Annotated in this window: 102 protein-coding genes, 1 pseudogene and 1 riboswitch (2 of these 104 running past the window's edge); of the genes and pseudogenes, 35 read left to right on the forward strand and 68 right to left on the reverse strand. The window is 49.1% G+C overall.

The genetic code is table 11. The features are described from left to right. Window positions 1-276, reverse strand: partial view of an alpha-amylase family glycosyl hydrolase gene (locus ACINK7_RS11810; RefSeq protein ID WP_404355359.1) — the start only. The gene continues 1911 nt to the left of window position 1, outside the view; 276 of the gene's 2187 nt are visible here — the first part of the coding sequence; its start codon is at window positions 274-276; the stop codon falls past the left edge of the window. Window positions 277-582: 306 nt separating this feature from the next. Beyond that, on the reverse strand, window positions 583-4866 hold the full coding sequence (locus ACINK7_RS11815; RefSeq protein ID WP_404355360.1) for a PhnD/SsuA/transferrin family substrate-binding protein: 4284 nt from the start codon (window positions 4864-4866) through the stop codon (window positions 583-585). Window positions 4867-5935: 1069 nt separating this feature from the next. Here ACINK7_RS11815 and ACINK7_RS11820 point away from each other — a divergent pair. Next, window positions 5936-6463, forward strand: a complete 528-nt coding sequence (locus tag ACINK7_RS11820; RefSeq protein WP_404355361.1) for a winged helix-turn-helix domain-containing protein — start codon at window positions 5936-5938, stop codon at window positions 6461-6463. Window positions 6464-7024: 561 nt separating this feature from the next. Here ACINK7_RS11820 and ACINK7_RS11825 read toward each other — a convergent pair. Together ACINK7_RS11825 and ACINK7_RS11830 are read right to left on the reverse strand one after the other, a co-directional pair. Continuing rightward, window positions 7025-7450 (reverse strand): hypothetical protein, encoded by a 426-nt coding sequence (locus ACINK7_RS11825; protein ID WP_404355363.1) that lies wholly within the window; start codon window positions 7448-7450, stop codon window positions 7025-7027. Window positions 7451-7680: 230 nt separating this feature from the next. Continuing rightward, the gene (locus tag ACINK7_RS11830) at window positions 7681-8223 is read right to left on the reverse strand and encodes a hypothetical protein (protein WP_404355365.1); all 543 of its coding nucleotides are present in this window, start codon (window positions 8221-8223) and stop codon (window positions 7681-7683) included. A gap of 455 nt (window positions 8224-8678) precedes the next feature. Here ACINK7_RS11830 and ACINK7_RS11835 point away from each other — a divergent pair, with 455 nt between their 5' ends. After that, window positions 8679-9335 carry a pyridoxamine 5'-phosphate oxidase family protein gene (locus ACINK7_RS11835; RefSeq protein ID WP_404355366.1) on the forward strand — a complete coding sequence of 219 codons (657 nt, stop codon included), beginning with the start codon at window positions 8679-8681 and terminating at the stop codon, window positions 9333-9335. Between the two features lie 343 nt (window positions 9336-9678). Here ACINK7_RS11835 and cysZ read toward each other — a convergent pair whose 3' ends face one another. Continuing rightward, window positions 9679-10410: a sulfate transporter CysZ gene (cysZ, locus tag ACINK7_RS11840; protein ID WP_404355368.1), complete on the reverse strand. Its 732-nt coding sequence runs from the start codon at window positions 10408-10410 to the stop codon at window positions 9679-9681. Continuing rightward, window positions 10410-11441: an S-methyl-5-thioribose-1-phosphate isomerase gene (mtnA, locus tag ACINK7_RS11845; protein WP_404355369.1), complete on the reverse strand. Its 1032-nt coding sequence runs from the start codon at window positions 11439-11441 to the stop codon at window positions 10410-10412. The genes cysZ and mtnA overlap by 1 nt, the downstream gene beginning before the upstream one ends. 107 nt (window positions 11442-11548) lie before the next feature. Here mtnA and ACINK7_RS11850 point away from each other — a divergent pair, with 107 nt between their 5' ends. From ACINK7_RS11850 to sufT, 5 genes are all read left to right on the forward strand, one after another. After that, on the forward strand, window positions 11549-12859 hold the full coding sequence (locus ACINK7_RS11850; protein WP_404355371.1) for a TRZ/ATZ family hydrolase: 1311 nt from the start codon (window positions 11549-11551) through the stop codon (window positions 12857-12859). A gap of 80 nt (window positions 12860-12939) precedes the next feature. After that, window positions 12940-13647, forward strand: coding sequence for a bifunctional 2-polyprenyl-6-hydroxyphenol methylase/3-demethylubiquinol 3-O-methyltransferase UbiG (gene ubiG / locus ACINK7_RS11855; protein WP_404355374.1), 708 nt, complete (start codon window positions 12940-12942; stop codon window positions 13645-13647). A 2-nt stretch (window positions 13648-13649) separates the two neighbouring features. Beyond that, window positions 13650-14330 (forward strand): HAD family hydrolase, encoded by a 681-nt coding sequence (locus tag ACINK7_RS11860; protein WP_404355375.1) that lies wholly within the window; start codon window positions 13650-13652, stop codon window positions 14328-14330. After that, window positions 14321-15061 (forward strand): SDR family NAD(P)-dependent oxidoreductase, encoded by a 741-nt coding sequence (locus ACINK7_RS11865; RefSeq protein WP_404361445.1) that lies wholly within the window; start codon window positions 14321-14323, stop codon window positions 15059-15061. The genes ACINK7_RS11860 and ACINK7_RS11865 overlap by 10 nt, the downstream gene beginning before the upstream one ends. A 1-nt stretch (window position 15062) precedes the next feature. Next, window positions 15063-15611, forward strand: a complete 549-nt coding sequence (gene sufT / locus ACINK7_RS11870; RefSeq protein WP_404355377.1) for a putative Fe-S cluster assembly protein SufT — start codon at window positions 15063-15065, stop codon at window positions 15609-15611. A gap of 312 nt (window positions 15612-15923) precedes the next feature. Here sufT and ACINK7_RS11875 read toward each other — a convergent pair whose 3' ends face one another. From ACINK7_RS11875 to ACINK7_RS11930, 12 genes are all read right to left on the reverse strand, one after another. After that, the gene (locus tag ACINK7_RS11875) at window positions 15924-16889 is read right to left on the reverse strand and encodes a cytochrome D1 domain-containing protein (RefSeq protein WP_404355378.1); all 966 of its coding nucleotides are present in this window, start codon (window positions 16887-16889) and stop codon (window positions 15924-15926) included. An 11-nt stretch (window positions 16890-16900) separates the two neighbouring features. Beyond that, entirely contained in the window at window positions 16901-17461 is a 561-nt protein-coding gene (locus tag ACINK7_RS11880; RefSeq protein WP_404355380.1) for an SRPBCC family protein, read from the reverse strand. A gap of 126 nt (window positions 17462-17587) precedes the next feature. Continuing rightward, window positions 17588-18778 carry an O-succinylhomoserine sulfhydrylase gene (locus ACINK7_RS11885; protein ID WP_404355382.1) on the reverse strand — a complete coding sequence of 397 codons (1191 nt, stop codon included), beginning with the start codon at window positions 18776-18778 and terminating at the stop codon, window positions 17588-17590. Between the two features lie 58 nt (window positions 18779-18836). Beyond that, window positions 18837-20345 (reverse strand): amidophosphoribosyltransferase, encoded by a 1509-nt coding sequence (purF, locus tag ACINK7_RS11890; protein ID WP_404355384.1) that lies wholly within the window; start codon window positions 20343-20345, stop codon window positions 18837-18839. Between the two features lie 21 nt (window positions 20346-20366). Beyond that, a complete protein-coding gene (locus ACINK7_RS11895) occupies window positions 20367-20858 on the reverse strand; it encodes a CvpA family protein (RefSeq protein ID WP_404355386.1) in 492 nt (163 codons plus the stop codon). 20 nt (window positions 20859-20878) lie between these two features. Beyond that, window positions 20879-21868, reverse strand: coding sequence for an SPOR domain-containing protein (locus tag ACINK7_RS11900; protein WP_404355387.1), 990 nt, complete (start codon window positions 21866-21868; stop codon window positions 20879-20881). A 335-nt stretch (window positions 21869-22203) separates the two neighbouring features. Then, a complete protein-coding gene (gene folC, locus ACINK7_RS11905; RefSeq protein WP_404355389.1) occupies window positions 22204-23475 on the reverse strand; it encodes a bifunctional tetrahydrofolate synthase/dihydrofolate synthase in 1272 nt (423 codons plus the stop codon). Window positions 23476-23643: 168 nt separating this feature from the next. Then, window positions 23644-24594 carry an acetyl-CoA carboxylase, carboxyltransferase subunit beta gene (accD, locus tag ACINK7_RS11910; RefSeq protein WP_404355391.1) on the reverse strand — a complete coding sequence of 317 codons (951 nt, stop codon included), beginning with the start codon at window positions 24592-24594 and terminating at the stop codon, window positions 23644-23646. A 36-nt stretch (window positions 24595-24630) separates the two neighbouring features. Then, on the reverse strand, window positions 24631-25434 hold the full coding sequence (gene trpA, locus ACINK7_RS11915; RefSeq protein WP_404355393.1) for a tryptophan synthase subunit alpha: 804 nt from the start codon (window positions 25432-25434) through the stop codon (window positions 24631-24633). Further along, complete coding sequence (gene trpB / locus ACINK7_RS11920; protein WP_014147965.1) at window positions 25431-26633, reverse strand: tryptophan synthase subunit beta; 1203 nt, start codon at window positions 26631-26633, stop codon at window positions 25431-25433. Before trpB ends, trpA begins: the two co-directional genes overlap by 4 nt. 4 nt (window positions 26634-26637) lie before the next feature. Further along, window positions 26638-27264: a phosphoribosylanthranilate isomerase gene (locus tag ACINK7_RS11925; RefSeq protein ID WP_404355395.1), complete on the reverse strand. Its 627-nt coding sequence runs from the start codon at window positions 27262-27264 to the stop codon at window positions 26638-26640. A gap of 161 nt (window positions 27265-27425) precedes the next feature. Beyond that, complete coding sequence (locus tag ACINK7_RS11930; RefSeq protein ID WP_404355397.1) at window positions 27426-28175, reverse strand: DUF2231 domain-containing protein; 750 nt, start codon at window positions 28173-28175, stop codon at window positions 27426-27428. A 173-nt stretch (window positions 28176-28348) separates the two neighbouring features. On the opposite strand from ACINK7_RS11930, the gene uvrA reads away from it, so the two are divergent. Continuing rightward, window positions 28349-31165 carry an excinuclease ABC subunit UvrA gene (gene uvrA, locus ACINK7_RS11935; protein ID WP_404355398.1) on the forward strand — a complete coding sequence of 939 codons (2817 nt, stop codon included), beginning with the start codon at window positions 28349-28351 and terminating at the stop codon, window positions 31163-31165. 449 nt (window positions 31166-31614) lie between these two features. On the opposite strand, the gene ACINK7_RS11940 is transcribed toward uvrA, so the two are convergent. The 4 genes from ACINK7_RS11940 to ACINK7_RS11955 form a co-directional block, all read right to left on the reverse strand. Continuing rightward, a complete protein-coding gene (locus ACINK7_RS11940; protein WP_404355400.1) occupies window positions 31615-31941 on the reverse strand; it encodes a hypothetical protein in 327 nt (108 codons plus the stop codon). A gap of 126 nt (window positions 31942-32067) precedes the next feature. Next, on the reverse strand, window positions 32068-32754 hold the full coding sequence (locus ACINK7_RS11945; RefSeq protein WP_404355402.1) for a rhomboid family intramembrane serine protease: 687 nt from the start codon (window positions 32752-32754) through the stop codon (window positions 32068-32070). Beyond that, complete coding sequence (locus ACINK7_RS11950; RefSeq protein ID WP_404355404.1) at window positions 32741-33637, reverse strand: hypothetical protein; 897 nt, start codon at window positions 33635-33637, stop codon at window positions 32741-32743. The genes ACINK7_RS11945 and ACINK7_RS11950 overlap by 14 nt, the downstream gene beginning before the upstream one ends. Before the next feature lie 147 nt (window positions 33638-33784). Beyond that, complete coding sequence (locus ACINK7_RS11955; protein WP_404355405.1) at window positions 33785-34039, reverse strand: hypothetical protein; 255 nt, start codon at window positions 34037-34039, stop codon at window positions 33785-33787. 703 nt (window positions 34040-34742) lie between these two features. Between ACINK7_RS11955 and ACINK7_RS11960 the strand changes: the two genes are divergently transcribed. After that, window positions 34743-36065 (forward strand): DEAD/DEAH box helicase, encoded by a 1323-nt coding sequence (locus tag ACINK7_RS11960; protein ID WP_404355407.1) that lies wholly within the window; start codon window positions 34743-34745, stop codon window positions 36063-36065. A gap of 2 nt (window positions 36066-36067) precedes the next feature. On the opposite strand, the gene ACINK7_RS11965 is transcribed toward ACINK7_RS11960, so the two are convergent. The 5 genes from ACINK7_RS11965 to surE form a co-directional block, all read right to left on the reverse strand. After that, complete coding sequence (locus ACINK7_RS11965) at window positions 36068-36376, reverse strand: (2Fe-2S) ferredoxin domain-containing protein (RefSeq protein WP_404355409.1); 309 nt, start codon at window positions 36374-36376, stop codon at window positions 36068-36070. 145 nt (window positions 36377-36521) lie between these two features. Next, window positions 36522-37268: a ribose-5-phosphate isomerase RpiA gene (rpiA, locus tag ACINK7_RS11970; RefSeq protein WP_404355411.1), complete on the reverse strand. Its 747-nt coding sequence runs from the start codon at window positions 37266-37268 to the stop codon at window positions 36522-36524. 362 nt (window positions 37269-37630) lie between these two features. Next, entirely contained in the window at window positions 37631-38218 is a 588-nt protein-coding gene (locus ACINK7_RS11975; RefSeq protein ID WP_404355412.1) for a YqaA family protein, read from the reverse strand. Between the two features lie 2 nt (window positions 38219-38220). Continuing rightward, entirely contained in the window at window positions 38221-38880 is a 660-nt protein-coding gene (locus ACINK7_RS11980; protein WP_341328939.1) for a protein-L-isoaspartate(D-aspartate) O-methyltransferase, read from the reverse strand. A gap of 16 nt (window positions 38881-38896) precedes the next feature. Then, on the reverse strand, window positions 38897-39637 hold the full coding sequence (gene surE, locus ACINK7_RS11985; RefSeq protein ID WP_404355414.1) for a 5'/3'-nucleotidase SurE: 741 nt from the start codon (window positions 39635-39637) through the stop codon (window positions 38897-38899). Between the two features lie 74 nt (window positions 39638-39711). Between surE and ACINK7_RS11990 the strand changes: the two genes are divergently transcribed. Next, on the forward strand, window positions 39712-40278 hold the full coding sequence (locus ACINK7_RS11990; protein ID WP_404355416.1) for a Smr/MutS family protein: 567 nt from the start codon (window positions 39712-39714) through the stop codon (window positions 40276-40278). Here ACINK7_RS11990 and ACINK7_RS11995 read toward each other — a convergent pair. Further along, the gene (locus tag ACINK7_RS11995) at window positions 40237-41031 is read right to left on the reverse strand and encodes an undecaprenyl-diphosphate phosphatase (RefSeq protein WP_404355417.1); all 795 of its coding nucleotides are present in this window, start codon (window positions 41029-41031) and stop codon (window positions 40237-40239) included. The two genes, ACINK7_RS11990 and ACINK7_RS11995, sit on opposite strands and share 42 nt — an antisense overlap. 3 nt (window positions 41032-41034) lie before the next feature. Further along, a complete protein-coding gene (truD, locus tag ACINK7_RS12000; RefSeq protein ID WP_404355419.1) occupies window positions 41035-42057 on the reverse strand; it encodes a tRNA pseudouridine(13) synthase TruD in 1023 nt (340 codons plus the stop codon). Window positions 42058-42387: 330 nt separating this feature from the next. Here truD and ACINK7_RS12005 point away from each other — a divergent pair, with 330 nt between their 5' ends. Further along, window positions 42388-42612: a hypothetical protein gene (locus tag ACINK7_RS12005; protein ID WP_404355421.1), complete on the forward strand. Its 225-nt coding sequence runs from the start codon at window positions 42388-42390 to the stop codon at window positions 42610-42612. A gap of 186 nt (window positions 42613-42798) precedes the next feature. Here ACINK7_RS12005 and ispF read toward each other — a convergent pair whose 3' ends face one another. The 7 genes from ispF to tilS all read right to left on the reverse strand — a co-directional run bounded on the left by ispF (window position 42799) and on the right by tilS (window position 49765). Next, window positions 42799-43272 (reverse strand): 2-C-methyl-D-erythritol 2,4-cyclodiphosphate synthase, encoded by a 474-nt coding sequence (gene ispF, locus ACINK7_RS12010; protein ID WP_404355423.1) that lies wholly within the window; start codon window positions 43270-43272, stop codon window positions 42799-42801. Window positions 43273-43285: 13 nt separating this feature from the next. Next, window positions 43286-43981 carry a 2-C-methyl-D-erythritol 4-phosphate cytidylyltransferase gene (gene ispD, locus ACINK7_RS12015; protein WP_404355425.1) on the reverse strand — a complete coding sequence of 232 codons (696 nt, stop codon included), beginning with the start codon at window positions 43979-43981 and terminating at the stop codon, window positions 43286-43288. 273 nt (window positions 43982-44254) lie between these two features. Beyond that, window positions 44255-44533, reverse strand: a complete 279-nt coding sequence (gene ftsB / locus ACINK7_RS12020; protein WP_404355427.1) for a cell division protein FtsB — start codon at window positions 44531-44533, stop codon at window positions 44255-44257. Window positions 44534-44587: 54 nt separating this feature from the next. After that, a complete protein-coding gene (eno, locus tag ACINK7_RS12025) occupies window positions 44588-45868 on the reverse strand; it encodes a phosphopyruvate hydratase (RefSeq protein WP_404355429.1) in 1281 nt (426 codons plus the stop codon). A 9-nt stretch (window positions 45869-45877) separates the two neighbouring features. Then, complete coding sequence (gene kdsA, locus ACINK7_RS12030; RefSeq protein WP_341325350.1) at window positions 45878-46711, reverse strand: 3-deoxy-8-phosphooctulonate synthase; 834 nt, start codon at window positions 46709-46711, stop codon at window positions 45878-45880. Beyond that, the gene (locus tag ACINK7_RS12035; protein WP_404355431.1) at window positions 46708-48342 is read right to left on the reverse strand and encodes a CTP synthase; all 1635 of its coding nucleotides are present in this window, start codon (window positions 48340-48342) and stop codon (window positions 46708-46710) included. Before ACINK7_RS12035 ends, kdsA begins: the two co-directional genes overlap by 4 nt. A gap of 61 nt (window positions 48343-48403) precedes the next feature. Then, entirely contained in the window at window positions 48404-49765 is a 1362-nt protein-coding gene (tilS, locus tag ACINK7_RS12040; RefSeq protein WP_404355433.1) for a tRNA lysidine(34) synthetase TilS, read from the reverse strand. A gap of 949 nt (window positions 49766-50714) precedes the next feature. Continuing rightward, a riboswitch (cyclic di-GMP riboswitch) is annotated at window positions 50715-50796 on the forward strand. Between the two features lie 143 nt (window positions 50797-50939). On the opposite strand from tilS, the gene ACINK7_RS12045 reads away from it, so the two are divergent. Continuing rightward, a complete protein-coding gene (locus ACINK7_RS12045; RefSeq protein ID WP_404355434.1) occupies window positions 50940-51617 on the forward strand; it encodes a VPLPA-CTERM sorting domain-containing protein in 678 nt (225 codons plus the stop codon). A 365-nt stretch (window positions 51618-51982) separates the two neighbouring features. Further along, window positions 51983-52207, forward strand: a complete 225-nt coding sequence (locus ACINK7_RS12050) for a hypothetical protein (RefSeq protein ID WP_404355436.1) — start codon at window positions 51983-51985, stop codon at window positions 52205-52207. Between the two features lie 195 nt (window positions 52208-52402). Here the strand turns inward: ACINK7_RS12050 and ACINK7_RS12055 are convergent, their stop codons facing one another. After that, window positions 52403-53263, reverse strand: coding sequence for a radical SAM protein (locus tag ACINK7_RS12055; RefSeq protein WP_404355437.1), 861 nt, complete (start codon window positions 53261-53263; stop codon window positions 52403-52405). An 80-nt stretch (window positions 53264-53343) separates the two neighbouring features. Here ACINK7_RS12055 and fae point away from each other — a divergent pair, with 80 nt between their 5' ends. Further along, window positions 53344-53892, forward strand: coding sequence for a formaldehyde-activating enzyme (gene fae / locus ACINK7_RS12060; protein ID WP_341325355.1), 549 nt, complete (start codon window positions 53344-53346; stop codon window positions 53890-53892). Between the two features lie 98 nt (window positions 53893-53990). On the opposite strand, the gene ACINK7_RS12065 is transcribed toward fae, so the two are convergent. The 5 genes from ACINK7_RS12065 to ACINK7_RS12085 all read right to left on the reverse strand — a co-directional run bounded on the left by ACINK7_RS12065 (window position 53991) and on the right by ACINK7_RS12085 (window position 57641). Beyond that, entirely contained in the window at window positions 53991-54797 is an 807-nt protein-coding gene (locus ACINK7_RS12065; RefSeq protein WP_404355439.1) for a response regulator, read from the reverse strand. 107 nt (window positions 54798-54904) lie between these two features. Continuing rightward, window positions 54905-55435 (reverse strand): c-type cytochrome, encoded by a 531-nt coding sequence (locus tag ACINK7_RS12070; protein WP_404355441.1) that lies wholly within the window; start codon window positions 55433-55435, stop codon window positions 54905-54907. Further along, entirely contained in the window at window positions 55422-56711 is a 1290-nt protein-coding gene (soxC, locus tag ACINK7_RS12075; protein ID WP_404355443.1) for a sulfite dehydrogenase, read from the reverse strand. The genes ACINK7_RS12070 and soxC overlap by 14 nt, the downstream gene beginning before the upstream one ends. Continuing rightward, on the reverse strand, window positions 56704-57147 hold the full coding sequence (locus tag ACINK7_RS12080) for a DUF6691 family protein (protein ID WP_404355445.1): 444 nt from the start codon (window positions 57145-57147) through the stop codon (window positions 56704-56706). Before ACINK7_RS12080 ends, soxC begins: the two co-directional genes overlap by 8 nt. Further along, entirely contained in the window at window positions 57144-57641 is a 498-nt protein-coding gene (locus tag ACINK7_RS12085) for a YeeE/YedE family protein (RefSeq protein WP_404355446.1), read from the reverse strand. The genes ACINK7_RS12080 and ACINK7_RS12085 overlap by 4 nt, the downstream gene beginning before the upstream one ends. 348 nt (window positions 57642-57989) lie before the next feature. Between ACINK7_RS12085 and ACINK7_RS12090 the strand changes: the two genes are divergently transcribed. Continuing rightward, window positions 57990-59471 (forward strand): DegQ family serine endoprotease, encoded by a 1482-nt coding sequence (locus ACINK7_RS12090; protein ID WP_404355448.1) that lies wholly within the window; start codon window positions 57990-57992, stop codon window positions 59469-59471. A gap of 459 nt (window positions 59472-59930) precedes the next feature. Beyond that, window positions 59931-61208, forward strand: a complete 1278-nt coding sequence (gene bioA, locus ACINK7_RS12095) for an adenosylmethionine--8-amino-7-oxononanoate transaminase (RefSeq protein ID WP_404355449.1) — start codon at window positions 59931-59933, stop codon at window positions 61206-61208. 819 nt (window positions 61209-62027) lie between these two features. Here bioA and ACINK7_RS12100 read toward each other — a convergent pair. Genes ACINK7_RS12100 through ACINK7_RS12125 form a run of 6 tightly spaced genes read right to left on the reverse strand, consistent with a single transcriptional unit; the run spans window position 62028 to window position 69263 of the window. After that, window positions 62028-63323, reverse strand: coding sequence for a diguanylate cyclase domain-containing protein (locus ACINK7_RS12100; protein ID WP_404355451.1), 1296 nt, complete (start codon window positions 63321-63323; stop codon window positions 62028-62030). Then, window positions 63320-65296 (reverse strand): ATP-binding protein, encoded by a 1977-nt coding sequence (locus ACINK7_RS12105; RefSeq protein ID WP_404355452.1) that lies wholly within the window; start codon window positions 65294-65296, stop codon window positions 63320-63322. Before ACINK7_RS12105 ends, ACINK7_RS12100 begins: the two co-directional genes overlap by 4 nt. Before the next feature lie 6 nt (window positions 65297-65302). Further along, window positions 65303-65926 carry a DUF1638 domain-containing protein gene (locus ACINK7_RS12110; RefSeq protein ID WP_404355454.1) on the reverse strand — a complete coding sequence of 208 codons (624 nt, stop codon included), beginning with the start codon at window positions 65924-65926 and terminating at the stop codon, window positions 65303-65305. Further along, window positions 65923-66951 (reverse strand): uroporphyrinogen decarboxylase family protein, encoded by a 1029-nt coding sequence (locus tag ACINK7_RS12115; RefSeq protein WP_404355456.1) that lies wholly within the window; start codon window positions 66949-66951, stop codon window positions 65923-65925. Before ACINK7_RS12115 ends, ACINK7_RS12110 begins: the two co-directional genes overlap by 4 nt. Then, on the reverse strand, window positions 66948-67613 hold the full coding sequence (locus tag ACINK7_RS12120; RefSeq protein ID WP_404355458.1) for a B12-binding domain-containing protein: 666 nt from the start codon (window positions 67611-67613) through the stop codon (window positions 66948-66950). Before ACINK7_RS12120 ends, ACINK7_RS12115 begins: the two co-directional genes overlap by 4 nt. A 12-nt stretch (window positions 67614-67625) precedes the next feature. Further along, complete coding sequence (locus tag ACINK7_RS12125) at window positions 67626-69263, reverse strand: ASKHA domain-containing protein (protein ID WP_404355460.1); 1638 nt, start codon at window positions 69261-69263, stop codon at window positions 67626-67628. 206 nt (window positions 69264-69469) lie between these two features. Here ACINK7_RS12125 and ACINK7_RS12130 point away from each other — a divergent pair, with 206 nt between their 5' ends. Further along, window positions 69470-70744, forward strand: coding sequence for a sensor histidine kinase (locus ACINK7_RS12130; RefSeq protein ID WP_404355461.1), 1275 nt, complete (start codon window positions 69470-69472; stop codon window positions 70742-70744). A gap of 118 nt (window positions 70745-70862) precedes the next feature. On the opposite strand, the gene ACINK7_RS12135 is transcribed toward ACINK7_RS12130, so the two are convergent. After that, complete coding sequence (locus tag ACINK7_RS12135; protein WP_404355463.1) at window positions 70863-71396, reverse strand: septal ring lytic transglycosylase RlpA family protein; 534 nt, start codon at window positions 71394-71396, stop codon at window positions 70863-70865. Window positions 71397-71893: 497 nt separating this feature from the next. On the opposite strand from ACINK7_RS12135, the gene ACINK7_RS12140 reads away from it, so the two are divergent. Genes ACINK7_RS12140 through ACINK7_RS12165 form a run of 6 tightly spaced genes read left to right on the forward strand, consistent with a single transcriptional unit; the run spans window position 71894 to window position 81112 of the window. Beyond that, window positions 71894-74329, forward strand: a complete 2436-nt coding sequence (locus ACINK7_RS12140; protein ID WP_404355464.1) for a mechanosensitive ion channel domain-containing protein — start codon at window positions 71894-71896, stop codon at window positions 74327-74329. 33 nt (window positions 74330-74362) lie between these two features. Then, on the forward strand, window positions 74363-76009 hold the full coding sequence (gene ade / locus ACINK7_RS12145; RefSeq protein WP_404355466.1) for an adenine deaminase: 1647 nt from the start codon (window positions 74363-74365) through the stop codon (window positions 76007-76009). After that, window positions 76009-77418, forward strand: a complete 1410-nt coding sequence (locus ACINK7_RS12150) for an FAD binding domain-containing protein (RefSeq protein WP_404355468.1) — start codon at window positions 76009-76011, stop codon at window positions 77416-77418. The genes ade and ACINK7_RS12150 overlap by 1 nt, the downstream gene beginning before the upstream one ends. Further along, window positions 77405-79660: a molybdopterin cofactor-binding domain-containing protein gene (locus ACINK7_RS12155; RefSeq protein ID WP_404355470.1), complete on the forward strand. Its 2256-nt coding sequence runs from the start codon at window positions 77405-77407 to the stop codon at window positions 79658-79660. Before ACINK7_RS12150 ends, ACINK7_RS12155 begins: the two co-directional genes overlap by 14 nt. Further along, window positions 79660-80142 carry a hypothetical protein gene (locus ACINK7_RS12160; protein ID WP_404355472.1) on the forward strand — a complete coding sequence of 161 codons (483 nt, stop codon included), beginning with the start codon at window positions 79660-79662 and terminating at the stop codon, window positions 80140-80142. Before ACINK7_RS12155 ends, ACINK7_RS12160 begins: the two co-directional genes overlap by 1 nt. Next, window positions 80135-81112 carry an XdhC family protein gene (locus ACINK7_RS12165; protein ID WP_404355474.1) on the forward strand — a complete coding sequence of 326 codons (978 nt, stop codon included), beginning with the start codon at window positions 80135-80137 and terminating at the stop codon, window positions 81110-81112. Before ACINK7_RS12160 ends, ACINK7_RS12165 begins: the two co-directional genes overlap by 8 nt. Before the next feature lie 63 nt (window positions 81113-81175). Here ACINK7_RS12165 and ACINK7_RS12170 read toward each other — a convergent pair whose 3' ends face one another. The 10 genes and pseudogenes from ACINK7_RS12170 to ACINK7_RS12215 form a co-directional block, all read right to left on the reverse strand. Continuing rightward, a complete protein-coding gene (locus tag ACINK7_RS12170) occupies window positions 81176-81394 on the reverse strand; it encodes a DUF86 domain-containing protein (RefSeq protein WP_404355475.1) in 219 nt (72 codons plus the stop codon). 245 nt (window positions 81395-81639) lie between these two features. Next, window positions 81640-82035, reverse strand: a pseudogene (locus ACINK7_RS12175) (type I restriction endonuclease); the annotation flags it as partial. A 482-nt stretch (window positions 82036-82517) separates the two neighbouring features. Continuing rightward, window positions 82518-82799 carry a type II toxin-antitoxin system YafQ family toxin gene (locus ACINK7_RS12180; protein WP_404355476.1) on the reverse strand — a complete coding sequence of 94 codons (282 nt, stop codon included), beginning with the start codon at window positions 82797-82799 and terminating at the stop codon, window positions 82518-82520. Continuing rightward, on the reverse strand, window positions 82796-83044 hold the full coding sequence (locus tag ACINK7_RS12185; RefSeq protein WP_404355478.1) for a type II toxin-antitoxin system Phd/YefM family antitoxin: 249 nt from the start codon (window positions 83042-83044) through the stop codon (window positions 82796-82798). Before ACINK7_RS12185 ends, ACINK7_RS12180 begins: the two co-directional genes overlap by 4 nt. A gap of 295 nt (window positions 83045-83339) precedes the next feature. Beyond that, window positions 83340-84155, reverse strand: coding sequence for an SDR family oxidoreductase (locus tag ACINK7_RS12190; protein WP_404355480.1), 816 nt, complete (start codon window positions 84153-84155; stop codon window positions 83340-83342). 215 nt (window positions 84156-84370) lie between these two features. Beyond that, on the reverse strand, window positions 84371-85216 hold the full coding sequence (locus ACINK7_RS12195) for an SMP-30/gluconolactonase/LRE family protein (RefSeq protein ID WP_404355482.1): 846 nt from the start codon (window positions 85214-85216) through the stop codon (window positions 84371-84373). After that, window positions 85206-85751 (reverse strand): gluconokinase, encoded by a 546-nt coding sequence (locus ACINK7_RS12200; protein ID WP_404355484.1) that lies wholly within the window; start codon window positions 85749-85751, stop codon window positions 85206-85208. The genes ACINK7_RS12195 and ACINK7_RS12200 overlap by 11 nt, the downstream gene beginning before the upstream one ends. A gap of 10 nt (window positions 85752-85761) precedes the next feature. After that, window positions 85762-87225, reverse strand: coding sequence for an alpha-amylase family glycosyl hydrolase (locus ACINK7_RS12205; protein WP_404355486.1), 1464 nt, complete (start codon window positions 87223-87225; stop codon window positions 85762-85764). Between the two features lie 4 nt (window positions 87226-87229). Further along, entirely contained in the window at window positions 87230-89923 is a 2694-nt protein-coding gene (locus ACINK7_RS12210) for an MGH1-like glycoside hydrolase domain-containing protein (protein ID WP_404355488.1), read from the reverse strand. Window positions 89924-90261: 338 nt separating this feature from the next. Continuing rightward, a complete protein-coding gene (locus ACINK7_RS12215; RefSeq protein WP_404355490.1) occupies window positions 90262-91614 on the reverse strand; it encodes a mechanosensitive ion channel domain-containing protein in 1353 nt (450 codons plus the stop codon). Between the two features lie 332 nt (window positions 91615-91946). Between ACINK7_RS12215 and ACINK7_RS12220 the strand changes: the two genes are divergently transcribed. Beyond that, a complete protein-coding gene (locus ACINK7_RS12220; protein ID WP_404355492.1) occupies window positions 91947-93131 on the forward strand; it encodes an amino acid permease in 1185 nt (394 codons plus the stop codon). A 42-nt stretch (window positions 93132-93173) separates the two neighbouring features. Here ACINK7_RS12220 and tnpC read toward each other — a convergent pair whose 3' ends face one another. From tnpC to tnpA, 3 genes are all read right to left on the reverse strand, one after another. Then, window positions 93174-94787 carry an IS66 family transposase gene (tnpC, locus tag ACINK7_RS12225; protein WP_404355494.1) on the reverse strand — a complete coding sequence of 538 codons (1614 nt, stop codon included), beginning with the start codon at window positions 94785-94787 and terminating at the stop codon, window positions 93174-93176. A gap of 85 nt (window positions 94788-94872) precedes the next feature. Further along, window positions 94873-95223, reverse strand: a complete 351-nt coding sequence (tnpB, locus tag ACINK7_RS12230) for an IS66 family insertion sequence element accessory protein TnpB (protein ID WP_404355496.1) — start codon at window positions 95221-95223, stop codon at window positions 94873-94875. After that, on the reverse strand, window positions 95211-95504 hold the full coding sequence (gene tnpA, locus ACINK7_RS12235) for an IS66 family insertion sequence element accessory protein TnpA (RefSeq protein ID WP_404355498.1): 294 nt from the start codon (window positions 95502-95504) through the stop codon (window positions 95211-95213). Before tnpA ends, tnpB begins: the two co-directional genes overlap by 13 nt. A gap of 55 nt (window positions 95505-95559) precedes the next feature. On the opposite strand from tnpA, the gene ACINK7_RS12240 reads away from it, so the two are divergent. Both ACINK7_RS12240 and ACINK7_RS12245 read left to right on the forward strand, forming a co-directional pair. After that, the gene (locus ACINK7_RS12240; RefSeq protein ID WP_404355500.1) at window positions 95560-96654 is read left to right on the forward strand and encodes a hypothetical protein; all 1095 of its coding nucleotides are present in this window, start codon (window positions 95560-95562) and stop codon (window positions 96652-96654) included. A 458-nt stretch (window positions 96655-97112) separates the two neighbouring features. Then, window positions 97113-98009 carry a GGDEF domain-containing protein gene (locus tag ACINK7_RS12245; RefSeq protein WP_404355502.1) on the forward strand — a complete coding sequence of 299 codons (897 nt, stop codon included), beginning with the start codon at window positions 97113-97115 and terminating at the stop codon, window positions 98007-98009. 410 nt (window positions 98010-98419) lie between these two features. Here ACINK7_RS12245 and ACINK7_RS12250 read toward each other — a convergent pair whose 3' ends face one another. The 3 genes from ACINK7_RS12250 to ACINK7_RS12260 all read right to left on the reverse strand — a co-directional run bounded on the left by ACINK7_RS12250 (window position 98420) and on the right by ACINK7_RS12260 (window position 101769). After that, on the reverse strand, window positions 98420-99115 hold the full coding sequence (locus ACINK7_RS12250) for an endonuclease/exonuclease/phosphatase family protein (RefSeq protein WP_404355504.1): 696 nt from the start codon (window positions 99113-99115) through the stop codon (window positions 98420-98422). Beyond that, complete coding sequence (locus ACINK7_RS12255) at window positions 99112-101244, reverse strand: VTT domain-containing protein (protein ID WP_404355506.1); 2133 nt, start codon at window positions 101242-101244, stop codon at window positions 99112-99114. Before ACINK7_RS12255 ends, ACINK7_RS12250 begins: the two co-directional genes overlap by 4 nt. A 237-nt stretch (window positions 101245-101481) precedes the next feature. Next, window positions 101482-101769, reverse strand: a complete 288-nt coding sequence (locus ACINK7_RS12260; RefSeq protein ID WP_404355508.1) for a hypothetical protein — start codon at window positions 101767-101769, stop codon at window positions 101482-101484. Between the two features lie 188 nt (window positions 101770-101957). On the opposite strand from ACINK7_RS12260, the gene ACINK7_RS12265 reads away from it, so the two are divergent. The 3 genes from ACINK7_RS12265 to ACINK7_RS12275 all read left to right on the forward strand — a co-directional run bounded on the left by ACINK7_RS12265 (window position 101958) and on the right by ACINK7_RS12275 (window position 106211). Continuing rightward, the gene (locus ACINK7_RS12265) at window positions 101958-103160 is read left to right on the forward strand and encodes a hypothetical protein (protein WP_404355509.1); all 1203 of its coding nucleotides are present in this window, start codon (window positions 101958-101960) and stop codon (window positions 103158-103160) included. Window positions 103161-103169: 9 nt separating this feature from the next. Further along, a complete protein-coding gene (locus ACINK7_RS12270) occupies window positions 103170-103985 on the forward strand; it encodes a mechanosensitive ion channel family protein (RefSeq protein WP_404355511.1) in 816 nt (271 codons plus the stop codon). 297 nt (window positions 103986-104282) lie between these two features. Then, window positions 104283-106211, forward strand: a complete 1929-nt coding sequence (locus tag ACINK7_RS12275) for a DUF389 domain-containing protein (RefSeq protein WP_404355513.1) — start codon at window positions 104283-104285, stop codon at window positions 106209-106211. A gap of 269 nt (window positions 106212-106480) precedes the next feature. Here the strand turns inward: ACINK7_RS12275 and ACINK7_RS12280 are convergent, their stop codons facing one another. From ACINK7_RS12280 to ACINK7_RS12290, 3 genes are all read right to left on the reverse strand, one after another. After that, the gene (locus ACINK7_RS12280; RefSeq protein WP_404355514.1) at window positions 106481-107350 is read right to left on the reverse strand and encodes an OmpA family protein; all 870 of its coding nucleotides are present in this window, start codon (window positions 107348-107350) and stop codon (window positions 106481-106483) included. Window positions 107351-107627: 277 nt separating this feature from the next. Further along, a complete protein-coding gene (locus ACINK7_RS12285) occupies window positions 107628-108512 on the reverse strand; it encodes a phosphate-starvation-inducible PsiE family protein (protein ID WP_404355516.1) in 885 nt (294 codons plus the stop codon). Window positions 108513-108750: 238 nt separating this feature from the next. Further along, window positions 108751-109137: a cupin domain-containing protein gene (locus tag ACINK7_RS12290; RefSeq protein WP_404355518.1), complete on the reverse strand. Its 387-nt coding sequence runs from the start codon at window positions 109135-109137 to the stop codon at window positions 108751-108753. 248 nt (window positions 109138-109385) lie between these two features. On the opposite strand from ACINK7_RS12290, the gene ACINK7_RS12295 reads away from it, so the two are divergent. From ACINK7_RS12295 to pyp, 6 genes are all read left to right on the forward strand, one after another. Further along, window positions 109386-110840, forward strand: coding sequence for an FAD-linked oxidase C-terminal domain-containing protein (locus ACINK7_RS12295; RefSeq protein ID WP_404355520.1), 1455 nt, complete (start codon window positions 109386-109388; stop codon window positions 110838-110840). Window positions 110841-110842: 2 nt separating this feature from the next. Beyond that, window positions 110843-111913, forward strand: a complete 1071-nt coding sequence (gene glcE, locus ACINK7_RS12300; RefSeq protein ID WP_404355522.1) for a glycolate oxidase subunit GlcE — start codon at window positions 110843-110845, stop codon at window positions 111911-111913. A 3-nt stretch (window positions 111914-111916) separates the two neighbouring features. Further along, complete coding sequence (gene glcF / locus ACINK7_RS12305; protein ID WP_404355523.1) at window positions 111917-113161, forward strand: glycolate oxidase subunit GlcF; 1245 nt, start codon at window positions 111917-111919, stop codon at window positions 113159-113161. A gap of 388 nt (window positions 113162-113549) precedes the next feature. Then, window positions 113550-113966, forward strand: coding sequence for a hypothetical protein (locus tag ACINK7_RS12310; protein ID WP_404355525.1), 417 nt, complete (start codon window positions 113550-113552; stop codon window positions 113964-113966). A gap of 58 nt (window positions 113967-114024) precedes the next feature. After that, window positions 114025-114438: a BLUF domain-containing protein gene (locus ACINK7_RS12315; RefSeq protein WP_404355526.1), complete on the forward strand. Its 414-nt coding sequence runs from the start codon at window positions 114025-114027 to the stop codon at window positions 114436-114438. Window positions 114439-114664: 226 nt separating this feature from the next. Next, a protein-coding gene (gene pyp / locus ACINK7_RS12320; protein ID WP_404355527.1) for a photoactive yellow protein crosses the window boundary here: on the forward strand, window positions 114665-115343 show its 5' portion. The gene runs 779 nt beyond the window's last position; the window shows 679 of its 1458 coding nt (coding positions 1-679); the start codon lies at window positions 114665-114667; its stop codon lies beyond the right edge, outside the window.

The raw sequence follows: 115343 nt of genomic DNA on the forward strand, positions 1-115343 counted from the left end.
CAATCGACCAGGATCTTCAATCCAACGCCCGTTTGCGTAATAGCCACTACGGGCGCAATGTAAATCCTCAGTCTGTGAGCCGTTGCCGTCATTGAAGACCAGGCTAGCAGACTTAACGCCGTTGAAGCGGTAGACGAACCAACCATCGTCATCCGCCGCCATAGGCTGGCCTGGCCAAATCGTACTATGATCGTCAGGGTAAGTATTCCAGTAATGAACATGAACGGTATCCGCCCAATTGGCCGGTTTAAGAAAGCGTATAACGAGTTCGGGCATGTGACTTTGAAACGAACGGTGAATAAGAAGGGTATCAAGGCAGTATGCTAGCCATGATACCGTAAACTAGCACTCTGCGCCGGGGATAATGGCAATTGAATACTAGACTGTCAAGTACCGGATGATTGATCCAACAATTTTCAATTTGAAAATCCGCAAGAGCGTGGAGCGAACATGGAGGGGGGGTAACAGTTTTTGCTCCTGCAAAAAATCACAAAGGTGAAAAATAGCTCTTTCATCTCCTGCCTTCGAGCCGTCTTCATTGAAAAAAACCGAAGACTTCGTTGACATTCACCGGTATCGGATTCATTCCCATGGCGTTCCGCCGCTTTCAAAGACCTCACGACAAAATCCCACGACGCTCGCATCATAGATGGTACCCTTGCCTCGCTCGATCTCGCTCAAAGCCGCTTGCACTCCCAAAGCCGCCCGATAGGGTCGATGCGAGGCCATCGCTTCAACCACATCGGAAACAGCGAGAATGCGCGATTCCATCAAAATTTCGTCGCCTTTTAGCCCATGAGGATAACCAGTGCCGTCCAAGCGCTCATGATGTTGAACAACCATCTCGGCTATCGGCCATGGAAATTCGATGCCTTTGACAATTTCATAACCGATCGACGGATGGCTTTTAATGATAGTAAACAACATCGGTTCTAATTTTCCGGGCCGATTGAGTATTTCGATCGGGACGGCGATCTTGCCGATATCGTGTATCGTCGCACCTAACCGCAACCCTTCTAAACGATAAGCATCGAAGCCCATACGCCGGCCGATTTGCACCGCCAACTCGGCAACCCGCTCTTGGTGTCCGGCGGTATACGGATCGCGCTTTTCAATCGTCATGGCAATCGCGCGAATGGTTTGTATCAACGAGCCTTGCAATTTTTCGGCAAAACGCTGTTGTTCTTCCTCTGCCTGTTTGCGCACTGAAATATCGATGAGACTGGCCCGGTATTCGGCAACACAGCCTGCTTCGTCTTTAATAGGATCGATGCTAAGGCTAACCCAGAGCTCGTCCCCATCGGCGCGGTGCATATTGAGCTCAATATCGCAAACGCTTTGCTCGCCGGCAAATAATTTCCCGATTTGCGTTCCCCCAAAAAGATCGAAAATCGTTTTCGTTTCCAAAAAAGCCCTGTCATACCCCAACATCTCGCATAACGACTGATTGAATTGCAGCAAAACTCCGTTTTGGGGTGCAACCGATACATAAGCATTAGGCGCGTTTTCGTATAATTCCTCGTATCGATTCTCTGCGATTTTCAAAACCGACTCGGCATGCTCGCGCTCTTGTCGAATACGCAATGCCCGTATACCGAACGCCAAGTCGCCGGCCATTTCTTCAAGCAATCTCAACTCGGCTTGATCGAAGGCATCCGGCTCCGCCGAATCGAGCGTGATCGCTCCCAAGGTTTCGCCATCCGAAATCAACGGCAATGCGATCACCGATGCATAGCCATATCCTAACGCACCTTCGCGCCAGGACGGGGCAAAATCATGAGAATTATTGACGATATCTTTCAGAATAAACGTTTCCTTGTTGCGAATAGCGTAGGCGGCTGGATTGCGTCCGCCTGCATCATCGGCCCAAGACAGCTCGGCCGAGGTAATGAAGTCGAAATCGCCTCCGGCAAAAGCCATCGGACGAATCGTTTTTCGATCGTCGTGCTCCGCATAGCCGACCCATGCAAAACGGTAACCGCCGCTGTCGATCAAGATGCGGCATATATCGTTCATCAAGGTTTGTTCTTGTTGCGCATGAACGAGCGTGGTGTTACAAAGGCTCAGCGTGCGTAATGCACGGTTGAGCCTACGCATTTCATGCTCGGCCTGACGCAACTCGGTAACATCCTGTACCGTGCCTATCATGCGGACCGGTTCTCCCGCATCGTTGACAATCACTTCTCCAATTTCGTGAAGCACTCGCTCGACACCGTCGGCACGGCGAATACGGTGATCAAGCTCATACTCATCGCCTCGAGAGAAGGCATTTTGTACGGCATCGGCCACAAAGCCGCGATCCTCCAGCGATATCAACTCTAGAAACCGCCGATAGGTCGCTACGAATTGTTGAGGCTTAAACCCGAACATGCGGTACACTTCGTCGGACCACGACAACTCGTCGGTGACTATATTCCATTCCCAGCTACCCAGATGGGCGATTTGTTGAGCCGCAGCCAAATTCGTTTCACTAACCCGTAAGTGATTCATCGTGTCGATGCGCCGGAGGGTGTTGATAATCATCTCTCCAGCCGTTTGCAGTAGACGCTCTTCTTCTTCGTTCCAGCGACGAAAACGCCTGACGGAATCGACGCCGATAAAACCCGAGAAAACGCCACCGTAATTAAATGGCGCCAAAAGCAGCGAAAATATATTTTCGTGTACAAACTCCTCGCGCTCGGGTATAGCACAGGAAGGCAAGCGATTAACATCTTCTATTTTTACGGTCCTCCCGTTCATAAGCTCTCCGAACAACCACGGAAAGGATTCCACCTTAAATTTGCACAACGAATCGATTTGTGGCTCGACGCCTTCCTCGCACCATTCGTGAGTATGTCCGAAAGCATCCTCGGCATCATCGTAATCGAAGATATATGCTCGGTCGACATCTAAAAACCGGCCTAATTGTGCGAGGGTTTTCAAAACGGTTTGATTAATTTGTTCCGGTCTAGCGTTACTCAAATTCGAAGCGATTCCGGCAATCAAGGCTTCCAAGCCGATGCGATAGGTCAGCGCCTGTTCGGCCTGCTTGACTTCGCTAAGATCCAGAACGGTCAAGACAAAACCGTCTTGCTCGTCGTTTTCGTTTAAAATCCCCGCAACCGTGATAAAAACCGGTAACCCAAGACCATTCGGCACATTCAATTCCATTTCGGCCGAAAAACCTTCGCCGTCTCGCTCGGCTTTATCGAATAGCGATTGCAACTGCGACATGAAATACGCCGTGACCAATAAACAATCTCCCTTATTAAACAAGCGTTTGTTGCACTCAGGTTCGTGCGAATCGCAGCCTAGAAGAGCCCTCAAACTCGGGTTGCAAAAAATCACCCGGCGCTCGCAATCCAAAATCATAATCCCTTCGCCGGCCTGCTCTAGGGCTCGGTTTAATATTCTTCGACGCGCCTCTGTCTTGCGCAACTCGGTTACGTCTTCCAAAATATGAATCGCACTCTTGCTGCTTCTGTCCGCATGTATAATCCCGAAAGAGCGCGAAACGAATATATCGCCATTAGGTAGTTGCAATTCGTTTGCTTTAGCAAAACTGGCTTCCGGAAAATTACGGCATGCAGGCATCGGTTCATTCAGTTTCGGAAATAATTCGAAATAAATGCGTCCGATGACTTGTTTCAGCGTCATTCCCGCACGATCGCAATAAGCGGGGTTGGCTCTAACGATGCGCATCGCGGCATCGTGAATGAAGATAGGATCGCCAATCGCATCGAAAGCATCGTTCCAGTCTTGGCTAATGAGTTCCAATTGTCGCCGGCTCTCTTCCAATTCGGCAGTTCTTTCCCTAACTCTAACCGCTAGATGATCGCGCGCATCGATCAATTCGCTTTCCGTTTTGCGCAGACGGCTATTCAGACGTATGAAATAAACAACAAAGAGACTTAATACCAGCGGCGTCAGTATCGACAATAACAACCAATGCCAATAATGACGCAAAAAATCATCAAAACCGATCCGGCCAATCTCTTCATACGGACTCAGACGTAACTCGCGCAATAAATCGTGCACGGGTCGGTAATTATAAGCAACGGTCCAACCGGCAATTCCCGCTGCTTGAGCTGCGGAACTATCGATTGACATCAACATTAACGCCGAGGCAACTTCGAGACTCAAAGACTCGGAGGTATCGGCGAGTTTAGCAAATGGCCATTCAGGGTAAAGGCGAGTACTGCTTAAATAGCTGAAATTTTCATGCTGTATAGGGTTGATGACTTTCAGTTCTTTCAGGTCGATCGCACCTTCTTTATGCATTTGCTCCAAAGTATCGCTACGCGCGGTCCCGGCATCGGCCGATCCATCTAAAACCGCACGGACGGTCGCATCATGGGTATTAAGAAAACTCAACCGAGTATGCTTCTCCGGCGTCACGCCCTGAGCCTGCATTTCACGCCAAGCTGCCAGATATCCGCCTAATGACGATTCGCTCACCGCAGCGAAACGCTTGCCTTTCAAGTCGGCAATTTGATTTATGTCTTCCCGATCCGCGCGCGTGAATATCACGCCGCTAAAAAAAGTATTGCCGCGTCCGCCATTACGCTTGCGCATTGTAGCGATACGCCCCGCGCCATAACGCGCCTCGAAATCGACATAGATTCCCGAGTTCACGAGAAAAAAATCAACTTCACCCGAAGCGACAGCTTTATCGATTTCGTTAAAATCTAGCGGAACGATGGAAAAGTTTCGACTGGATATTTCACTCGCCAAATACTCGGCCGTCGGCAACCATTCGACCAAAGCGCGGTCCTTGCCCCGATTCGCCAATACGCCGATACGTACCGTATCGTCCGCAGCAACAGAAGACGGTGTCAAGAGTAATATTGACGATAAAGACAAGATAATTAAGCGCAGCAGAAGCATATCGAACAATTTAATAGAGGAAGATTATTCTTGGGATTTTAAGAATGAAATACGAAGTCACCACCACCGGAACGGCTTAATTTCCTTGAGCATCATAGCAGATAAACCTTAAATAACGGTTCGGTTAAACAGTAAAAATAATCGGTGATTCTTCATGATGATTTATACTCTTAGGCAGTACTACCATTAAGTTAAGGATTTGGTCGTAAATAACTTCCCTATTTTACGGAGAGTTCGGTTGCTCGATTGACAGGTGTCGGCGGAAGGGAAAGCCGCCGACAAGTCTACATGGACGTATTCACCCAGCGCCTAAATTCCATAGCCCAATGGCCATGGTTAACTTTCTTGGATAATTCAGGTGCTGGGTTCACGGCATTCTTTGACGGGCACCCGGCGCCGAATTTTGATCTACGACGATGGGTATATAAGAAAGTGAAAAGGTTTGCTCACTTCCAAATACTTAGGATGATATTTTTTAGTTTTCGCAACCGACAGTTCTTTTTCTCCGTCTTCATCGTTGCACAAACAGCGGCATAATTTCGCTAAAATACGAGCAAAATCGCAGTGTCGGGTGCGGAACTTATTTCATGCTCTCTCCTTATCCGATTTGACTTTTTTCGGTTTCGGTTTATAAATGGTCAGAAGAGAACGCTTTTTTGAGAGACTTTTTATTTTTTCAATTCTTTGTGATTATTTTGAGTGTTCGCATTTCAAATTTTGGTATTTTTACATGAAGAAGAAAGAGTATTAGGCGAATTTTAATTCCCGCAAGATTCCGATTTTTCTAGGCGTCTAATTTCCATAATTTATAGATACGATCTATTAAATACGTTAATTGAACCGTAAATCTCTATCGATAACCCTAACCCAAAATTAACATTTCGCAATTGTATGATACTGAATAATATGTAAAAATTTATTTTGATAGCACTACATTTGTTAAAGCTGAGTTAATTGATAATTTTTGACTTATACCAAAATTTGATTCGCTAAGAGTTTATATCTCTTATTCGTTTTTACTTATTTTTTGAAGTTCGAGTAAAATCGATCAATAGAAAGGAATGCTTATATGCTTGAATGGTCGATTCTAATTTTTTTACTTTTTATTGTTTATATCATTATGAAAAAATCTAACACCACCACTGAAAAAACCAAATCCGAGACTGAGAAGACCGTAACACCCGAAGCGGTTAAAGAAACACCGAAGAAAACAAGTCCTACCCGCCCGTCCTCTAAACAAGTTAAAGCCGCCACCGAAGAACCTAAAGCAAAAATCGAACAACCGGTCACAACTGAAACCGCTAAAGTAACGCCAAAAAAAACCAGCACCGCCCGAGCTGCCACTAAAAAAACAAGCAGCCCTCCTCCAGCTCCGGTTGCCAAAACGCCGGAAATAAGCATACGTGAACGCGTCGGTTTAACTGCAGGTAACATTTGGCAATACTTGGACAAAAATGGCGAAACTTCCGTTGCAAGATTAATCAAAGAACTTCCTGAAGAAGAAAAAATTATCCATCGCAGCATCGGTTGGTTAGCCCAGGAAGATAAAATCAAACTCGACACCGTCAATCGAGTTGAAACCATCGCACTAAAATAATGAAGGGAATGAACCGTGTAAACTAATCTACCTATCTAATGTGGATTCAAGCAATCTGCAAATTACGTTCTTTAAATAAGCTAAACTAGCTACATATTGTTGCAGCCATAAATGAAACGCACTCACAAATTACTCCCATTTGATTGAAAAAAGTCAAACAAATAAAAGGTCTGGGGTGTGTCTATCAAGGACCGCTGTAAACCCGGCATCTAAATTCCATAGCCCATTGGCTATGATTAACTATCTGGGCTAATTTAGGTGCTGGGTAAACCCATCCATGGGGGCTAGACGGCATGCCCCCTACCGCCTACATCCTCGCTAGCTACAACCCCATACCTTCATAAAGTTAACCATTTTTTGAGTATAAAGGGAGTAGAAGTTAGTTAGTTACAACGTTTCTCAGTTTTATACCCGAAGATCAAAATTCGGCACTAAGGGCCCCAGCACCTAATTTATTTAAGAGTCAGTGAGCTATGAAATTACATGGACGTATTCACAGCGTCATTTGACGGTCACCCCGGTGCCGAATTTGTAAATACGATGGATATAAAAACCTCTACATTAACATTTCTTCGGCGCCCAAATTACAGGGTGATTTTTTGAAGGTTCGGCAGCCGGCTTGCCAAATCGCTTCACCGCCTCATAAACCCACCGTGCGCGTAGCTTATTCATACCGTCTTCAATACAAATGCGCTGTAATAATCTGTCGACAGGGTCTCTATGAGCGGCCATGCTCAATAAGCCATACCGCATTAGTTGATAAAGCGCATCATGTACCAACGAACCACGCATAATGTTTTTAGTATCGATAGCTGGACCCGACGCACCATCCCAAGCATAACCTGATCTAATCAGCAAATTACCAGAGGCATCAAGTTGAATAAACTGGATGTCTATTGCTTGATTGGGAGCAATGCCAATATTAGGTAACCTATAATCTTGTTTAAGTTGATATTTATAACCGCTACGGTAACCAATACAATTCATATCACACCTCACCCAAATGTAAAAACCTACCTCAATTTCCTCTTAACCTCCACCAAAACCTGCTTCCGTTGCGGAATTATTCACACCCTCTAGCATTCCCACGCAGAGCATAGGAACGAGAATGGCCGTGGGACTGAATACTCACATGCCAACTGCTCTTTTCAGGTTCAAATTTAGCTAAAAGCCTATACACACACAACAATCTGAATGTGTATTTCCTAGGATACCTTTTAACTGCTTTTTCGTTTAGCCCCTATATAAAAGAACAAACCAAATGCCAGAACAGCAGGTAGCAGATTCCAGGTCACTAGCCACTTCCAATTAGGTATTTGGGTAACATACCCCCAAAAGCGGTCACTATTTGTTGTAGAGAATTCATTGGGAAGAAAGCATGCAGTATAAGTGTAAAAAGAGCTATCAAAAACATAGCACTTGGCTCTTTCTTTAGTGTAGGCCTCACTATGTCTTTTTTCGATACTGGAATCGCCGAAAACGGACTGGAGCACATGATAAACGGCTTTTAGTTTTTCGCTTATTTCGCCTGGGTTTTTATCGAATGTAAAAGTGTAGTTTTCACCAGTTTCTAAAACAGAATAACGATAAACCTCGCCCTTATATTCATAGATATATCCATCTTCGGCTGCGCGAGCTTCAGGGCAATAATTGGTTGCGCATATAAATATCAGATAACACAAAAAGACCATGACAGGAATCTTCCTTGGTTTGGCGAGCAATGACGAGACTGTTTGGAATTGAATTCGATACATCATCATGAAAAATTCCTCTTAGAATAAATCAGCAGTATGCACTTTTTTACCCGAATTGGTATGCATGAAATCGTCTGCGGCCGCTTCCCTGGCTAGGGAAGCGGCAATTGAGCAAGCAGAACTTGCGATAGCTAAAAGACCTCAATAAAAAGGCAGTGATCAGGTCGTGAGCCTGTTTTTTTACTCCCTTTATACTTAAAAAGACTAACTTCATGAAGATATGGGGTGTGGCTAGCGAGGATGTCGGCAGGAGGGAACGCTGCCGTCAAGCCTACACAGACGTATTCACGGTTTCCTGTCAAGCGAGTTTCCGAACCCGCTACAAAACTCATAGCTCCAGGAAGTTATTTTTCACGAAATCCTGAACTTGTTAGAATTGAATCAAACACCCAGGTTTGTTTTATCCTTCTGGAAAGATTATGGCAGAATAAGCCGTAGAACTATTTTGAGAGAACCGATTAATGAATGATATTTACAGTCAACAGCATCGGCAACTGCAAGACCGGCATGATACGCGCAATCTGGCCGACCGGGTACAGGAGCTGATCGTCGAAAATCAAATCAACGAACAACATCAGCCTTTCATCGAAAGCCGAGACTTTTTCTTCTTGACCACGATCGACCACCGAGGCTATCCCACCTGTTCCTACAAGGGCGGCAATCCGGGTTTGGTTCGCGTTGTCGATCCTCAAACGTTAGCCTTCCCCAGTTATGACGGCAACGGCATGTTTCTGTCGATGGGCAATATTCAAGGCAATCCCAAGATTGGTATGTTGTTCATCGACTTTGAAACGCCGCACCGTATCCGAGTGCACGGCGAGGCATCGATTCAAGAAAGCGACTCATTGCTATCGGAATACCCCGGAGCAGACATGATCGTCAGAGTCAAAATCGGCGAGATATTCATCAATTGCCCACGCTATATCCACCGCATGCAGCGCATTGAAAAGTCAAAATACGTCCCTCAATCCGACAATGAAACACCCATTCCACAATGGAAACGCATCGATGCGGTACAGGATGCGCTTCCCGCTTCAGAACAAGGTCTTGCGGAAAAACTGGGAGGCACTATTACTCTGGAAGAATACGGAGAGAAGGTGATGAAAGGAGAAGGATGATTTCAAAACTAAAGAACCCTGTCATCATTATCTTCAAATCCAGCAGAAGGTTAAGGGGGCAGACCTTATATTTGACATAAAAATGAATCAGGATGCGCTCAATGCCCATCAAAAAAGGAAGTGTCAAAGTTAAAGTTCCCTCTTCCTTTTTTGCCTTATCTCACCGTATGCGGCGAATGGAGGCTAGGAAAAAGAAACCTCGGCAAGCACTTTCCGGGGACGATCGATTTTGCCGAAAATAAAGAAAGCTACGATTTAACACGCTGTAAAAAATAGCTTGCACTTTTAAAGCTCTGTCTCGCAATACCAGAACATTGCGCTATCCTTAGCACTAACCCTTGCTTCATTGCGGAGTCTCGCCCTCCCCAGCCTGCAACACATAAATAGTCGCCCCAATCACTGCGGCCGGCGCGACGATGATATTTACTATCGGCAAGGTTAAACCTAACATCGTGACGCCACCGAAGCTCATCGAACCTAGACGAATGCTTTTAAGTATTTTACGTTGCTCAGAAAATAACAAACCGGCATTCTCCAATGGATAAGCCATGTATTCCAATGCCGCACCCCAAGCCCCAAACAAACCCCATAAAAAAGGCGCCGCGATATTGATGCCGGGAATGATCGATACAATTAATAACGGCAATGCCCTGCTACCCAAATAACCGAAGCGCTTGAATTCGGCCAGGATGATTTTGTTGATGGAGTGCTCGCCAATCTCAAGCTTTCGGCCCGTAATGAGTTCCGCCGATTTTGCCGACAATGTGCCGTAAAAGGGCGCCGCAATCACATTCGCCACAATAGTAAACGTGAAAAAACCGGCGATAAAAAAACTAAGAAAAAACAGCGGCCACAAAACCCAGCTTAACCATGACAACCAGTCCGGGATAAAATATGCTATAAGGTCGGCCACATAATAATAACCGAGTACCAACACCGCGCTATAAAGGACGAGATTGATCAAAACCGGAATCACGATAAATTTTCGCAACTCCGGCTTAAGCGCCCAACGCAAGCCACGAAAGAAACAACTCACGGCCCACGCCGGATTATTGCCTTTTTTGGAAAACTTCATTATTTCAGTCCCCCCATACTATTTTCTGATGGATTCAATACCACGCCGCGTTCGGTCACGATCGCTGCAATCAATTCGGCCGGCGTCACATCAAACACCGGGTTCCAAGCGCTGACCAAGGATTCCTGATTATAACTATCCGGTAACAACTCATTCGATGCACGCTGTTCGATTTCAATACCGCTACCATCGGCAAGATTCCAATCGATCGTCGAAAATGGAGCCGCTACCATTAACTTTATGCCATGTTGTTTTGCCAACACCGCCAGCGAATAGGTGCCGATCTTGTTTGCAGTATCCCCATTTGCGGCGATTCGATCGGCACCGACGACAATCCAATCGACCGCGCCCGACTTCATTAACCAGGCGGCCGCCGAATCGGCTATCAAAGTCGCCGCAATGCCGTCTTGAGCCAATTCCCAAACGGTTAGTCGGGCGCCTTGTAACCAAGGGCGAGTTTCTCCGGCAAAGACTTTATTTAAGCCTCGCCGGCAGGCGCTTCTAATCACGCCGAGCGCGGTACCGTAGCCGCCTGTCGCTAAGGCGCCGGCATTACAATGCGTCAAAACGCCTTTAGTCCCACCGATAATTTCGGCGCCCAACTCGCCTATTCGATGATTCGCGGCAATATCGTCCTGATGAATTTGTATAGCCAAGGCTTGTGTTGCCGCCACTGGATCCTCCGGCTGGGAATTTAAAAGCGCTTTCATCCGGTCCAAAGCCCAAAATAAATTGACTGCGGTCGGGCGCGATGCCGCCAGCCTTTCGATATCAGTAAACACTTTATCAGACCAATTTACAGAACGATCGTGATAATGCTGCTTCACCGATAACGCCACACCGTAAGCCGCCGCAATACCAATAGCGGGCGCTCCGCGCACACACATCGTTTTGATCGCTTCAGCGACTCCCAGCGCATCGCGGTAGTCTTCATAAACGATTGTTTTAGGAAGCAGCCTTTGATCCAGGACTTTTAACGAATCGCCTGTCCATTGCAGGGCTTGTACCGCTAATTGTTTGGGTTCAGTCATTGTTTATCGAATAGGTCGGAAAAAAAGTTATAATTCGGTTTTATCTTGCGATGCATGCTGTCGGCACACATTGCACGCAGGCTATTAATTTAATTTGGAAACCGTTCATGAAAGTCGATATTGCTATCAATGCCCGCTGGATTATACCCGTTGAGCCGGCATCCGTAACCTACGAGCATCATACGTTGATTATCGACAAAGGTCGTATCGTCGACCTATTGCCGACAACGGAAGCCTCGCAAAAATACCGGCCCGATTTGGTGGAGAATCTCGACCGTCACGCCCTCATTCCCGGTCTGATCAACTGCCACACTCATGCCGCGATGACGCTATTGCGCGGCATTGCCGACGATTTACATTTAATGGACTGGCTGCAAAATCATATCTGGCCGCTCGAACACCAGTGGGTCGGCGAGGCTTTCGTCCGGGACGGCACTGATCTCGCGATCGCCGAAATGATACGCGGCGGCACGACCTGTTTTAACGATATGTATTTTTTCCCGGAAATCACCGCGCAGCAGGCGATACATCACGGCATACGCGCCGGCATCGGCATGATTCTCATCGATTTTCCGTCCGCCTGGGCCGAAAACGCCGACCGTTATATCGAAAAAGGCTTGGAACTGCACGACCGCCTCCGCCATGAGCCATTGATCATAACGCCGTTCGCGCCGCATGCACCTTACACGGTCTCGGATGAACCTTTACAGAAAGTCAGAACTTTCGCAGACGAACTCGATGTGCCGGTACACATGCATGTTCACGAAACCCGGCACGAAGTCGATGAGGCCTATGAAAAAAACGGTAAACGCCCAATCGAAAGATTGAACGATCTTGGCCTGATCAATCCCTCGTTTATCGCCGTGCATATGACGCAATTAACTGACAGTGAAATCGAGCTGTTTGCCCAGTCAGGAGCGCATATCGTTCATTGCCCGGAATCCAATTTGAAACTAGCTAGCGGCTTTTGCCCGGTCGCGAAATGCCTCGATGCAGGAATCAATGTCGCGCTGGGTACAGACGGGGCCGCCAGCAATAACGACTTGGATATGCTCGGCGAAATGCGGAGCGCCGCGCTGCTAGGGAAAGCCGTCGCGAACGACGCATCAGCGATACCGGCCATGACCGCGCTTAAAATGGCAACGATCAACGGCGCCAAAGCCTTGGGCCTCGACGACGAAATCGGATCGTTGGCTATCGGAAAATCGGCCGATATCGCGGCGATCGATTTGAGCGGGATCGAAACCCAACCTTTATATTGTCCGGTCTCACAAATCGTCTACGCGGCAAGCCGACAAAACGTTACCGACGTTTGGGTAACCGGCAAACGCATATTGAAACAAAGACGTCTGACAACGCTTGACCTAGCCGATTTAACACTCAAAATCGACTTATGGCGGCAGCGCTTGTCTCGGTAATTCATAATGCCGTTAAATCCGCCGCTGGTAATAACCAAGTAATATAGTATACAATTATTCAACCTAACCGGTTCACTATCATGACAGTTACAGAAAACGTACATCTTCACGAAATCAATAAATTCGGCTCGCTCGCGGAACGCTGGTGGGATGTTTCCGGCGAGTTCAAAACTTTACACGATATCAACCCGCTACGAATCCGTTTCATGCAAGAACATGCGGAAATTAACGGCAAGCGTATCGTGGATGTCGGTTGCGGAGGCGGTATTCTCTCCGAAGGCCTGGCCAAAAACGGCGCTGATGTACTCGGCATCGACTTGAGCGAGGAATTGATCGATATCGCCGACCTACACGGCCTGGAATCCGGCGTCAACGCGCATTACCGAAAAATTAGCGCCGAAGCCTTGGCCGATGAACAACCCGAAGGTTTCGACCATGTGACTTGCATGGAAATGCTCGAACACGTACCCGACCCGGCATCTATCGTCAGAGCCTGTGCGAAACTGGTTAAGCCCGGCGGCACGGTGTTTTTCTCGACGCTGAACCGTAAGCCGAAAGCTTATTTATTGGCCATTGTTGCTGCTGAGTATGTATTGAGAATGCTGCCTAAAGGAACGCACGATTTCAAAACCTTTATTAAACCTTCTGAGTTGAGCCGCTGGGCACGCGAAACCGGGCTCGAATTACAAAGCATGGCAGGCATCGAATACAATCCGTTAACCAAACGCTTCAGTCTCGGTAAAGACATCGACGTTAATTATCTTGCCGCTTTCAAACGAGTCGACTGACTATGGTCTGCGATTTTAAACTTTCTTGCGTGCTATTCGACCTCGACGGAACACTGGTCGATACCGCACCGGACCTAATTGCCTGCTTGAATCATGCTTTACTTGAACACGGCTTTGCGAATGCCCCAAAAGAATCGGTTAAGCCCTATATCTCATATGGTGCTGCGGCGATGGTTAAAGCCAGCATTGGCGATACCGTCAGTGATGACATTCGGCAGGCGATTCTAAAAACAATGCTCGACCGATATCAACACAATATCGCCGAATTCACGGTTTTTTTCGACGGCATGCCCCAACTACTCGAAACCATTGAATCACAAGGTCTTAAATGGGGGGTCGTAACCAATAAGCTCAAACGCTACACCGATCCGTTGATGCAAGCGCTCGATCTGACGCGACGAGCTGCCTGTATCGTCAGCGGCGATAGCACCGGCAACAGCAAGCCGCATCCCGAACCGATGCTGGAAGGCTGCCGACTGGCCGAAGTGACACCACACGAGTGCGTTTATATCGGCGACGCGAGCCACGACATCGAAGCCGGAAGAAATGTCGGCATGAAAACCCTGGCGGCGTTATACGGCTATCTAAAACCGGAGGATGTTCCCGAGAACTGGGGCGCCGATGCCTTGATTGAACATCCCAGGCAAATCGATTCATGGATAAAATCAACACTATGCAATTAACAGGAAAGGTTATTTTGATCACGGGCGCAGGCGGAGGCCTTGGCGGTACGGCTGCTTTGTCTCTCGCCAAACAAGGCGCTCAGGTAATTTTACTGGACAAAATTATCGCCAAACTGGAAACGGTTTATGACAAAATCGTCGCAGCCGGCGCACCGGAACCCATCATGTACCCTTTTGATTTGGCCGGCGCAAACGAAAACGATTACCAGGAACTCGCCGACCGCATCGAAGCAAAATACGGTTCGCTGGATGGCTTATTGCATTCAGCTGTCGAATTCAGTGCATTCGAGCCTTTAGTCTTACATAAAACCAAGGACTGGGGGCATTCGTTGAATGTCAATCTGAATGCGCCCTTTATATTATGTAAAGTCTTGTTGCCGGTCATGCAAAAAAGCGATTCCGCCGCCATTGTATTTACATCCGATTCCAAGGCGAGAACCGGCCAAGCCTATTCGGCGTCTTACGGCGTATCGAAAATCGCCCTGGAAGGCTTGGCTAAGATACTGGCGGAAGAGCTGGAGTCGGAAGGAAAAATCAGAGTTAACACCTTGATTCCGGGGCCTATCGATTCGCCATTTCGAAAAAAAGCCTACCCGGCCGAGGATAAAAGCCTGCTCCCGGCAATGTCCTCATTAAATGAGATATATACCTATCTTTTCAGCGCCGAGAGTATCGGTCTAACCGGTCGAATCATCGACGCGCAAACCTTTAAGCAACAACCAACGAATTAGCATGGCAGAAAGAGAAAGCATCGTTTTAACGCGGGATGTCAATATCGTCACGATTCCCGACGGCAATAACGGCACCTTGAGCAAAGGAACCGTCGTCACGATCCATCAATCCCTAGGTAACAACTACACGGTTGTCACCGACTACGGACACATGGTGCGCATCAATAGCGCCGACGCCGACGCCTTGGGCAAAGAACCTCATGAGCTCCATACCTTGGTCCGCGATACGGATCCTGACGCAGTCGAGAAAAACTGTTGGGAGGTCATGAAAACGGTCTATGACCCGGAAATCCCCGTCAACATCGTCGATTTGGGACTAGTTTATAATTGCGTGGTCACACCGACCGGGGAAGGCAAAAACAGGGTCGACATTCAAATGACGTTGACCGCACCCGGCTGCGGCATGGGCCCCGTCATTCAAAGCGATGTCGAAAAAGCGATACGCGCGCTGCCCGGGGTCGAGATAGTCAATGTTGAAGTGGTGCTGGACCCGCCCTGGTCGAGGCACATGATGTCCGAAGTCGCCCAAGTGCAACTCGGCTTGTTTTGAGCGGAATTATTCTCTCTACTCCCTTTATACTCAAAAAATGGCTAATTTTGTGAAGGTATAGGGTGTGGCTAGCGAGGATGTCGGCAGTAGGGAGCTGCCCTCAAGCCCCCGTGGATGGGTTTACGGCGGTCCTCGATAGACACACCCCATATCTTTTATTCTTAGATGGTTTTTTTCGATCAAGAGGAGGCGCCTGGGTGTCCGATAAAGGCTTTGCCAGCATGGAGCTGGCATAGAGCCTACAGGGACGTATTCACGGCGTCCTTTAGCGGACACCCAGGCGCCGAATTTTGATCTACGATGGGTATATAATCAATCGCCGACGATAAACTGGCCGAAGGCCCGGCTGCCGCCGCCCGTTTCGATCGTATCGATCACTTCAAGACTCAACGCATCGATGACCGATACATTGTCATCGAACCAATTCGCGACATAGACATGGCGACCGTCGGGCAACGTGCCGATGCCTTCGGGTTTGTCGCCGACGCTGATCACGGCTTTTTCCTGCAGCGTTTCGGTATCGATCACCGAAACCGTACCGTCGTCCTGATTCGTCACGAACAACAGGCTGTCGTCGAGCGCCAATGCCGCCGCATAGGGCAGCATTTTAACTTTAACGGTCGCAATTCGCTTGAGGTGATCCCGACCTAACACCGTAACATCGTCGCTCTCGACATTGGCCACATAAATCCTTTCTCCGGTGCTGTCGACCGTCAATCCGAACGGATGCTCGCCGACCTTGGTCGTATTACGAATGCGCAAGGTTTCCAGATCGATTTGCGACACCGAATTATCGAGCCGGTTGGCGACATAGAGCCAACGGTTATCGGGGCTTACCGCAAGACCGGACGGCGATTGTCCAACCGGAATCGTTTTCTTAACTTGCAGGCTTTCGGCGTCGATCACCGACACGATGTTCTTGTACCAGTCGGCGATGAAAACCGTCTTGCCGGTCCGGTCCGTCGTGATGCCCAATGCGCCGGCACTGACCGGAACCTGAGCGACCAGTTTGTTAGTAGCAGTATCGATCACGGCCATTTCGCCCGATTCCGGCGTCGTGACATACACGCGGCTACCATCCGGAGAAACAGCTACTCCGGCGGGTTTGCCGGGCACTGTAATCGTTTCGATAACCGTATTCGACGCAGTGTCGATTACCGATACACTATCGCCGAGTTGGTTAGTGATATAGGCGCGCGGCGCGGCGGCGGCCAATGGCAGGGATAAAAAAAACGCGGCGGCCAAAGCCGCCGCGTTTTTGGCATGCGTTAAAAACACCGCAAACAACCTTATTTTTCGGCCAAGGCTTTCAGATTTTCCAATCCTTCTTTAAAAATCGCGTTAACGGCAGTGTTGGCCGCTTCTTCGTTCATTTCCTCCGGTGGGTTGTTGTTCATGTATGCGCGGTAGTAACCGGCTTTCCAGATTACCTGCGTTTTATCGCCTTTAGCCTTGACGTCGATGCTGGCAGCATAGTTACTGACCGGCAATACCGGCACCTCTTCGTCTTGACCGGAATGCGATATCGTTTTCGCAGCACTCATATCTTTGATTTTATAGGCATAACTCATTTTTTTATCGTCATGCTTTTTCAATTCTTCTTTAATCGTGCCCCCGTCTTTTAGCGTCAAAACACGAGTTGCGCCTTTTTTGTTGCCGCCCTCACCGGTTGTGCTGGCCACTGCCGGCAACCATGACATATCGTCGAAGTTTTTAATCAACGCCCAGACTTTATCAGCCGGTGCATTAATGGTGATATCCTGCTTGACTTTCTGACGCACCGGGCCATGAGCATGGGCGCCGGCTGCAAACAAAAACAAAGCTGAAACTAAGAGCGTGAATTTTTTCATTATTGACTTCCTATTGCGGAAAAGTGAAAAGATAGCTGGCTATTATATGCCAAAACACCGATCGCTAAAAACGAGTCGAGGGTTTATTCTGCAAAAAAACACCTGAATTTTTCCTGAATTCATGAGTTAAACAAAAGCATTCACTGCCGACAAATCTTTTTTGATGTCCTCGATGTTTTCGAGACCGACCGAAATACGCACCAAACCATCCCTGATTCCCGCAGCGTCCCGCGCCTCAGGCGACAGACGGCCATGTGTGGTGGTCGCAGGATGAGTGATTGTGCTTTTGACGTCACCCAGGTTTGCCGTAATCGAAATCATGCGCGTCGAATCGATCAAATTCCAGGCCGGCTCTTTGCCGCCCTTCAATTCAAAACTCACGATACCGCCAAATCCGCTTTGCTGACGTTTCGCCAATTCATGTTGCGGATGCGATACCAGACCCGGATAGTGAACCCTTTCCACTCCCGGTTGCCTTTCCAACCAACGAGCTAAATCCAAAGCATTGGCGCAATGTTTTTCCATGCGCAGTGCTAGCGTTTCGAGCCCCGACAGAAAAGCCCAGGCATTAAAGGGACTCATCGAAGCGCCGCCTGTGCGCAAATAAGGATAGATGGCCTTTTCGATGATTTCATCGGAAGCGACAACAGCGCCGCCGACACAGCGACCGTGACCGTCGATATATTTGGTCGCCGAATGGACGATAATATCGGCACCCAATTCGAGCGGTTTTTGCAGTGCCGGCGTACAAAAACAATTGTCGACAATCAGTAAGCAATCATGCCGATGCGCTAAGTCGGCAAGCGCTTGAATATCGGCGATTTCGGTCAATGGATTAGACGGCGTCTCCAAAAACAAAAAACGGGTATTCGGTTTGATCGCCGCTTCCCAAGCAGCCAAATCGGTTAAGGCGACAAAATCGCTCTCAACGCCGAACTTGGCAAAATAATTTTGAAACATCAACACGGTATTGCCGAATACGCCACGCGACACCACCACATGATCGCCCAATTTTAGCAAGCCCATGCCGACCGCCATGATCGCAGCCATGCCCGACGCAAAAGCCAAGCAACGCTCACCCTTTTCCATCCAGGCCAATCTTTCCTGGAATGCATTGACAGTCGGATTGGTAAAGCGGGAGTAGATATTACCGGGAATTTGGCCGGTAAACTTCAATGAGGCTTCTTCCGCGCTGTCAAACACATAACTGGACGTCATGAATATCGGAATGCTATGTTCTGCTTCGCCCGTGCGCCGATGCCCCGCTCTAATGGCCTGAGTTTCGAGCGAATAATCGTTCCAATCGGTATCTTTCATGTTGCTCCTATTCTAACCGGCGAGACGTTTTTTTATATGTTTCGAGCATAAACTTTGCTCAGTCTGAATTCTGCATTTCTATAATAAAATTTTCCGAATTTCTTTTTGCCTGAGCATCATCGTTACGCAAGGCTTGAACATTCTCCAAATACGCATCGTCGATATCGCCGGTAATATATTCGCGGCTGAAACACGATGTATCGAAATGCCGAATATCCCTATTACCTTTCCTTACCGCCTCGATCAAATCCTCAAGATCCTGATAAATCAAACGATCCGCTCCAATCGCTTCGCAAACCTCGTCTTCGGTACGACCGTGCGCAATTAATTCTTCGACCACCGGCATATCGATACCGTAAACATTCGGATATCTGACCGGTGGCGCGGCCGATGCGAAATACACCTTTTTAGCCCCGGCTTCCCGGGCCATCTGTATGATTTGTTCCGAAGTTGTTCCCCTGACGACCGAGTCGTCGATTAGCAGAACATTTTTACCGTCGAATTCCAAATCGATCGCGTTGAGCTTTTGCTTGACCGATTTTTTTCGCTTTTGTTGCCCCGGCATGATGAACGTCCGTCCGATATAACGGTTTTTGATAAAACCTTCTCGGTATTTGACGTGCAGTTTATTAGCTAGCTGCAATGCCGCGGTTCGACTGGTATCGGGAATTGGAATCACCACATCGATATCGTGATCCGGCCAAATCCGCATAATTTTTTCGGCCAATTTTTCACCCATTCTTAAGCGGGCCTTATAAACCTGGATATCATCGATGATCGAGTCGGGACGGGCAAAATAGACATATTCGAACATACAAGGACAATGATCGACGAAATCGGAACATTGCTTGGTATGCAAGGCACCCGATTCCTCGATGAACACAGCCTCTCCGGGATCGATATCCCGAATCAGATCAAAGCCCAAGACATCCAGCGCGACGCTTTCGGAAGCGATCATGAATTCGCTGCCTTTATCGGATTTTCTTTCGCCGAATACGATAGGCCGAATACCATGCGGGTCGCGAAAGCCTAGAATACCGAAGCCGGCTATCATTACGACGACCGCGTATGCACCGCGAACACGCTGATGAACCCTGGAAACCGCGGTAAAAACATCGTCCACAGTCAATTCCAACTTGCGTAGTTGCTGCAATTCGTGCGCAAACACATTGAGCAATACTTCGGAATCGGAGTCGGTATTGATATGACGTTGATCTTCTAAGAATAAGACGTGCTTCAATGCTTCGGTGTTGGTTAAATTACCGTTATGAGCCAGCGTCAAGCCGAACGGCGAATTCACATAAAAAGGCTGCGCTTCGGCCGAGCTCGTGCATCCGGCGGTCGGATAGCGCACATGACCGATGCCCATATTACCCTTGAGCTTTAACATTTGACTGGTCGTAAAAACATCCCGAACCAGGCCGTTGTCCTTACGTAAGTGCAATCGTCCATTTTCACAGGTCACGATGCCGCTCGCATCCTGCCCCCTATGCTGCAATACGGTCAACGCATCATACAGTTCTTGATTAACGTTGTTATGAGCAACAATACCGGCAATACCACACATGCTTTAAACCTAAAATTTTAATCAACGATAATTAACATAGCTCATCACGTCCGACGGAATATGTTCCCGCAACCAGACGGCAAGCGATTGAAAAGGCGGAATCAAAGTTGACTCCTTCCACCAAGCATCCTCCGGAAGCGGCGTCAAACCGGCCAACATGACGCAAACCGTGACGACCAACAATCCGCGAGCGATACCGAAAATCATTCCGGCGAAACGATCCGACCCGGTCAATCCGGTCTGCTTAACCAATTTTCGTAACATTAAATTGATTAATGCACCGACGATTAGCACCGAAAAAAACAATGCCGCAAAGGCTGCGGCAATACGTGCCGAAGGCACGCTAAAAACCGGCTCCAAAAGCGCGGAAAACTCCCGACTAAACGTCAACCCGAGCCAAATCGCGACGACCCACAATACCAGCGAGAATGCCTCTTCGATAAAGCCTCTAAATAAACCGATCACCAAGGAAATGGAGATCAACCCCAAAATGGCATAATCGACCCAGATCATATCCGCATCTCCTATAAAGCTCATTCGGAAACCAGAAAACCTTTGAGACTGTGTTGGCTATCCAATTGCATCAGTTGGGTTTCAGCTCGTTTTTTATCGAGCTCGGGACCGACACGAAGACGATACGCCTTACCTTGCGCGGTATCGACTTCGGTAACGGCGGCAGGAAAACCTTTTGCGCGCAGTTTATCACGGAGCGAATCGGCATTTTCCTGCTTACTGAAACTGCCTAATTGTATATACCACTTAACCATGCCTGTGCTTGCAGCCGGCCCTCTCTGTTGAGGCGCCGATTGACTTATTTGAGCAGCCGCTGACGGTTCGATGGCCTTGGGCTTATTGACCGACAATAAAAGGCTCTTGAGGTTATTATCGGCATCCAGTCGCGTTTTAAGCGCCTGGGCTTTGCTTTTATCGGTTTCAGGCCCCACCAAGACCCGATAGGATTTTCCGCCTCGGATATCGATCTCCTCGACCGCAGCGGGAAAACCTTGAGAACGCAATTTATCGCGCAATGCGAATGCATTATCTTTCTTACTAAAACTGCCCGGCTGTATATACCACGTCACGAGTTCCGCAATCGGCAATGTCTCCGCCGACTCCGTTTTCGGAACCCTGACTTCGGAAACCGGAGCATTCTCAGCTATCTCGGTCGGCTTATCCGTTTCCGTCAAAGAGGACGGCAATTTTTTCTTATCAATAGGTTTAAGCTCAGACCCGTCATCGACAGGCCCAATGTATTCGAGTTCTTCAGGAGTCAAACCCTCTACTTCATCAGCATCAGGCTCGGCTTCGTCAACCGACTCTTCGGTCCATTGAGGCCGACTGCTGTCCGGAAGACGCTCGGCAGTCTTGGCAAATTCTTGCACTGGCGGCTCAGGCAAGGCTAATTCGTTGACCAATTGACCGCTCTCCTCAATCGGATCGTCAAACAGCATCGGTACAAAAATAGCGGCCAACGCGGTGATGACAACCGCGCCGATCAATCTTTGTTTTAATTCCTGGTCCATCGTTAACCTCTAAGCTAAAACAGCTAAGAAACGAGCATGAAATAACTTCGACAACTGTTGGAAGGGGATTCGGTGGCTTAATTGACAGGTCGGCGGCAGGGCAGATTTTTTGCTCCTCGGCAATTGCTGAGTTACAGGGATGTAATGAATGCAGAAAATGCAGGAGCATTTTTCTGCCCTCATTGCCCTAATACACGCCATCCATGGCGTAATGCAAAATCTGCATTCATACCATCCTTGGCATTCAGATTCCGCCTTCAAGCCTACATGGACGTATTCACGGCGTCCTGTCAAGCGAGTCACCAAACCGCTGCAAAGCCTAATACTTGTAGAAGTTATTTTGTGCATATTCCTAAATATTCAGATACTAAAAAGAAAGAACCGAAAACCAATAATAAATCGTTTTTTCCGGCTTTAGTCTTGGCGCTATCCAATGCATCTTGCAATCCGGAAAAACCTAAATTAACACCCGTAATTTTGCACTGCTCAAAATAATCTTGCATCATTGTCTCGGAAGCGCACCGCGGATTGTCTTTTAACGGCGCAAAATACCATTGATGAACCAATGGCTTCATGATACCGATAACGCCAGGAATATCTTTATCCTTCATCATCGTAAAAACAGCATGAATCCGTTTGCCGGAAAAATTATCACTCAGATAGTCGACCAAGGTCTGAACGGCTTGCGGATTATGCCCGACATCGAGTAGGACCGGTATCTCGTCATTAATGAATTGAAAACGCCCGGTCAGTTCAACGGATTCGATGCCCTGCCTTATCGAATCCACACTAATCGGCAGTCGTGAAGACATTAGGGTCACGGCCATTACCACAGCAGCCGCATTTCGATATTGATGCTCGCCTTTGAGATTAGGTTCCGGCAATCCATCGATCTGCCGATCGGGTGTGTACCATATCCAGCCTTTCGACTGCTTCCGATAAGCAAAATCGCACCCGATAAAAAAAGCCGGGACCTCGATTTCGTTTGCATAGTCGAGTATCGATACAGGGGGGGCAGGGTCGCTGATTATCGCGGGAACCTGCTTTCTGAAAATACCGGCTTTTTCACGACCAATCAGCTCGCGCGTTTCACCGAGCCATTCCGCATGATCGATCCCGATACTTGAAATTATCGAAACGTCGGGATCGACAATATTGACGGCATCAAGACGCCCACCTAAACCTACCTCCAACAATTGCACATCGAGATTGGCTCTGGAAAAAATATCGAGAGCAGCCAAGGTCCCGAATTCAAAGTAACTCAACGATATACCGTCACGAACCGATTCAATACGCTCGAAAGCCGAACAAATCAAGTCGTCGCTAATCGGTTTGCCGTTAATTTTTATACGTTCGTTATAACTTAGAATATGTGGAGAAGTATAAGTACCGACTCGGTAACCTTGAGCCCGATAAATGAATTCTAAGAAAGCCACGCATGAACCTTTACCATTGGTTCCTGCTACCGTGATCGTCGGCGGCTTATTGTAATCCGGTTGCAATGCGCGGAATACACTCTGTACTCTCTCCAAGCCTAGATCGATCGTTTGCGGATGCAAACCTTCCTGCCACTTCAGCCAGTCCTCGAGCGTATCGAAATGCTTCATCTCAGACAAATTGTGGGTTCCACGAAAACATAAAAAAGCACGAAAGCGCTAACGAGATAGAAAATCGTGGATTGTCCCATCCAATAACTGCAGACGTAAGCCCCATTGCGCACCGATTTTTGTTGTGTTTCTCGTGGCTTAACCGCAACAGTAAGATCATTCGGCCATTTATAATTGCACTGAATCCTGAACGGCAGGCAAAGGCTCGGATTCGGCCAAGATAATAGGCTCGTCTACATTCGGGCTTATTTTCGTTTCCATCCGCGAAGCCATCAAAATCGCCAGCATTGCAGCAATTTTATCGCGCATTTCACGCCTATCGATAATCATGTCGATAGCGCCGTGCTCTTGCAGAAACTCGCTACGTTGAAAACCTTCCGGCAATTTTTCTCGAACGGTTTGCTCGATGACGCGAGGCCCTGCAAAACCGATTAAGGCATTCGGCTCGGCGACATTAATATCGCCAAGCATCGCCAAACTTGCGGAAACACCGCCCATCGTCGGGTCGGTCATACAAGAAATAAACGGCAATCCCGCTTCCGACAACCGTGTCAAGGCCGCGCTGGTTTTCGCCATTTGAAACAATGAAAACAACGATTCCTGCATGCGAGCGCCGCCGCTGGCGGTAAAAACAATGAACGGCGCACCGATTTCGAGGCTCTGATTCACGCCTCGCACGAAACGCTCACCGACCACCGACCCCATCGAACCGCCCATAAAACTGAAATCGAACGCAGCGGCTACGATATCTTTATTCTTTAGCTTACCCTTAATCACTACGAGCGCATCGCTTTCCTTGGTCTGTTTTTGCGCTTGGCTTATACGGTCTTTATAGCGTTTGGAATCCCTGAATCTAAGCGGGTCGGTCGGTTTGATATGTTGACCGATTTCATCTTGATCCTGCTCATCGAGAAATAATTCCAACCGTACTCTTGCCGATATCCGCATGTGATGATTGCATTTAGGGCACACACTGGAATTTCGTTCCAATTCGTTGTTATAGAGAATCGCGTTGCAACTCGGACACTTGGTCCATAAGCCCTCGGGCACAGCGCCTTTTTTCTTGTTAGTCCCGTCTGTTCTGATTGTTGAGGGGACCAGTTTTTCAAACCAACTCATATTTTAAACTCCGAATTCGCTCATGTGATCGACGACTTATTCATCCATTGCAGCGCGCATGGCTTTAAGTAAATCGACTATTTCGGAACAGGCCTGCTCCGGATTATCCAAATTCGCTTCGATTTTACTGATTAAGGCACTACCGACAACGACACCATCACCTAAATGAGCCACTGTCTTTGCCGTCTCGGCATCCTTGACACCGAAGCCGATACCGATCGGCAATTGAGTATTCGCACGGATTAACTTCAGCCTTTCCTCGACATCGGCGGTGTTCAAGTGCCCGGCACCGGTCACACCTTTGAGTGAAACGTAGTAAATATAGCCACTGCCCGCCGCATCCATTTTACGAATGCGTTCTTCATTACTATTGGGCGCCAACAAAAAAACCGGATCGATACTGCGTTCTTTCAGCAGCGAAACACAGAAACCGGCCTCCTCAGGCGGCAAATCAACCGTCAGCACACCATCGATTTCGACGCGTTGCGCCGCATTGGCAAAATCTTCGTAACCCATTGCCTCGATCGGATTTAAATACCCCATCAACACGACCGGCGTTTGGTCATCCTTTCTTCTGAATTCGGCGACTATATTGAGTACTTTTCTTAAACTCATTTTATGCGCCAAGGCGCGTTCACTGGCTTTCTGAATGACCGGTCCGTCCGCCATCGGATCGGAAAACGGTACGCCAAGCTCAATAATATCAACGCCCGCTTCCACCATCGCATGCATCATCGGCACGGTAAAATTCGGATGCGGATCACCGGCCGTCAAAAATGGAATTAAAGCCTTACGGCCTGATTTGGAAAGCTCTTCGAATTTTGCGGCTAAACGGCTCACAGTTCTATTCCCTCGCGTTGCGCCAAGGTCATGATATCTTTATCGCCACGACCGGAAAGATTGATAATAATAATGCTGTCTTTGGGCATGGTCGGCGCCAGCTTTGTCGTATAGGCAATCGCATGACTCGATTCCAGCGCAGGGATAATGCCTTCCATTTCGGTTAAATCATGGAAACCCTTCAAGGCTTCATCATCGGTTATGTTGACATATTCGGCGCGCCCGCTGTCTTTCAACCAAGCATGCTCGGGTCCGACGCCGGGATAATCCAAGCCCGCCGAGATTGAATGCGTTTCGATGATTTCACCATCATCATCCTCGATCAAATAAGTCCGATTGCCGTGTAAAACTCCCGGACGTCCCGCACAAAGCGGAGCAGAATGACGTCCTGTTTCGACGCCGTCTCCGGCCGCTTCGACGCCGTACATTTTGACCGACGCATCGTCGATAAAAGGATAAAACAAACCGATCGCGTTCGACCCGCCCCCGACACAAGCGACCAGCGCATCGGGCAACCGCCCGGTCATGGTCAAACATTGTTCTTTGGCTTCACGGCCGATCACGGTTTGAAAATCGCGCACCATCGCAGGATAAGGATGAGGCCCTGCTACCGTTCCAATGATGTAGAATGTATTGTCGACATTGGTAACCCAATCACGGAGCGCTTCGTTTAACGCGTCTTTCAGAGTCTTCGAACCCGATTCGACCGCAACGACTTTTGCGCCAAGCAGTTTCATTCGGTAAACATTCAAGGACTGTCGCGCGACATCGACCGCCCCCATATAAACAACGCACTCGAGTCCCAATCTGGCAGCAACCGTAGCCGTAGCTACACCATGTTGACCCGCGCCGGTTTCAGCGATGATCCGGGTTTTTCCCATGCGCTTAGCCAATAACGCCTGTCCGATCGTATTATTAACTTTATGTGCGCCGGTATGATTGAGGTCTTCTCGTTTCAAATAAAGCTGTGCACCGCCTAAATGCCGACTCCAGCGTTCGGCATGGTAAAGCGGTGAAGGGCGCCCGACATAATGCTGTAAATCGGCATCCAGTTCGGTTAAAAATTCAGGATCCTGCATATAGCGCAGATAAGCCTCTTCTAACTCTTGAATAGGCCCCATTAATGTTTCGGCAACGAATTTTCCGCCATAAGGACCGAAATGTCCGCGCTCGTCCGGCAAGTTATAATGCTGTGTCATGTTACTAACTTCTATTACCCTTGTTAATTATTCTTACGAATGCCGCCATTTTACCGGCATCCTTAATACCTTTTTCCGATTCCACGCCGCTGCTGACATCCAATGCGTAAGGGCCGACCGATTCCATTGCCTGCCTGACATTGCCGGGTTCCAAACCGCCGGCCAAAATAATCGGTTTCGGGCAAGATTGCGGAATCAAATCCCAATCGAAACGGTTTCCAGAACCGCCTTTCACTCCCGGATGATAGGCATCGAGTAACAAACCGGCGGCTCCGGAATACCGTTTAGCCAAATCAGCTATATCAACATCCTGTCGCATCCTAATTGCCTTGATATAAGGTTTATTGTACAGCTCGCAAGCATCTGGCGCCTCATCGCCGTGAAATTGCAAACAGTCGATCGGCACTCGACTCAACACTTCACGAATACGCGCCTCTTGCTCGTCGACGAACAAACCGACAACACTGGTAAAGGGCGGTAAAGCTTCGGCAATCGCAAGAGCTTGATCGATATCAATATTTCTCGGACTAGACGGATAAAAAACCAACCCGATCGCATCTACGCCTAGATGCGCCGCACGGACTGCGTCATTAACCCGGGTAAAGCCGCAAATTTTAACGCGAGTACGCATAAAGAGATAAGGGATTTAATAAAAAATTTAGCCGAATAGAATAACATAAAACAAAAGCTCTAAGCTAAGGCTAAAATGGCCTCATCAATTCCCAGTTTGAGAAATTTCTCCGTGTTCAGGGTGCGGGGCCGAATTTTGATCTAAGGTGGTTAATACAACGACTAATGAGTATGATTTGATTCGGAGTGCTCGTGATTGTCAGGATGTAGATGATTATCACTCGGGTGATGGCTCTGAGATGAATCAGAGTGAGGGGGCTCACCACCCGAATCATGTCTATGCTCATTGACTTGCGGTTGCCCGTGCTCATGCACACTGGCTTCTTGAGGATCGATTGCCCCTTCGACTGCAACGCCGTAACGATAGACCATCAATCCGCCCAAATCGGCGCCCAAAACGACCAACACAGACAAACCCGCCGACAGCAATAGAAAAAAACCGTTTGCAGCACCTTTAAGCGAACTACCGGCCAACAGACGCCAAACCGATAACAACGCCGACAAACTCAACACCGTAATACCAATTTGCTCATGCCTTTCCATGATGTCATGAACATTACCGCCGTGCGCAACCGTTTCGCCGGCTTGCAAACCGGTATAAACAGTCACTGCTGCGCCAATCGTCCCAAAATAAAGCATCGCCGAAGCGGCACTGCGCCAAACCGGGTTACGAATCAAAGTCCCTAATAAGTCGAGAATAAAAAAACCGATTAATAAAGCGATTGGAAAATGTACTAGCAAAGGATGAATATTATCCAGTTCTGCGATTCCCGGAAATATGCTCGCAAATATGTCTGAAGGCTCTTGAGCCGCCAGACTTTCCAGAAATCCCAAAAAATGCCCGACTGACTCGGCTACCCCGCCGCCATGATCGGCGCCGCCATGAATTTGAAAAGAAAAAAAGTGATTCACATCAATTACGCTATGTTAGGTTTCGAATAAACACAATGTACTCGAAATCGTCGGAATTGCAAACTGCTAGAAAGCGATAAAGCAGACTTGTAAGACTTCATCCTACCGAGTTTTGAAATCGGCCTGGTTTCGCCGTATATTAACGGCCTGTTTCCTAAAGCGACATTTCATCAATGGACACCATCAGCATTCGCGGCGCGCGCACCCACAATTTAAAAAACATCGACCTGGATTTACCCCGCGATTCCTTGATTGTCATTACCGGCCTCTCCGGTTCCGGCAAATCCTCACTGGCTTTCGACACGATTTATGCCGAAGGCCAACGGCGTTATGTCGAGTCGCTATCTGCCTACGCCCGGCAATTCCTGTCGATGATGGAAAAACCGGATGTCGATCATATTGAAGGACTGTCCCCGGCGATTTCGATCGAACAAAAATCAACCTCGCATAATCCACGATCGACAGTCGGCACAATTACCGAAATCTATGATTACTTGCGTTTGCTGTATGCGCGTGCAGGCACGCCTCGTTGCCCTGACCATAACGTTTCATTAGCCGCACAAACCGTCAGCCAGATGGTAGATAGCGTGCTCGAACAACCGGAAGGCGGGCGCTGGATGTTATTGGCACCCGTCATCAGCCAGCGCAAAGGGGAATACCTGCAACTGTTCGAGGACTTACGCGCGCAAGGCTTTATCAGAGCACGTATTGACGGCACCGTATACGATCTCGACGAAACGCCGGTGCTCGAACCCAAGAAAAAACACACGATCGAAGTGATCGTCGATCGATTCAAAATTCGTGACGACATCGCATTGCGCCTTTCCGAGTCATTCGAAACGGCACTTCGCATCGCAGACGGTATTGCGCTGGCCGTTTCCATGGACGACAACACGACCTTATTATTTTCCGAACGCTACGCCTGCCCCCACTGCGGATACAGCATCAGCGAATTGGAACCGCGCATTTTTTCGTTCAACAACCCGAAAGGCGCTTGCCCAACTTGCGATGGACTTGGCGTCCGCCAACACTTCGATCCGGCACTGGTGGTGCATAATCCCAACATTAGCCTAGCCGGCGGGGCGATTCGAGGCTGGGATCGGCGCAACGCTTATTATTATCAAATCATCTGCTCGCTGGCCGAACACTTCGGTTTCGATCCGGAAATCCCTTATCAGGAACTACCTGACAACATCAAAAAAGTATTATTGTTCGGCAGCGGCGACGAAGCGATCGATTTCAAATTACTTGGCGGTCCGCGCGCCGGCCAAACCAAACGCTACAGCTTTGAAGGCATCATCGCGAACATGGATCGCCGTTACCATGAAACCGACTCTCCGATGGTCCGTGAGGAACTGGCCAAATATCTATCGCAAAAAACCTGTCCCGACTGCGGCGGAGCGCGCCTAAACAAGGCCGCCCGCCATGTTTTCGTCAACGAACGTCCCTTGCACGAACTTACCCGTTTTCCGATACGCAAATCTTTACAGTTTTTCGAAGAATTGGACTTACCTGGAAAACAGGGCGAAGTGGCTGCAAAAATCATCAAGGAAATCGTCGAACGACAAGAGTTCTTGGTCAATGTCGGGCTGGACTATCTGACCCTCGATCGTAGCGCCGATACGTTGTCCGGCGGCGAAGCGCAACGTATCCGACTGGCAAGTCAAATCGGCGCGGGCTTAGTCGGCGTGATGTATGTGCTCGACGAACCGTCAATCGGCCTGCATCAGCGCGATAACGATCGCTTGTTGAATACCCTGTTCCGGCTCAGGGATCTGGGTAATACCGTAATCGTCGTAGAACACGACGAAGATGCGATTCGCTCGGCCGATCATATCGTCGATATCGGCCCCGGCGCCGGTATTCACGGCGGTAGAATCGTCGCACAGGGTTCGCCGCAAGACATCATCGACTCACCCGACTCGTTGACCGGCCAGTACTTGTCGGGAAAACAAATGATTTCGATTCCGGAAAGCACGACGCCGGTCGACCCGGAAAAGCGCATCGTGATCCGCAACGCTCAAGGCAATAACCTGAAAAACGTCGATATTGCTCTACCGGTCGGTCTACTCACTTGTATTACCGGCGTATCCGGCTCAGGTAAGTCGACGCTCATCAACGATACGCTTTACCGTTATGCTGCGCGCGCAATCAACCGAGCCGGCGCCCTACCAGCACCTTGCGATGAAATCGAAGGCATTGAATATTTCGATAAAGTCATCGATATTAATCAAAGCCCGATCGGCCGAACGCCCCGCTCGAATCCGGCTACTTATACCGGAATTTTTACGCCCATCCGGGAATTATTCGCGGCAACGCCCGAAGCTCGTTCACGCGGCTACGCGCCGGGACGCTTCAGCTTCAACGTCAAAGGTGGACGTTGCGAGGCCTGCAAAGGCGATGGAGTCATCAAAGTCGAAATGCATTTCTTGCCGGATATTTTCGTACATTGCGACGTCTGCGGCGGTAAACGTTATAACCGTGAAACGCTGGAAATTCGCTACAAAGGCAAAGCAATTAACGAAGTTTTGGACATGACCGTAGAGGACGCCACGCAATTTTTCAGTGCCGTCCCGGTGTTATCCAAAAAACTCCATACTTTGACAGAAGTGGGATTGAATTACATCACGCTCGGACAAAATGCCGTCACGCTTTCCGGCGGCGAGGCGCAACGCGTCAAGCTCGCTAAGGAATTGTCGAAACGCGATACCGGAAAGACGCTCTATATTCTCGACGAGCCCACAACCGGCCTGCATTTCCACGATATCAAACAATTATTGCGCGTATTACATACACTACGCGATCACGGCAATACCGTGATTGTCATCGAGCATAACCTGGACGTGATCAAAACGGCGGATTGGATTATTGATATGGGGCCGGAAGGCGGCGACGGAGGCGGCACACTGGTCGCTGAAGGCACACCGCAACAATTGAGTAAAAACAACGCCTCGCATACCGGGCATTATTTAAAACGATTTTTTAGCTGATTTGGCGAATTGACTCGAATTTTTAAGCACGGCTCAATTTTTATACAGCAATTCCCAGTTTGAGCATTCTCACTGGATCTAGGGTGTGGGGTATCCCTGTCGAGGAACGCCATGAACCCATTCATGGGGGCTTGACGGCAGCGCCCTGCCGCCGACGCCTGCGGGTCGAGCAACCGCACCCTCTTCGCAGCCAGCAGCGTTTCGCATATCGAAAAATTAGATAATGAATGCAAAACTGCGAACTTTCACAGTAAACATTCCCGCTAACCTCTTGGGTGAACGAAAGCTCTATACAAACGCTCAACAAGTTATTGAATTAAATCTTATTCTTCATAATCTTCATGGTGAAATGCCTTTTCAAAGTTCACGGCAAATATCACGAAATAAGGATTGAAAACAAAAAAGGCCGGAAGATTGCTCTTTCCGGCCTTGTTTACATTGCAAAAGCGTTATACTTTTTCAGATTCGGCTAGCGCGTTGAACGCATCGATTTTAGCTTTGCCGGTGTTGACCAATTCGACTCCGGTATCGATGACCATTTTCACAAGCCCAGGAATTCGATAGACTCTCAAACCTAAATAAGCCACTATAGGAATCGCAATAAAAGCCGCAATAACTCCGTTTAAACCGAACAAGGTCATCAACTTGATCAATAACACGGCGGCATCCAGCGGCAATAAAACCATCGCTCCAAAATAAATCAATACCATGAATGTAAACAGAACGAATACGACGAACTGGAGAAGTCTAACTAATGCGACATTAATATTTTTCATTGTAATTTTAATTTCCCGACAATACTAAGAAGCCTCGAAGGCCGCAACATGTTCGGCCCTTTAATCGTGAAAGGGCAAGCCTTTAAAAGGCGCTTATTATACAGAAATGCGATCCAATTTCATTTTTTATTGCTCAGGCTCGTTACGCAGGAAAAACCGATATAAAACCGCCCCTGCAATAAAACCACCTAAATGCGCCCACCAAGCCACATCAACCATCACGCCATCAAACATCACCGAAGTCGTGGCTTTTTGCAATTGAAGAATGATCCAAAACCCCAAAAAAGCTATCGCCGGCACATGAAAAACCAATGGAAAAAATAAGATCGGTATAAAAACAATGACGCGCTCAAACGGATATAGAAAAAAATAAGCCCCCAATACACCGGCGATGGCTCCCGATGCGCCAACGACCGGTATCGTTAAATAAGGGTCGAAATAAAACTGCAAGGCCTGAGCCGATAATCCGCAAATCACATAAAAAACCAAAAAGCGCCCCCTGCCCATCAGGTCTTCGACATTATCGGCAAAAATCCACATGAACAACATGTTAGTGACTAAATGCAACCAACCTCCATGCAAAAAAAGACTGGTCAAAAACGATAAATAATAATCGGGGGGCAAACCGAAATGAGCCGCCCAAGCGGGGCTTGCATAACGCAACGGCACCATACCGAATAGATAAGTCAAACGGTGTTTCAATTGATCGGGAATAATTTCCATCGCGATAAAGATCACGATACATAAAACCATTAAACTCCAAGAAACAATCGGCCTTGAATAACACGGAGCGGTATCTCTAATTGGAATCATGATCTTTCCGTTTATAGACAGCTTTTCTAAAATTTAAAAAAATATCGGCCATGCCGAGAAAAGCCATGCCGACGATCGCATATTGCGGCATAACAAACAATAATAAATACGGCGGCAGTAAATAATTTTTGCTGCGCTCGGAAACGTCAACCGTACAATGTAAAACCGCCATACCATGGAAGAAAAACGGCATCGTAAAAACCAATAACAAATCATAAAGTAAGGCTTCGCTTAATAGCGCTGTCACGATCAACACAACACCCAAAACGCCCAATGCATAAATAGGATATCTAACTCGGTAAAATTCCTCGGCGAATCCTCCAGGGTTGTATAAAGCCGCCTGCATCCAACGTCCGATCAACAACGATGAAGTCACTGCGAAACCGAACATCATCGCCACCAATCCATTCATCAACCGTAAAGTACCATCGGCCTCGAAACCTTGATAAGTAGCGCCTTTAACGCCTTCAACAGCCCCTTCCAACCAAATAGCCCACCATTGCGCGGCATCGCCTGATACGACCTGTATCGAAACCGCCAAGAGGGCCGCAAACACCGCCGCGACCATTATCGCCAAACTTTGCGATTGGGTAACACGCAATACTTTCGCCGAAGCCGCCAACGGCACCAACAAAAACAAAACCACCGGAGTCTCGAGGCCCGGTCTGCTTTCGACAAAAAGACTACTAACATAAACAACCAAAGCCGTTCCGATCAAAACAATCAACCAGTAGCTATCCGAACGCGACAATACGCATAATGCGATGATGCCGCAACAAAATAGCGCCAACGGCAAAACAAATTGAGATAAAGCACCCAACACGCAAGCAGCGGCCAAGGCCTGATACGGTCCCTGCATTACAAAATTCGCTAAAGCCCTCATAAATAACAATCCTCCTTAAAACCCAATCTTAAAGATAAAACCGGCGCATTAAATTTTATATTCCGTGCCCGGCGACTTTGCTGCTTAGCATATCAGCATGCTGAAAAAGATAAAATCAATGGCTATGTTCGCGTTAATAGTTGATACCTATTTGAACTCAAAGTCCGCAGAAACCAAAGGATATAGCTCTAAATAACTTGCTTTTTTCAATATTAAGCGAATTGTTGAAAGGAGGGTACGGTTGCTCGATTGGCAGATGTCTGCGCCAGGGCAGATTTTTGCTCCTGCAAAATCTGCATTCACGCCATCCATGGCGTTTGCAAATTTTTGCTCCTCGGCAATTGCTGAGTTACAGGGATGTAATGAATGCAGAAAATGCAGGAGCATTTTTCTGCCCTGCATCGCCTAAAGCGCCTACTGTTGGTGCCCTAATACACGCCATCCTTGGCAATCAGTCGCCGCCGTCAAGCCTACATGGAGGTATTTACGGCGTCCTGTCAAGCGAGTAATCGTACCCTCTTCCACGCTCAGAGTATTGGAAAGTAATCATTGACTATTTCCTAAATGGTTTATTTATACCTTTCGCACTTCAAATTTCGGCAGTGCCCGAGGAGGCGCCGGGGTGTCCGACAAAGGCTTTGCCAGCATGGAGCTGGCATAGAGCCTACATGGACGTATTCACGGCGTCCTTTGACGGACACCCCGGCGCCGAATTTTTATCTACGATGGGTATACTCCCTTTATACTCAAAAATTAGCTAACTTTATGAAGGTATAGGGTGTGGCTAGCGAGGATGTCGGCAGCAGGGAGCGCTGCCGTCAAGCCCCCATGGACGGGTTCACGGCGTTCCTCGATAGACACATTTCATACCTTTTATTCTTAGGCGGTTTTTCAATCAAAAGGGAATAGTAGGAAAGAGAACCGTTTCAACTGCTAACGCGAACATAGCCAAATCAATGACGCTTCATACAGATCTCAACGACACTAAGAACTTTTATTCGTAGTTGCTTATATTTTAAACAAAACGTAACATTGTCGGATTTATCTTTACGGCGCTTCTGCTAAATTGGAAAACTGCCGGCTCAGCCAACTCATTCAAGGTTTTATGGAAACACAACCGGGACCAACGCCCTCTTTAACATTCGGCCAATTCGAGCTTGATTCACGCATCCAACAAGCCACGGAAGCCATGGGTTTCGATCGCCCAACCGAAGTACAGGCTGCCGTCATACCTTTGGCCACCGAATCCAAAGATCTTTGGGTTTGTGCAAAAACCGGAAGCGGTAAAACCGCAGCCTTTCTAATACCCGCTTTACAGTATCTGCTGCAAAATTGCCCCGCAGACAACGCGGCAAAAGTCTTGATACTCGCGCCTACAAGGGAACTGGCCAAACAAACATATAAACAATGCCGACAGTTGGCCGAATTCACTCCGATCAAGTCCGGCATGATTATCGGCGGCGAAGACTTCAAGAAACAATCCGCTTTATTTGCGAAAAGTACCGCCATCATCATCGCAACTCCAGGACGCCTAATCGAAGTCATCGAGGAAGGCTCCGCCGATTTCAGCCGACTCGACCTACTCATTCTCGATGAAGCCGACCGTATGCTCGACATGGGCTTCAAAAACGATTTACTGAAAATCGCAAGCGTTTGCAAGCCGGAACGCCAAACCCTGTTATTTTCCGCGACACTTAATCCGACGATCAAAGGTATTGCTCTCACACTTCTTAAAGAGCCGGAAAAAGTCTATCTCGATGGCATACACGCAGAACATGAAGATATCGAACAGCAAATGTTGCTGGCCGACGATTTCGAACATAAGAAAAAATTATTGATCTGGCTGCTAAGCCACGAAACATATGAAAAAGCCTTGGTCTTCACCAACACCAAAGTCCATACCGATCAATTGCGCGGTCCATTGAGAGGGCAAAAACTGCGCGTAGGCTCGCTGCATGGCGACATGGACCAAAGCGAACGCAACAAAACCATGGGGTTTTTCCGAGATGGAACCATCGATATACTGGTCGCAACTGACGTTGCCGCGCGCGGTCTCGATATCGAAGGTGTGGACCTGGTCATTAATTTCGACTTAGCCCGTAACGGTAATGACTATCTGCACAGAATCGGCCGTACCGGACGAGCCGGTCGACCGGGACTTGCAATCGCATTGATCAACTCTACCGAATGGAACGTCTTGGCGGGTATCGAACGCTATCTACAACAGCGACTGACCCGGCGCACGATCAAGGAGTTGGAAGGTCGCTATAAAGGACCTAAAAAGCTCAAAGCCTCGGGAAAAGCGGCCAGTAGTAAAAACAAAAAAGCGGAACCGAAGAAGAAAGCGTCCAAAATCAAAGATCGCCATCGTGACCGCAAAAAAATCGGTAAAAGACGCAAGCCAAGCGAACTGGAAAACAACGGTTAATCTCAAACTTTCAAGCGTTCGACAACTCGTCCATTCTGCAAATGTTCCTCGATAATCTCATCGATATCGGCTTGATTTTCATAACGATACCAAATGGCATCGGGATAGACGACCATTACCGGCCCTTCCTTGCAACGATCCAGACAACCGGCATTGTTGATGCGACATTTGCCGGGCCCGCTCATTTTTAGCTTTTTCAATTGCGCTTTCGCATAATCTCGAAAACACTGCGCGTCATGATCTTGGCAGCAGGCCGCTCCATTCTCGCGCTGATTGGTACAGAAAAAAACATGGTGTTTAAAGTAACTCATCGCAGTATTTTAAAATTTCGTAAGATTTCTATTTCTGGTTCCCACGATCCTCCGTGGGAACCCATACTTTGGCTTCCGAGGCAAAATCGACATGCGTTCCCACGCTGAAACCGTGGGAACGAGGAATATTTGGCAAATAATTACTTCAATCGCCATCTGCAGAGCCGTCATCGACAAAATCCCGACTATCGACATCTTGAGAATCGGACCTAGTTTCAGGGTCTAATTCTTGGATGGCGCCATCAGCGCCTATCAATACTGAACTTGCCAAGCCCCGAAATATACCGTGCTCGATAACGCCCGGCATGGCGTTAAGCGCATCGTCGAGATCAACGGTATCAATCGTGGCATCGAATACGGTATCGAGTACCAAGCTTCCGTAAGACGTCACCACCAATCCGTCACCGTTTGCAGTACGTCGTAATGCCGGCCTGCCGCCTAGTTTTACCAAACTTTCTTTAACCATTCGCCAGGCAAACGGCATTACCTCGATTGGAATTGGAAATCGTTCGCCGATACGCCCAACCAACTTGCTTTTATCGATCAGAACGACGAATCGGTCGGCCGCCTTCGCCAACAATTTTTCTCGCACCAAATCATAGCCCCGTCCTTTAAGCAGCGTCTTATCGAGGGTGACTTCATCGGCGCCATCGACATAGAGATCGATTCGCTCGGTTTGTTCGATCGACTGCAGAGGCAAACCCAATTCACGAGCCTTAATCGCGCTGACAACCGAACTGGCGATCACGATCACTTTTAAACCTTGATCTTTATGGAGGCGAGACAACTCTTTAATAAAACAGTCTGCCGTGGAACCGGTCCCGAGCCCGACCCGCATCCCGTCTTTAACAAGCTTTGCGGCATGGACTGCCACCAATTCTTTATCATTCATTGCGACTCCCAGAAGTAATCCATTCGTCAATTAAGTTTCTATATATACCTTTCGCACTTCAAATTTCGGCATTGTCGGAGGAGGCCTTGGGGTGCTCGGTAAAGGCTTTGCCAGCATGGAGCTGGCATAGAGCCATGGATGTATTTACCCAGCACCTAAATTTCATAACCCAATGGCCATGGTTAATTGTCTTGGATAATTCATCCAGCACCTAAATAAGCCATGATTTTAAATCATTGCCAAAGACCTATGGAATTTAGGTGCTGGATTTAGGTACTGAGTTTACGGCGTCCTTTGACGGGCACCCCAAGGCCGAATTTTCATCTACGATGGATAGTAAGTGAAGTAGCGATAACAACAAACTATTGACTACCCACCATCAACTTATAAGCCACCCCTCCGATAACTACCAGTGCAACCAAAGCCCAGCCCAGACGATCCATATATTCGCGTAGTTTCGCTTCGAGTTTTTCGCCACCTGCCGCGATTAGCAACGACACCAAAAAAAACCTCGCGCCGCGCCCGACTGTCGATGCTAGCACGAACGGTAAAAACACCATACTCATCACGCCAGCCGCTATCGTGAATACTTTGTAAGGTATCGGCGAAAAACCGGCCATCAAGACTGCCCAGAACCCCCAATTAGTAAACCATTGCCGGGCCAATAGAAAGCCCTCCCAATAATGCGTGGTTTTTAACCAAGGCTCAAGCTGGTCGAACATAAAAAAACCGATCGCATAACCAAAAATGCCTCCCAAGACCGAAAATACCGTGGTCCATAGCGCAAATTGGAAAGCGTGTTGAGGACGGCCGAGTGCCATCGGCGCCAACATGACATCGGGCGGAATCGGAAAAAAAGACGATTCTGCAAAGCTCAAAGCACAAAGATACTTCAAGGCATGCCGATGCCGGGACCACGATAGTGTCTTATCGTATAGCGCTTGAAACATGCTTATTCCCTGCCCGACAAAAACGGCACGAAATTGACCGACTCCAGGATTTCGACTTCGAATCCTGATGCGTTTCGCGTAACCCGTTGTAGCTCCTGTCCGCCGGCATGACCGATCGGAATCACCATCACGCCGCCGACAGCCAGTTGCCGCAGAAGCATTTCGGGAATTTCTGGCGGAGCCGCCGTTACCAAAATCCCATCGTAAGGAGCATGTTCCGGCCATCCCCAGCCACCATCACTGTGCAAATAGCTGATGTTTTTATGTTTCAAACTCCATACCAAATTTTTGGCTTTCTTCTGCAACGGCTGAATCCGTTCGACTGTATAAACATAATCAACCAATTGAGACAACACCGCCGTCTGATAACCGCAACCGGTACCGATTTCCAGGACCTTGGCAAGCGGGCCTGATGCCAGAAGCAATTCGGTCATTTTAGCGACAATATAAGGCTGCGATATCGTCTGGTTATAACCGATCGGCAAAGCAGTATCTTCGTAGGCTCGACTAGCGAGTGCTTCATCGACGAACAAATGACGCGGCGTATTACGCATCGCATCGAGAATTTTATGATTGGTGATCCCCTGTTCCTTCAAACGCCCCACCATACGCTCCCGGGTTCGCATGGAAGTCATGCCTATTCCTTTCACATTAAGCATCATCATTATTATATTTCTCCTAAGGCAACCATTTTTCCAAAGCGCCTATACGCTCATAGCGTGTCAAATCAACCTGCAAGGGACTCACCGAAACATAACCCGTTTTAATTGCATAAAAATCGGTTCCGGGTCCCGCATCTTGCTCCAGTCCTGGCGGCCCTACCCAGTAAATAGGTCTTTCGCGAGGATCGACGCTTTTGACCACCGGTTCGGCCTTATGACGTTGCCCCAAGCGAGTCGACTGAAAGCCTTTAAGCTCGTTAAAAGGAATATCGGGTACATTGACATTCAAAATACTATCTTGAGGCAAAGGCTCTTCTATCAATCTTTGTAGTAATATAACCGCAACTTGCGCCGCCGTATCGAAATACCTAGGATTATTACCGACCAACGAAATCGCCACAGCCGGCAGGCCTAAAAACCGGCCTTCGGTCGCCGCCGCCACGGTGCCGGAATAGAGTACGTCATCGCCCAAATTGGAACCGTGATTGATTCCGGCAAATACCATATCAGGCTCTTGCGCCAACAAACCGGTGATCGCCAAATGAACGCAATCGGTCGGCGTGCCGTCTACTCTAATAAAACCGTTAGAGGCTTGGTAAGCTCTGAGCGGTCTTTCCAGAGTCAGTGAATTACTGGCCGCGCTGCGGTTTCGGTCCGGCGCCACAACCGAAATTTCGGCATGAGCGCTTAATGCATCAGCCAATGCATTCAGGCCTTCAGCCAGATAGCCGTCATCATTGCTCAACAAAATATGCATTTTAAGTCGCCTCGCGCGCAAATAGTTTATAAAATCCCTAATATTAACAACTTATCGTATTTAAATCAGCTAACGTGAGAAAAAAAAGCCTAACACAAGAAGATCGGGATCTGTTTCGCCAAGCAGTCGGAAAAGTCATATCGATAGACAGCGACAAACTGCACCTGAGCACCACACCTAAACCCAAACCCATACCCGCTAAACGTTCAGTTGATAATGCTCAATCGCTTGACGAATCAATATTGGTCACTGAATTGCTAAGTCTCGAGGATAGTCTGAGCTTTTTAGGCCCCGGTTTACAAAAAAATGTTTTGCGAAAAATGCGGAAAGGGCATTACGGACTCGACGCCGAAATCGACTTACACGGCCTGAGTAGCCATGAGGCAAAAAAGCAATTATTACGCTTTCTGCATAGCTGTGTGGAGGAAGGTTTCCGTTGCGTCTGTATCGTACATGGCAAGGGCTATCGCTCACCGGATAACCTACCGATTTTGAAAAACAGCCTCAATTTATGGCTTCGCCAACACCGGGATGTACAAGCCTTTTGTTCCGCACCGCACAGAGAAGGCGGCACGGGGGCGGTTTTTGTTCTGCTGCGTTTAACGGATAAATACGACGAACAAGACTATGCCGAGCGCTAAACGATACCAAACGAAAGGAATCATGCCGATCCGATTCAGCAATTTCAAAAACCAACCGATTGTTAAGTAAGCAACGACACAGGAAACCGCCGCCCCGATCGCCATAAAGTCCCACATGACTTCGATATCGGACTTGAACAATTCAAAAGCCTTTAGCATACCGGCCAATGCAATTACCGGAATCGACAGCAGAAACGAGAAACGAGCAGCTTGCTCGCGCTGTAAACCGGAAAACAAGCCGGCCGTGATCGTGATGCCCGCACGGGAAGTGCCGGGAATCAATGCGATCGCCTGAAACACGCCGACCAGCAAAGCATCGAATAAAGTCACGACAGTCCTACGCTCTTTAGCGAACTTTTCTGAACTCCACAGCAAGATCGCGAAAACGATGGTCGAACTCGCAATCACCAGAGGCGACCTCAATGACTCTTCAAGCGAGTGAGGCATCGATAAGCCCGCAAGGCCCACCGGAATCGTGCCCAACACCACATACCAGGCCAAACGGGAATCGTCTGAAGCTCCTTTGCCGGTGAACGAACCCAACCATGCCGTAATAATCGTCAATAAGTCCTTACGGTAATAGGCTACAACAGCCGTTAAGGTACCGACATGCACCGCGACATCGAATGCGAGCCCCTGATCCTCCCAACCCAAGATAACCGGCAATAAAATCAAATGCGCGGAACTCGAAATTGGCAAGAATTCAGTCAACCCCTGTAACAAAGCCAACGAGATGGCTTGAATGATATCCATGATTTAACTCTCTATTATTTCTCGAAGTAAAGCGGTCGCATAGCTACCCGCCGGTAAGGTGAATTTTAGTTGCAATCTGTCCTGCGAAATAAAACACCACTGTAAATCGGACACGCTCATTCTAAGCGCCCTGCGAGCGCTTTCCAGGCCGCAGTCGGACAAACCGCGACCTATAAAATCGAAACGTTCGATAACTGCGGATTCGATCGCCCGAGCCTCACCGGCTACTTCGGAAGCCCCCTGCCCGCAAAGCACAGCGCTCGGGTGAATTTCGCACGCGTCGACCCGTTTAGAAATGGATTGATCGATTTGGTCGACTTTAAAAAACCCTCGGGAGCCGTCAACAATGAAAACATCGCCATCGACCGGTTTATTCCAACTCTCTAGCCTGATTCTTTCAGCCAAAATATGATTAAACAAAAACGAACGTGCCGCCGATAGGTAAATACCGCGTTGTTCACGCTTAACCTTAGCGCCTTCGAATAGAGCCAGAGCTTTATTGACATTCTGCCCGAGATTTCCGAAGCGTTGCTCGCCGAAATAATTCGGCACACCGCAGGTCTTGATCCGACTCAACTGATCTTCAAGTCGCTTTTCGTCACCTTGCCAATCTCTAATCAATAGTTCGAAACGATTACCGGATAATATGCCGCGTTTCAATTTACGAGCATGACGTATTGACCGATGAACCGTAATCGTTTCCGATTCGAAATCGGACCATTGCGGCGCTTCCTTGCCCGGTAACCATACACTGAACCATTGCGTCGTAACGGCATGACGATCCTTCAAGCCGGCATATCCGATATCGCGCTGCCTAACGCCGGCAAAACGAGCCAGTTGTCTCGCCACAAACTCGGTATTTTCGCCTTTTTTCTCAATGAGCAGGAAAACATGCTCGCCTTCGCTTGAAGGTTCGAACGACAGCACTTCATTGACGATAAAGTCCTCGGGCTCGGTGCGGATCTTTCCGGTTCCGGATGGGCCTCCGTAAGCATAGGGCCACTGCGGTATTTCGATGTTTTTCAAGACTAGGAGGGATCCGTTGGTTTAACTATTGAGACTTGGATGATGTCGATCAGGCGGGTTCTTGCTGATGTATCCAAGGTAATTGCGGCAATTATCCGGCTTTGAGAAAATAATCTTTCATCCTAACGCTCATGAAGGCCCGGCAATCGCCCAGGCAAATGAAAGTGCGCGGCGTGGCGGAGGGTATGTTCACTCGCCCGACAGGACGCCGTGAATACGTCCATGTAGGCTCGACGGCGGAATCTGGTTGCCATGGATGGCAAAAATGCAGATTTTGCATTACGCCAAGGATGGCGTGTATTAGGGCACCAACAGTAGGCGCTTTAGGCGATGCAGGGCAGAAAAATGCTCCTGCATTTTCTGCATTCATTACATCCATGTAACTCAGCAATTGCCGAGGAGCAAAAATTTGCAAACGCCATGGATGGCGTGAATGCAGATTTTGCAGGAGCAAAAATCTGCCCTGGCGCAGACATCTGCCAATCAAGCAACCGCACCCTCTTCGGAACCGGTTTAACCATAAAGAACACGAAAGAATTTCAAGAAATCACCTAAATTTTCTTGCTAGCCTTTTGGGTGAGCGAAAGTTTTATACAAACGTATAGCAAGTTATTGAACAACCTTCTTATTCTTCATGATCTTCATGGTGAAATGCTTTTTCTAGGTTTAAGGTTTGCCCTACTACAAGTTTGAACAATGCCTGTAGAACGGGGTTACAAATCCGGCTCTATCAGCGTCGTTCTACCTTTCAATCAATACGGCCGCCTGGACGGCAATGCCTTCTCCGCGGCCTTCGAAGCCGAGCTTTTCAGTCGTAGTCGCCTTGACATTGATACAGTCGAGTTCGACCTTCAAATCTTCGGCTATATTACGGCACATTCCCTCGATATGTGGTGCCATTTTCGGCGCTTGGGCAATAATCGTAATATCGGCATTGACGAGAAAATAACCTTTATTTTGCACAATCTGATAAACATGGCGAAGCAATACGCGACTATCGGCTCCTTTGAAACTTGGATCAGTATCGGGAAAGTGCTTACCGATATCGCCTAACGCGGCCGCACCCAAAAGCGCATCAGACAAAGCATGCAGCACGACGTCTCCGTCCGAATGCGCGTCGAGACCTTTTTCATAAGGAATCTTCACGCCACCCAAAATAACGTCTCCACCTTCCTTGAAACGATGCACATCGTAACCTTGACCGACTCTGATCATTGTTGTTGCCTGCTCATTGTTGCTGTTCCAAATAAAATTGCGCTAAGGGTAAGTCTTCGGGTCGGGTAATCTTGATATTGTCTGGACGTCCTTCGACAATCTTGGGTTGAAAGCCGAGCAATTCGAGTGCACTCGCCTCATCGGTCACGGCCGGATTGCCGACCGACGCTTCAAGCGCCTGTTTCAACTTGCCGTAGCGAAACATCTGCGGCGTCAACGCGCGCCAAATATGCGTTCTATCCAGGGTTCCGACAATACTGCCGCCTTGGACGTTTTTTAGCGTATCATGCGACGATAGCGCCAAAATTCCGCCTATTTCGTCATCTTGCAATGAGTCAATCAGAAACCGAATATCGGCGGCGGTAATACAAGGTCTCGCTGCATCGTGAACCAATACCCAGTCTTGTTCAGATGCTGATCCGGATATCGCCTGTAACGCAGAAAGCACTGAATCCGAACGCTCCTTGCCGCCCGGTGCGGTCTGCACATGCTCATTTTTCGAAATCGCCAGTTCCGGCCAATACGGATCTTCGATAGAAATCGCAACCGAAATCGCAGTAAAAATTTCGGCTTGCAACAAACGTGTCAACGTATGCTCCAAGACGGTTTTGCCCACTAATTCGAGATATTGTTTGGGACGGTCGGCCTGCATGCGTTTGCCGACACCGGCAGCCGGAACTACCGCCCATATGGATCGGGTATTTGTCATCGATAAGGTAAAAATCTATGCTTGTCTATGGGATCCTACGGTGGACCGATCATCGTTTTGAATAACTGGTAACCATCATTATAGTATCTTGGCCTATGTGACCTCGATACCATTAACAGTCACTGGCAACCCGGGCTTCGAGATCGCGATCAAGGGATCGCTCCCACAGGCAGAATGTCGTAGACTGGGTTGAGCATCAGCGATACCCAGCCAGCCTTCCTTGCATTGTAAAGTCGGAGCTCACATTGCTGATCCCATTCCAGCCGATCTACCCTACTCCAGAACCTGAAAAAAAGTCTCGCCTTCCTTGATCATCCCTAATTCATAGCGGGCTCTTTCCTCGATCGCCTCTTGCCCTTTTCTCAAATCCAGAACTTCGCCGTAAAGGGCCGCATTGCGTTCCTTTTTTTCCTGAACTTGCATCGCGAGCTCACCCAATCGGCTTTGATATTGATTTATCTGAACAATGCCGCCGTCGCCGAACCAAAGGCGAAACTGCAAATGCACGATGATCGCAATCAGTACCGCGACGAAAATCTTGAAATTATTCATTGAACGGCCCATCCTGAATCAGGGCGGCGACAGTGCCGCCCCTTTTCAGACAAATCAGAGCATTTTGAATGCACTGCGACCCGCGTATTTCGCCTGAGAACCCAATTCGTCCTCGATCTTCATTAAACGATTGTATTTGGCAACACGATCGGAACGACTCAGAGATCCTGTTTTGATCTGACCGGTTCCAGTCGCGACGACTAGATCGGCAATCGTCGTATCTTCGGTTTCACCGGAACGATGCGAAACGACGGCGCTATAACCGGCGGCTTGCGCGGTATGAATCGCATCGAACGTTTCGGTCAAGGTACCGATTTGATTAACCTTGATCAAAATCGAATTGGCGATGCCTTTCTCGATGCCTTCTTTCAGAGTTTTAGGGTTAGTCACGAACAGATCGTCGCCGACCAATTGAATCATGCCGCCCAGCTTCTCGGTATGAATTTTCCAACCGGCCCAATCGTTTTGATCCAGGCCGTCTTCGATCGAGATGATCGGATATTTTTTGACCCATTCGACAAAGAAATCGGTCATTTCTTCCGACGTGAAGCTCCGGTTTTCCGCAGATAGCACATATTTGCCGCCTTTGTAGTATTCGGAGCTGGCCGCATCCATACCCAGATAGATGTCTTGCCCTGCTTTGTAACCTGCTTTTTCGATCGCTTCGAGGATGACTTCGATCGCTTCTTCGTTCGAAGACAGATTCGGAGCAAAACCGCCTTCGTCGCCGACCGTAGTTGCCAAACCTTTACCTTTTAGTACTTTCGCGAGGTTGTGGAATACTTCCGCGCCGTAACGAATCGCTTCACGGAAGTTCGGCGCGCCGACCGGCAGAATCATGAATTCTTGCAAATCGACGCTGTTGTCGGCGTGCGAACCGCCATTGATGATATTCATCATCGGCACCGGCATGATAAATTCGCCACTGGTGTTCATATAATTATACAAAGGCAGGCCCGCGTCTTTCGCTTCGGCATGAGCGGCCGCCATTGAAACCGACAGAATCGCGTTAGCGCCTAAACGGCCTTTGTTCTCGGTACCATCCAGTTCGATCATCTTTTGGTCGATAGCAGACTGATCGCCTGCGTCCATGCCAAGGATCGCGGAACGAATTTCAGTATTGACGTTATTAACTGCTTTCAACACGCCTTTACCTAAATAGCGCGATTTATCGCCGTCACGCAATTCGATTGCCTCACGTTCGCCTGTCGATGCACCGGAAGGCACCATGGCGCTACCGATGAAACCTGAAGACAGAACCACGTCGGTTTCAATCGTCGGGTTACCGCGTGAATCCAAAATTTCTCTTGCACGAATGTCTACTATTTCAGCCATTAGGGTTCCTTATAAAGTTGTTTCGATCAAACTGCTTGCTTTCACAGCCCGATCCAAGGTGATTAAAATTTCAAGTAATTCTTTGATGCGGTGCATAGGCCAAGAATTAGGGCCATCACTAAGCGCCTCGGCCGGATTCGGATGCGTTTCCATAAATAGCCCTGAAACGCCGACCGCTACTGCCGCTCTTGCCAGTACCGGAACGAATTCACGTTGCCCGCCGGAACAAGAACCTTGCCCGCCCGGCAATTGCACCGAATGCGTCGCATCGAACACGACCGGACAACCTGTATCTCGCATAACGGCCAGCGAGCGCATATCCGATACCAGGTTGTTATAGCCGAACGACACACCGCGTTCGCAAACCATGATCTGCTGATTGCCGGTCGCTTTGGCTTTGTTTGCGACATTGGCCATGTCCCAGGGCGCCAAGAACTGGCCTTTTTTAATATTGACCGGTATACCTAACTCGGCCACGCTTTGAATAAAATTAGTCTGCCTACATAAAAATGCCGGCGTCTGCACGACATCGACCACTTCGGCGACTTCTTTCAGCGGAGTGTCTTCATGAACGTCAGTCAATACCGGCACACCGATTTGCTGCTTGACCTTTTGCAGAATGGCCAACCCCCGCTCAAAACCGAGGCCTCGAAAACTTTCCAGCGAAGAACGATTCGCTTTATCGAAAGACGATTTATAGATGAACGGAATACCCAATTCAGCCGTGATTTCTTTCAGGAAACCCGCAGTTTCCATAGCCAGTTCCTCACTTTCGATCACGCAAGGGCCTGCGATCAAAAACAATGGCTTATCGAGCCCTACTTCAAAGTTGCATAATTTCATTTCTCGGTTTCCTTTTTATGAAGAGCAGCCGCGGCAACAAAACCGGAAAATAACGGATGGCCTTTACGCGGCGCCGAATTAAATTCCGGATGAAATTGGCAAGCCAAAAACCAGGGGTGCTCCGGAATTTCGATAACTTCGACCAAGCGCCCGTCGATCGATTTGCCTGAGAAGCGCATGCCGTTTTGCTCAAGCCTTTCAAAATATTTATTATTAAACTCGTAACGGTGCCGATGACGCTCTCTAATCACTTCCTTCTGATAAAGCTCGTAAGCTAACGAGCCAATTTGCAAACGGCATTTTTGCCCGCCCAAACGCATCGTGCCGCCTAAGTCGGAATTTGCACTTCGAACCTCCACTTGTCCTTCCGCATCCATCCATTCGGTAATTAAGCCTATTACCGGATGCGGGGAATCGGGTAGAAACTCGGTACTGTGCGCGCCCTCCAGATTGGCGACATTGCGAGCAAACTCGATAACCGCCACCTGCATGCCTAAACAAATTCCTAAATAAGGGATCTTATTTTCCCGAGCATACCTAACTGTCGCAATCTTACCTTCGACACCTCGCTCGCCAAAACCGCCGGGAACCAGAATCGCATCAACGGGCTTCAAAGCCGAAACACCTTCCTCCTCGATCATTTCCGAATCGATATATTCAATCTTTACCTTATTTCGGGTTTTAATGCCGGCATGAATCAATGCTTCATGCAATGATTTATAAGCATCGGAATGATCGACATATTTTCCGACGATCGCAATCGACACTTCATTGAGCGGATGAGTTAGACCCTCGATCACATTTTCCCATTCGGTCAAATCAGCTTTAGGGACATCCAAGCGAAGTTTTTCGACAACAATATCGTCCAACCCCTGCTCATGCAGCAGCAAAGGAATACGATAAATCGAATCGGCATCGATCGCGGAAATAACGGCTCTCTCAGCAACATTCGTAAACAACGCAATTTTACGACGTTCGATTGCCGGAATCGGTTGTTCGGAACGACAAATCAAGATATCCGGCTGAATTCCGATTGTCCTAAGTTCTTTAACAGAATGTTGGGTCGGTTTGGTTTTGATCTCACCGGCCGACTTGATATAGGGAACTAGCGTCAAGTGAATGAAAAGCGCGCGATCCCTACCCAATTCAACATACATTTGCCGGATCGCCTCCAGAAAAGGCAGCGATTCGATGTCGCCGACCGTGCCGCCAACTTCGATAATCGCGACATCCATGCCTATGGCACTGAGTTCGATTCGACGCTTGATTTCATCGGTAATATGCGGAATAACTTGAACGGTCGCGCCTAAATAATCGCCTTTGCGTTCTTTGCGCAATACATTTTCATAAATTTGACCGGTCGTGAAATTGTTCTTCTTGGTCATTGTGGTTTTAATAAACCGCTCGTAATGACCTAGGTCGAGATCGGTTTCAGCGCCATCCTCGGTGACGAATACCTCGCCATGTTGAAAAGGGCTCATCGTTCCGGGATCTACGTTGATATAAGGGTCCAGCTTTGTCATCGTCACTTTCAGCCCACGCGCTTCAAGAATGGCTGCCAACGACGATGCGGCAATGCCTTTACCCAACGAGGAAACGACACCACCGGTAATGAAAATAAATTTGGTCATGTAAGAAATAAAAAATTTCGGGAGACGGCTTTGAAATAGCCAAGATTAAAATTTATCTATTTTAATCGACTAAGACACATTCGTCATGGCCTTTCCGGTTTTTATTTTTTTGCGATCGAATTAGCCGAATACACCCTGGCTTGTTTTTGCAATAAAATTCGGAACCGATCCAAAGATCGGCAATTGCCGCCAAGCGCCCGTCTAAATAGATTAATGGAATATAAGGCCTTTCCCAAGGCGGAATCCCTGCGTCCTGATAAAGATTTTTCAAGCGATGCCGCCCTTCTCGATTCGGCAAAGCAATTTTTTCCCCGCCGCTACGAAACCTAACGTCGATATGCGACCTAAGCCAAATCGATTGATCAATTCCGGAGTGGTCATAAGCAATTTTCAGTTCCGTACCGTCAGGCAAGTCAAGAGGGGCATCGCTATTCGACCATACAACGACTTGTTCCGGTAAATTAACGGTTTGCTGCGGCACACAAAACAAGCTATTCCGGAAACGGCGTATCGTATGTTTTTGATTCGGCAACTGCGGATCGCCAAGCGGCGACTGAATCATGGACAAAATACGCAACACAAAGGCACGGGACGGCATTTTTAGCCCCAAACGCGCGAACCATTGCCGAACAATTAATGCTTGTTCCGTCACATCAAGCTTTACCAAAGCCGGTATCGATAGCGTTGCATCCTTTGTTTGATAGACCTGCTTGAATTGATCGCCAGCTAATTTACTCAACAGTTCAGAGGCTTCCGCGCAATGAACCGCTGAACGAGAGACTGTTTTATCAATGGACGGCCAACGTTGCTTGAGTAAAGGAACAATTTCATTGCGTAAAAAATTACGATCGAAGTCAATGCCTTGATTACTGGGATCTTCAATAAAATTGAAATCATGTTGCCGGGCGTATTGGTCGATTACTTGTTTTGGTGTATTCAATAAGGGCCTCAACAGCACTCCCTTGCCAAAGGCCATCATTTCAGGCATGCCCGAGAGCCCTTGCAAACCGGCGCCTCGAAACAATTGCAATAAAACGGTTTCCAATTGATCCTCTCGGTGCTGAGCCACCATCAAAACGTCGTTTTCCGAAAGCAAAGCCTTTAAGGCGTCATATCGCGCATTCCTGGCCGCTTCCTCGGGGCTTTCGCGCCCGGCGCTTCGCGCATCGACATGAATTTCGACAAAATCAACACCCAATTGCTTAGCAACCGACCGGCAATGACTTGGCCAAGCATCGCCTACCGCTTGCAAACCGTGATGTATATGAACCGCGGTAATTTTATTTTGTAGAGTAGATATCGAAGCACAAAGATGTAACAACACATGCGAATCTACACCGCCGCTATAGGCAATATAAACTTGTTGCGGCGATTTTAATTTTTGCAGGCCTAATTCAACGACTCGCGATTCTAGTTGACGCATTTAAGATACCAGTTATGAGCTAAAATTTAGGCGCAGGATCGACAACATTCTTGACACTTAACCATTGCCGATTTCCCCCCAGCGTTTCATACGCAAATGCCGAAATTAAATGCCTGACAGGTAAAATCACACAAAGAGCAGCGCGCCATTTCAATAACAAATTTTGTCAAGTTATTTTACAATTTCAGCCGCACTAAATCCTGATCCTCTTTTAGCCTAGGCCTTAACAACAATCTATTCGCTCCACCAACAAAACATCGAATTAAAAATGATATCTCAGCACGTTAAAATATGTAAAACCATCTTATCAATTAGTCATAGCTCATTTAAAAACAGTCACTTACAGACTATAAACTGCACTTAATTGTCAATATTTTTTACAAAAGAAAGATTTTTGCGATTAAAACAATGACCATACTGCTCACAACGTTTTGATTATAATAATTTTCTAATACTTGGTATAAGTATTGCTTCTTAGAGTAAAGGTCGTAGAAACTTTCATGATGAAACGATTCGGAGCCATTGTAGTAAAATTGAACACATATCGAGAAAAGAATTTAGCTTTTCTTAATGGAAATGTAATATTTTAGTAGTATCGTCAGTATCGTGAAGTAGATATTAGTTTTTTGTGAAAGTACAATGCCGGCTCCGAAGAGGATGCCGTTGCTCGATCGACAGGCGTCGGCGGCAGGGCAGATTTTTGCTCCTGCAAAATCTGCATTCATGCCATCCATGGCAATCAGTCGCCGCCGTCGAGCCTACATGGACGTATTCACGGCGTCCTGTCGGGCGAGTGACCACATCCTCCGCCACGCCTCGAACTTTCATTTGCCGGGGCGATGAAGGCTTCTTCATGATCGTTACTATTGAAATTGACTAAATCGAACTTTACGAAAAACGTTTTTGGCGGATTCTTTACGCGAATACGCCAAACACAGCAGAGAAATTTTTAAGAGAAAGCCTCACCCGTTGTGAAGCGGGGCCGGAAAGTTACGGATCTTTAATATTTTAAAGATGGCCGGACCACCTTAAATTGTTAGTGAGATTTTTAATGTCATGCATCTTTTTGTTGCAAACATTATTTCAAAGTCAATATTGCTCTTTGACTAATTTGGCCTAGCTTTTTCACCATGTAATTTTTTGACTTTACTCTTAATCACAAGGAGTTTTTTTCATGTTTAGAATAACCAAGTTTGTTTTAATATCATTTATTTATCTTTTTACGGGGAGTGCGCAAGCAAGCCTAGTCACCTTATTCGGCAATTCTGTTTCGTTTGAATTTGATAGTACGCTTACCGGTTTATTCGGTTCAGCTAATGTTTCAGGCGACACTTTATACTTTACCCCAACAGCATTCACCGCTACCGCCTTGAATACTGCCGGCGTCGACATGACCAACGATACCGTTAACATCAAAGTCCAAGCATTGAACCCACAACATCAAATAAATACCGTTTCAGTTATTGAAAAAGGCGATTATTTTAGTTTTGGCAATTCAACTCTTGTTGGAGTAGGCGGTCAAGTTCGCGCTTTCGATATTGAAAATCCATCCTTTGACACTACCGAAAGTATCGTTGCTAATGATGCATTTACTCAAACTGCGTTCTTGCAAACCAATAACTGGCAGGCAGATACCATTTTAGATACCACTTCTTTCAATAGCGGATATCTGAATATCACAATCCAAAATCTTCTAGGTGCTATAAGCACAACACTTGGAGAAGCGGCTTTCATTGAAAAAAAATATGTTGGCCTAAACGTCACAGCAGTCCCATTACCGGCAAGCATCTGGTTACTAGGTGCCGCTTTGGTTGGCCTTATTTCTTCTACAAAACGCAGACAAACAATCTAATTGCTCAAGCGTTAGCGGGAGCAAATTCGCTTCCGCTTTTCTTGAAACGACCCCTTCAAAATAAACCGCCTGCCATAACTCAATGCCGAACTGACCCTGTGTTGGATTAGGCGCCTCGTTAAGCTGAACGACCATCGGCAGCAAAAATACCTGCCATCGCAAAAAAAATCTCATACCTTTTAATCTAAGAAACGTGAAATAACGCTCGGACAAAACAACATAAAAGAGCTACTATTCGACGTAAAGCGAAGCAATAAAGAAGCATGCAATTGATTTTAAAAGACTAAAATTAGTTTATGTAATTCCATTAAGCGCTCATATTTCACAAGGGTTTGATTATGGACATTTCACCAACAAACAGCGTATTGAATCTTATCAACGGCGCACAGCACAAATCAGCCGAAGCGGCACACAAAATTGCCACATTACCGATAAAAAACGATGAAGTAGGCAGTTCTGAATTTGAGCCTCGAGACATTATTAAACCGGTACTCAGCTTAAAAGAAGCGGAATTTGAAACATCTGCAGCCGTCAAAATTCTCGAAACCGAGAAAAAAACGATAGGAAGTCTATTAGACATCAAGGCTTAAGCCCGACTTGAGAGCAAGAAACGGCTAAAAGCTGAGAGAGTAAGGCTTAGTATGCACCCTTCGTCCGTCCGCATTGCTGGACTTATGACGCACCATTTTTCCGACAACGCCCGATTTCCCACACATCCCTCACCCCGCACATTCACTGCTAACTGCTAACAATTTACCCCAAGCCATCAACCGGAAACAAGGCAGTTAACAATCCACCCGAACTTCAAAACCAAGCGATCTGATCTCGCCCGCAAAATGTCGCATGAGCTCCGGTGACAACGGCTTCATTTTAGCCGCTTCCGGCTGCATCGATGGGCGCGCAATTGTATAAAGCATAATTTTACCAATCGCCACACCATCGTTCTTGATTCTTTTTAAAAATTGCAAATACGCGTTTTTTTCCACGTCGGTCAATCCCTGCCCGGAATAATCGACTAGGCAAGTTTGAATTTTAGTCTGACAGATTGCGGCCGAAATCTTTAGATTTCTTAATGCCGACTCCATCGTTTGCGCTGCGTTATTAATAAAATTCCGCCCCGCATCAGTCGCGCTATCAAACTTGAACCAAACTTCCCCCCCATAGCGATGCAATGACCGAAGCCCGGTCTGAACCTTCGCCTGGTGCATTAAACTGCCGTTGCTAATCAAAACAAAACCGCTATTCGGTAGTACTCCCATTTCAGTGGCAACTCGGCCGATCAAATCGACCGCCTTATCGAAATCCTGAACGCTGGTCGGCTCGCCGTTTCCCGAAATTGCAATATCTTTGATTACTCGATTACGGGGGTCGACTTGAAACCGGTCAAAAAAATTGCCATGCAATACATCGCTCAAAAACTGCCTCAATTCTTTTTCCAATAATGAAAAATCGATCGGCGGCGCAGCACCCAACGTTAAATCGGGAACTTGGCAATAAAGACATCGCCAGTTGCAAGCATTGTTGATATTAAAATTGACACCGATCGACAACCCACCGGCGCGCCTTGAGAGAACGGGATAAATATAAGCTAATCCGGCTGAATCCCTACTATGATCGGTTATTGTTAATCGTGTTGAATTTGTCACAGCCTTAAGAATGAGAGTCAAATGTGCTATTCTAGTCGTTCAAAATCTTTCCCTGTAACATTTTTATTAAGGAGATCATTATGAGCGAAAGAATCATCATGCGTACCGGCGAATCACTCGTAGCAGGCGGACCTCCGGGAACTGCAGCCGAACCGGAAATCGTCATCGGCGAACTGGACGGACCGGTCGGTACGGCCCTCGCCACTCTGACAGGGGACCAAGTCAAAGGTCATAGCCGGGTTTTCGCAATTTTGAATACCGATATTCAAGTCCGCCCCGTCACTTTAATGGTCAGCAAGGTCACTGTTAACAATAGCCGCTACACCAATATATTAATGGGTACCGTTCAGGCCGCTATCGCTAATGGTGTACTTGATGCAGTTCGCGCGGGAGATATTCCGAAAGAAAAAGCGAACGATTTAGGAATCATCTGCTCGGTATGGCTCAACCCTAGTGTGGCGACCGACGATAATCTGGACCATCAAATACTGTTCGACATCCACCGCAAAGCCATGGCACAAGCCATCCATAAAGCCATGACCAATACCCCGGATATCGATTGGCTGTTGGAAAATCAAGATAAAATCACTCACAAATATTTCCAAATGGGCCTTGACGGAAAAATTTAAATGGTTCGAGGGTTGCCCCGACATCAGCTTTAAAAACTTGATTTTTAGTTTGGCGGTTTCAGTCGCGATATTCGCGACTGAAACCGCTACAAAATAAACTAGATTTCCTCTAACAATCGATAAACTAATTCCTTTATATTTTTCGGCTCAAACGGCTTATCACAAATCGCAGAAACTCCGGCCTGCTGAATTTTATTGAGCGTTGCTTGGTTCGACTCACTGGTGACCATTAATATCGGAATCGAGCTATTTTCCATATTGGCTCGTATCGCCTCGATCAATTCCTGGCCGTCCATTTCCGGCATATTGTAATCCGTTACGATCAAGTCGAAGGCATCCGGCGACTCGGCGAATATTGCCAATGCGTCCGTCCCGTCGTTTGCCAACGTTACGCGTTGTATCCCCATATTGTTGAGCACTTTGGTAATATGCTTACGTGCCGGCGCACTGTCGTCGACCAACAAAACCCTAACAGCCTCGATATCATAAGAATCCAATTCCAATTCCTCCGGATCGACAAACTCGACCGAAGCGCGTAATGCCCTTTTCAAATCGGCATGATCGAACGGTTTGGGTAAAATTGCCACAACGCCGGCTTGACGTATCGGCTCCAGCGCCACTCGACTAGTTTCGCTGGAAATTAGCATGCACTGCATATCCTGAAAGTCGTCCGATTCCTTAATTCGGGTAAATAACTCGGTCGCCGTGGTATCGGGTAAGTACATACTGCTAATCAGCAAGTCCGGTTGGTAATTGCTGATAGCCTCCAATGCCTCCTCGCCTGAAGAGACGCCATTAATATACTTGACGCCTTCTTCCTGCAAATGCTTCACAATGAGTTTCAATTGCGGAACTGAAGGCTCGATCAGGACAATGGCCAAGTCCGAAATAGTTAATTTATGCATGATTTAATCGATGAATTAGAAAAGCGAAAACGATCGTACTCAAAAATTAATTCGAACTGAAAATCCCAATCGCCGGCCATTACTTAAAATCAACGGCTCCGAGCTCCTTAATCGTCCCGCCGATAATTATCAATAAACCCGTCCCGATTCGGCATAACGACAGCCGGCAACGATCGTGCATTCATTTCGTCGTCGGGCCCAATAATACGATTGAGAAAAAGCAAATAGGCGGTTACCGCATAGACTTGATCATCGGTTAACGCCCCCGGATTCGATAACGGCATGGAGCGTCGCGTAAAATCGAAAAGAGTCGTCGCATACGGCCAATAAGTTCCGATCGTTTTATCCGGCGGATCGTCGATTAATGAATGTTCGGCGCCGGCCAGCTCCTCGGCGCTACCGCCACGTCCTTCCGGACCATGACAACCGATGCAATGCGCCCGGTAAACGACCTCACCTTCGCGAGCGCTACCTCGCCCTAACGGCAAACCCGCCCCATCGGGAAAAACATCTCTATTCCATTGTTTCAACATCGCCGGCGGCGCCTGAAGACCCAATCCGGGACCAATCAGCTCTTCGGCTACAACCATATTAGCCGAGCCAAGGCTAAAGCATAGCAGACTCTTAAAGATAGACATGACTAATCTCACCCGCTTCCGTAATGGCCCAACTCACAATGGCATTATAATGAAAATAACCATGCCGGCCGCGCTTTGCGATCAACTCGGAACGTTCCGGCTGAACCGCACCGGTTTCGTCGAACGCCCGACTTTTGAGCACGACGCCTTTACCCTTCCATCGCCAAGGAATCCGGAATCTCGTGAAACACTGCGGCAATATCGGCTCTTGTAATTCGGCCTCGGCCCAACTCTTACCGCCATCGGCGGATACTTCGACTTTCGCGATTTTACCGCGACCGCTCCACGCCAAACCGCTGATCTGGTACAAACCGTGCCGATCGAGTCGGTGCCCGAATGATGGATGGGTAATCACCGACTTCGGCTCCATCACGAAGCTAAATTGCCGCGCCTTACCCGAAGGCAACAATTCGGTGTATTTAGCGGTTTCGTTACGAGCCATGACGGGTTTAACCGCAAGGTGTAATCGCCTAAGCCACTTGACATTGAGCACCCCTTCCCACCCCGGAACCAACAGCCGTAATGGATACCCGTTCTCGGGCCTCAGTCGCTCGCCGTTTTGATATAAGGCCAGCAAACAATCATCGAGCGCTTTGTCGAGCGGTAGACTGATATTCATCATTGACGCATCGCCCCCTTCGGCAATGATCCATTTTGCACGGCCTTTAATGCCAGCCTCCTGAAGGACGACACTCAACGGCACGCCGGCCCATTCGCTGCATGAAGCCATGCCATGAAAATAGCCGACTTGAGTTTGTATCGGCTCACTCCGCCAACCGGCATTGCTATTGCCGCCGCATTCAATGAAACATAAACGGGATTGCATCGGATATTGCAATAAATTCGATACTGAAAACGTCAAAGGACGTTTGACTAAACCATGTATCAACAAGCGATGCCGCACAGGATCGATTGCCGGCACACCGTTGTGATGGCGCTCGAAATGTAAGCCGCTTGGCGTAACAATACCCTCGAGTTCATGCAACGGGGTCCACGATACGCCATTTCCCGGAGCATCGTCGTTGGCCATAATCCAACGAATCACCTTTTTTTCATAGTCGGATGGCAACCCGTAATTAGAAAAAGGCTTACCCGGTTGTTTCGTCCACGATTCACGCTCGAATCCGGCCTTTGCGGTCTGTGAATTTACCGCACCCCAAGTCGCGGCGGTAAAAATCAAACCTTGCTTTAAAAACAGACGCCGATCCAGCAAACCGTCACCCGCAGCTTCAAATTCGGTACTAGGCTGAACGGCATTTAACGATTGCTTAGGCATCGACCGTTACGGATTTCTTAAAACGTTTCCGGGTCCAAATACCTTGCGCGATAAACCCCAAATAAATCGATGCAACCATCACGAACGCTTCGGGGTTGGCCAACCCCAAGCCCGCAATAGCAGGCCCCGGACAATAACCGCTCATCCCCCAGCCGATACCAAAAATCATCGCCCCGAACAAAAGTGGTTTGTCCACGGACTTTTTCCGAGCGACATGAAATTCCTCTGCCCATATCGGTCTAGTACGTTTTAAGATAAAACGAAACGCAATGATGGAAACGGCTAAAGCCCCCATCATCACGAAGGCCAAACTTGGATCCCAGCGTCCTGTGACATCGAGAAAACCCAAAACCTTGTTCGGGTCGGTCATTTGCGATAACGATAAACCGAACCCGAACAACGTACCGCTCAATAAAGCCGCTAAACAATGCTTCATACCCCGACTCCCATAATATGCCTGATACAATAGACCGTGACGACACCGCTGATCATGAAAATCAAAGTTGCCATTATCGAACGCAACGATCCGTTGGCAATACCGCAAATACCATGACCGCTCGTGCATCCGCTACCCATGCGAGTACCGAAACCGACTAGAAAACCGCCCACAGCCAACAGCCCATAGGGATAGTCGGAACGCGGCGTGAAAAACCCGGGGTTGAACCAATTAAACAGTAAAGCGCCTAATACCAGCCCGATTAAAAAATTGAACCGCCAAAGCCACTCCGACTTCGAGGAATTGAGTAAACGATGCATGATGCCGCTAACCCCGGCCATGCGGCCATTTAGCCATAATAATAAGGTGGCCGCCAAACCGATCAATGTTCCGCCGAGAAAAGCCGAGAACGGTGTAAAATTTTCCACAAAGAATTCCTGAATAATTTTGAAATTTAAAAAATAACCCTTATATACACACGTAGGAAAGTGCATTTTATTGTTTTTTGAGAAAAGCCTTAAAAGCTACCCGCTAATATTAACGCTCGAGGATTCAGTCAACAAGGCAAAAACATATTAGCCAAAGAAACTTTCAACCCAAAAAGAACAGTTGGCATGTGTTGTAGACCGTTCGTACTGAGCCAGGTCGAAGCATGAACGGTCTACAACACTTTCACCGCATTGGTGAAGCCTCAAACTCCCCTTCACCATTCGACAGGGCTCTCCTGAGCGTATCCAGAGCTCAGGGCGAACGGTAGTTGAAGCTCTCAAATGCTCTTTTTAGGTTTAAACTTTTACAAATTTCCTTACGCGCCCTGAGCAACAGACAAGAAGGTTAAATTTATGAATAAAAAATATTTTTTACCGTTACTACTGTTAATTATCACGCTGTCCCCTCTCTCATTCGCGCAAACGGGCGGTATCGAAAATCTTAGGCAAACCAGTAAAGCGTTTGCGTCGGTCGCGCGGCAAACCTCTCCTTCGGTTGTCTTTATCCAAGTGGAAAGTTCCCGTGAAGGCGTCGCGCAAGCACCCTTTACAACGCCATTCGGCGACGAATGGCCTTTCGGCGATGATTTTTTCCGGCATTTTTTTGGCGATGAATTTCCAGGAACGCCAAGACGCCCGGGGCCGCCCCCTGCACCACAACAACGGCCGCCCGCGATAGGACAAGGTTCCGGCTTCGTTTTCGCGTCGAAGCGAGGCTTATTAAGCGAAACCTCCTATATCATCACGAACAATCATGTCGTTGCGAATGCCGACAAAATTCGCGTGACATTCCAAGATGGGCGGGAATTCGATGCCAAGATTACCGGCACCGATCCTAAATCGGATATCGCCGTCATTGAAATCAAAGCCGGAAACTTGCCGGCCTTGCCGCTGGGCGACTCAACAAAACTGGAAGTCGGCGAATGGGTCGTGGCCATCGGCAATCCGTTCGGTTTGAGCCATACGTTGACCGTCGGGGTCGTAAGCGCCAAGGGCAGAACCAGCCTAGGCATCAGCGATTATGAAGACTTCATTCAAACCGATGCCGCGATCAATCCGGGTAATTCCGGTGGTCCGCTCGTCAACTTGGAAGGTGAAGCAGTCGGCATCAATACCGCGATTTTCAGCCGGAGCGGCGGTCACATGGGCGTTGGCTTCGCTATCCCGATCAATCTGGCAAAATCGATCGCCGACCAATTGATAGAACGAGGCGAAGTCACGCGCGGCTATTTAGGCGTCGTGATTCAGCCGTTGACGCCGGATTTGGCCGAATCCTTCAATTTAAAAACCCATCAAGGCATTTTAATCGCACAGGTCACCGATGATTCGCCAGCGGCGAAGGCAGGCCTCAAAGCCGGCGACATCGTGACCCAATACCAAGGCAGACCGGTCAACGATATCGGCGATTTCAGAAACCGTGTCGCGCTAACACCACCCGGCAAAAGCGCCAAAATCGCGATCTTGCGCGATGGAAAATCGCGCACAATCGACATAAAAATCGAAAAACTCGGCGATCAACAAATTGCAGCAGCACAAGCGCCCGCCCAAAGCACCGAAGAATTAGGCTTGACCGTGCAGACCGTGACCCGAGATTTAGCACGGCAATTCAATGCAACCCTCGGCCAAGGCGTCATCGTCACCGAAGTCAATCCGGGCTCGATTGCTGCAATGGCCGGCATACGCCCCGGCACTGTAATCCTGGAAGTCGACCGCAAACCGGTCAATTCCGCCAACGAATTCAATCGCGCCGTCAATCAAAGCAAGGATAATAAGCGGGTCTTGTTACTGACCAGCGATCGCGGCATGTCCCGCTATGTCGTCTTGCAATGGCGCTAAACGCATTCGTGTACTTCGCGGCCCAATTGCTTTTCTACTCCCTTTATAGTCAAAAATTAGATAACTTTATGAAGGTATGGGGTGTGGCTAGCGAGGATGTCGGCAGCAAGGCAGATTTTTGCTCCTCGGCAACTGCTCCTGCGTTGCTCTACCTCCTGCATCCTTGCAGTCGTCGGCAATTGCTGAGTTACATGGATGTAATGAATGCAGAAAATGCAGGAGCATTTTTCTGCCCTGCATCGCCTAAAGCGCCTACTGTTGGTGCCCTAATACACGCCATCCGTAGCGTAAATGCAAAATCTGCATTCACGCCATCCTTGGCGTTCGATTGCTGCCGTCAAGCCCCCATGGATGGGTTCACGGCGGTCCTCGATAGACACATCCCATACCTTTTATTCTTAGACGGTTTTTCAATCAAAAGAGAGTAGGTTTAATGATTTTCCAAACTCATTCAATTAAATGACTCAACAAGATACACGACTGCAACTCGACCGCGATCATATCTGGCATCCCTACACATCAATGACTGCACCCACGCCGGTTTATCATGTCGCCAGTGCTTCCGGCGTCATGCTTAAACTGGCCGACGGCCGAGAATTGATCGACGGGATGTCGTCTTGGTGGTCGGCAATACACGGTTATAATCACCCCAAACTCAATCAAGCCGCCACGGATCAGCTTCACTCGATGGCCCATGTGATGTTCGGCGGCATTACGCATACGCCGGCAATCGAATTGGTCGAGCGCCTATTGAAAATCACACCCGAGGGCTTGAACTCGGTGTTTTTGAGCGACTCCGGCTCGGTCAGCGTCGAAGTCGCATTGAAGATGGCCATTCAATATTGGCAAGCGCTCGGCAAACCCGAAAAAAACCGATTCGTGGCGCTTCGGGGTGGTTATCACGGCGATACCTTCGGTGCGATGTCGGTCTGCGACCCGGTTACCGGCATGCATCATTTGTTCAACCCCGTATTGCCTCAACACTATTTCGCGCAGCGGCCCGCTTGCCGTTTCGGCGAATCTTGGGACCCGTCCGATATCGACCCGTTGGAAGCCATTTTATCGAAGCACGGCGACTCCTGCGCGGCGGTCATTCTCGAACCGATCGTACAAGGCGCGGGCGGCATGTGGTTTTATCATCCCGACTATCTGAAATCGGTAAGCGCCTTATGCAAAAAACATGACGTATTGCTGATCGCCGATGAAATCGCGACCGGCTTCGGCCGTACCGGTAAACTGTTCGCCTGCGAACATGCCGGCATTTCGCCCGATATTTTATGCCTCGGCAAAGCCTTGACCGGCGGATATTTGACGCTGGCCGCTACATTAACGACCGACAAAGTTGCCGGAGCGATTTCGGATGGACCGGCCGGCTGTTTCATGCACGGCCCGACATTCATGGGCAATCCGCTGGCCTGCAGCATCGCATCGGCAAGCATCGACTTATTATTCGAGTCGAATTGGCAAAGCCGGGTCGCGGCCATAGAGGCCGGACTCAAAAAGGGCTTGGAACCCTGCTGCAACCTGGCTAGCGTTAACGATGTCAGAGTGCTCGGCGCTATTGGTGTCGTCGAAATGAAAGACCCTGTGTGCCTATCCGAGATTCAAGACCGTCTGGTTAAACACGGCGTTTGGCTGAGGCCGTTCGGGCGCTTAATTTATACGATGCCGCCTTATATAATCGACGAACGCCAATTACAAAAATTGACTACGGCAATTTTTCAAACCTTACAGTAACGTTCATGAAAGCCTGGCCATCGCCCCGGCAAATGAAAGTTCTCTGGGTGGTGGAGGGTGCGGTCACTCGCCCGACAGGACGCCGTGAACCCAGCACCTAAATTATCCAAGATAGTTAACCATAGCCAATGGGCTATGGAATTTAGGTGCTGGGTGAATACGTCCGTGTAGGCTCGACGGCGGCGACTGATTGCCATGGATGGCATGAATGCAGATTTTGCAGGAGCAAAAATCTGCCCTGCCGCCGACGCCTGCCGGTCGAGCAACCGCACCCTCTTGGAGCCGGCATTTTCTCCGCTGAGCTTCGTATATCGAAAAATTAGCTAAGGTGTCCGAATCTACGAACTTTCACAGTAACGTTCATGAAAGCCTAGCCATCGCCCCGGCAAATGAAAGTGCCTTCTGCGGGACGGGGTTGCAAACCCATAGTCATCAGACTAAGCGCAGATCCCCACTGCTAAATCGCTACCGGCTTCATCCGGCGAGTATAAACAGCGTAGCCCGAATGGAGCGCAGCGCAATCCGGGCTACATGCTTTAATAGCAACTTGGGAAAGAACGTATGCGGATTGGCCGTTTTTAGCTTGATGCGTATGGCTTGCAAACCCCGTCTTGCTAAGGAAGTTGGCTGACAAAAGAAAGTAGATTTCTGCCGTTAATTCTTTTGTTCCAACTGCCATTCCTGTAGCCAGTTGAACAAGGCTTCAACACCCAGAACAGTCCCATCGCGAAGATTGGTCTTCGGCTGAAAAAACAACACAAACTCATTATTGGCCAATGCGCGTTCGATTCGGGCAAATTGCTTTCCTTGCTCACACGTTTATTTTTCTCGAAACGCGTCGAACCGTTGAAATCGATTCTTACCTTGTTGCTTGGCTTGATACATCGCTTGATCGGCATGGCGAATCAATGTTTCAGAATCGGCTGAATCATCCGGATACAGAGTAAAACCCAAGCTCAACGATACCGACACAGTTTGATTCGCCAGCAACATTTTTGCCGAAACGGCTTTAAGAATTCTTCGTAATATCGTCTTACATTCGCCGCTGTCATTGATATCCAACAGCAACAGCACAAACTCATCGCCGCCGATGCGTGCCAGCGTATCTCCCTCGCGTAAACAAGCCATGATGCGCCGAGTAATTTCTATCAATAATTGATCACCGACTTGATGACCGAATCGATCATTGATCGGTTTAAATTCATCCAGATCCAGATAACACACCGCCATTAATTTTCGCGACCGCCGCGCATGAACGATGGCTTGTTCCAATCGATCCGATAATAAAAAGCGGTTCGGAACCCCGGTCAAGGGATCGAAATGCGCGATACGTTCCAATGCGTGCTGATGCTCTTTGATCGGCGTAATGTCGATAAACGAACCGATGAAATGATGAATGCTGTCTTGATCGTCCCTGACCACTGCAATAGACGTCAAGGCCGCGTAAATTTCACCCTGCTTGTTGCGATTCCAAATTTCGCCGCTCCAGTGACCTTCCGATAACAAGGCTTGCCACATGTTGCGGTAGAATTCGGTATCCTGCCGCCCCGATTTGAGTATACGTGGATTTTCGCCTTTGATTTCGTCAAGCCCATAACCGGTAATACGGCTAAAGGCGTTATTGACATTGATAATACGGTTTTCAACATCGGTAATCACGATGCCGTCATGACTATAGGCAAAGACAGTCGCGGCAAGACGTTGATCTTCTTCCTTTTGACGCAATGCCTGCCGCATCCGTTCGGTTTCCAACAAATTGCGCACTCTAAGCTGAGCAATCTGGAGATTGAAAGGCTTGATCAAAAAATCTGCCGCACCCAGCGATAAACCCTGAATTTCAGCTTCAATTTCACTCAACGCCGTCACGAAAATAATCGGTATATGCTGTAATTTAGCATCAGATTTAAATAAGCGGCAGGTTTCATAGCCATCGAGATCGGGCATCATGATATCGAGTAAAACCAAATCCGGCGGAGTCTCGCTCGCCAACACCAGGCCTTTTTTACCGCTAGTCGCTATTTGGATCTCGTATTGATCCTGTAATGCCATCCCCAATAGCGTGATATTAGCCGGTGTATCATCGATTATCAGGATCTTCTGGCGTTCAATGCTCACAATGCGTTTCCCTTGGTCTCGGAGAATTGCTCACGCAATAATTTTAGCTGTAAATGAGCCTCCTCAAAATTCATATCGTTGATCAGTTTACCAATCGTGTCAAAATGCGAAGCAATCAAACTACCCTCCAATTTTGCTTGCAGCATGCTGAATTGTTCAACGGCAGTAAACATATTTTTTTCCAACTGGCCTTCGAGACCATCGAGAATCTCGTTAATACCCTCACAACTCTTGAAAAACAAGCGATCTTCGTTACAAATTACTGTCTTTTGCTGCTGAGCCGCGGACAGATGTATATGGCTTTCGATAACGCTCACTAAATGTTCTATCGTAAAAGGCCGAACGAGTCGTTCATCGATATCCTGTTTAAATTCGGGCTCTAACCCTTCGCTTTGTTGTTGATCGCTAATACCGATGATGAATGCGCGAGGAAGATGATGGGCCGATTCCAAGACACGAATCTTTCTCGCAAGCCGGCCAAAAGATCTATTTTCCAAACTAAGTTCAATAATGATTGCATCAAATTCTAGATCCTCGTCGATAAAGTCCGAAATTTGATCATCCTGATCCACACCAATCACTTCGATAGATCGTGCCTTTAGTTGTGCAGACAAATTAGCGCCATGTCCACAATCACTGTCAATCAATAACACGCGATTTAGCCTAGGATTTGGATTCGATAATTGGGATGACTCATCGATATTGGATGGTAAAGCGCTGTTATCGATCTCATGCTCGACGCGGGTAGGTATCCGAAACCAAAAACGCGAACCTTGCCCTTCATCGCTCTCAAACCCGGCTTTGCCTTGCATCAACTCGGCAAAACGCGATACCAGCGACAATCCCAGCCCAGTCCCCACATAGCGTCGATTCGAACTGCTATCGACCTGGGTAAACGGTTTAAATAACTCGCGCTGTTTGTCCTTTGGAATACCGATACCGGTATCGCTGACCGAAAACTCCAACAAACAATTCCTCGACTCATCAAGGATTGAACGCGCCTCAATCCGGATAGAACCGCGATCGGTAAACTTAATCGCATTGCTGACCAGATTGGATAACATTTGCTTAACTCTGAGCAAGTCAACTTGATAAGCCTTTACCTCACCATCTACCCAGGCAGCATGAATTCTCAAGCCTTTTTGCTGGGCAGCACCGGAAAAAAGCGTCATAATTTCGTCTAAAATCCTTTGTGGTTGAACGGCTAAAAAATTTAGCTCCAAGCGATTCGCCTCGATTTTAGACAAATCTAAAATATCATTGAGCAAAGCAAGCAAATTGTTGCCGGACGTCAGAATCGTCCGAGCGCATTCTAGGCGTTTAGTATCGTTGCATTCCCGCTTGACTAATAATTGAGCCATACCCAGAATCCCGTTCAATGGCGTCCGAATTTCGTGAGACATCGTCGCTAAAAAACTACTTTTGGCACGATTAGCGGCTTCCGCTTTACGAGTCTGTATTTTATTATTCAAAATCAGCGCGATATGAGAAAAAAACGGTGCCAAATAGTTGCGCATCTGTGCCGATCCCAGCAAATCGGACATTTTGACGACACCCAGCATTTGGTCGCCAATCGTCAAAGGCATCACCCATGTGCAGGCCACCGCAGCAACATTATCTTTGAGCAGGGTATGGTTCAAATCGGTATTTTGTTCGACAAAATGGCGAGTGGCAAAGACCTCCGCCACCAACGAATCTTCAATCTCACCAACAATCCGTTTTTCGCCGAATAAGTTGACATAGTGAATCTCGCCTTCGTCCAGATAATAAATCTCTGTATTGGTACCGCCTAAACTACCGCAAAGTGCCGCTATCATACTATCTAGGAAGTAATCGATACCGGCAATCGGATTAAGCAATTCCACCATATGCAGGACAAGATGCAGATTGGCTTTTTCTTCGGATAGCTTACGGACACGGCGCTCCAAGTGCTCGATACGTCTTTGCAAATCGTGTTCGTTTGAATTCATCATTCCCGTTCAAGTCGTTGCTTGATCTAGTCGCTGCTTAATAGCCTCGAACAACACTTGCTTTAAGTGTTCAAGATCCACTTCGAGCCAGTGTAAAGGTAAATCCACAAAATCGGCCGCGGTTTGAGCGGCTTCGGAAAAATCGGCGCTGCAAGGCGTTTTGAGCGCGAGCATATACTTATGGCTGCTGTGAAAAATTTCGCGCACCACGGCAATATTGTTACCGAAACAAGCCGTGATCATCGGTTGCCAAGTCAAGGCCCAATCTTCAACTAGAAAGTACGCTCCCTTTTCAAGCTCCTGCATGAAAAGCTCATAACCCAATAACATAACGATGCAATTTTGACCCCGGGTGCGGCAAGTGCGATGTTCGTCCAAATAGTTGTCCATCAACGGATGGCAACTGCCGTAAAAAACAAAGGTTTTTTCGCCTTTCGCCTCATGCTCTTGCAAGGCTTCGTTAAGTTCTTTCGATAAGCGATTAAGGTAATTATGCAGGGCCGAATCCAAAAAATGCGTTTGTACATTCCAGCCTTGTTTTCGGATCAAATAGTCGACTTCTTTGCGCAAAATACCGCAACCGACCATCGTCAAAGGCTCTGTATGCTCCTGATGCAACACAAAGGTTTTCATGTCAACTGTCCGTATTCAAAGGCGGCCGTTATCATCGCCTCAATATTGACCTCCGGTACCGCCAGAGGCATCACGCCATTACCGAATAAAAAATGCCCGCCCTGCTTGCCTATCTCGATAATACGCTTAACTTCGGCTTCTGTTTCCGCCTCGCTCCAATGAATCATTTTGATGTCGTCAATCACACCACATGTCAAGCCGCGGGTATTGATCAAGCGCTTGGCTTCGGCCAAGTCAGCCAATGGACTGATGTAATGCGACGTGATGCCCAGTTGGTCAAACGCCAAATCGATAACGCCGTTAAATGGCGCCATGCCGCAGTAATAGACGACATCATCTACGCCGCCCGACTGCAAATCGAGTTTCATCCAAGGCAATACGATTTCTTCGATGATTTTGTTACCGACAAAATAGGGCGAACCGAACGGCGTCGAATACATCAAAACATTGGCTCCGGCCGCACGTAGCGCGTTAATGTGCTGATGAACAAAATCAACGCATTTGCGCAACAATTCATCGCGCAGATCGGCCGGCCCGGTCAAAAATAGCTCCATCCAGTTATCCATGCCCATCAACAGGGCCGGCAAGGTCGTCGAAGCCGTCACATAAGCGCAAATGGCATGCGTCTGCCCTATCTCGGTACGTAAAATCGATAAACAATCGGCAATGGCTTGCCAGGCTTGCTGTTGAGTGATATCGGTCGGGACTTCAAATTTGGCAATATCGTCCCAATTCTTGATCACGAAATCTTCCACATTAGGCACGCCGTCATCGGCAAACAATATTTGTTTACAGCCCAACAATTCGGCTTCTTTGCCGACATAGTGCAAACTCCACACATTATCGTGACCGAAACGCTTTAACATTTGCAATTGCGCTTCGGCAACACAATCGCCCCGTGCAAAATAATCTTGAGCGCGCATATCGAGTTCTCGCGCACCTTGATCGAACAAATTGCAAAAGACCGGAATACGCGGTGCCGGGGCGCCGTTTTTAGCCGCCGCTAAAATTTCTAAAGGTGTCATGGACTCACCTCTTTGATCAATTGGATAATAACCTTTGCCGCCGTCACACCATCAGGAGCCCACACATCGGCCCCCACTTTTTTATATAATTCCGGATCGAATCGATAGGGCGCGCCTCCGACCGCCAGCTTGATTTTATTTTCCAAGCCCCTCTCCTTTAATAAGGATCGAACCTTGATACTACCATTCTCGCCGATCGCGGTATGCACCATCATGGCCGAAATCGCGATGACTTGTGCGTCGTTTTCGACAGCCTTGTCGACAAACTGTTCGGCGCTGATATTGATGCCTAAGTCGATAACATCGACCATCAACGATTTAAGGCAACCTATCACGATACGTTTACCGAGCGAGTGCAAATCGCCATAGGCGGCCCCGATCACCACTTTGCCGATCGTTTCCGGCAGGCTAGCGAATTTTTCCAGCATTCGCTCGGTCACTTCAGAGGCGATCTGTGCCGTCATGAAGTGTTGAGCCAGATTGGAATCGGGATCCTGTTCGATGCGCGCCATCATGGCTTCCACGGCAGGAATGACCAAATTGAACACAATATCTTCCGGACTATAACCGTCTTGTAGAGCCCCATTGACCACGGTCAAGGCGGCCTGCTTATCGGTTTCGAAAACCGCTTCGTTGTATGCCTGCACGTAACGACTCAACATATTCCGACCCCCTTATGCCATCGGCTGCAAGCGCAAATGTTCGATAAAACATTCTTCATAACTACTGATTCCGCCTAAATTGATCGATTTTGTCTTGCTTATGATCGCATTTAAACGAGCATTTGCGTTTTGGTCTAGCAACAACTGCTCGCACCCAGCCAGACTTGCATTCGCAAGACGTTTGAATCTGTCGACCGGTAAACAGGGCAACAAGCCGACACGCATTGCACTGTGTAAATCCAGGTATTGCCCCAAACTACCGCAAATCCAAACCGCCTGTAAATCGCTTGGCTTTAAGTCGGCAAACTCGAGTAATTGCATCATGGCGGCGGCGGTCGAAGCCTTGGCTCGTTGAAAAATATCGATATCGCCACCAAAAATTGCCGACCGAGCACTGCCGGCATCAAGCCGATAACCTGTACCGCTCGACTGCAATGATTGGGCAAAGCGACCGGAGGGTTTGAGTATTTGCTTGTCCAACATCACCGCAATCGCATCGATGAAGCCGCTGGCACAATATCCTCGAATCGGCTGCTCGTCGATCGTAGTCATCAGCCAACGCTCGCCGTCATCGCGTACACGATATATGGCGCCCGTTTCAGCCGCCAAGCCATTGCGCATCCCGACCCCTTCAAACGCCGGCCCACCCGGAACCGATGTCACCCATACCGTAGTACCGTCCCACAGAGCAATTTCAGTATTGGTTCCCAAATCCGCCAACAGCATCGGACTAGATTGCTCGGTAATTCCCGTGGACAAAAGATCGGCCAATAAATCCGAACCGACAAAACCGGCCAATGGCTGAACGATCGAGATATCCGCGTGAGGCATACGCCAATCATGGCGCCACGAGGCCACATCATCGATTTTGCACTCGATAGGGCTATGCCAATTTTCAAGCCGATACAAATCATCGCTATCGTTACCGCCACCAATCAGCATCAGCATAACGGTGTTTCCGACGATGATAATCTGTCCGGTTTCGGCAAGGACATAAGCCACTTCCCCAAAATCTCGACTCAAAATATCTCGAATACCATCCAAGATAGCCTTACGCCCTTCGGTCATCAAGTCCCGCGAGGCATGAACGTCCAATCTTTGGGCATCCAAACGAGTCAAGACATCGGCGCCATGCGCCACTTGAGGATTGATGCCTACCCGGCAACCGATGAGCCGAGCGGTGGGGCGATGCCAAATAGACAAACGAATATGAGTCGTTCCTAGATCGACCGCAATGCCATACGGTTTTTGAACCTCGTCGGTAACTTTCGAAAACACTACCGTAGGCCACTGGTATCGATCCGGACTCCTCCATTGCGACGCCGGAGCAGGATGAGCAAGATACGCTTCACCGTCACTCAGAGGCCTTAATTGGCAGGCGAGCCGATAACCCTGCTCCAATTGATCCGGCAACAATTTCTGCCGTTCCGCCGGAGTCGGAAGATTGAACCGACCGGAAATGACTTGTATCAAACAAGCGCCGCAAGTACCCAGCCCGCCACAAGCCGCACGAACGCGAATTTCGGTGTGATCGAGCGCTTCTCGAACCGATACCGAATCGGACAGGTAAAGCTCTAAACCGCAATTATCCGTGTTGACGCGTAACCGGTGATGTTTTTGTTCTTCGATGGATTCTAAATTTTTTGGCATCGGTCTTTTAGCCGCAATTCCGGACACTATCTCGGAGGGTGGAACTCATATTACTATAGTAATATTCACGAAGGTCTGGCAATCGATCGCCCCGGCAAATGAAAGTGCGCGGCAGGCGGAGAGTGCGGTCACTCGCCCGATAGGACGATAGGACGCCGATGCCGAATTTTGATCTACGATGATGATAAATAAATTTTGAGGTCTTGATGTCAAACGATACCACGAGCATTGATAAGCGCCCCAGCATTCTGATAGTCGACGACGAAAGCGTCAATCTTTCGGTTTTCGGACAATATTTGATGGCGGATTATGCGGTCTTGGTCGCAACATCCGGCGCTAAAGCCTTGGAAATAGCGAATAATAACTCCTTGGACCTAATCTTGTTGGATATTATGATGCCCGGCATGGACGGTTACGAAGTCATTAAAGCGTTGAAGGCTAATCCGAAGACGCAAGACATTCCGGTCATTTTCGTGACGGCCTTGACCTCCGGACTAGACGAAACGTTCGGTTTTTCATTGGGTGCGGCGGATTATCTCTATAAACCCTGCAACTTATCGATATTATCGGTTAGGGTCAACTCACAGATAGAACTAAAAAAAGCGCGCGAGCGCTTACAAAATCAAAATATTCATCTCGAAGCGGAACTACAAAAACGCTTGCAAGAAAATCAAATAATTCAATCCGAACTGATGCAATCGGAAAAACTCGCCGCGATCGGTCAATTGGCGGCCGGCATTGCACACGAAATTAATAATCCGTTGGGGTTTATTTTTTCCAACCTCAATTCCTTTCAAGAATATGCCTTCGAAATTTTCGACTTGATCGACCAATACGATAATCAACTCTCCAAATGCAGGCCCCAACCGGACTGTATCTCGAAATTACAAGATTTGAAGCAGCAAAAAGACTGGAATTTTTTGCGCGAGGATATCGCCGATCTGATTAGCGAATCCAAAGAAGGTTTAACCCGAGTGCGAAATATCGTCCGTGCCTTCAATCAATTCACCGATGACAACGGCCAAGACTGGCAGCAATGCGATATCAAGCTGAGTTTGGAGACGACCTTAAAAGTGTTCGTCTGCAGCCAAAATATCCAATGCCGTATTCGCAAAGAATATGGCGACACGCCCGAGATCGAATGCATTCCTCAACTCATGAATCAAGTTTTTTTGAGTTTGCTGACCAATGCCTGGCAAGCCGTCGGCGAATCCGGTGAAATCATTATACGAACCGGAACCGACGGCAAACAGATCTGGGTGGAAATTGCAGACAACGGCCCCGGGATTAATCCGGACCATCTGCATAGATTATTTGAACCGTTTTTCACGACGCGCCCCATTGGCAAAGGCATCGGCCTCGGCTTATCGACCGCGAATAATATCGTCCGCGCTCATCATGGCAGAATCGACGTCACGAGTCGTATCGGAGAAGGCGCCAGTTTTAAGATCTGGTTGCCTATTCATAAAACGCATGACTAAGGATATGCCCGTAAATAACTTCCCTATTTTGTGTAGGGTTCGGTTGCTCAATTGGCAGGTGTCGGCGGCAGGGATAGCGGCCGTCAAGCCTAAATGATTACTTTCGCGCAGGCATCGACTATCTATTGCTACCGGCATACTCACCGATATACTCCACTTCCACTTCGGCAAGCCCTTTAACGCCAATCACTTTAGCCGCGCCTTTCGATAGATCGATCAAACGATTTTTAGCGAAGGGGCCGCGATCGTTCACAACCAAAATAATCGACCGGCCATTTAGCAAGTTAGTCACTTTGACTCTGGAAGGTAAAGGAAGCGTTTTATGCGCGGCGCTTAGACCATCGGGATTAAACCTGATACCCATCGCAGTGCGATTGCCGGATTCGGCACCATACCAAGAAGCAATGCCTCTTTCCTTATATCCATTGGGATTGGCCAAGGGATAGTAGCGTTTGCCTCTAATTTGGTAAGGCCGGTTGTAAGGCGCATCTCTCTTGAATTCGATTGCTCTATCGAAGCCATCATCCGACACCGGCTGTTTGGAAGAACAGCCGAATAACATCATAGCGACAATCGCCAAAACGGTAGCGAATCCGAAATTGCGTCTAACGAGTAAATGATACGGTTTTTTTTGCAACAACTGAAAAGCCATAAGATACTTAAATTTCAATATATTGACGAATATTCTTAAAATAGCTCAATAAACTTAACGTCTGCTGAAGGCTCAGCAACGAATCGATATGACCGCTAGGATATTTTTGGCTAAAACTCAAAAGAGAATATTGCCACCACCGGTATTCTAATCGGCCGTGATTTGCAGTAAGACCTCAAATATTACATAATTCTTCATCAAAAGAGCGATTCATAAGCATTTTTCATTTATTGCACGACATCCCAAATACCGTTGTCGCTCATCCATCAAACTTAAATTTCAAATGAATCATACGCTCTCGGTCATGACCGAGGCGCAGACGCCAGTAAAATTTACTGACAACTTGCCTAGTGGTAGTTGCCACCGCCTCCTATCTTCAATTTGCACACTTTGATTGATTACAGTCAAAAATATTGCAATGACGCGACATTATAGTAAACAAGGCTTATGACTGGGTAAGCTACGAAAACGACTGACTCTCAACACGAGGAATAAACATGAACATCAACGCTGCAATTTCATTGACCCGAAATCCAAGTCTCTGGCTATTGCTATTGCTATTTTACTTGATGGCACCGTTTAATTTTGCCTGGTCTCAAGACGCACAACAAGTAACAGCACCCGAGAATAGCGCCGAAACCGAAACGCTCGACCAAACCATCGAAACCATTTCGGAACGACGTAAAGCGCTGGAAAATCAAAGAACAGAAATCAAGCAGCGTTTGCAAAAAGCATCGGCCCATGATGCCGAACTATTACAAAAGCAACTCGCACTGCTGGAGCAAACAGAGGCAGCCTTTACCGCACAAATCATCGAACTCAATCGAAGTCAGGAACTAGATGCTCAAAAAGCCGCCGACTTACAAGAAATTGCCCGACTAGAAAAAGAGCTTGAGCCTGAAAAACCTGTTTCAGTTTTGGATTTGGACCGCGCGCGCGAACAACTCGCCGTCGAGTCGGCCCGGGTTAAAGTGGTCCGCGCCAAAGTTGATTTGGCAAAAGAAGGTTTGGAACAAGCACAACAGGCATTCAAACAAACACAAGACAAGCTGACTCAAATACAAAGTGGAAACGGAACAATCGAGCCGTTGCCGCTAAAAGCGGCGGAACTGGAACATGATCTCGCCGAACAACAACAAACGCTTCGCGAACTGGAACTGAAAAACGAAGAAAAAGCGTTTTCAGTCTATGACACCCACCTTAGTCTATTACGCCAAAAAGTCGACTTTTTACAGCAACATGCCCGCTTCGACAATTCTGCATTAACTCAGCAACACGAAAGTATCCGCAAACAACAATTCGAACTTAACCGCGAATTGTCTCGACTCAACGAACAACAATCAAAGGCGCAAAGCCTTTTAGAACAAGCTCGGAAACGGCTGGAAGCGGCTTCTTTCGAAGATGTGCAAGCCATTGAAGAAACGGAATCGCGTCGCTTGGAGCTAGAGGCGCTTAAGTCGAAAACCGATGCTGCGCAACGCAAACTGGAATTAATTTCGGAGCGGAAGGAATTATGGCAAAAGCGCCAGGACGTATTCAATGAATCCGTCGAATTGCAGGAATTACCGAACTGGCGATCTCAGGCCAACTCAGCCATCGCACAAATCGAGCAAGAGCAAGCCACGATTAAACTTTGGCTCAGCGACTGGCAAAGCCGACTGAATGGGGTAGGCAGCAAAACGGCTCCGGATAAATCCTTTTGGCTATCACGTCAAAGTGAACACATACAAAGTATCATCGACACATTGACCGATTTAAACGGGGCAATGGATGAAACCCGCCGGCTTCATCAATACTTGATCGACGATATTAATGCCAGAACCTCGCAATACAACCTTCGCGACCGGATCAAAAGTTTAATCAACATGGAGATCAATCATAATTCGCTATGGGATTGGCTTTATGCCTTCGCCATCGCCTCGATGACCTTCATTTTATTATTCGTTTTGCGTTGGTTCCTAATGCGCGGTTTAAAGCATGCCGCCGAACGCAAGCATTTTTCCCAAGCGAATGAAATGCTGAGCACCGTCAAACGCGCCAATCTCATATTCTTTCTAGTCATCGCTGTCTTTTTCTCATCATTATCGTTAACGCTAGACCCCGCCACCGATACGACGATCGCCAAAATCACAAAAGTTGTTATCGCACTACAGATCGCGATTTGGCTGAGCGGTTTTATAAGAGCCTGGATTTTCCGTATCCTGTCGCGCAAAACCAAACGCGACGGCGCCAGCATGGGCGCATTGGCCATCCTTAATTTCACGAGCCAAATAGTGTTATGGTCGGTAGCAGTATTGCTTATTCTGCAAAACCTCGGTATCGATATCACCGCGTTAATTGCCGGCCTCGGTATCGGCGGTATCGCAGTCGCCTTGGCGCTGCAACGAATCCTCAGCGATTTATTCGCATCGCTATCAATCGTGCTCGACAAACCCTTCGTGATCGGCGATTTCGTCAATTTCGGCGATTATTTCGGCACCATAGAGCATATCGGCATCAAAACTACTCGATTGCGTAGCCTGACCGGCGAGCAGATCATTTGCGCCAACGGCGAACTGCTCGATACCCGCATCCGCAACTACAAACGCATGCAAGAGCGGCGCGTAGTTTTCAAACTTGGAGTGGTCTATGATACGCCCTATAAAAAGCTGCTGAGCATTCCGGCAATGCTCAAAGCGATCATCGAGAAGCAAGATAAAACTCGCTTCGATCGCGCTCACTTTTTTCAATACGGTGATTTCTCTCTCGATTTCGAAATCGTCTATTATGTGCTGAGCCCTGACTACGGTTTATTCATGGATGCGCAGCAAGCAGTCAATCTGGATATTTACCAACAGTTCCAACAGGAAGGCATCGAATTCGCTTATCCGACTCAATCACTGTATTTGCATAACAGGCCTGTTTCGCAGCCTAAATTATCTGAAATCGGATAATCGATCCCTTAGGAAAACCCATTGGTCAAGAAAGTGAATCTAAATCAAGGAAGCTTCATCGCGAATATCGTTCAAATACTCGAACGGCGGATAGTCTTGGCCGAAGTCAGTTGGAATAACGGAACAATCGCCTCGATCATCGAATTAAGCGATGAAGACCCGAGCCGGCCTTATTTGTTACCGGGCTTTATCGACGCGCATGTGCATATCGAAAGCTCGATGCTGACGCCTGCCGAGTTTGCCCGGATTGCGTGCCGGCACGGCACCGTCGCTACCGTTTCCGACCCGCATGAAATCGCCAATGTGCTCGGCCTGGAAGGAATTCGCTTCATGTGCGATAGCGCCGCGTTGACGCCGATGCCGATATTGTTCGGAGCGCCTTCGTGCGTGCCGGCAACTCCATTTGAAACGTCCGGCGCGCGCCTCGACAGCGTACAATTGGCCTGGCTGCTCGAAAACCGACAGGCAGGTTATCTATCCGAAGTGATGAATTATCCCGGGGTTTTGCATGATGATCCTGAAATTGCGGCAAAATTGGCATTGGCCAAGCGTTTCGGCTACCCGATCGACGGTCATGCGCCCGGCCTGAGCGGTGAAGACGTCAAGCGCTATGCGGCGGCCGGCATTTCGACCGATCATGAATGCAGCACGCTCGATGAAGCCCGCGAAAAACTCGCGGCCGGCATGCATATCTTGATTAGGGAGGGTTCGGCGGCGCGCAATTTCGAGGCATTGCATCCGTTGATCGGCGAAGCTCCCGAGCGCGTGATGTTGTGCAGCGACGACAAGCACCCGGACGACTTGGTTGCCGGCCACATCAATGTCTTAGTAGCTCGGGCCATCGCGCACGGTCATAGCGTTTTCGATGCCTTGCGCTGCGCCTGTTGGAATCCGGTCGACCATTATGATTTGCCGGTTGGCCGCCTGCGGGTCGGCGAGCGCATGGACGCGGTACTCGTCGAAAATCTAACCGACTTTAGCGTACTCGTCACTTGGATTGCCGGCCAAAAAGTCGCCGAGCACTGCAAAAGCCTGTTGGTGCATCATGAAACAAAACCCGTCAATCGTTTCGCCGCCGTACCGATCGACACATCCGATCTCAAAGTGCCGGCGAGCGGCGAGCAAATCCGTGTGATCAAGGCATTCGACGGCGAGTTGTTCACGCAAGCCTTGTTACGCACGCCAAAAATCGAGCATGACAAGATCGTGCCTGACATCGAATGCGACCGGCTAATGTTGACCGTCGTCAATCGTTACGAAGTCGCCCGGCCGGCACTGGCCTTTATCGAAGGCTTCGGCTTGCAACGAGGTGCGTTGGCGTCGAGCGTCGCGCATGATTCGCATAATATTATCGCTGTCGGTGCTGATACCGATGCCATTTGCCGCGCGGTCAATGCGGTAATCGCGGCGCAAGGCGGCATTGCAGTTGCGGACCGGGAGCATGTCGAATTACTGCCGCTGCCGATCGCGGGTCTTATGAGCGATGCCGACGGCGATAGCGTCGCGGCGCGCTATGCCGAGTTGGAAGCATCGGCCAAGCGACTGGGTTCACCGCTGCGCGCACCGTTCATGACTTTATCGTTCATGGCCCTGCTGGTCATTCCCGAATTGAAATTGAGCGACCGGGGTTTGTTCGACGGCCGGACATTTTCCTTTACTCCATTAACGGTAACGCCGTGATGACTCGCTTGGTACTGAATCGACAACTGATCGAGGATCATGCAAACCCGGCAACGGTCGTGCTGGACCTGATTCGTCAGAGGCAGGGCCTGACCGGCACCAAGGACGTCTGCAGGGAAGGCGATTGCGGCGCCTGCCAAGTGCTGCTCGGATCAATGCGCGGTGGCCGCTTACGCTATCAGGCCGTCAATGCCTGCTTGTTGCCGCTGGGCGCGATCGACGCTTGCCATGTCGTGACGGTAGAAGGCCTGAACGGAGAATCCTTGAATCCGCTTCAACGCGCCTTAGTCGATTGCGGCGCGATTCAATGCGGCTTTTGCACGCCCGGCCTGATGATGGCCTTGACCGGCTTTTTTCTGAATGCCGAGACTTCCAACGAACAAGCCGCGATCGATGCGGTCGCCGGCAATCTCTGCCGCTGCACCGGTTACGCCGGCATCAAACGCGCGATAGCGCGGCTCTGCCGGCAATTCGCCCTGTCCGGCTCGCCGCCGGAACGCAGAATCGATAATTTGGTGCAATGGCAAATCCTGCCGGCTTATTTTTCGGGCATGGATTCCAAACTATCGGCCATTGCGCCACGCAATAAGGCCGATCCTTCGACGGACGCGGTACTGGTCGGCGGCGGCACCGATTTATGGGCGGCCAGACCGCATTGGCTACATACCCAACCATTGGCATTTTTGTCCGACAGCGCCGACGGCGTTCGCTTTGACGCTGACGATTGCATCGTCGATGCCGCGGTAACGATAGAACAACTTCGAACCTCCACGTTGTTTCGGCAGTTGTTACCATCGGTCACGCAAGATTTTGAGTTGATTTGCTCGGCGCCGGTCCGAGCCCGCGCGACGGTCGGCGGCAATCTAGTCAATGCCTCGCCGATTGCCGATCTGGCGGTGTTCTTTCTGGCCTTGAATGCCCGTCTGCTTTTGGTCTCGCATGACGCAAGCCGCACCGTTTCGCTCAAAGATTTTTTTCGAGGCTATAAACAAATCGATTTGCAGAGCGGCGAACGATTGCAGGCCATCCATTTCAACCGAACTGCCGCGATGGGTTTCAGTTACGAGAAAGTCAGCATGCGCCAGCATCTCGATATCGCCGCCGTCAACTCGGCGCTCGGCATCGAACATGCCGACGGGCGAATCGTCACAGCCCGTTTATCGGCCGGCGGCGTTGCTCCGGTGCCGTTTTATTTCAAGAAGACCTGCGCCTATTTGCAAGACAAAGCGATAGCCCCGGCAACCGTTCTCGCCGCGGCCGATATCGCCCGACACGAAATTGCGCCGATTTCCGATCTGCGCGGTTCCGCCAATTACAAACGTTTGTTGCTGAGACAGTTGATCTTCGCGCATTTCATGAAGCTATTTCCTGAAGCGATTCGCTGGGAGCAATTACATGCACGCCAATGATCTCGAACTGCATGCCCAAGGGCGCTCGGTCTTTGTCGACGACATCGTGCCACCGGTCGGTTTGCTGCATGCCTTTCCTGTCGTGTCGACAATCGCTCACGGCTTGATCGCAAGCATCGATTTTAGCGAGGCCTTGGCGTGCTCCGGAGTCGCCTCGATAGTGACCGCAGCCGATATACCGGGCGTCAACAACATCGGCAATGTCGAGGCCAATGAGGTGCTGTTGGCTGAACAAACCGTAATGTATCAAGGCCAGCCGATCGCCGTGGTCGTTGCCGAATCAGAAAGCGAAGCCCGGCATGCGGCCGCTCTTGTGCAGATTAACTACCGAGAATTGCCCGCCGTATTCGACGCCCGCGAGGCGCACCGGCAAGGTCTGCACATCGCGCCGCCGCGCATCTTTTCGCTCGGTGATGTCGAGCAAGCCTGGCAAACGTGCGATGACATCATCGAAGGCAAGACGCAATCGGGCGCGCAGGAGCATGTCTATCTGGAAACTCAAACCGCGCTCGCCTATCCGCTGGAAAACGGCGGTTTAAGAGTCGTTTCGGCCACGCAGTCGCCGGGCATGGTGCAACGGGTCATCGCGCGCGTGCTCAACCTGGCGATGACGCAAGTTGAGGTCGATGTGCTGCGTCTCGGCGGCGGTTTCGGCGGCAAGGAAGAACAGGCGACAACCTGGGCCGCAATCGCGGCATTGGCGGCCAGCCGTCTGCAACGGCCCGTCAAAATACGATTGAGCCGAAGCGACGACATGCGTTGGACCGGCAAGCGTCACCCTTACGATGCGGATTTCAAGATCGGCTTGACCCGCAGCGGCAAGATATTGGCTTACGAGGTTAGTTTTTACCAGAATGCCGGCGCGGTCGCCGATCTTTCTCTGGCGATTCTGGAACGCACGCTATTTCATGCCAGCAACAGTTATTTCATTCCGAACCTGCGCGCGACTGCGGTCAGTTGCCGCACGCATCTGCCGCCGAATACTGCATTCCGAGGTTTCGGCGGGCCGCAGGCGATGTTCGTACTGGAATCGGCGATTTTCAAAGCCGCTGCGGCATTGCAAATCGATACAGCCGAAATTCAGCGCCTCAATTTACTGCAAGAAGGCCAAGCGTTTCCTTACGGCATGCCCGCGACGGAATGTCGAGCCGGTCTCTGCTGGGAACGCTTGCAGGAAAAGCATGCGTTGTCTCGGCGGCAACAGGCGATAAACGACTTCAATGCGAGCCATCGACTCGAGAAAAAAGCCTTGGCGTTGATGCCGATCTGCTTCGGGATTTCGTTTACCGCGACTTTTCTGAATCAAGCCGGCGCGCTGGTGCATGTTTATGCCGATGGCTCGGTCGGAGTGAGTTGCGGCGCGGTCGAAATGGGCCAAGGCGTCAAGCAAAAAATCCGAAACATCGTTGCTTTGACCTTTTCGATAGTTTCAGACCGCGTCAAGGTTGAAAGCACGAATACCTCGCGCATCGCGAATATGTCGCCGACCGCGGCCAGCGTCGGCGCCGATCTCAATGGTCAGGCGACTTCATTGGCTTGCCGGCAGATTCTTCAGGGTTTGAAAAAAGTCGCCGCCGGATTGCTCGATATCGAAGCCGAAGCGGATAAAATCGCCATCGAACAAGAGCGCGTGCATTTCAACGGACAGCCGACCGCAATCGGATGGAATCAATTGATTTCCGACGCCTACCTGTCCCGAACGGCGTTATCGGCGCATGCGCATTATGCGACGCCCGGCGTCTATTTCGACAGAAGCAAGGAACAGGGCCGACCTTTCGCCTATCATGTCTATGGCTGCGCTGCCATTGAAGTAACGGTCGATTGCTTGCGCGGGATTTATCGCATCGATGAAGTCGTTATCGTGCATGACGGAGGCAAGAGTCTCGCACCCGAGGTCGATCTCGGCCAGGTTGAGGGCGGTCTGATGCAGGGCTTGGGATGGATGACGATCGAAGATATCCGTCATGATAGCCAGGGTCGTTTACTGAACGATACGCTGACCGCCTATAAGATTCCCGATATTCATTTCGCACCGGAAATCAACGTCGAATTTTTGGCCAAGGACAATCCGGCCGCGATTCTGCATTCGAAAGCGGTCGGCGAGCCGCCGTTCATGTATGGGATCGGCGTATATTTCGCGCTGGTCAAGGCGATACAGGCTTTCAATCCGGCCTTTGAACCGGAGTTCAGCGCGCCAATGACGCCGGAAAAAGTGTTGCTGGCCTTGTATTCCGAAACATAATGGCACTGTTGACGCTGCGCAACAGCATGTCGGGCACGTTGATTTATGCGGCGGGCGATAGCGCCGCGGCATTGTTGACCGACGAATTCCAATGGTTTCGATTGCTCGGTATGATGCTGGTCGGGGGGACATTGTATGCAATCGAAATTCCCGCCTATTTCAATTGGCTGGCGCGTTGTTTCAGAGGGAGCGATCTTCACAACCGTATTCTACGCGCCTTGCTGGCTCAGGCGTTTTTCAATCCGCTGTGGATCGCGCGGCATATCGCATTGATCTATTGCGTGTCGGGCCGCTTTGCCGAACTGGACTGGCAATTACTGAACATCGGTTTGGCGTCATTTCTGCGCATCGTGCCGGTGGCGTTTGCTGCCAATTACCTGATCCAAAATCATATTCCGCTACGCTGGCGTTTTTTCTGCAGCGCGGTTTTTTCGGCGATGATGGCGGTTTATTATGCTTTGAGCGAGACCTTCTTTGGCTAAACAAACATCTTTATGGCAATGGCTCTCGAACCGGCTGGCGCAGCAACAGTCCGTCTTACTAATGATCGTCGTCGAAAGCCAAGGCAGTTCGCCCGGCAAGCCGGGGGCGAAAATGGCCGTGACGGCGCATGGCGAATGCTTCGGCACGATCGGCGGCGGAGCGCTTGAAAGCGCCTTGCTCAAAGAAGCCCGCTCGGTTTTGCAAGTGGATGGTTTAGAGCCGAAGCTGAGACGCTTGCAGCATCATCCAGTAAGAGACGGCGAAGCATCCGGCATGATCTGCGGCGGCGAACAGACCGTTTTACAGTATCCTTGCCGGCAAGATCAGTCCGCTTTATTCCGGCGCTTGGCGGATAATCCGCAAGGCGTGTTGACACTGTCGCCGTCCGGTATCGCATTCGATCAAACGCAAACCCTACCGGAACCGTGCCGGTTTACCCGGCAAGGCGACAATGATTGGCAGTATCGGGAATCCGTCGGTTGGTCCAAACAAGCTTATATTATCGGCGGTGGTCATGTCGGTCTGGCGCTGTCGAGAATCCTGGCGACGCTCGATTTCGACATCACCGTGATCGACGAACGCGAAAATCTCGACACCCTAACGCGCAATGTGTATGCGCGGCAAAAGTTGAAACGCCCCTACTCTGACATCGACGCTGCAATACCAGAAGGCAGCCAAATCTATGTCTTGATCATGACGCATAGTCATTATGCCGACCAAAAAATCGCCGAGCGCTTAGCCGGCAAAAAAGTCGCCTATCTGGGTGTATTGGGCAGCCGGAAAAAAATCGCCCAACTCAAAGCCAAGCTTGCCGAAACGCTGTCTTGCGATGAGCTTCAACACATTCGAGGTCCCATCGGCTTGCCGATCCATAGTCATACGCCCGAGGAGATCGCAGTCAGTATCGCGGCCGAGTTGATACAGATTAGCAATAGTACGAATTTCGCACCCTGTTTATTAAGTGACTGATCATAAAAAATCAATAAATAATAAATGATTAAAAGTTTTTGACTATCCGCCGCAACTCAAAAATCAAGCCGGGAATATCATCCTGAATAATACTCCGCAAAGTATCGTTATCGATTCCCAAGTAACCGTGTTGCGCGTTGCGATGATTTGCCGCGAAAACACTACCGGATTGGCTTCCCTAACTTCCGCTGGGATATGAGTTGCGGCCTCTCCGATCAATTCAAGGTTACGAACCGTTGCATCGTAATTTAGCCCGGTGGTTTCAAATGACTGCCGATCCAATCCTTCACAATACTCCCTTTATACTCAAAAAATAGCTAACTTTATGAAGGTATGGGGTGTGGCTAGCGAGGATGTCGGCAGCAGCGCAGATTTTTGCTCCTCGGCAATTGCTGAGTTACATGGATGTAATGAATGCAGAAAATGCAGGAGCATTTTTCTGCCCTGCATCGCCTAAAGCGCCTACTGTTGGTGCCCTAATACACGCCATCCGTAGCGTAAATGCAAAATCTGCATTCACGCCATCCTTGGTGTTCGGTTGGATCGGTCAGGCCCGTCCTATCATGGATTAGAAAACCATCGCCATTCGAACTGATGGAAAACGGCACATCGAGCATTTCGGCATAGCTCAGTGCCTGTTGCATACCCTGCCCGACCGGAAACTTGTTTTGCTTCGCTTCAATAACTGCGATCGGCACATTAGGGCGGGCATATAGCACATAGTCCGCTCGCTTGGGACCGCCTTTAGCGTCGGGATTTTTGATTCGTGCCGCCAATTTTCCGCGTACCATCACGCGACCGTCGGTCAGTTTGACTTCCTCGCGAAACTGCGTTTGCTGCCAACCCGCCTCAAGGATGGCAGGTGTAATGTATTTAGTACAGATATCGCGTTCACTGAGTTTCTTTTTTTCCGTGTGGGAAATCCTATCAAATGAATTGACCGAACTGGGGTTAATTTTATATTTGGAGCCTATTTATACCCATCGTAGATCAAAAATCGGCGCTGGCGTGCCAGTCAAAGGACGCCGTGAATACGTCCATGTAGGCTCTATGCCAGCTCCATGCCGGCCCCTCACCTAGCGTTAGGGAGGGAGGGTGGCCGGAACACCCCGGCGCCTCCTTAGGTACTGCCGAAATTTGAAGTACGGAGGGTATATTCCACTATTCATTGCTGAATTGATTTGACCCCAGCATAGTTAGGAATATGCCCAAAACAAATTCTCGAAACAATAGGCTTAGTGGTACGGTGACTCGATTGATAGAACGCCGTAAATACATTTTTGTAGGCTTGATTGCGGAATCTAATGGCCGAGGTGCAAAAGCCTGCCCTGCTGCCAACATCCTCACTAGCCACACCCTATACCTTCATAAATTTAGCCACTTTTTAAGTATAAAGGGAGCAGGATCAGCCTTGATAAACCTCATCGTGGCTACCGACATTAACCAAAATGATCTCTTTTTCGGAAATGATCATTTCAATGGTTATCCGATAGCTGAGATTGATCGATACCGAATGCAAATCGGCTAATTTGCCTTTTAGAGCATGTAAACGAAGCGCCGGATGAAAAGGGTTTTGAGACAGTAATAGCAAAGTTTTTCGGTATTGCTCTTTTAATTCCGGGTGTTGCGTTGCAAAACGCCGAGCGCGTTTTTTGTAACTGTCGGTAAAGATCAAGCTATAAGTCATTCCACGAATGACTCGTTTATATGCCGGTCAATATTGTCCTTGCTGAAACGGCCTGCCGAAAGATCCTGTTTCGCTTCATAGAGCGCGGCCTCCAGCTCCATTTCACGCAAGTAGTGGTAATGATCGATCTTCATCACGACAAAAGACTCTTTACCTCGGACAGTAATCACTGCCTCCGGCTGATTGGCAAGATTTTCTTCTAAACAAGCAATCCCTTTGGTTTTTAAATCGTTTGCGGTAATCATTTCTATCGCCCTATAAACAACACGATTAACTATATGCCTTAGGGCGCGACGAGTCAAATTGAGCTACCGGAAAAATCTTTCAGTGTGCCCAAGTGGTCCTCGCTCCGTCGATGGGCGCGCGATGTCGATTACGGAAATGAGGATTTTGCAGCTCGATGTCGAAACTTGACTGGCAAAGACTATATTCAAGGGACCGCTGATGCTTAATTCAACAGTAATGCTTGCAGGAGCGCGCCCTACAATTAACAAACCTGCAATCATTAGACTGGAAACGCCGCGCCTCCGCGCGATAAATTTACCCGCCTTCGCGAAAACCCGGATAGAGCGTCATACCGCCATCGATGTAAAGCGTTGTGCCGACTACATAATCGGAAGCATCGGAGGCTAACCAGACCACGGCACGGGCAATATCGGACGGATCCCCGACGCGTTCGTACGGAATCAGCTTCAGTAAATCGGCTTCCGCCTCAGGGGTTTCCCAGGCGCTTCGATTGATCGGTGTTTTGATCGCGCCCGGCGACACGGCATTGACCCTAATCTTGTCATGAGCAACTTCCTGAGCCAGGCTCTTCATGAACATCAGCAGGCCACCCTTTGACGCGGCATAATTGACGTGTCCGGCCCAAGGAATAATATCGTGAACCGAAGAGTTACAAATAATCTTGCCGGCCGAACAAGACAACTCCGGCACCACACCTCGGCGAAGAAACTCCTTGACCGCTTCGCGGGCGCACAAAAATTGCCCGGTCAAATTGACCGCCATCACGGTTTCCCATTGAGCCAAGGTCATCTCGACAAAAGGCGCATCGAGCTGTATGCCGGCATTGTTGACTAAAATATCGAGACTACCCCAAGTCCCGATGACTCGTTGAAACATCGCCATCACTTGATCTTCTTGGCTGACATCGGCTTGAACCGCAATCGCTTCGCCGCCCAAGGCGTGAATCTTTTCCACCAACGCCTCAGCCTCCTCGGCATCGGAAAGATAATTGATCGCCACACGCGCACCCGCTTCGGCCAATGCGACGGCAATCGCCGCGCCAATGCCGGAGCTACCTCCGGTTACTAGAGCTCGCTGCCCTGCCAATGATTTCTCGCTAATAAGCGGCATATTTGTCTCTCCTTTTTTCTGTTGTTTAACCTCAGTTCTGGATAAATCATGTATTCCAGAGAGTTAAGACAGCATCAGGTAGCGCTGGAAGAAGTGTGCGCAGCATGGATGCTGCGCCCAAGCCTACACGGAAGTATTCACGGCGTCTTCTGGAAGCGTTGCCTGATACTGGCTGGTTTGGTTAACCCGAACTTAGGTTATGGTTTAATGGGAAATCAAGGCAAACCCGCACCCGGCACATCAACTTCGACTATTTCAATACGCCCCGATTTCAGGTTGTTGGCCTTGCCGGGATCGTCCGTTTCAGAGGTCGTGATGAATAATGTCCGGCGCTCCGGACCGCCCAACATGCATGCATAAGGCACGCCCAGCGGTTTGATACGGGCTAAAATCTTGCCGCCCCGTTCGGCTCTTATCACTTCGCCGGTTCCGGGACTGGCGACCCAGATGCCGCCTTCGTCGTCGAGACAAATGCCGTCCGGCTTTGCCTCGCCCAAATCGGCCCAAGTTCGGGCGTCTTTCAACAAGCCGTCTTCGCCGATCGTGAATGAGGTCAAGCGTGAGGCGAAGGTTTCGGCAACGATCAATATCGAATCGTCCGGCGTGATCACGCAACCGTTCGGAAACAGCAAACCTTCGGCGGCGATCCGGCAGCTGCCGTCCGTTTCGACCGCAATCAGATGCGTCTTGGCTTGAGCCGCGCCGCCGTGCAAATCGTAGCCGAAGTTGCCGACATAAACGCGGCCGCCGGTTGTCGCGATCATGTCGTTGCAATGAAACGGGGCAAATGCGGACAAATCGGCATATAGCGTCCATCCTCGGTCTTCAAGCTTATAGACGGCACGCTCGGTCATCGCAACGACCAAAGGCGTTCCATCAGGCAACCAAGCCAGCCCGCCCGGCAGATCGTCGGTTTCTAAGATACACTCGGCCGGCCCGTCGGTTTTCACGGTCATCACACGACGCGCATGCTGATCGGTAAACCAGAGTCGATCGCTACGCCAACGCGGCGCTTCAGGAAAAGCCAAGCCGGTCAGCAGTATTTCGGTATCATGTTTCATCGCATTCGCTCCCAGAATAAGCCAGCCAATCCGCGATCGATTCAACCAGCGTTTCGACAGCTTGTTCGCTGTCGATTAAAAGAATGTCGTTAGCCGGTTCAAAGGTCGCGAGCTGGCTATCAAGCAATTCGGCGCCCAGGAAATGGCCTTGCCGTGTCGTCAAACGTCGATGCAGACTTTCCCGACTACAACTCAAGAACACAAAGCTCACGTTAACTTCGCCCCCGCGCAATATTTTTCGGTAACTCGCCTTCAATGCCGAACAAGCCAGCACCGCCGAAATACCGCAATCGAGATAATGGATGATTTCGTTGTGCAAGCTTTCCAACCAAGGCTTTCGGTCGTTATCGCCCAGCGCTTCGCCGCGCCGCATTTTTGCTATATTCGCTTCGGAATGAAACGTATCGCCTTCTATGAAAGGCCAGCCTAAATATTCGGCAAGCGCCTTGCCGACCGTCGATTTTCCGCAACCGGAAACGCCACCGATAATTACGACGCGCGCGGTGCGATGCCCGCTATCGTTCGACGAGTTCATGTTTCGCTCGTCAGTCCGGCAACTTAAAAACACGATACCCCCATGCCGGAAAATCGAACCGGATGACCTCCTCATTTATTTCGACGGCTGGTTTCTGAGGCTGCGAACTCAACAGAACTTCCGTGTTATTTGCGATTTTCGGTATCGGCACTCCTTCAAGACAACACTGGCCTGGCTGATCGGCATAGTTGACGACGACCCAAGCCGTTTCATCGACCGATCGCCATCGATAAACGATGAAATTCCGCCAGGATTCGTTGCCGTCTTCGGTCGGTCGGCAATCCCCCAATGTCCATTCGCCGCTTCTAAAAAACGGTCTTTGCAAAGTCTGCAACAAACCGCTGTAAAACTCGCTCAAGCGTCGGTCGGCGGTCTCTTCGGGCCCACGGCACAGATGAATCGGAATATGCACGTTGTTGCCGGTCAATTGACCGTCATGAAGAAAACGCAAACCGGGCGAGAGAAAAGTGACGATCGCGGCGGCTTCGTGGACATCTTGCGGAAACGTCTCCGCGGCGCGCGGTTCGTCGTGGTTTTCGAGAAAACGCGCCAGTTTGTTTTGAAAATCGAGACTCGCAACCAAATGATCACGCACCGGGCGAGCAGCCCGGTCTCTAAGCCGGTCGTAAAGGCGTTTGTCGTAGGTGTAATCGAAGCCTTGTTGCTGCAGATTCCATTCGAGATCCCAATAGACTTCGGCCAGCAGCATGAAATCCGGAAAACGCTCGCGAACCGCCGCGATCGCTTTCGGCCAAAACGGTTCTATCGGTTTCCTCCAGGTTCGCTCGAATACGTCCGGCAAAATCAACATCGCCATGTCGCAGCGCACGCCGTCGCAGCGTTCTGCTATGGCGAGCAATTCGGCGATCATCGATTCCTGTACTCTCGGATTGCCGTAGTCTAGTTGCAGCGTATCGGGCCAGCCGTCGAAATAAGGATCGCGGCCGTAAGCAAAGACTTGTCTGCCCTGCGAGCTTTCCAATTCGATATAATTTTGCGGTTCGCGCGCCAGATCTTCTTTCGAGCCTTGAATATAAAATTCCGGATGTTCCCGAACCCAAGGATGGTCCAATGCGGTGTGATTCGGCACGAAATCGAGCATCAGCTTCAGCCCTCGCTCGTTCAGCTTTTTGCGTACACTGGCGAGAGCTTTATCTCCGCCGAGGCACTCCAACGTTCGATAAGCCGTGACCGCGAAGCAAGACCCGCAAATGTCATCTTCGGACAAGTCGGCCAAACTGGCCTGAAAGCCTTGCTGCCAAGGTTCGTGACTTCGTGAAACTTGCGCCCCGGCATGACCGGTTTGCCAAACGCCCAGTAACCATAGCCAATCGAAGCCTTGTTCAGCCATGCCTTGCCATTCGCTATCCGGCCAGTCGTCGATACCGGCGGCCCGCCTCCGATCGCGGCAAAACCGCCGATGCCGGACCCGTGTATTGATTTGATAAAGCGAGGGATAATCAACGGTCGCCATAAAGTCACCTTGTTTGCCGGGTTGGTGTTTTGTCCGTTCCCGCCAATGCTTCGACGATTTCCTGCATGCCGCCTTCCATCAATTCTTCATGATCGAGCGAACCGAATATCGTCAGAAGCGTCGCCAGGGTTCCGGTCCAACCGGTTTGATGGCTGGCCCCCAGCCCCGAACCGTCGTCGCCATGAAAATATTCATAGAACAACAGATGATCGCGAAAATGAGGATCGCTCTGAAACTTTTCCGCACCGCCGAAAACCGGCCGTCTGCCGTTTTGATCGGGCAGAAATATATCCATCAGCCGGCATGAAATTTCCTTGGCGATTTGAAACAGATTGAGCCGGTTGCCTGAACCGGTCGGGCATTCCATCTTAAAATCGTCGCCATAATAGGCATGCATTATCAATAAGGCTTGAATGATCAGTAGATTAGCCGGCAGCCATACCGGCCCGCGCCAGTTCGAATTGCCGCCGAACATATAGGTATCGGACTCGCCAGGTATGTATGCGACGGTATGGGTTTGACCCTCCCAATGAAAATGGTAAGGATGTTCCTGGTGATATTTGGACAGCGAACGAATGCCGTAAGGGCTTAGAAACTCTTGTTCGTCGAGCAAACGGGTCAACACGCGCCTTAATTTCTCTTCATCCAGGATCGCCAGCAAGCGTCGATTCTCTCTGCCGGGCGTCACCGGACAGAAAATCGCCTCGGCCAGATGTTTCTTACGCTTAATCAAGTTTTCATAGCATTCTGCGAAGTCGGGTAACTGCGCCAAGGTATCGGCTTCGATTACCGTGACCGCGCATAACGGCAACAAGCCGACCAGCGAACGTACCTTTAAACGAGTCGAGCCGCCATCCGGGAAGCGCAGCACATCATAGAAAAAACCGTCTTCGTCGTCCCACATATCCCGGTGTTCGCTGCCGATATCATGCATAGCCGCAGCGATTTCCAAAAAGTGATCGAGATAGGCAATGACCTTTTGCTGATAGCCGGGATCGTGCTTGCTCAACTCCAAGCCGATCTGAATCATGTTCTGCGCATAGAGCGCCATCCAGGCGGTGCCGTCCGACTGTTCGAGATGCCCGCCGGTCGGCAGATGTTCGCTGCGGTCGAATACGCCGATATTGTCCAAACCCAAAAAGCCACCTTGATAAACATCGCCGTCGGGGCCCTTGCGGGTTTCCCACCAATGAAAATTGCGCTCCAAATCGGCAAAGGCGTTTTTTAAAAAATCGATATCGCCATCGCCCCGACGCTCGCGATCGATATGATAGACCATGCGAACGGCCCAGGCATGGACCGGCGGATTGACGTCGCTGAAATTCCATTCGTAAGCCGGAATCTGGCCGTTCGGGTGCAAATATCGTTCGTCAAGAAACAGACTGAGCTGCCCTTTTGCGAAATCAGGATCAACCAGTACCAGCGCCAAGGTATGAAAAGCCGAATCCCAAACCGCATACCACGGATATTCCCATTTGTCCGGCATCGAAATAATGTCGTGATTGCGCATGTGTCCCCAATCGCCATTGCGGATAGCCTTACCGTGATGCTCTTCGAGCCAGCGGCCGACATCGAATTCGTAATATTGCTTGGTCCAGATCATGCCCGCCAGGGCCTGCCGCAACACGAGCGCTTGCCGGCCGGGCAGTTCCCCGGTCAACTTCTGATAAAATTCATCCGCTTCTTGGGTTCTTTGCTCGAAGATGGCGTCGAAATCCTCGAAAGCCGTTTTCGCTTCGCCATTTCCTTTACGTAGGCGTAGTCTGACGGTTTTCGTCTCTCCCGGCCGAACGGTCAACGCATAATCGGCCGCCGCTTTCGTGCCGAATCCTTCCGGATTCAAGGTATCCTGCTTGCCAAGCACGATGTAGTCGTTGATGCCGTCCTTGACATAAGCGCTATGGTTTTCGCCACCGAACAATAAACGGTTATTGCTTTCATTGTCGACGAACAACCAATCCGGCGCGCCCTCTGCCATCAATTGGTAATCGCCCAATTCGACATGACTTGCCGTCACCGCGCTCGTGCCGTTTCCGCTTTCGTCCCGAGACAATCGCGGCTTGGCCGTCTGATTCGACCCCGTCCAGGTATTGCGAAACCACAGCGTCGGCAGTACTCGAAGCGATGCTTCGGCCGGCCCGCGATTCACAATGCCGATGCGGATCAGAATATCCTCGGGGTCGGCCTGCGCATATTCGACGAAGACATCGAAATAACGGTCCGCGTCGAAAACCCCGGTATCGATCAGTTCGTATTCGGGGTCGCGTTTGGATCGACCGGCGGAGGTATCCACGAGGTCTTTGTAGGGAAACTCATCCTGCGGATATTTATAGAGATATTTCAGATAGCAGTGGTTCGGCGTCGCATCGAGATAGTAATAATATTCCTTGACGTCTTCGCCGTGATTGCCTTGCGGCCCGGTTAAACCGAACAGGCGTTCTTTCAGTACCGGGTCTTGACCGTTCCAAAGCGACAGCGCGAAACAAAGTCTCTGGCTATCGTCGCTGATACCGGCCAAGCCGTCCTCGCCCCACCGATAGGCGCGCGATGTCGATTGCGAATGGGGAAAATAATTCCAGGCGTCGCCATTGTCGCTGTAATCTTCACGCACCGTTCCCCATTGCCGCTCGCTAAGATAGGGCCCCCATTTCGACCAAGCCTTATCAGAGGATTTTTTGAGCGTATTTTTTTTTGCCATGGTCGTCTCTCCGAATTTTTATGGTTCAGGAACGCTTTATACCCATCGCAGATCAAAATTCGGCGCCGGGGTGTCCGTCACAGGACGCCGTAAATACATCCCTGTAGGCTCTATGCCAGCTCCATGCTGGTAAAGCCTTTGCCATACACCCCGGCGCCTCCTCAGGCACTGCCTAAATTTGAAGTGCGAAAGGTTTATAGCGTTGAATCTAAGTTACAAAATCATTTCTTTACTCGAAAACGAGGGTAAGACCGGCTCTCTCTTTCCCCTAACCAAGCGACAAACCGTTGTCGATAACAGGAAGGAGTGACCGAATCGCTATACTGCTCTTTTTAGATTTATAACTCTGAAGGCGTATTCGGATCCAAAAGATTTTCACCTTTGTCTTCTATATTTTCCTTTGAAATCTGATTTTCGACAGTGCGATCGATTGTCATATCATGAACTTCTTCAGTTTGATTATCGATGTTTTGCAGATTTATTTTTAAAGCTTTCTTAACCGACCGTTGATTTTTTTCCTGGGAGGGCTCCTGGTTATCAGTCATTCTAAGATCGTAAATCGGATTTGGCATCGTGATTAATGATTCGTCAAAAACCTGCTTCACGGATTTAATCGCCTCGCTACGCACTTTTAAAAAATCATGTTGTGTTTGGTTTACCCAACCGAAAATACGCATCACAACATTGGAATCACCTAACTCATGAATAATGGCTAACGGTTTTGGTTCCTGTAAAATGCCGGGTATCGTTTTGAGCATGGCCAAGGCTATAGCCTGAGCTCTTGATAAATCATCGGTGGTACCTACACCGATATCGAATTGAAACCGTCTCTCAGGGTTTCGTGTAAAGTTGGTTATCGTGGCTTTGAATACCGTCGAGTTTGGAATACGGATATGATTGCCATCCGGTGATATCAATATAGTGGCTCGTGATGTCAGACGAGCGACATTGCCTTGCCGGCCTTCAATATCAATAAAATCATTGATTTCAAAGGGATTTCGAATACTCAACAAGGTGCTTGCAATAAAATTTTCTACTGTATCTCGTATCGCAAAGCCGACGGCCAAGCCGAAAATACCGGCAGCACCGAGTATTGTGCTCAATAGTGCGACTGAATCCAATAGGTTTAGCGCCAGGACAATGCCTATCAGTATAAAAACAAAGTGGGTGATCTTACCCAATAATTCGGCAATGAAATTGTTAACGCTAATATGTCGAAAAAGGGCTTGACGTTGAGAAAGCCAACCGCCCAATATCCAGAATACCAAAAATAATAGCAACGCCATTAGAATCAAGGGAAGCCCGGCGATCAACTGCTTGCCGAACGTCGATATTTTATTGATCGTCTCCGGAAAACGTTTTGTTATACTTTGATCAAAAATTAACCGGCTCTCAACTTCGACAACGCTTTCGATTTGTTGGGCAAATTGAATAGCTCTTGTTTCCGCTGCTTTTGAAACAATTTCTCCTTCTAAGGTCACAACACCATTACTAACGGATACTTTTATATCTTTTAGATTATCCAATTCTGAGTAAATCTCCAGCAAACGTTTTTCTATTTTTTTATCATTTTGTTTCAAGTGCGTTACCGTAATGACTTTATCCGGTGCAGGAGCACTTTCATTAATATCATTGCCGGTCAATAATTTCGATAAATCCTGAGCTTGAACAATATGAATTTCGGACAGCAAACAGAGTAGCCAAACGGTAGTTAGGAGCATTTGTTTCATGACTGTTTTCATCTTAATTTTCCTTTCAACCCTATCCCAGTTTTATGTTTCATTTTTTTAGTTCGTCAGCGATGTAAGTTTGCCCGAAAGGTATATCTAATATTACATCAACGATCTATCGTTGTTGTTTTAAATTATTGTCCGTTACTTCCTATCAGCACTCACGGACGAATCCGACAAAAATTAAAAAGCAAACTTTTTTAGCGATAAAAACTCGAAGAAGTTTGGCTGCAAAGTCGTAAAAAATCTAAAAACGTCATAATTACCTACTTACTTAGACCTCAAGAGCAGATATGTCAAAAGACTCCAAACTAGAAAGACCTGCAAACGCTGATCGGGCAGTGCAAAAAGAAGTCAAAGAAAAGATCACCCGAAAACCTTCCAGGAGGCTTTTTGGAACCTTCAGTGGGGTCTTCACGCCGACTCTTTTAACCATTTTGGGCGTGATCATGTATCTGCGATTAGGCTGGTTGGTCGGCAACGCCGGACTTCTCGGAGCATTGCTCATTATTTCTCTCGCATTTGCCATCACTTTCTGCACCGGTCTTTCCTTGTCCAGTATCACCACCAACATAAGAATAGGGACAGGGGGCGCATTTTCGGTAATCTCACAATCGTTGGGTCTGGAAGTAGGTGGTAGTGTCGGCATCCCTCTTTACCTTGCCCAGGCTTTGGCCGTGTCCATGTACATATTCGGTTTTCGGGCCGGTTGGCTGTGGATTTTTCCTGATCACGCGCCATTGCTGGTCGACCTTGGGACCTTTGTGGCGTTATTCACTATTGCGTTCATCAGCACCGATCTGGCTTTTAAGATTCAATATGTAATCCTGGTAACGATAATCGCTTCGTTAATTTCTATTGGCGCCTCGGTTTTTACCACATCATGGGTCGAGAATGTGCAATGGTGGGGCACCTTTCCCGGTTCTCCGGAAACCGCGTTCCAGGGCGCTGACTTTTGGGTGGTGTTTGCGGTCTTTTTCCCTGCCGCGACGGGTATCATGGCGGGAGCCAACATGTCCGGGGATTTGCAAAATCCGCGCAAAAGCATTCCCGTCGGAACACTTGCCGCCATTGGCATATGCTTCGTCGTGTATATCTTGCTAGCGGTATGGCTGGCGATGACGACGCCCACCGAAGAACTGCTCAACAACTACAATGTGATGATTGATCGTGCCGCTTGGGGGCCTGCTGTTTTGGCGGGACTACTAGGGGCAACCTTCTCTTCGGCCCTTTCCTCACTGGTAGGTTCACCCCGCATCCTGCAAGCCTTGGGCGAACACAGGATCCTTCCCGCCAGCAACTGGTTTACCGTTCGCACAGCCAAGGGAGAACCCCGAAACGCCTTACTTTTGACCGGTGCAATCGTGCTGCTTGCTCTCATGTTAAGAAACCTCAACGCCATTGCCCCTCTTATCACCATGTTTTTTTTGGTCACGTATGCCACGATCAACGTTGTAGTACTCATTGAACAAAGGTAAGCGTCCAGCCGAGCCACCTATTCGTACTCAACTGAGCATGATTTAATCCAGATGGTCGAAAGGCAACAGCTCGTCGATCCGGCTATTGGGCCAGGTAGGGAGTTTTTCCAGGGTTTCATTTAACCAAGCGGCGGGATCGAGGCCATTGAGTTTGGCAGTGCCGAGCAGGGTTTGGATGACGGCGGCCCGTTGACCGGCACGCTCGGATCCGGCGAACAGCCAGTTTTTTTTGCCCAGGGCAATGGGCCGGATGGCGTTTTCTACCGGGTTGTTGTCTATGGGTAAATCGCCAGTTTCGGCATATCGTGTCAGGGCTGGCCAGCGTTTTAACGCGTGATCGATGGCTTTGGCGGTCGCGGTATTCGGTGCGGTGCGCAACCGGGTTTGGTGCAGCCAGTCGTGTAAGTCCGTGAGTGCCGGCAGGCTTTTTTCGGCCCGAAGGGTTTGGCGCTCTCGGGATGTCAGTTCCCGCGCGTCGGCTTCTACCACATATAAGACCGCGATACGATTTAACGCCTCCTGCGCGATCGGGCTCTGATTGGCCTGATACAGATCGAAGAATTTTCGGCGCACATGCGCCCAGCACGCCAATTCGACACACGGTTCGAGTAGGCAAGATGATTCGGGATGCGCACGCGCCGTCGCAAACAGGGCTTTGTAGCCACTGTAGTCATCGACCAGCAGGTGACCGTGCCAGCCTTGTAGAAATTGCTGCGCATGCCGGCCACTCCGGCCGGCTTGGTAGTCGAAGACGAGGATCTTGGGGCCGGGTTGCAAATCGTTGCTGCGATAAGCCCATAAATAGGCTTTCTTGGTTTTGCCGTTGCCGGGATCCAGTTGCGAAACCGGGGTTTCGTCGGCATGCAAGCTATCGCGATGCAATAAGTGCCAGGTTAAACGATCGGCCAAGGGCTCCAGGGCGACGCCGAGGCGTCCGACCCAATCGGCCAGTGTCGAGCGGGACAAGATCACACCGCTACGGGCGGCGATCTGTTCCAATCGGTACAACGGCAAGTGATCGAGGAATTTGCCGATCAGCACCCAGGTCAGCAAGCCGACTGCCGCCATACCGCCGTCGATCACGGCTGGAGGAATCGGCGCCGCCGTGACGGTTTCACAGGCTCGGCAGGCATATTGCGGGCGGATATGACGATGGACAAAGAATTTAGCCGGCTCGACGTCCAGTTGTTCGGTGACGTCTTCGCCGATCTTGACCAAGTCCTTGCCGCACTGACCGCAAGTGCAGGATTCGGGGTCGTGACGGTGCTCGATGCGGGGCAAATGATCCGGTAAGGGCTGGCGGCCGGCGCGCGGACGTTTGGGGCGAACCACAGTATCACACGCCGGGCCGTCTTGAAGCTGCTCGACCTCGGCTTCGATAGCGGCAATGTCGGCATCGAGAGTTTCCTCGAACACGTCGCGTTGCAGTGGTGCCAGCGCTTCGCTCTTGGTGCTGAAGCGGATACGCTTGTAGTAGGCCAATTCGTAGGTCAGGGCGCCGATTTTGAGGTCTTTAGCCTGGATGTCAGCTTCTTTAGCCTCAATGGTTTTGGCGTCCTGAGCAGCTTGATCAAGAAGCGCCTGCAGCAACGCCGCGACATGGTTTTTCGCGGCGGGCTCCAGGTTCAATTGATCGAGTTCGGCCAGTGGATTCATGGGGCTTATTATACCCTATCAAGCCCTCTGAAGCACTTGATTCAACTGGGTTTCTACGAATTTTTACGTGTTTTTTTCAGGCCTTTTAGACTTGCCAATCGGCTGACGATGACGCCGATAAGCGCTGCCAATCGACCCCGGCAATCAACCATTGCCACTGCGCCTGACTCAGGGCAAATACGGTTTCGGAGGCCTTGGGCCAGGTAAACGAGCCTCGATGCAGACGGCGTTGACACAACCAAACGCCATTGCCGTCCCACAGCAACACTTTCAAACGATTACCGGCGCGATTGCGAAAAATAAACGCTGCCCCGGCGCATGGCGCATGTCCTAAGCGCTGTTGGACAATCGCCGACAAGCCATCGATGCCCCGCCTCATATCGACCGGCTCGACCGCCAGCCAGATTTGCGCCGGACTCTCAATCAAACCAGACATTGCAGCAACTCCCCGAGCCAATGCGGCGATACACTGACCGGCAGCTCTAAAACGTGGCCTTGCGGCCAACGTAACGACAACGAACCCGAGACCGCCGGCTCCGGTTGCAGCCGGACCGGTATCAATGTCGGCGCATCGGCGTCAACCGCTTGCCGAGCCAATCGGCACCAGCGGCCAAAGGTTTTGACGTTCAAACCCGTCTGACGGCAATACGCTGATTTCGTCAATCCGCTGGCTTGCCAGGCTTCGATGTGATGTTTCTGTTTGTCCGATAATGCCATGTGCTCTCCTCGTGGAAAAATCCTGAGGATAACAGTGGCTGCGAGGGATTTTTAGATGGTGGCGTTGGACGCTTACGAACAAAGCCTCAAACTGGTCAGTTTTCGCCCTCTTTTGCGTATCCCCCGAATTGTGCCACTGATAGGAGCATCTGGATGTCTTTTCGCCATGTTTATAATCGATGTGGCTTTTGGAGGTATTGCCATTGCTGTAGTGATCATCCTACATACATACCTGGTTCATAAGCGTATTAAAGCGCCTTTTGGCGATGTACGTAGCGGCCTATTCACCGCCTTGGCCGAATGGGCCGCTAGTAAAGTCGCTAGCCTGGCCGGTCCTCGCGAGAAAACGTGGAAGGCAAACGTCCTTGTGCCCGTTGAAGACTCACGAGACATTGTAAACGTCTTCCCTCTGCTGCGGGACATCGCTCGACCCAATGGCTTTGTGCGCTTGCTCGGCCTAACCGGAGAACGAAATTATCATGAAATGACGAAAAATCTTCCTGACCTGACAAACAAATTTGAAGAGAATCAGATTTTTTCGACATGGACGGTAATTGATGCCGCAACATTTCCTGATAAACTTGCTGCCGGAATTGAAGCCCTCGGCGGGGCTTTTTTCCGCTCGAGCATGATTGTCCTCCCCTTTCCCGAGAGCGGCGAGCGAGAAGAAAAAATCCGTAGAATCATTCAAGATGCCCAGAAAAACAAGCTGGGCGCATTGCTTGTTTCCGGTGAAGAGTTTGGTCTATCAGCAAGAGGAGGTGTTCATTTAATCATCGACCGTCCGGAGAACGGGTGGAAGATTGGTATAGACTTGGGAAAAACGGATCTGGCATTTCTTTTGGCTTATAAATTGAAGCGAAACCGGAAAACAAGTATGGTTCTCACCGCCTATGTGTCAAAAGCAGGCGAAGATCAAAAGGCTTTGGAATTCATGGAGGCGATAGTAGAGCTGGCAAGGATTCCGAACGTCAAGTTCAACCTGGCAAATTCCGAAGAAGAATTCCGAGTTGATTCGGGCGATTCCGCTATAACCATTTTCAGCATAACCGATGAGGTAAATTTCAGGGAAATGCAAAAGAGGATTCATTTGGCGAAAAGCCCTTGCCTTTTCGTCATGGATTCCGGATGGGAAAATGCATTGGCATAGATTAGATGATGGTCCTCAGTTTTATACCTTTCGCACTTCAAATTTCGGCAGTGCCGGAGGAGGCCTCGGGGTGCTCGGTAAAGGCTTTGCCAGCATGGAGCTGGCATAGAGCCTACATGGACGTATTCACGGCGTCCTTTGACGGGCACCCCGAGGCCGAATTTTCATCTACGATGAGTATAATTATCACTCCTAGTTGAACGAATGGGAACCGCTTCATCTTCGACGCAATGACGAAAAAGATATAGGATATACTATTCAGTAAACCTGATCCGGTCTTTGACCAGGATCTGCAAATTTCCTGTCTATCGTCAGAGAATTCAACTACTGTAATAAGCAGACATTATGAATACTCATGTTGATATTGTCATTTTTGATTAGAAATTATTGCCATCATTCATGTCCGTGTCAAACTTGAGGGAAGTAGGTGTCAAAAGCCTTATTGTAGGTGGCCAAAGATGAATAAACCTCTGACCCGTGAAGAAGATGCCGATACGCTGCAAATTTTGCATTTAGTTTTGCGGAAAGCAGTGGCAAAACACCAGGCATGTCGCCTCGAACTGTTCTTTCGGCTGCAGTTTTCCGACCTTGATTCTACAATAGAAAATGAAGAGCAGCTTCTCCAGTGTATGGATGTATTATCCTCAATTGAAAAAGTCTTGACGATAGCTGTATCGAATCATCCACTACTCGGGGATGTCCGTGCTCGCCAGAGAGAGCTTCTGTCACAGATACATTCAGCGTTATCGGCCGCAGCTGAAGGCAAGCTGGATTGCAGTTTGTTCCGCAGCCTGTTAAATGCAATGCAGCGCTTTGACAGTGCTATAAACCGTTTCGATATGGGTATTACCTCTTCGCTCACCGATGTTGACGAACTCACTGGTTTACTGAATCGCACCGGCATGGTTCGGGATCTTAAACGAGAGCTTGCCCAAACAAAGCGGAGCGGTAAACCGCTTAGCCTTGCCATGATGGATGCCGACCACTTCAAAACAGTCAATGATAATCATGGTCACAGTTTTGGCGATATCGTTCTGGCAGAACTGGCGGATCGTTTCGAGGCGAGTCTTCGCCCTCGCGATCGCATCTATCGCTATGGCGGAGAGGAATTCCTGATCGCACTCCCTGATACCGGATTACATCAGGCCGAAAAGGTTATGGATCGTTTACGGATAAGGATCTCTGAGCAACCTATTCGCGAAGATAAAATCAGCGTCACTCAAACTGTATCGATCGGACTGACCGAAGTGAATAGCGATGAAGATATCGAAACTGCTATCGAACGTGCCGACGAAGCGTTGTATCAAGCGAAACAATCTGGACGCGACCGGGTGATTACTGCGGCTACAGACTAGAATCAAACATGAAGGAATCTGCGATGAATATAGTCGAACTGTTAAGGTTGCCCTGCCCCAGGCTTACCATACGCTTACTGACCAGTGTTATTGCCCTGACCACCATACTCGGTATTTTATACCTTTCGCATTTCAAGTTTCGGCAGTGCCTTAGGAGGCGCCGGGGTGCTCGACAAAGGCTTTGCCTACATGGACGCGTATTCACGGCGTCCTTTGACGGGCACCCCGGCGCCGAATTTTGATCTCCGATGAGTATAGTGTATCTCTATGAGATTGAGTGGCCCACTGGAAAAACCGTTTGGGTTGATTTGCTGCTGCCTCCCTTAATATTGATCAGCAATGATCTTTTTAGGTTACTCAAGTATTGATCATTCACTCGTTATTCCTGTTTTCAAAACAATCGATATCCATCAAATATTTCCTACTTCGATTTCCGCCACGAGCGGTAAATGATCGGAGGCAATTTTACTCAATTCCGAAACATGAACCTCAAGCGAAATCATGCGTTCCGCCGGATCAACCCAAATCCTATCCAGGCTCAGCAGCGGTCGATGAGCCGGAAATGTCGCTAATGCCGGCATTTTGTTGAAGCGGCGCTTCAACCAGCGCATCGAACGTCCCCATAGCAGCCATTCATTGAAGTCACCCAGCACGATATTAACATCGGCGGTACTGCTTGCCAAAGCCGACAACACGCCTCGAACTTGCCGTCGCCGTTCTCCCGGGGACAAACCAAGATGAGTCGCCAGTATCGTCAGGTTCGTGTTGCCGAGCGTCAGTTTTGCATCGATCAAGCCGCGCGGTTCTCTGCCGGGCACGCTGATATCGATATGTTCCACGGCGCGAACAGGAATGCGAGACAGCAAGACGTTACCGAAGTGTCCCTGCTTCGCCAAATAAGTGAATCCGCTGATCGCATTCGCCACGGCGGCTTGTTCGAGCTCGGCCAGAACACTTTCGGGATGAGCAATCAATGTCTCCACTTCCTGCAACGCAATCAAGTCGGCATCGATTTCTTTCAACACTTGAGCGATACGGGTCGTATTTCTGGCGCCGTCACGTCCGATACAACTGTGAATATTGTAAGTCGCGACCCTAAGTTTCATACGCTCCCGCTGCTCACGCCTTTGCCGTATTTTTTTCGCAGATGCCCCAGAAAAAAGAACAAGGCAACACCGAATAAAGCGATGACCATCATTAATCCGACGAAATAACTCGATCCTGAATCTCGCATCGCCACGAAAATGCCGTAAGCCATAATGACCAACACGGATAAGGCAGGCAGCAAACCGATCATCGTTCCAAGCGCAAAGTCGTATAGGGAAATTTTGGAAACCCCGGCGATCAAATTGACGATTGAAAACGAAGCCACCGGAAAAATACGAAAAAATATGACCGATTTCAGCCCGGATTCCGAGAATTTCCGAGTCAGACTGTTCAATAAATCGCCGCTCAATCGGCTCATTTTATCGCGACCCAGTCTTCGTCCAATCAAGAATAAGCTCACCGCGCTTAATTCGGCGCCGATCAGTGCATACAAGAAGCCTTGCCAGGGCCCGAATAACAGCACTGTGGCTATTAGTAGCACTGTAACCGGAAAAAAACACAAGCCGCCCGCGATGTAAAGAAATGGAATCAAAAGAAATGCGTAATGCTGTTGTTGCACCCACAAAGCGGCCGCTTCGACCGTATCGAAAACCGAGTATTCGCCCAAGTCGGCCCAGCGCCACAATGCCGCGAACACCAGAAAAATAGCGATCAACAAGACGTTGTTCAACATATGTTTGAAAACGGGGAGTTGTTGTTTCGGGCCGATAAGATATTGGAACAATTCGTCCGGCTCTAACGGTTGCTCAGGATCCAATAATTCGGACTCGGGCACCCATTGATCGACTTCATCGGGAATTTCACCGTCTAGCGGCACGAGCCTACGCTCACCCTTGCTCAACGATTCGATCGCGCCGGCCAATGTTCCTGTTTCATGATACGCTTTCGCTACCTGTTCGATTTCCGTGCCCAGATGCTCGGCCAGCAAACCATTACGAAATGCCGATATCGCTTTGGACTCCGGAGAGCCCTCCGCCGCCGCGATCGCCAAATCGCATTCCGAATCGAAACCGAGCGAGCGATTACTCAGGTTCGACGAACCGACGCGAACGAAACAATCGTCGATCACCATCACTTTCGCATGCACCATCAAATCCACCTCCGGATCGACGGAAACTCTCGGATAATACACTTGCAGGCGCCGATGACCGTCGGCCTCGCGTAATTTGAATAAGATCCGAGCACGCAACACGTCCATCGTGTGCTGTTCGAGCCAACCGCCGGTTTTTTTCGGCTGCACGATGATCACTTCGGGCCCGTCCGTTTCTTGTAAACGCGCCGTCAATGCCTCGCCGATTCGAAAGGAACTCAAATACTGGTTTTCGATATAGATGAATTTGCGCGCCGCGGCAATCGTATCCAGATAGAGCCGTTCGACCTCGCGCACTTCGGCGTAATCGCGATGTCTAGGCCAGGTGCGCGCGATCGCGACTTCAACATTATTGAAGTCCGCTGTAACGCTTTCCGGCCAGGGATCGCCGATCTCGATCCGCTCGTCGATCAACGGAGCTTCTCCGTAAGCTCTTTGCCAACGTTCGCTGGCCAATTCGCCGAGTGCTTGCGCCGCCGGACCGTCGACTAGCATCTGCATGTCGTGAAACGGCGGATAGGCTTCGCCGTCAGGGTCGACCCGGCGTTTATCGTCCGGTAAATGATTAGAGGTATCCCAACGCCATTTGCTCAAGTCCAAACCGCCCGCAAAGGCGACGGCGTCGTCGATAACGACCATTTTCATATGCTGGGACGCGCCGACCGGATGTTCCCCGTCCAGGCAAAATCGAACTTGCTTATGAGTACTCCATAGCAATTTGTAACGAGGAAAAAACTCGCGCTCCATCGCATAGATCATCGCAAAATCCCAACTCAACACATAAATTTGCAGACCCGGATTCCGTTTAGCCAAAAAATCGAGCAATTTTCCCAACTCTTCGGGGCATTCGGCGGTTTCACCGTTTCGAATCAAGCGCAATTCACTATGCAAATCCCAACCGACGATCATGATTGACCGTCGTGCTTTCTGCAATGCTTCGTGCAAGGCTCGGAAGTAATTTTCGCCGTCTATGACAAAAGCGGCCCGATGCGCTTTTTCAATTCGCCAGCAGTTTTCGCTTTGAAAAATTGTTTTCACGCGCTTTGGCCTTCTTGCTTTCGGTTTAAATATTCTATCGCTATTTCAATTCCATGGATGTTAAACCAACTGGCAAGCAATCGCCAATACGACAAGCGTTCGATGAAAATTCAGATAGCCGAGATAATACGAAAATAAGGAAGAATATCTTGAAATGGGCCGGACTGTAGATTTAAATTTTCAAATTCAGTCCGGCCGGGATGATTGTAATTGAGACTTTTTATGGATTTGAAATTTTTATTTGAATTTTGAAGCGGCCGATTTAAACGATTGACTCATCGAATCCCACGCGCTATCCAAACCACCTTTGAGCTCTTGCCAGGCACTCTCACTAGCTGCTTTGATCTCATCGAGTTTTGCAGAAGCTTCATCGCGCTTCTTTTTTAAATCGCTGATTTCTTCCTTGTATTGAACCTCGGCATCGGCTTCGGCCTGCTTTGCCTTAGCCTGGAGCTTGTCAATCTCAGCATTCCATTCGTCGAGTTTAGCTTTCATTTTTTCTACATACGCATCTTTTTCGCTCATGACCGACTCCTTAATTATTAATTAAAATATCGAACAAAATAGTTTTCGGGTCACGGCTCCGGGTAAAAAATTTACCGAAACCTTTTTGCAATATACGCAACTCTTCAATTTGACGCAATTTTATAGATCTTAGGCTACTATAACGCCTACAAAGCTATTTGCCACGACATAAAACTGGTCTAATCATCATGAATCGCCCGCGCAATGAAAATCATGAAACGTCTGAAACCTTTACATTATGGGAATTCGTATCAATCAGCGATTTTGAACGGCCTATCGTTTTGAGCACGGATGCGGCCCGACAAAAATGGCGTTTGTTCAAGCGCCTTTTTACCCGTGCCGACGAATCCTCGACACCGATAAAACCGGAAGATGCCTTACAAACTTTGTCCGAGGCGCGCTTGGATCAGCTCGCGCCTCCGATCGACCGGCATGCGGCCGTCGATGCGCTCGATCGGGCATTGGAAGACTGGTTGCAAACTCGACCGAACGGCTCCCCGGTTAAATTCATCATAGGTCAAGCATTTTCGGCTAATGAGGAAGTTCTCGCCCGTTGGACCGCACGGCATAACGCTCGTCTAATAACCAAACCCACTGTAGAACAAATACTCGAAAACGATTCGACTTGGCCCAATGTTCCGACAGACTCACAAAGTCTTTGGGTCTTGCCGAATTTGGACAAATGTTTTTTACGTCATGCGGAAGGATTATCATTGATTCGGCGATTTTTAGCCTTGGCTTTAAACGGCGATTTAGGACCCGGAATTATCGGTTGCGCCGACTGGTCTTGGACCTACCTGCGGCGGGTCTGCTCCTTATCGAACGGCAATGCATTGACGCTACAAGCATTCGACGGCAAGCGACTCTCCGCTCTATTCTCGCAACTGGCAAGCTCCGCCCAACCGACCGGTTTGCAATTCCTAAACGCCAATACAGGCAAAACCGTTTTATCCGATTCTCGGGAAGAAAATCTAGAGGTCAGCAAAGACTTGAACAAATTAGCCATGCGCTGCCGCGGCAATGCCGAAATCGCCAGACTTTTTTGGCGCGATAGCTTGAGAAATGAGCCTGAGGAAGCAACGCTTGAAGATTCGACGCCAACTACCACAGTTTGGGTCGGTCCTTTCACTGAAGGTGCCGTTATACCCGGCTCTCATGATGAAAACGTCGCATTGATCCTGCACGCCCTACTGATACACAACGGATTGCCGGCTAAGGTCTTAACCCGAGTCTTACCTTTTTCCGACTATCAAATCATGGACTTATTATTCAATTTGAAGTCCTTGGGCGTCGTTCATTTGCAGTATGACAACTGGCACGTCGCGCCAATGGGCTATCTCAGTAGCCGGCATTATTTAAGCGCGCAAAACTTTCTGTTGGACGATTTTTAGGAGAAGACAATGGACAACAATAACATCGCCAACATTTTCATCAAGCCCGATTTAGGAACCTTACAGCACGTAGTACTCGTCATTTTGGGCACCGTTTTCGTGATTCAGGCGATGCAAAAGCTTTTTCCTTGGATTGCCGATTATCTTCACGGTGCTTCACGGCTTTTCGTTTTAGCGATGATTCCGTTGCTGCGGCTGATTTTGATTCTGGCGGCATTTATATTGATCGTACCCCGTATCATAGAACCGTCCATGCAAAACATGTTGGCGTTGTTGGGCTCTATCGGAATCGTTCTGGGTTTCGCCTTGAAGGATTACGCCAGCGGTCTAATTGCCGGTATCGTCGCGGTTGGCGAGAGACCCTACCGTAACGGAGACTGGATCGAAATCAACGACATCTACGGCGAAGTCAAACATATCGGCATGCGTGCCGTACAAATCGTCACGCCGGACGATACCGCCGCTTACATCCCGCATACCAAAATTTGGAACGAGCCGATTCTGAACGCCAACAACGGGACACCGGCGCTGCAATGCGTGGCCAATTTTTATTTGCACCCGGATCATGATGCCGTTCGAGTCAAACAATTACTGCACGATGTCGCATTGACCAGTCCTTATTTGAATCTCGAGCAACCCATTGCCGTGGTTGTCCAAGATCAGCCCTGGGGCACGCATTACCGTATCAGAGCCTATCCTATCGAACCCTACCAGCAGTTTCGTTTCATTAGCGACCTAACTATTAGAGCCAAGGCCGGTTTAAAAAACCTTGGTATCATTTTTGCCGTTGCACCAGCGCTTCCGAAAAATAAAGACATCCATTAACCTAGAAAAAGCATTTCACCATGAAGATCATGAAGAATAAGAAGTTAATTCAATAACTTGTCATTCTTCTGTATACAACTTTCGCTCACCCGAAAGGTTAGCTGGAATGTATAGGTAATTTATTGAAATACTTAATTAACTTCATGTGCTTCATGGTTGAACTGCCGAATTTAGGGTTAACTTGATGGATTTGCTAGGCCCCATTAACTTGCCGCGCAACGGAAAACGAATTGACTGTCTTTTATTTTCTCCATGTTAGAATCATCCGGACACACATAATAACAATTGGGAGGCATCATGACGCCGACGGAAAAAACCTTATTGATTCATCAGCAGCCCGAAAACTCGGTTCGGCTCCGCAGCGCCTTGGAAGCCGCGATTCATTACGGCGGAGAACTGGAACCGGTAATGCTCGACGAGTTTATGAATGATCCTTCAGCCTTCTTGAGAGGCCGCTTACATGTCGTGAGTCTCTTGACCAACAGCGAATTATCCCGATTATTACGCGAAGCACATCGCTATCAATTCAGTGTCGGCTTACTGCCGGCCAAGGATAAGTCGATTATCTGCCGATTGTTCAACATTGCCGAACAAGTCGAAGATGCGGTGCCGCGCGCGCTCGACCCCGACAAGGCATACCCTGTGGATTTGCTGCTGTGTAACGATGAAGCAGTCATCTGGACGGTTTTGATCGGTGAAGCGCCTTTCATCACGATGCGCCAGCATGCCTACGAAAAAAATCCGCTACGGGAACAGGTAAACGAATTTCTTGCCAGTATTCCCAATCTAACCAAACTCAAACCTTTCGAGCTGTCAGTCTCAACTGAAAAAGGTCAGCGTATCGAAACCGCTGTCACCGGTGTTTTGATCATAGAAAACGATATCGAAACGCTTGCCGCGAACCTGATTAACGAATCCATTTCGTCACAAGACGGCAAATTATCAGCAATTTTTTTGGCGCCTTCATCGGTCATGGAGTTTCTCAATTTCTTGATAATCGCGATTTATTGCAAGCTTCGCACGGTCAGTCACTTACCGAAAGCGGTCGGGTATATCAAAAGCGCCACGTTAGAATTATCGAGTCCTAATACCCTTTCGTATGCGATTGACAGCCGGCAACGCAAGGCCGAACGTATCTCGTTAAAAACCATTCCCCAAGGTATTGCGATCAATGTCGGCGAACGCTACAAAGCCGCGCATAAAGTCATTCATGACGACGCGAAGGACACGGCCAAAATTAAACCGCTCAGACATAGCGCGAAGCATATGAACCGTTTAAAAAAGAGAATGCCGTTCTTCTCGACTGCGGTCGAGTCCGATTTCAAGGATTTGTTTTTGATGCTGCGCGACAACGCCAAGCTATCCGGGCCTTATATCAGCTTGATGGTCTTGAGCAGCATGCTGGCGACCTTCGGCCTGTATCTTAATAGTAGCCCGATCGTCGTCGGCGCGATGGTGTTGGCACCGCTTATGGGTCCGATCGTGTCGCTATCGATGGGCATTTTACGCAACGACAGCAAATTACTCAGAAGCGGCATGACGGTGTTCGGCATCGGCATCGCCTTGGGTCTGTTCGTGTCGGTCATTACCGCGCTACTGATTCCTTACGAACAATTAACCGCCGAAATCCGCTCCCGCTCGCAACCGAGCCTGCTGGATTTAGGCGTTGCGATCATCTCGGGCAGCGCTGCCGCCTATACGCATGCCAAGGCGACCCTGCTCAGAACGCTACCGGGCGTCGCTATCGCGGTCGCCTTAGTGCCGCCGCTGTGTTCGATGGGCATCGGCATTGCCTGGTGGGACTGGAATATCGTCAGTGGCACCGGCTTGTTATTTTTGACCAACTTTGCCGGCATTGCGCTAGCCGCCGCGGTTACCTTTCTATTTTTAGGTTATTCGACGATGTTTCGAGTCAATCGGGGACTCGGTTTATCGCTGCTGCTACTTTTCTTAGTCAGCGTTCCGCTCTATCATTCTTTCGCGAACACCGCGATACACAGCCGTATTACCAACGCGATCAATGCAAAAACCTATAAGGTGAACGACAAGACGATAGAAGTCGACGATGTCGAAGTCGTATCGATTAGCGAAAAAGTGCGCTTATCGGTAAAGCTGCACAGTTCCGACCCGCTGGTATCGGAAGATGTCGCCGCGCTTCGCGATTACATCAGCAAGGAAATCGAACGCCCCGTGTTATTGGATGCGTCATTTAGTATTTTGCAGTAGTTAGAAAACCAAGCAGCTCATTTGCCTTGTTCTCAAGTCCGAGAACAAGGCATATACTCAACGTAGATCAAAATTCGGCACCGGGGTGTCCGCCAACGGCCCAGCACCTAAATTATCTAAGACAATGGCAAATGGGCTATGGAATTTATGTGCTGGGTGAATACGAACCTATAGGTCTTCACCTAGCGTTAGGTGAGGACCGATACCCCCTGCGCTTCCTTAAGCACTGCCGAAATGTGAAAGGTATATCCTATGCATCGACGCAGATTTTACCTTGGATAATTATATTGCTGCTGGGGATAACCTGGCTGTTGAGGGTATTGTTGTGGATAACCTCCCTGTGGTTGCGGAGGATAACTTTGTTGTTGAGGATACCCTTGTTGCGGGTAGCCTTCTTGCGGTTGCCTGGGATAGTTCTGTTGCTGCGGGTAATTTTGTTGTTGAGGGACTCCTTGAGGTTGCTGAGGATTGGTACCCTGATTGACAGGAGTTTGGTTAGCAACGATAGCCAACTCAACGCGTCGATTTTGAGCTCGATTTTCTTCGCTGGTATTAGGGACTTTCGGCATCGATTTACCCATTCCTTGCTGTGAAATCCGAGCATAATTGACTCCGCGCTGAATCAAATAATTCGAAACACTGCCAGCCCGTTGATCGGACAGTTTGAGATTATAACTTTCGCTGCCGATATCGTCGGTATGTCCGGTGACGGTAATGTTAGATTCGGGATACTGATTCAAAACATTGGCAACGGAATCCAATGCGCTCATCGCCTGGGGTGTCAATTGCGCGGAATCGAAGCCGAACGTAATACTACTCGGCATCGTCAGGTTGAGTGTATTTTCCGAACTTCTTTGTATTTCGATGCCGGTACCCTGCAAGGATTCGCGCATCTCTTGTTCTTGATTATCCATATACAGACCGACCGCAGCACCGACTGCGCCTCCGGCCAGTGCACCCAGGCCCGCATTTTTCCAGTCGTTACCGCCGAATAGAGTACCGGCGCCGGCACCTACCGCCGCGCCTATACCGGTACCCATCGCGGTCTTGCTCATCCGGGATTGCCCGGAATAAGGATCGGTCACACAAGCCGATAAAAGTACGGAACTAACAGCCAACATTAAACATTTATTTTTCATAAACATAGATTCTCATGGTAAATTTGAAGCTATTAAGGATTTTTTATTGGTACAGACTAAAACACAAAATTAAAGCTGAGCTGAATAAGCTTTAGCTGCATGGTTTTTGAGATACGCCTATCGCATAAAATTTCGGCAATAGCGTATGCAAGGCACAGGAGTGTTCTCCAAAGGCTTTGACAGTCCATCACCTAGCGTTTAGTTAAGGACTGTCAAAGAACCAGTCAATCCAGCAACTGAACTTTCCAAAAATAGGGAAATTATTTTCGACAAAATCCTATATCGTTTTATCTTCTTCCGAGTGATACTTCCCAACAACCCAATAAGTAACGCCTAGAGCCAATATCACAACGCCTGATGCATAGACATACTGCGGATCGATCACTTTATAATCGAAAATGATAATTTTCCGAGCAACCGCCATAACTGCGGTTGCAAGCACCAACCTGATAGGAATGACATCGGTACGTAGATACAGCGTAATATTGATAAAAATTTCGATGGCAATCAAAACCATCATAAACGATCCGAAAGTCGCCAAAATATCGCTGACTGTCAGCATTAAATAAGGTGGAGTAAATAGTTTATCGAAAATAACAACAACGACATCCCAAACCCCGAATATGATAACCGCTACCATTAAAACGGCTAAAACGTTGACAGCTTTGATAATTGTTTTATGCAAACTTCCAATCAGAGGATTCACATCCTCCGTGGGCAATTCGGCGTGAGCCATTTGGGCTTGATATTTTTTTCTAAAATGCTGCATCAGCAACGACACGATGTTTTGCTCGTGTATAAAATAATCCGACCCGGCATCATGCTCAAAAAATGAATTAAGTCCTTCCACGTTCGATAAATCGGCATCGGTAATTTTTTTAAATCCCATGCTCCAGTCGGGAAACTGTCTTTTATCGACAACCTTACGCTCAAGGATGTTGATCCCACTATGACGCGGATCTTTTTTAATACAGTTGTATAGTGCATCTACCTCCTTATCTTCGCCTTCCAAAACTTGAACGAAGGTATCTTGGCAATACAACAACATGCCGGTAAGATTCCGAGCCGCATTATTAACTCGGCATTTCTCAAGCATATTCAACATATCCTCATCACTCATCGGACGAGTCGCCGAACTGATATAAAGCATACGGATTAACATGTTTACCCCTTCCAAAATTTATAATTATTATTGAGCGATTCATTATAAAACCCAATGAATCTCTGAAAATAGGATACCTCAATATTTACTTTCGACAATGAAATTGAATCATTCCTTGCGCATTGTGATTAGCCGAACTTGAGTGCTGACAAGCAAAGGTAATGCGAGTGCCGTTTCCGAATAGACTGGAGGTGCTTAAGATAGAATCCAAAATCACCTGGCAGGAAGTGACTAAAATCTATGTTAATCCATTCGGATTATCTTCGATATCTTGGTAATTAGCATCTAAAAAACGAGGAGTGCAGATCGCAAGAAAAATCAAATCTTCCGATCCGATATTGGCAATCCGTTGACGGTACGTCGGAGGGATCAACACGATGTCGCCTGGCTTGACTTCTTGCGGCGGTAAGCTTCCAACTTCAACCCGTCCCAAGCCTTGTATGATGACATAACGCTCGACGGTTCCGACAAGACGATGCCAACGTGTCGTAACGCCTGGCTCGACGCGGGCTCTTGCAATAGACAAGTCCGGATCGTCGCAGCTATTGGACTGCTCGATAATGAAACACTGTTCCGGAGTGTAAAATTCATCATCAAGGTTTAGTTTTTTGATCGATGCTTGCATTGATTTTTCCAGGCATTTTTTGAAGATTTAATCGAACGACACAAGAACGAGGGAATTATGCAGATATCTGTTTTCTATACCAATTGATAACATGGATTTTTCCTTGAAAAAGGGTCTGACATATCACATACAGAAAACTAAAAAACGGTTGGCAAATTTTCTGTTTATATAACACACGTTCGGGAAAAACGAAATTTCTGTTATGTTAAGCGATCTCCCACACGTATTCACTTTCAAATAATTTCACGATGCGTCACGCCAATTTAGCCGAAGCCTTCCAAAACATTCTGCCGTTCGAATCGGTACTGTACGAGCCCGAGGATCTCAGGCCCTATGAATGTGACGGGCTGTCGGCGTATCGGCAACTGCCGATGATCGTGGTTTTACCGGGCAACGAAACCGACATCGTCGAAATCCTAAAAATCTGCAGTGCGGAAAAAATTCCGGTCGTCGCGCGCGGGGCCGGCACCGGGCTTTCCGGCGGCGCGTTGCCGCATGCCGACGGCGTATTGCTGTCCCTCGCCAAACTGAACAAGATTCTCGAAATCGACCCCGTGGCCTGTACCGCGCGCGTGCAACCCGGCGTGCGAAATCTTGCAATTAGCGAAGCGGCCGAAACCTACGGACTGTATTACGCACCCGACCCATCATCGCAAATTGCCTGTACAATCGGCGGCAACGTTGCCGAAAATTCCGGCGGCGTCCATTGCCTGAAATACGGACTGACCGTGCACAATATCCTGAAACTGCGAGTGTTGACTATCGAGGGCGATGTGCTCGAAATTGGCTCGGAAGCGCTCGATAGCTCCGGCTTCGATTTGCTCGCGCTGATGACCGGCAGCGAAGGCATGCTCGGCATCATCAGCGAAATCACCGTGAAACTGTTGCCGAAACCGGAAGCGGCCCAATTAGTGATGGCCGCATTCGACGACATCGAAAAAGCCGGTGCGGCGGTCGCGAACATCATCCGTGCCGGCATCGTGCCGGCCGGTCTGGAAATGATGGACAAAATGACGATAGCAGCCGTCGAAGACTTCATTCACGCGGGCTACGATCCCGACGCCGAAGCGATACTGTTGTGCGAATCCGACGGCTCGAACGAAGCGGTCGCCGACGAAATCGAGAAGATACGGGACATCATGCACGAAAGCGGCGCGGTCCGCATCGATACCGCGCGCTCCGATGCCGAACGCCGGCGTTTTTGGGCCGGGCGCAAAGCCGCTTTTCCGGCGGCCGGCCGGATCTCGCCCGATTATTACTGCATGGACGGCACGATTCCTCGCAAACATCTCGCACAGGTCTTGCGAAAAATAGCGGAGTTGTCGTCGTACTTCGACCTACGCTGCATGAACGTGTTTCACGCCGGCGACGGCAATCTACATCCGTTGATCCTGTATGACGCGAATCAAGATGGCGAACTCGAAAAAGCCGAAGCCTTCGGCGCGCGCATCCTCGAAATCTGCATTGAAGCCGGCGGCTCTTTGACCGGCGAACACGGCGTCGGTATTGAGAAATTGAATCAAATGTGCCTGCAATTCAACGATGCCGAGCGCGACCTATTCCATGCCGTCAAGGCCGCATTCGATCCGGATTCGCTGCTAAATCCCGGCAAGGCTATTCCGTCGCTGCACCGCTGCGCCGAATTCGGCGCGATGCATGTCCATCGCGGCGACGAAAAGTTTCCGGATTTGCCGAGATTCTGAACATGGAAGCGATAGTCGAACAACTCACCGAATGCGTCGTCAAAGCGAACGAGAACAAACAGGCGCTTTGCATTCGCGGCGGCGGCAGCAAGGATTTTTACGGTAACGCGGAGGCTCTGCACGATTCGAAGCTGGAAACTGGACCGTATCGCGGCATCGTCGATTACGATCCGACGGAACTGGTCGTCAGCGCCCGAGCCGGAACGCCGTTGAACGAACTGGAAAGCCTATTGAGCGAACACGGCCAGATGCTGGCCTTCGAACCGCCTGATTTCAACGGGGCGGCGACGCTGGGCGGTTGTATCGCGGCCGGACTTTCGGGACCGAGGCGCGGCTATGCCGGAGCGGCCAGAGATGTCGTGCTCGGCGTCAAACTGCTCGACGGCCGGGGCCGAATTTTGAACTTCGGCGGCCGGGTCATGAAGAACGTCGCCGGCTACGACGTCTCGCGCCTGATGACCGGCGCGATGGGCACGCTGGGCGTCATCCTTGAAGCCTCGCTCAAAGTGCTGCCGAAACCGGAAACCGAACGAACACTCTGTTTCGAACTGCCGGTCGAGCAGGCTTTGGAAACGATGCGGCGCTGCGCAGGCCAAACGCTGCCAATCTCGGCGACCTGCCATATCGACCGGCGTTTTTATATCCGGCTCTCCGGCATCGAGTCCGCCGTTCATGCTGCGCTCGTCAAGCTGGGCGGCGACGAAATCACAGCCAGCCTGAATTTTTGGGAATCGATCAAAAATCAGACGCATCCTTTTTTTTACGGCAACAAAAAGCTTTGGCGTTTGTCGGTCAAACCCACTTCCCCGCCGCTTTCGATTCTCGGCGAACAGACGATCGAATGGGGAGGCGCGCTGCGATGGCTTGCGGCAGCCGAAGACTGGACTGCAGCAGCGATTCGCGCGCAAGCCGAAAGCGCCGGCGGACATGCGACGTTGTTCCGCGGCAATGACGAAACTATTCAAACTTTTCATCCGCTGCCGCCGGCCTTGTTGAATATTCATCGGCGCCTGAAACGTCAATTCGACCCGGCCGGCATATTCAATCCGCAGCGTCTGTTTCCGGAGTTTTAAACGATGCAGACCCGACTCGACGAACGATATCAAAATACGTCGCAAGGCCGCGAAGCCGAAACGATACTGCGTAACTGCGTCCATTGCGGCTTCTGTCTTGCTACCTGCCCGACCTACCAGCTTTCGGGAAATGAACTCGACAGCCCGCGCGGCCGGATTTATCTGATCAAACAACTGCTCGAAGGCCAGGAAGTCACGAGGAAGACGCAATTACACTTGGACCGCTGCCTAACTTGCCGCGCCTGCGAAAGCACCTGTCCTTCAGGCGTGGAGTACGCGCACTTGCTCGATATCGGCCGCAATGAAGTCGAACAAACGATAAAGCGCGCTCCTATCGACCGGATGCTTCGTTTCGCGTTGCGCAAGGTACTGCCGAACCACAATTTGTTTGCGTTTGTTTTGAAATCGGCTAGGCTGGGCCGGCCCTTGCTGCCTGAGCGATTGCAAAGAATGGTGCCAGCCCAACCGAAGATTCGGCAAAACCCGACGCAGGCCAATCATCCACGTAGAATGCTGGTACTGCAAGGCTGCGTGCAACCCGCGTTAAATCCCGACATCAACCACGCTGCAGAACGCGTGCTGGACAAGCTCGGTATAGCGCTCGTAGACGCGCAACAGGCCGGTTGCTGCGGCGCTCTCGCCTATCATCTCGACGCACAACCCGAAGGACTGGATGCGATGCGCCGTCTGATCGATGCCTGGTGGCCCTACATTGCAAATCCCGATAAGCCGATTGAGGCGATCGTCGTCACGGCGAGCGGCTGCGGCGTTATGGTCAAGGATTACGGCCGTCTGCTGAAACACGACTCGGCTTACGCCGAAAAGGCGGCCCGCGTTTCGGAACTGGCCAAAGACATCGGCGAAATCGTCGCCGCGGAACGGCCCGAACTGACTCGCCTACTGGAAAACTGCCCAGCGCCCGAGGCCGAAGCCATCGCGTTTCACGCGCCTTGCACGCTGCAACACGGACAGCGACTCGACGGCGTCGTCGAAAGCATTCTGCAAACGGCCGGCTTTCGATTGACCCGCGTCGGCGATTCTCATTTGTGTTGCGGCTCAGCCGGCGCCTATTCGATAGTACAGCCGCACATCGCCCGGCAGCTACGCGACAACAAAATCGCCGCCTTGACCTGGGACGACTCAGCTATCGTCGTCACCGCAAATATCGGCTGTCAGATGCATTTGCAAAGCGGAACCCAACTGCCGGTGCGGCATTGGATCGAAATCCTGGATCAGGTTTTGTGCTGAGAAACGGGTGATCGTTATCCCTAAATTCGGCAATGAGTCCACGAAAATCATCATAGAGCTACATCAAGCTCTTGAACCTAAATTCGGCAGTTTGACCATGAAGCACATGAAGTTAATGAAATATTCCAAAAGATTATCTAAATATTCCAGCTAATGATTAGGTCATAGATAACGTCCTTATTTTATGTGGGTTCGGTTGCTCGATTGACCGGTTCGGCGGCAGGGAGCCGCCGTCAAGCCTACAAGGACGTATTCACGGCGTCCTGTCAAACGAATAACCGAACCCTAGACAAAGCTCAGCTTTAACATTTTTCGGTCTTTAGGTCATGGGTGCTTCATTTGTTAGGATTTAGCAAGTTATTGAATTAACTTATTATTCACGATCTTCATGGTGAAATGTTTTTTTATAATAACGACTTCGTGCCAATTTTTTTGCCGGATCAAAAGTCTCCTGCTCCCACCAACTCGCGAACCACTCGGTAAAATCGCGGATGGCGCCGAAATCCTTCAAGCGCAGGTCGACAAAATCCTGATTGCCCCACGCCCCACCATCCAATTAACCCTCTTCCACCTCAGTCTCGATGGCTTTTCAATAAAGCTTGGTGACGATCGACATAAAACCCGTAAGTCCGGCAAGCCGCCAAGCGATATTTCTTTTGATAGAAGTTTCCAACTCGATGCTATTGATATATATCTTATCGCTGATATAAATATTATAAATATGGCTGCTTCGATTAGACTCCGCCAGGATATAAGCTTCGACAAGCCGAAGCTTATTGTTAATCAGATTACTTTTATTGCGTAATCAATTATTATATGAACCGATTCAGTTGATTTCTCCAGCAATGAATTCGAGGTGTTCAATGTATTTAGTCAGACTGATATACGCCAGCAGAGCAAGAGAAGGTTTCGGACCGAACGATGTCGAGCAGATTTTAGGAGTTGCCCGCAAAACCAATGCCCAAAAAGGCATTACTGGCATGCTGTGTTTCAATGGTTATAATTTTTTGCAATCATTGGAAGGCTCGCGTACAGCTGTCAATGAATTGTACCGTCATATTCTTGAAGATAAACGCCATTTCGATACAACCTTGTTGGAATATCGCGAGATAGTAGCCCGCGATTTTGATAATTGGCATATGGGATATCTAGGGTTAACCAAAGAAAATCAAGCATTATTGTTGCGTTTTTCAAATAATTTGGAATTTGACCCTTTCAAGATGAGCGGCGCCACTGCTCATGCAATGTTGTGTGAATTAAGCGCAATACTTCAATAGGAACCATCAGAATATCTTGAGCTCAAGCTCCAAAACCCGGCTGACCTTTCTAAGTAACCTACTTTAATCCGCTACTATGCCAAAATCTGTCACATTGAAGTCTCGATTAACTGTCCATGTCTTTTTATGCGGTGTTTTTTTCTTTATAGCGAGCCTAATCTTTACTTTCTCCCTGCAAAACCATGACGTTTTAAATACATTATCAGTAGAAGTACGATCTCAGGTTTTGCAAATTGCTTATATTTTTCTCGGCATACTGGTAGCACTTATAGCGCTTGTCGTTATTATGCTCAATATACTGCTAGAGAAAAACCTCACCACTCCAATTAAAAAAGGCATTTCGCGACTGGAAAACATGCAAAAGGATTTGAATATTCGTTTTGAATATCCAAATGACGATGAACTGGGAAGTTTATTTTCCGCCTTCAACGGTTATTCGGGCCAATTGCATCAAATCATAGAAGAAGTCGCAAGAACCTCGGACGACCTTAACGTTGCTGTCGAGCAATTTGCCGGTAATACTCACCAAAGTATCGATCTTGCACATTCACAACAACAAGAGACCGATCAAGTCGTCAAGGCGAGTGCTCAGATGACCGTTTCATCAAATGAAACGGCCGAGCATGCCGATGCGACTCAAAAAGTCGCCTCCGACGCTAAAGAACAAACCAAAATGGGATTACAAGTAGTCAATGAAACGATGTCCTCGATCAGTATGTTGGCAAATCAAATGGAATCCATGCAATCGGCGGTCAGTCGACTCGACCAGGGCAGTCACAACATCGGCGACGTAATCGACACTATCGCTAAAATTGCCGATCAAACGAATCTTTTAGCATTGAACGCGGCTATCGAGGCCGCTCGAGCCGGCGAGCACGGTCGCGGTTTTGCCGTTGTTGCCGATG

This window comes from Methylotuvimicrobium sp. KM1 (assembly GCF_044788715.1).
Lineage (GTDB): Bacteria > Pseudomonadota > Gammaproteobacteria > Methylococcales > Methylomonadaceae > Methylotuvimicrobium.

Coding starts and splice junctions, on each gene's coding strand:
- ACINK7_RS11815 (WP_404355360.1), bottom strand. CDS start 4,866: ATGCTTCTGCTGCGCTTAATTATCTTGTCTTTATCGTCAATATTACTC.
- ACINK7_RS11820 (WP_404355361.1), top strand. CDS start 5,936: ATGCTTGAATGGTCGATTCTAATTTTTTTACTTTTTATTGTTTATATC.
- ACINK7_RS11825 (WP_404355363.1), bottom strand. CDS start 7,450: ATGAATTGTATTGGTTACCGTAGCGGTTATAAATATCAACTTAAACAA.
- ACINK7_RS11830 (WP_404355365.1), bottom strand. CDS start 8,223: ATGATGATGTATCGAATTCAATTCCAAACAGTCTCGTCATTGCTCGCC.
- ACINK7_RS11835 (WP_404355366.1), top strand. CDS start 8,679: ATGAATGATATTTACAGTCAACAGCATCGGCAACTGCAAGACCGGCAT.
- cysZ (WP_404355368.1), bottom strand. CDS start 10,410: ATGAAGTTTTCCAAAAAAGGCAATAATCCGGCGTGGGCCGTGAGTTGT.
- mtnA (WP_404355369.1), bottom strand. CDS start 11,441: ATGACTGAACCCAAACAATTAGCGGTACAAGCCCTGCAATGGACAGGC.
- ACINK7_RS11850 (WP_404355371.1), top strand. CDS start 11,549: ATGAAAGTCGATATTGCTATCAATGCCCGCTGGATTATACCCGTTGAG.
- ubiG (WP_404355374.1), top strand. CDS start 12,940: ATGACAGTTACAGAAAACGTACATCTTCACGAAATCAATAAATTCGGC.
- ACINK7_RS11860 (WP_404355375.1), top strand. CDS start 13,650: ATGGTCTGCGATTTTAAACTTTCTTGCGTGCTATTCGACCTCGACGGA.
- ACINK7_RS11865 (WP_404361445.1), top strand. CDS start 14,321: ATGCAATTAACAGGAAAGGTTATTTTGATCACGGGCGCAGGCGGAGGC.
- sufT (WP_404355377.1), top strand. CDS start 15,063: ATGGCAGAAAGAGAAAGCATCGTTTTAACGCGGGATGTCAATATCGTC.
- ACINK7_RS11880 (WP_404355380.1), bottom strand. CDS start 17,461: ATGAAAAAATTCACGCTCTTAGTTTCAGCTTTGTTTTTGTTTGCAGCC.
- ACINK7_RS11885 (WP_404355382.1), bottom strand. CDS start 18,778: ATGAAAGATACCGATTGGAACGATTATTCGCTCGAAACTCAGGCCATT.
- purF (WP_404355384.1), bottom strand. CDS start 20,345: ATGTGTGGTATTGCCGGTATTGTTGCTCATAACAACGTTAATCAAGAA.
- ACINK7_RS11895 (WP_404355386.1), bottom strand. CDS start 20,858: ATGATCTGGGTCGATTATGCCATTTTGGGGTTGATCTCCATTTCCTTG.
- ACINK7_RS11900 (WP_404355387.1), bottom strand. CDS start 21,868: ATGGACCAGGAATTAAAACAAAGATTGATCGGCGCGGTTGTCATCACC.
- folC (WP_404355389.1), bottom strand. CDS start 23,475: ATGAAGCATTTCGATACGCTCGAGGACTGGCTGAAGTGGCAGGAAGGT.
- accD (WP_404355391.1), bottom strand. CDS start 24,594: ATGAGTTGGTTTGAAAAACTGGTCCCCTCAACAATCAGAACAGACGGG.
- trpB (WP_014147965.1), bottom strand. CDS start 26,633: ATGACACAGCATTATAACTTGCCGGACGAGCGCGGACATTTCGGTCCT.
- ACINK7_RS11925 (WP_404355395.1), bottom strand. CDS start 27,264: ATGCGTACTCGCGTTAAAATTTGCGGCTTTACCCGGGTTAATGACGCA.
- uvrA (WP_404355398.1), top strand. CDS start 28,349: ATGGACACCATCAGCATTCGCGGCGCGCGCACCCACAATTTAAAAAAC.
- ACINK7_RS11940 (WP_404355400.1), bottom strand. CDS start 31,941: ATGAAAAATATTAATGTCGCATTAGTTAGACTTCTCCAGTTCGTCGTA.
- ACINK7_RS11945 (WP_404355402.1), bottom strand. CDS start 32,754: ATGATTCCAATTAGAGATACCGCTCCGTGTTATTCAAGGCCGATTGTT.
- ACINK7_RS11950 (WP_404355404.1), bottom strand. CDS start 33,637: ATGAGGGCTTTAGCGAATTTTGTAATGCAGGGACCGTATCAGGCCTTG.
- ACINK7_RS11955 (WP_404355405.1), bottom strand. CDS start 34,039: ATGCAGGGCAGAAAAATGCTCCTGCATTTTCTGCATTCATTACATCCC.
- ACINK7_RS11960 (WP_404355407.1), top strand. CDS start 34,743: ATGGAAACACAACCGGGACCAACGCCCTCTTTAACATTCGGCCAATTC.
- ACINK7_RS11965 (WP_404355409.1), bottom strand. CDS start 36,376: ATGAGTTACTTTAAACACCATGTTTTTTTCTGTACCAATCAGCGCGAG.
- rpiA (WP_404355411.1), bottom strand. CDS start 37,268: ATGAATGATAAAGAATTGGTGGCAGTCCATGCCGCAAAGCTTGTTAAA.
- ACINK7_RS11975 (WP_404355412.1), bottom strand. CDS start 38,218: ATGTTTCAAGCGCTATACGATAAGACACTATCGTGGTCCCGGCATCGG.
- ACINK7_RS11980 (WP_341328939.1), bottom strand. CDS start 38,880: ATGATGCTTAATGTGAAAGGAATAGGCATGACTTCCATGCGAACCCGG.
- surE (WP_404355414.1), bottom strand. CDS start 39,637: ATGCATATTTTGTTGAGCAATGATGACGGCTATCTGGCTGAAGGCCTG.
- ACINK7_RS11995 (WP_404355417.1), bottom strand. CDS start 41,031: ATGGATATCATTCAAGCCATCTCGTTGGCTTTGTTACAGGGGTTGACT.
- ACINK7_RS12005 (WP_404355421.1), top strand. CDS start 42,388: ATGCAGGGCAGAAAAATGCTCCTGCATTTTCTGCATTCATTACATCCA.
- ispF (WP_404355423.1), bottom strand. CDS start 43,272: ATGATCAGAGTCGGTCAAGGTTACGATGTGCATCGTTTCAAGGAAGGT.
- ispD (WP_404355425.1), bottom strand. CDS start 43,981: ATGACAAATACCCGATCCATATGGGCGGTAGTTCCGGCTGCCGGTGTC.
- ftsB (WP_404355427.1), bottom strand. CDS start 44,533: ATGAATAATTTCAAGATTTTCGTCGCGGTACTGATTGCGATCATCGTG.
- eno (WP_404355429.1), bottom strand. CDS start 45,868: ATGGCTGAAATAGTAGACATTCGTGCAAGAGAAATTTTGGATTCACGC.
- kdsA (WP_341325350.1), bottom strand. CDS start 46,711: ATGAAATTATGCAACTTTGAAGTAGGGCTCGATAAGCCATTGTTTTTG.
- ACINK7_RS12035 (WP_404355431.1), bottom strand. CDS start 48,342: ATGACCAAATTTATTTTCATTACCGGTGGTGTCGTTTCCTCGTTGGGT.
- tilS (WP_404355433.1), bottom strand. CDS start 49,765: ATGCGTCAACTAGAATCGCGAGTCGTTGAATTAGGCCTGCAAAAATTA.
- ACINK7_RS12045 (WP_404355434.1), top strand. CDS start 50,940: ATGTTTAGAATAACCAAGTTTGTTTTAATATCATTTATTTATCTTTTT.
- fae (WP_341325355.1), top strand. CDS start 53,344: ATGAGCGAAAGAATCATCATGCGTACCGGCGAATCACTCGTAGCAGGC.
- ACINK7_RS12065 (WP_404355439.1), bottom strand. CDS start 54,797: ATGCATAAATTAACTATTTCGGACTTGGCCATTGTCCTGATCGAGCCT.
- ACINK7_RS12070 (WP_404355441.1), bottom strand. CDS start 55,435: ATGTCTATCTTTAAGAGTCTGCTATGCTTTAGCCTTGGCTCGGCTAAT.
- soxC (WP_404355443.1), bottom strand. CDS start 56,711: ATGCCTAAGCAATCGTTAAATGCCGTTCAGCCTAGTACCGAATTTGAA.
- ACINK7_RS12080 (WP_404355445.1), bottom strand. CDS start 57,147: ATGAAGCATTGTTTAGCGGCTTTATTGAGCGGTACGTTGTTCGGGTTC.
- ACINK7_RS12085 (WP_404355446.1), bottom strand. CDS start 57,641: ATGCACTTTCCTACGTGTGTATATAAGGGTTATTTTTTAAATTTCAAA.
- ACINK7_RS12090 (WP_404355448.1), top strand. CDS start 57,990: ATGAATAAAAAATATTTTTTACCGTTACTACTGTTAATTATCACGCTG.
- bioA (WP_404355449.1), top strand. CDS start 59,931: ATGACTCAACAAGATACACGACTGCAACTCGACCGCGATCATATCTGG.
- ACINK7_RS12105 (WP_404355452.1), bottom strand. CDS start 65,296: ATGATGAATTCAAACGAACACGATTTGCAAAGACGTATCGAGCACTTG.
- ACINK7_RS12110 (WP_404355454.1), bottom strand. CDS start 65,926: ATGAAAACCTTTGTGTTGCATCAGGAGCATACAGAGCCTTTGACGATG.
- ACINK7_RS12115 (WP_404355456.1), bottom strand. CDS start 66,951: ATGACACCTTTAGAAATTTTAGCGGCGGCTAAAAACGGCGCCCCGGCA.
- ACINK7_RS12120 (WP_404355458.1), bottom strand. CDS start 67,613: ATGTTGAGTCGTTACGTGCAGGCATACAACGAAGCGGTTTTCGAAACC.
- ACINK7_RS12125 (WP_404355460.1), bottom strand. CDS start 69,263: ATGCCAAAAAATTTAGAATCCATCGAAGAACAAAAACATCACCGGTTA.
- ACINK7_RS12130 (WP_404355461.1), top strand. CDS start 69,470: ATGTCAAACGATACCACGAGCATTGATAAGCGCCCCAGCATTCTGATA.
- ACINK7_RS12135 (WP_404355463.1), bottom strand. CDS start 71,396: ATGGCTTTTCAGTTGTTGCAAAAAAAACCGTATCATTTACTCGTTAGA.
- ACINK7_RS12140 (WP_404355464.1), top strand. CDS start 71,894: ATGAACATCAACGCTGCAATTTCATTGACCCGAAATCCAAGTCTCTGG.
- ACINK7_RS12150 (WP_404355468.1), top strand. CDS start 76,009: ATGACTCGCTTGGTACTGAATCGACAACTGATCGAGGATCATGCAAAC.
- ACINK7_RS12155 (WP_404355470.1), top strand. CDS start 77,405: ATGCACGCCAATGATCTCGAACTGCATGCCCAAGGGCGCTCGGTCTTT.
- ACINK7_RS12160 (WP_404355472.1), top strand. CDS start 79,660: ATGGCACTGTTGACGCTGCGCAACAGCATGTCGGGCACGTTGATTTAT.
- ACINK7_RS12180 (WP_404355476.1), bottom strand. CDS start 82,799: ATGACTTATAGCTTGATCTTTACCGACAGTTACAAAAAACGCGCTCGG.
- ACINK7_RS12185 (WP_404355478.1), bottom strand. CDS start 83,044: ATGATTACCGCAAACGATTTAAAAACCAAAGGGATTGCTTGTTTAGAA.
- ACINK7_RS12190 (WP_404355480.1), bottom strand. CDS start 84,155: ATGCCGCTTATTAGCGAGAAATCATTGGCAGGGCAGCGAGCTCTAGTA.
- ACINK7_RS12195 (WP_404355482.1), bottom strand. CDS start 85,216: ATGAAACATGATACCGAAATACTGCTGACCGGCTTGGCTTTTCCTGAA.
- ACINK7_RS12200 (WP_404355484.1), bottom strand. CDS start 85,751: ATGAACTCGTCGAACGATAGCGGGCATCGCACCGCGCGCGTCGTAATT.
- ACINK7_RS12205 (WP_404355486.1), bottom strand. CDS start 87,225: ATGGCGACCGTTGATTATCCCTCGCTTTATCAAATCAATACACGGGTC.
- ACINK7_RS12210 (WP_404355488.1), bottom strand. CDS start 89,923: ATGGCAAAAAAAAATACGCTCAAAAAATCCTCTGATAAGGCTTGGTCG.
- ACINK7_RS12220 (WP_404355492.1), top strand. CDS start 91,947: ATGTCAAAAGACTCCAAACTAGAAAGACCTGCAAACGCTGATCGGGCA.
- tnpC (WP_404355494.1), bottom strand. CDS start 94,787: ATGAATCCACTGGCCGAACTCGATCAATTGAACCTGGAGCCCGCCGCG.
- tnpB (WP_404355496.1), bottom strand. CDS start 95,223: ATGTCTGGTTTGATTGAGAGTCCGGCGCAAATCTGGCTGGCGGTCGAG.
- tnpA (WP_404355498.1), bottom strand. CDS start 95,504: ATGGCATTATCGGACAAACAGAAACATCACATCGAAGCCTGGCAAGCC.
- ACINK7_RS12240 (WP_404355500.1), top strand. CDS start 95,560: ATGGTGGCGTTGGACGCTTACGAACAAAGCCTCAAACTGGTCAGTTTT.
- ACINK7_RS12245 (WP_404355502.1), top strand. CDS start 97,113: ATGAATAAACCTCTGACCCGTGAAGAAGATGCCGATACGCTGCAAATT.
- ACINK7_RS12250 (WP_404355504.1), bottom strand. CDS start 99,115: ATGAAACTTAGGGTCGCGACTTACAATATTCACAGTTGTATCGGACGT.
- ACINK7_RS12260 (WP_404355508.1), bottom strand. CDS start 101,769: ATGAGCGAAAAAGATGCGTATGTAGAAAAAATGAAAGCTAAACTCGAC.
- ACINK7_RS12265 (WP_404355509.1), top strand. CDS start 101,958: ATGAATCGCCCGCGCAATGAAAATCATGAAACGTCTGAAACCTTTACA.
- ACINK7_RS12270 (WP_404355511.1), top strand. CDS start 103,170: ATGGACAACAATAACATCGCCAACATTTTCATCAAGCCCGATTTAGGA.
- ACINK7_RS12275 (WP_404355513.1), top strand. CDS start 104,283: ATGACGCCGACGGAAAAAACCTTATTGATTCATCAGCAGCCCGAAAAC.
- ACINK7_RS12280 (WP_404355514.1), bottom strand. CDS start 107,350: ATGAAAAATAAATGTTTAATGTTGGCTGTTAGTTCCGTACTTTTATCG.
- ACINK7_RS12285 (WP_404355516.1), bottom strand. CDS start 108,512: ATGTTAATCCGTATGCTTTATATCAGTTCGGCGACTCGTCCGATGAGT.
- ACINK7_RS12290 (WP_404355518.1), bottom strand. CDS start 109,137: ATGCAAGCATCGATCAAAAAACTAAACCTTGATGATGAATTTTACACT.
- ACINK7_RS12295 (WP_404355520.1), top strand. CDS start 109,386: ATGCGTCACGCCAATTTAGCCGAAGCCTTCCAAAACATTCTGCCGTTC.
- glcE (WP_404355522.1), top strand. CDS start 110,843: ATGGAAGCGATAGTCGAACAACTCACCGAATGCGTCGTCAAAGCGAAC.
- glcF (WP_404355523.1), top strand. CDS start 111,917: ATGCAGACCCGACTCGACGAACGATATCAAAATACGTCGCAAGGCCGC.
- ACINK7_RS12310 (WP_404355525.1), top strand. CDS start 113,550: ATGGTGAAATGTTTTTTTATAATAACGACTTCGTGCCAATTTTTTTGC.
- ACINK7_RS12315 (WP_404355526.1), top strand. CDS start 114,025: ATGTATTTAGTCAGACTGATATACGCCAGCAGAGCAAGAGAAGGTTTC.